109 protein-coding genes (1 of these 109 running past the window's edge) are annotated in these 112,964 nt (G+C 69.1%); 53 read left to right on the top strand and 56 right to left on the bottom strand.

All coding sequences use genetic code 11. The annotated features are described in order from the left end of the window. A protein-coding gene (locus ACFPJ1_RS20515; RefSeq protein WP_380106046.1) for a GNAT family N-acetyltransferase crosses the window boundary here: on the bottom strand, positions 1–403 show its start. It extends 713 nt beyond the left edge of the window; only the first 403 of its 1,116 coding nucleotides appear in the window; its start codon is at positions 401–403; its stop codon lies off the left edge, out of view. A 111-nt stretch (positions 404–514) separates the two neighbouring features. Between ACFPJ1_RS20515 and ACFPJ1_RS20510 the strand changes: the two genes are divergently transcribed. Further along, a complete protein-coding gene (locus ACFPJ1_RS20510) occupies positions 515–1,333 on the top strand; it encodes a DeoR/GlpR family DNA-binding transcription regulator (protein ID WP_380106044.1) in 819 nt (272 codons plus the stop codon). Between the two features lie 15 nt (positions 1,334–1,348). Here the strand turns inward: ACFPJ1_RS20510 and galK are convergent, their stop codons facing one another. Then, positions 1,349–2,479: a galactokinase gene (gene galK, locus ACFPJ1_RS20505; protein WP_380106042.1), complete on the bottom strand. Its 1,131-nt coding sequence runs from the start codon at positions 2,477–2,479 to the stop codon at positions 1,349–1,351. Next, a complete protein-coding gene (galT, locus tag ACFPJ1_RS20500) occupies positions 2,476–3,522 on the bottom strand; it encodes a galactose-1-phosphate uridylyltransferase (RefSeq protein WP_380106040.1) in 1,047 nt (348 codons plus the stop codon). Before galT ends, galK begins: the two co-directional genes overlap by 4 nt. A 212-nt stretch (positions 3,523–3,734) precedes the next feature. Between galT and ACFPJ1_RS20495 the strand changes: the two genes are divergently transcribed. After that, positions 3,735–5,063 (top strand): hemolysin family protein, encoded by a 1,329-nt coding sequence (locus ACFPJ1_RS20495; RefSeq protein ID WP_380106038.1) that lies wholly within the window; start codon positions 3,735–3,737, stop codon positions 5,061–5,063. Here ACFPJ1_RS20495 and ACFPJ1_RS20490 read toward each other — a convergent pair. The 5 genes from ACFPJ1_RS20490 to ACFPJ1_RS20470 all read right to left on the bottom strand — a co-directional run bounded on the left by ACFPJ1_RS20490 (position 5,053) and on the right by ACFPJ1_RS20470 (position 10,808). Then, complete coding sequence (locus ACFPJ1_RS20490; protein ID WP_380106037.1) at positions 5,053–6,327, bottom strand: MFS transporter; 1,275 nt, start codon at positions 6,325–6,327, stop codon at positions 5,053–5,055. The two genes, ACFPJ1_RS20495 and ACFPJ1_RS20490, sit on opposite strands and share 11 nt — an antisense overlap. After that, the gene (locus ACFPJ1_RS20485) at positions 6,324–6,956 is read right to left on the bottom strand and encodes an ArsR/SmtB family transcription factor (RefSeq protein ID WP_380106035.1); all 633 of its coding nucleotides are present in this window, start codon (positions 6,954–6,956) and stop codon (positions 6,324–6,326) included. The genes ACFPJ1_RS20490 and ACFPJ1_RS20485 overlap by 4 nt, the downstream gene beginning before the upstream one ends. Before the next feature lie 110 nt (positions 6,957–7,066). Beyond that, complete coding sequence (locus tag ACFPJ1_RS20480) at positions 7,067–8,320, bottom strand: serine/threonine-protein kinase (RefSeq protein ID WP_380106033.1); 1,254 nt, start codon at positions 8,318–8,320, stop codon at positions 7,067–7,069. Between the two features lie 88 nt (positions 8,321–8,408). After that, a complete protein-coding gene (locus tag ACFPJ1_RS20475; RefSeq protein ID WP_380106031.1) occupies positions 8,409–9,896 on the bottom strand; it encodes a serine/threonine-protein kinase in 1,488 nt (495 codons plus the stop codon). A 72-nt stretch (positions 9,897–9,968) separates the two neighbouring features. Continuing rightward, the gene (locus ACFPJ1_RS20470; RefSeq protein ID WP_380106029.1) at positions 9,969–10,808 is read right to left on the bottom strand and encodes an alpha/beta fold hydrolase; all 840 of its coding nucleotides are present in this window, start codon (positions 10,806–10,808) and stop codon (positions 9,969–9,971) included. A 161-nt stretch (positions 10,809–10,969) separates the two neighbouring features. On the opposite strand from ACFPJ1_RS20470, the gene ACFPJ1_RS20465 reads away from it, so the two are divergent. After that, positions 10,970–11,356, top strand: coding sequence for a YciI family protein (locus ACFPJ1_RS20465; protein WP_380106027.1), 387 nt, complete (start codon positions 10,970–10,972; stop codon positions 11,354–11,356). Between the two features lie 43 nt (positions 11,357–11,399). Here the strand turns inward: ACFPJ1_RS20465 and ACFPJ1_RS20460 are convergent, their stop codons facing one another. Then, on the bottom strand, positions 11,400–12,389 hold the full coding sequence (locus ACFPJ1_RS20460) for an N-acetylglucosamine kinase (protein ID WP_380106025.1): 990 nt from the start codon (positions 12,387–12,389) through the stop codon (positions 11,400–11,402). Positions 12,390–12,646: 257 nt separating this feature from the next. Here ACFPJ1_RS20460 and ACFPJ1_RS20455 point away from each other — a divergent pair, with 257 nt between their 5' ends. The 5 genes from ACFPJ1_RS20455 (at position 12,647) to ngcE (ACFPJ1_RS20435) (ending at position 18,260) form a co-directional block, all read left to right on the top strand. Beyond that, positions 12,647–13,447: a sugar isomerase domain-containing protein gene (locus ACFPJ1_RS20455; RefSeq protein ID WP_380106023.1), complete on the top strand. Its 801-nt coding sequence runs from the start codon at positions 12,647–12,649 to the stop codon at positions 13,445–13,447. Positions 13,448–13,470: 23 nt separating this feature from the next. Next, on the top strand, positions 13,471–14,889 hold the full coding sequence (ngcE, locus tag ACFPJ1_RS20450) for an N-acetylglucosamine/diacetylchitobiose ABC transporter substrate-binding protein (RefSeq protein ID WP_132186876.1): 1,419 nt from the start codon (positions 13,471–13,473) through the stop codon (positions 14,887–14,889). Then, positions 14,886–15,881 carry a carbohydrate ABC transporter permease gene (locus ACFPJ1_RS20445; RefSeq protein ID WP_241997752.1) on the top strand — a complete coding sequence of 332 codons (996 nt, stop codon included), beginning with the start codon at positions 14,886–14,888 and terminating at the stop codon, positions 15,879–15,881. Before ngcE (ACFPJ1_RS20450) ends, ACFPJ1_RS20445 begins: the two co-directional genes overlap by 4 nt. Continuing rightward, on the top strand, positions 15,878–16,768 hold the full coding sequence (locus ACFPJ1_RS20440; RefSeq protein ID WP_132186877.1) for a carbohydrate ABC transporter permease: 891 nt from the start codon (positions 15,878–15,880) through the stop codon (positions 16,766–16,768). The genes ACFPJ1_RS20445 and ACFPJ1_RS20440 overlap by 4 nt, the downstream gene beginning before the upstream one ends. Before the next feature lie 187 nt (positions 16,769–16,955). After that, positions 16,956–18,260, top strand: a complete 1,305-nt coding sequence (gene ngcE, locus ACFPJ1_RS20435; RefSeq protein ID WP_380106020.1) for an N-acetylglucosamine/diacetylchitobiose ABC transporter substrate-binding protein — start codon at positions 16,956–16,958, stop codon at positions 18,258–18,260. Between the two features lie 19 nt (positions 18,261–18,279). Here the strand turns inward: ngcE (ACFPJ1_RS20435) and ACFPJ1_RS20430 are convergent, their stop codons facing one another. Further along, a complete protein-coding gene (locus ACFPJ1_RS20430; RefSeq protein WP_380106018.1) occupies positions 18,280–18,837 on the bottom strand; it encodes an alpha/beta hydrolase in 558 nt (185 codons plus the stop codon). 116 nt (positions 18,838–18,953) lie between these two features. Here ACFPJ1_RS20430 and ACFPJ1_RS20425 point away from each other — a divergent pair, with 116 nt between their 5' ends. The 4 genes from ACFPJ1_RS20425 to ACFPJ1_RS20410 are packed head-to-tail and all read left to right on the top strand — an operon-like array spanning position 18,954 to position 22,137. Further along, positions 18,954–19,355 (top strand): hypothetical protein, encoded by a 402-nt coding sequence (locus ACFPJ1_RS20425; RefSeq protein WP_380106017.1) that lies wholly within the window; start codon positions 18,954–18,956, stop codon positions 19,353–19,355. A 59-nt stretch (positions 19,356–19,414) separates the two neighbouring features. Continuing rightward, complete coding sequence (gene trpS, locus ACFPJ1_RS20420) at positions 19,415–20,470, top strand: tryptophan--tRNA ligase (RefSeq protein ID WP_380106015.1); 1,056 nt, start codon at positions 19,415–19,417, stop codon at positions 20,468–20,470. Between the two features lie 7 nt (positions 20,471–20,477). Further along, complete coding sequence (locus ACFPJ1_RS20415; RefSeq protein ID WP_380106013.1) at positions 20,478–20,990, top strand: 2'-5' RNA ligase family protein; 513 nt, start codon at positions 20,478–20,480, stop codon at positions 20,988–20,990. Positions 20,991–21,018: 28 nt separating this feature from the next. Continuing rightward, positions 21,019–22,137, top strand: coding sequence for a YihY/virulence factor BrkB family protein (locus ACFPJ1_RS20410; RefSeq protein WP_380106011.1), 1,119 nt, complete (start codon positions 21,019–21,021; stop codon positions 22,135–22,137). A gap of 5 nt (positions 22,138–22,142) precedes the next feature. Here ACFPJ1_RS20410 and ACFPJ1_RS20405 read toward each other — a convergent pair whose 3' ends face one another. The 4 genes from ACFPJ1_RS20405 to ACFPJ1_RS20390 form a co-directional block, all read right to left on the bottom strand. Next, complete coding sequence (locus ACFPJ1_RS20405; RefSeq protein WP_380106010.1) at positions 22,143–23,315, bottom strand: D-alanyl-D-alanine carboxypeptidase family protein; 1,173 nt, start codon at positions 23,313–23,315, stop codon at positions 22,143–22,145. A gap of 197 nt (positions 23,316–23,512) precedes the next feature. Next, positions 23,513–24,454, bottom strand: a complete 942-nt coding sequence (locus ACFPJ1_RS20400) for a zinc metalloprotease (protein WP_380106008.1) — start codon at positions 24,452–24,454, stop codon at positions 23,513–23,515. A gap of 117 nt (positions 24,455–24,571) precedes the next feature. Further along, positions 24,572–25,522 (bottom strand): hypothetical protein, encoded by a 951-nt coding sequence (locus ACFPJ1_RS20395; protein ID WP_380106007.1) that lies wholly within the window; start codon positions 25,520–25,522, stop codon positions 24,572–24,574. A gap of 52 nt (positions 25,523–25,574) precedes the next feature. Beyond that, the gene (locus ACFPJ1_RS20390; RefSeq protein ID WP_380106005.1) at positions 25,575–27,236 is read right to left on the bottom strand and encodes a peptidase M16 family protein; all 1,662 of its coding nucleotides are present in this window, start codon (positions 27,234–27,236) and stop codon (positions 25,575–25,577) included. A 230-nt stretch (positions 27,237–27,466) separates the two neighbouring features. Between ACFPJ1_RS20390 and ACFPJ1_RS20385 the strand changes: the two genes are divergently transcribed. The 4 genes from ACFPJ1_RS20385 to ACFPJ1_RS20370 all read left to right on the top strand — a co-directional run bounded on the left by ACFPJ1_RS20385 (position 27,467) and on the right by ACFPJ1_RS20370 (position 32,187). Then, positions 27,467–28,189: a gamma-glutamyl-gamma-aminobutyrate hydrolase family protein gene (locus tag ACFPJ1_RS20385; protein WP_380106003.1), complete on the top strand. Its 723-nt coding sequence runs from the start codon at positions 27,467–27,469 to the stop codon at positions 28,187–28,189. A gap of 4 nt (positions 28,190–28,193) precedes the next feature. Then, positions 28,194–28,928: a FadR/GntR family transcriptional regulator gene (locus tag ACFPJ1_RS20380; protein ID WP_380106001.1), complete on the top strand. Its 735-nt coding sequence runs from the start codon at positions 28,194–28,196 to the stop codon at positions 28,926–28,928. A 189-nt stretch (positions 28,929–29,117) separates the two neighbouring features. Then, a complete protein-coding gene (locus ACFPJ1_RS20375; protein WP_380105999.1) occupies positions 29,118–31,874 on the top strand; it encodes a helix-turn-helix transcriptional regulator in 2,757 nt (918 codons plus the stop codon). A 58-nt stretch (positions 31,875–31,932) separates the two neighbouring features. Then, positions 31,933–32,187, top strand: coding sequence for an SCO4848 family membrane protein (locus ACFPJ1_RS20370; protein ID WP_380105997.1), 255 nt, complete (start codon positions 31,933–31,935; stop codon positions 32,185–32,187). Here ACFPJ1_RS20370 and ACFPJ1_RS20365 read toward each other — a convergent pair. Further along, positions 32,177–32,968: an AraC family transcriptional regulator gene (locus ACFPJ1_RS20365; RefSeq protein ID WP_380105996.1), complete on the bottom strand. Its 792-nt coding sequence runs from the start codon at positions 32,966–32,968 to the stop codon at positions 32,177–32,179. The two genes, ACFPJ1_RS20370 and ACFPJ1_RS20365, sit on opposite strands and share 11 nt — an antisense overlap. Before the next feature lie 63 nt (positions 32,969–33,031). Between ACFPJ1_RS20365 and ACFPJ1_RS20360 the strand changes: the two genes are divergently transcribed. Then, positions 33,032–33,865, top strand: a complete 834-nt coding sequence (locus tag ACFPJ1_RS20360) for a M55 family metallopeptidase (protein WP_380105995.1) — start codon at positions 33,032–33,034, stop codon at positions 33,863–33,865. A 54-nt stretch (positions 33,866–33,919) separates the two neighbouring features. On the opposite strand, the gene ACFPJ1_RS20355 is transcribed toward ACFPJ1_RS20360, so the two are convergent. Beyond that, a complete protein-coding gene (locus ACFPJ1_RS20355; protein WP_380105994.1) occupies positions 33,920–34,216 on the bottom strand; it encodes a hypothetical protein in 297 nt (98 codons plus the stop codon). A gap of 77 nt (positions 34,217–34,293) precedes the next feature. Between ACFPJ1_RS20355 and ACFPJ1_RS20350 the strand changes: the two genes are divergently transcribed. Beyond that, positions 34,294–34,728 carry a DUF2000 family protein gene (locus ACFPJ1_RS20350; RefSeq protein ID WP_380105992.1) on the top strand — a complete coding sequence of 145 codons (435 nt, stop codon included), beginning with the start codon at positions 34,294–34,296 and terminating at the stop codon, positions 34,726–34,728. A gap of 74 nt (positions 34,729–34,802) precedes the next feature. Here ACFPJ1_RS20350 and ACFPJ1_RS20345 read toward each other — a convergent pair whose 3' ends face one another. Genes ACFPJ1_RS20345 through sdhC form a run of 4 tightly spaced genes read right to left on the bottom strand, consistent with a single transcriptional unit; the run spans position 34,803 to position 38,114 of the window. After that, positions 34,803–35,507 (bottom strand): succinate dehydrogenase iron-sulfur subunit, encoded by a 705-nt coding sequence (locus ACFPJ1_RS20345; RefSeq protein WP_380105991.1) that lies wholly within the window; start codon positions 35,505–35,507, stop codon positions 34,803–34,805. Beyond that, positions 35,507–37,249, bottom strand: coding sequence for a succinate dehydrogenase flavoprotein subunit (gene sdhA / locus ACFPJ1_RS20340; RefSeq protein WP_380105990.1), 1,743 nt, complete (start codon positions 37,247–37,249; stop codon positions 35,507–35,509). The genes ACFPJ1_RS20345 and sdhA overlap by 1 nt, the downstream gene beginning before the upstream one ends. A 12-nt stretch (positions 37,250–37,261) precedes the next feature. Beyond that, positions 37,262–37,723: a succinate dehydrogenase hydrophobic membrane anchor subunit gene (locus tag ACFPJ1_RS20335; protein WP_380105988.1), complete on the bottom strand. Its 462-nt coding sequence runs from the start codon at positions 37,721–37,723 to the stop codon at positions 37,262–37,264. A gap of 1 nt (position 37,724) precedes the next feature. After that, complete coding sequence (gene sdhC, locus ACFPJ1_RS20330; RefSeq protein WP_465261079.1) at positions 37,725–38,114, bottom strand: succinate dehydrogenase, cytochrome b556 subunit; 390 nt, start codon at positions 38,112–38,114, stop codon at positions 37,725–37,727. Positions 38,115–38,398: 284 nt separating this feature from the next. Between sdhC and ACFPJ1_RS20325 the strand changes: the two genes are divergently transcribed. After that, entirely contained in the window at positions 38,399–39,214 is an 816-nt protein-coding gene (locus ACFPJ1_RS20325; RefSeq protein ID WP_380105986.1) for an MBL fold metallo-hydrolase, read from the top strand. A 46-nt stretch (positions 39,215–39,260) separates the two neighbouring features. Here ACFPJ1_RS20325 and ACFPJ1_RS20320 read toward each other — a convergent pair whose 3' ends face one another. The 6 genes from ACFPJ1_RS20320 to ACFPJ1_RS20295 all read right to left on the bottom strand — a co-directional run bounded on the left by ACFPJ1_RS20320 (position 39,261) and on the right by ACFPJ1_RS20295 (position 47,136). Then, entirely contained in the window at positions 39,261–42,302 is a 3,042-nt protein-coding gene (locus ACFPJ1_RS20320) for a choice-of-anchor D domain-containing protein (protein ID WP_380105984.1), read from the bottom strand. 120 nt (positions 42,303–42,422) lie between these two features. Further along, positions 42,423–43,526, bottom strand: coding sequence for a glycosyltransferase (locus ACFPJ1_RS20315; protein WP_380106185.1), 1,104 nt, complete (start codon positions 43,524–43,526; stop codon positions 42,423–42,425). Next, positions 43,523–44,647, bottom strand: coding sequence for a glycosyltransferase family 4 protein (locus tag ACFPJ1_RS20310; protein WP_380105982.1), 1,125 nt, complete (start codon positions 44,645–44,647; stop codon positions 43,523–43,525). The genes ACFPJ1_RS20315 and ACFPJ1_RS20310 overlap by 4 nt, the downstream gene beginning before the upstream one ends. A 232-nt stretch (positions 44,648–44,879) precedes the next feature. Next, positions 44,880–46,253, bottom strand: a complete 1,374-nt coding sequence (locus ACFPJ1_RS20305; protein ID WP_380105980.1) for a hypothetical protein — start codon at positions 46,251–46,253, stop codon at positions 44,880–44,882. Between the two features lie 149 nt (positions 46,254–46,402). Beyond that, on the bottom strand, positions 46,403–46,981 hold the full coding sequence (locus ACFPJ1_RS20300) for a hypothetical protein (protein ID WP_380105978.1): 579 nt from the start codon (positions 46,979–46,981) through the stop codon (positions 46,403–46,405). After that, positions 46,960–47,136, bottom strand: coding sequence for a hypothetical protein (locus tag ACFPJ1_RS20295; protein ID WP_380105977.1), 177 nt, complete (start codon positions 47,134–47,136; stop codon positions 46,960–46,962). The genes ACFPJ1_RS20300 and ACFPJ1_RS20295 overlap by 22 nt, the downstream gene beginning before the upstream one ends. A 139-nt stretch (positions 47,137–47,275) precedes the next feature. On the opposite strand from ACFPJ1_RS20295, the gene ACFPJ1_RS20290 reads away from it, so the two are divergent. Continuing rightward, positions 47,276–48,856: an acyl-CoA mutase large subunit family protein gene (locus ACFPJ1_RS20290; RefSeq protein WP_380105976.1), complete on the top strand. Its 1,581-nt coding sequence runs from the start codon at positions 47,276–47,278 to the stop codon at positions 48,854–48,856. Between the two features lie 25 nt (positions 48,857–48,881). Here the strand turns inward: ACFPJ1_RS20290 and ACFPJ1_RS20285 are convergent, their stop codons facing one another. Continuing rightward, positions 48,882–50,069 (bottom strand): amidohydrolase, encoded by a 1,188-nt coding sequence (locus tag ACFPJ1_RS20285; protein ID WP_380105974.1) that lies wholly within the window; start codon positions 50,067–50,069, stop codon positions 48,882–48,884. 257 nt (positions 50,070–50,326) lie between these two features. On the opposite strand from ACFPJ1_RS20285, the gene ACFPJ1_RS20280 reads away from it, so the two are divergent. The 6 genes from ACFPJ1_RS20280 (at position 50,327) to ACFPJ1_RS20255 (ending at position 57,240) form a co-directional block, all read left to right on the top strand. Next, positions 50,327–51,409, top strand: a complete 1,083-nt coding sequence (locus ACFPJ1_RS20280; RefSeq protein WP_380105973.1) for a BMP family lipoprotein — start codon at positions 50,327–50,329, stop codon at positions 51,407–51,409. A gap of 117 nt (positions 51,410–51,526) precedes the next feature. After that, positions 51,527–53,077: an ABC transporter ATP-binding protein gene (locus tag ACFPJ1_RS20275; protein ID WP_380105971.1), complete on the top strand. Its 1,551-nt coding sequence runs from the start codon at positions 51,527–51,529 to the stop codon at positions 53,075–53,077. Then, complete coding sequence (locus ACFPJ1_RS20270) at positions 53,078–54,286, top strand: ABC transporter permease (protein WP_380105969.1); 1,209 nt, start codon at positions 53,078–53,080, stop codon at positions 54,284–54,286. It abuts the gene before it with no gap. Beyond that, entirely contained in the window at positions 54,283–55,572 is a 1,290-nt protein-coding gene (locus ACFPJ1_RS20265) for an ABC transporter permease (protein ID WP_380105967.1), read from the top strand. The genes ACFPJ1_RS20270 and ACFPJ1_RS20265 overlap by 4 nt, the downstream gene beginning before the upstream one ends. Positions 55,573–55,582: 10 nt before the next feature. Beyond that, positions 55,583–55,966 carry a cytidine deaminase gene (locus ACFPJ1_RS20260; protein ID WP_380105966.1) on the top strand — a complete coding sequence of 128 codons (384 nt, stop codon included), beginning with the start codon at positions 55,583–55,585 and terminating at the stop codon, positions 55,964–55,966. Next, positions 55,966–57,240, top strand: a complete 1,275-nt coding sequence (locus ACFPJ1_RS20255) for a thymidine phosphorylase (protein ID WP_380105964.1) — start codon at positions 55,966–55,968, stop codon at positions 57,238–57,240. The genes ACFPJ1_RS20260 and ACFPJ1_RS20255 overlap by 1 nt, the downstream gene beginning before the upstream one ends. An 8-nt stretch (positions 57,241–57,248) precedes the next feature. Here ACFPJ1_RS20255 and ACFPJ1_RS20250 read toward each other — a convergent pair whose 3' ends face one another. The 4 genes from ACFPJ1_RS20250 to ACFPJ1_RS20235 form a co-directional block, all read right to left on the bottom strand. Beyond that, on the bottom strand, positions 57,249–57,926 hold the full coding sequence (locus tag ACFPJ1_RS20250) for a hypothetical protein (RefSeq protein WP_380105962.1): 678 nt from the start codon (positions 57,924–57,926) through the stop codon (positions 57,249–57,251). 112 nt (positions 57,927–58,038) lie between these two features. Then, the gene (locus tag ACFPJ1_RS20245; RefSeq protein ID WP_380105961.1) at positions 58,039–58,638 is read right to left on the bottom strand and encodes a uridine kinase family protein; all 600 of its coding nucleotides are present in this window, start codon (positions 58,636–58,638) and stop codon (positions 58,039–58,041) included. A gap of 51 nt (positions 58,639–58,689) precedes the next feature. Next, positions 58,690–59,493 carry a phosphotransferase gene (locus ACFPJ1_RS20240; protein WP_380105960.1) on the bottom strand — a complete coding sequence of 268 codons (804 nt, stop codon included), beginning with the start codon at positions 59,491–59,493 and terminating at the stop codon, positions 58,690–58,692. A gap of 6 nt (positions 59,494–59,499) precedes the next feature. Continuing rightward, a complete protein-coding gene (locus ACFPJ1_RS20235; RefSeq protein ID WP_380105959.1) occupies positions 59,500–60,459 on the bottom strand; it encodes a sugar-binding transcriptional regulator in 960 nt (319 codons plus the stop codon). A gap of 150 nt (positions 60,460–60,609) precedes the next feature. Between ACFPJ1_RS20235 and ACFPJ1_RS20230 the strand changes: the two genes are divergently transcribed. The 5 genes from ACFPJ1_RS20230 to xylB all read left to right on the top strand — a co-directional run bounded on the left by ACFPJ1_RS20230 (position 60,610) and on the right by xylB (position 66,896). Beyond that, the gene (locus ACFPJ1_RS20230; RefSeq protein ID WP_380105957.1) at positions 60,610–61,980 is read left to right on the top strand and encodes an ABC transporter substrate-binding protein; all 1,371 of its coding nucleotides are present in this window, start codon (positions 60,610–60,612) and stop codon (positions 61,978–61,980) included. Positions 61,981–62,061: 81 nt separating this feature from the next. Then, positions 62,062–63,036, top strand: a complete 975-nt coding sequence (locus ACFPJ1_RS20225) for a carbohydrate ABC transporter permease (RefSeq protein ID WP_380105956.1) — start codon at positions 62,062–62,064, stop codon at positions 63,034–63,036. Next, positions 63,033–63,926, top strand: a complete 894-nt coding sequence (locus tag ACFPJ1_RS20220; RefSeq protein WP_380105954.1) for a carbohydrate ABC transporter permease — start codon at positions 63,033–63,035, stop codon at positions 63,924–63,926. Before ACFPJ1_RS20225 ends, ACFPJ1_RS20220 begins: the two co-directional genes overlap by 4 nt. 5 nt (positions 63,927–63,931) lie before the next feature. Continuing rightward, positions 63,932–65,398: a mannitol dehydrogenase family protein gene (locus ACFPJ1_RS20215; protein WP_380105953.1), complete on the top strand. Its 1,467-nt coding sequence runs from the start codon at positions 63,932–63,934 to the stop codon at positions 65,396–65,398. A gap of 61 nt (positions 65,399–65,459) precedes the next feature. After that, entirely contained in the window at positions 65,460–66,896 is a 1,437-nt protein-coding gene (gene xylB / locus ACFPJ1_RS20210) for a xylulokinase (RefSeq protein ID WP_380105951.1), read from the top strand. 89 nt (positions 66,897–66,985) lie between these two features. Here xylB and ACFPJ1_RS20205 read toward each other — a convergent pair whose 3' ends face one another. The 3 genes from ACFPJ1_RS20205 to ACFPJ1_RS20195 form a co-directional block, all read right to left on the bottom strand. Continuing rightward, positions 66,986–68,878: an HNH endonuclease signature motif containing protein gene (locus ACFPJ1_RS20205; RefSeq protein ID WP_380105949.1), complete on the bottom strand. Its 1,893-nt coding sequence runs from the start codon at positions 68,876–68,878 to the stop codon at positions 66,986–66,988. A 111-nt stretch (positions 68,879–68,989) separates the two neighbouring features. Next, positions 68,990–70,243, bottom strand: coding sequence for a sensor histidine kinase (locus ACFPJ1_RS20200; RefSeq protein ID WP_380105947.1), 1,254 nt, complete (start codon positions 70,241–70,243; stop codon positions 68,990–68,992). Next, on the bottom strand, positions 70,240–70,932 hold the full coding sequence (locus ACFPJ1_RS20195) for a response regulator transcription factor (RefSeq protein WP_380105946.1): 693 nt from the start codon (positions 70,930–70,932) through the stop codon (positions 70,240–70,242). Before ACFPJ1_RS20195 ends, ACFPJ1_RS20200 begins: the two co-directional genes overlap by 4 nt. A 130-nt stretch (positions 70,933–71,062) precedes the next feature. Between ACFPJ1_RS20195 and ACFPJ1_RS20190 the strand changes: the two genes are divergently transcribed. From ACFPJ1_RS20190 to ACFPJ1_RS20170, 5 genes are read left to right on the top strand one after another with little or no spacing between them, the layout of a single operon-like run. Further along, entirely contained in the window at positions 71,063–71,383 is a 321-nt protein-coding gene (locus tag ACFPJ1_RS20190) for a hypothetical protein (RefSeq protein ID WP_380105944.1), read from the top strand. Beyond that, on the top strand, positions 71,380–72,423 hold the full coding sequence (locus ACFPJ1_RS20185) for an AAA family ATPase (protein WP_380105942.1): 1,044 nt from the start codon (positions 71,380–71,382) through the stop codon (positions 72,421–72,423). The genes ACFPJ1_RS20190 and ACFPJ1_RS20185 overlap by 4 nt, the downstream gene beginning before the upstream one ends. Then, positions 72,420–73,358 (top strand): DUF58 domain-containing protein, encoded by a 939-nt coding sequence (locus ACFPJ1_RS20180; RefSeq protein WP_380105940.1) that lies wholly within the window; start codon positions 72,420–72,422, stop codon positions 73,356–73,358. The genes ACFPJ1_RS20185 and ACFPJ1_RS20180 overlap by 4 nt, the downstream gene beginning before the upstream one ends. Then, positions 73,355–74,302, top strand: a complete 948-nt coding sequence (locus ACFPJ1_RS20175) for a VWA domain-containing protein (RefSeq protein ID WP_380105939.1) — start codon at positions 73,355–73,357, stop codon at positions 74,300–74,302. The genes ACFPJ1_RS20180 and ACFPJ1_RS20175 overlap by 4 nt, the downstream gene beginning before the upstream one ends. A 22-nt stretch (positions 74,303–74,324) precedes the next feature. After that, positions 74,325–75,257: a S1C family serine protease gene (locus tag ACFPJ1_RS20170; RefSeq protein WP_380105937.1), complete on the top strand. Its 933-nt coding sequence runs from the start codon at positions 74,325–74,327 to the stop codon at positions 75,255–75,257. A 74-nt stretch (positions 75,258–75,331) separates the two neighbouring features. Here ACFPJ1_RS20170 and ACFPJ1_RS20165 read toward each other — a convergent pair whose 3' ends face one another. Both ACFPJ1_RS20165 and ACFPJ1_RS20160 read right to left on the bottom strand, forming a co-directional pair. Then, the gene (locus ACFPJ1_RS20165) at positions 75,332–77,281 is read right to left on the bottom strand and encodes a hypothetical protein (RefSeq protein ID WP_380105935.1); all 1,950 of its coding nucleotides are present in this window, start codon (positions 77,279–77,281) and stop codon (positions 75,332–75,334) included. A gap of 90 nt (positions 77,282–77,371) precedes the next feature. Then, positions 77,372–77,677 (bottom strand): hypothetical protein, encoded by a 306-nt coding sequence (locus tag ACFPJ1_RS20160; protein ID WP_380105934.1) that lies wholly within the window; start codon positions 77,675–77,677, stop codon positions 77,372–77,374. Between the two features lie 83 nt (positions 77,678–77,760). Between ACFPJ1_RS20160 and ACFPJ1_RS20155 the strand changes: the two genes are divergently transcribed. The 4 genes from ACFPJ1_RS20155 (at position 77,761) to ACFPJ1_RS20140 (ending at position 83,118) form a co-directional block, all read left to right on the top strand. Continuing rightward, positions 77,761–78,642: a LysR family transcriptional regulator gene (locus tag ACFPJ1_RS20155; RefSeq protein ID WP_380105933.1), complete on the top strand. Its 882-nt coding sequence runs from the start codon at positions 77,761–77,763 to the stop codon at positions 78,640–78,642. A 55-nt stretch (positions 78,643–78,697) separates the two neighbouring features. Then, positions 78,698–79,165, top strand: coding sequence for a YkvA family protein (locus ACFPJ1_RS20150; protein ID WP_380105932.1), 468 nt, complete (start codon positions 78,698–78,700; stop codon positions 79,163–79,165). A gap of 23 nt (positions 79,166–79,188) precedes the next feature. Then, positions 79,189–81,639: an aminopeptidase N gene (pepN, locus tag ACFPJ1_RS20145; protein ID WP_380105931.1), complete on the top strand. Its 2,451-nt coding sequence runs from the start codon at positions 79,189–79,191 to the stop codon at positions 81,637–81,639. Positions 81,640–81,708: 69 nt separating this feature from the next. Beyond that, entirely contained in the window at positions 81,709–83,118 is a 1,410-nt protein-coding gene (locus ACFPJ1_RS20140) for a S28 family serine protease (protein WP_380105930.1), read from the top strand. Positions 83,119–83,121: 3 nt separating this feature from the next. On the opposite strand, the gene ACFPJ1_RS20135 is transcribed toward ACFPJ1_RS20140, so the two are convergent. Beyond that, a complete protein-coding gene (locus ACFPJ1_RS20135; protein WP_380105928.1) occupies positions 83,122–83,661 on the bottom strand; it encodes an RNA polymerase sigma factor in 540 nt (179 codons plus the stop codon). A gap of 69 nt (positions 83,662–83,730) precedes the next feature. Here ACFPJ1_RS20135 and ACFPJ1_RS20130 point away from each other — a divergent pair, with 69 nt between their 5' ends. Next, positions 83,731–84,744: a serine/threonine-protein kinase gene (locus tag ACFPJ1_RS20130; protein ID WP_380105926.1), complete on the top strand. Its 1,014-nt coding sequence runs from the start codon at positions 83,731–83,733 to the stop codon at positions 84,742–84,744. A 20-nt stretch (positions 84,745–84,764) separates the two neighbouring features. Here ACFPJ1_RS20130 and ACFPJ1_RS20125 read toward each other — a convergent pair whose 3' ends face one another. The 4 genes from ACFPJ1_RS20125 to deoC are packed head-to-tail and all read right to left on the bottom strand — an operon-like array spanning position 84,765 to position 89,065. After that, a complete protein-coding gene (locus ACFPJ1_RS20125; protein ID WP_380105925.1) occupies positions 84,765–85,793 on the bottom strand; it encodes a S66 family peptidase in 1,029 nt (342 codons plus the stop codon). Positions 85,794–85,803: 10 nt separating this feature from the next. Beyond that, positions 85,804–86,679, bottom strand: a complete 876-nt coding sequence (locus ACFPJ1_RS20120; protein WP_380105923.1) for an aldehyde dehydrogenase family protein — start codon at positions 86,677–86,679, stop codon at positions 85,804–85,806. Beyond that, a complete protein-coding gene (locus ACFPJ1_RS20115) occupies positions 86,669–88,105 on the bottom strand; it encodes an aldehyde dehydrogenase family protein (protein ID WP_380105922.1) in 1,437 nt (478 codons plus the stop codon). The genes ACFPJ1_RS20120 and ACFPJ1_RS20115 overlap by 11 nt, the downstream gene beginning before the upstream one ends. 3 nt (positions 88,106–88,108) lie before the next feature. Continuing rightward, the gene (gene deoC, locus ACFPJ1_RS20110; RefSeq protein ID WP_380105920.1) at positions 88,109–89,065 is read right to left on the bottom strand and encodes a deoxyribose-phosphate aldolase; all 957 of its coding nucleotides are present in this window, start codon (positions 89,063–89,065) and stop codon (positions 88,109–88,111) included. A gap of 105 nt (positions 89,066–89,170) precedes the next feature. Here deoC and ACFPJ1_RS20105 point away from each other — a divergent pair, with 105 nt between their 5' ends. The 4 genes from ACFPJ1_RS20105 (at position 89,171) to ACFPJ1_RS20090 (ending at position 92,313) form a co-directional block, all read left to right on the top strand. Further along, complete coding sequence (locus tag ACFPJ1_RS20105) at positions 89,171–89,731, top strand: PH domain-containing protein (RefSeq protein WP_380105918.1); 561 nt, start codon at positions 89,171–89,173, stop codon at positions 89,729–89,731. A gap of 137 nt (positions 89,732–89,868) precedes the next feature. Beyond that, positions 89,869–90,600 carry an alpha/beta hydrolase gene (locus ACFPJ1_RS20100; RefSeq protein ID WP_380105916.1) on the top strand — a complete coding sequence of 244 codons (732 nt, stop codon included), beginning with the start codon at positions 89,869–89,871 and terminating at the stop codon, positions 90,598–90,600. A gap of 128 nt (positions 90,601–90,728) precedes the next feature. Further along, the gene (locus ACFPJ1_RS20095) at positions 90,729–91,673 is read left to right on the top strand and encodes a neutral zinc metallopeptidase (protein ID WP_380105915.1); all 945 of its coding nucleotides are present in this window, start codon (positions 90,729–90,731) and stop codon (positions 91,671–91,673) included. A gap of 193 nt (positions 91,674–91,866) precedes the next feature. Next, positions 91,867–92,313 (top strand): hypothetical protein, encoded by a 447-nt coding sequence (locus ACFPJ1_RS20090; RefSeq protein ID WP_380105913.1) that lies wholly within the window; start codon positions 91,867–91,869, stop codon positions 92,311–92,313. Positions 92,314–92,412: 99 nt separating this feature from the next. On the opposite strand, the gene ACFPJ1_RS20085 is transcribed toward ACFPJ1_RS20090, so the two are convergent. Both ACFPJ1_RS20085 and ACFPJ1_RS20080 read right to left on the bottom strand, forming a co-directional pair. Further along, positions 92,413–94,068: a phospho-sugar mutase gene (locus tag ACFPJ1_RS20085; RefSeq protein WP_380105912.1), complete on the bottom strand. Its 1,656-nt coding sequence runs from the start codon at positions 94,066–94,068 to the stop codon at positions 92,413–92,415. A 37-nt stretch (positions 94,069–94,105) separates the two neighbouring features. After that, on the bottom strand, positions 94,106–94,567 hold the full coding sequence (locus tag ACFPJ1_RS20080) for a gamma-glutamylcyclotransferase (RefSeq protein ID WP_380105910.1): 462 nt from the start codon (positions 94,565–94,567) through the stop codon (positions 94,106–94,108). A 31-nt stretch (positions 94,568–94,598) separates the two neighbouring features. On the opposite strand from ACFPJ1_RS20080, the gene ACFPJ1_RS20075 reads away from it, so the two are divergent. The 3 genes from ACFPJ1_RS20075 to ACFPJ1_RS20065 all read left to right on the top strand — a co-directional run bounded on the left by ACFPJ1_RS20075 (position 94,599) and on the right by ACFPJ1_RS20065 (position 96,687). After that, positions 94,599–95,990 carry an NAD(P)H-quinone dehydrogenase gene (locus tag ACFPJ1_RS20075; protein WP_380105908.1) on the top strand — a complete coding sequence of 464 codons (1,392 nt, stop codon included), beginning with the start codon at positions 94,599–94,601 and terminating at the stop codon, positions 95,988–95,990. Further along, the gene (locus tag ACFPJ1_RS20070; protein ID WP_380105907.1) at positions 95,987–96,247 is read left to right on the top strand and encodes a muconolactone Delta-isomerase family protein; all 261 of its coding nucleotides are present in this window, start codon (positions 95,987–95,989) and stop codon (positions 96,245–96,247) included. Before ACFPJ1_RS20075 ends, ACFPJ1_RS20070 begins: the two co-directional genes overlap by 4 nt. Before the next feature lie 68 nt (positions 96,248–96,315). Next, positions 96,316–96,687 carry a helix-turn-helix domain-containing protein gene (locus ACFPJ1_RS20065; RefSeq protein ID WP_380105906.1) on the top strand — a complete coding sequence of 124 codons (372 nt, stop codon included), beginning with the start codon at positions 96,316–96,318 and terminating at the stop codon, positions 96,685–96,687. Positions 96,688–96,697: 10 nt separating this feature from the next. On the opposite strand, the gene ACFPJ1_RS20060 is transcribed toward ACFPJ1_RS20065, so the two are convergent. Genes ACFPJ1_RS20060 through ACFPJ1_RS20010 form a run of 11 tightly spaced genes read right to left on the bottom strand, consistent with a single transcriptional unit; the run spans position 96,698 to position 105,311 of the window. Next, positions 96,698–97,471, bottom strand: coding sequence for an SDR family oxidoreductase (locus ACFPJ1_RS20060; RefSeq protein WP_380105905.1), 774 nt, complete (start codon positions 97,469–97,471; stop codon positions 96,698–96,700). A 40-nt stretch (positions 97,472–97,511) separates the two neighbouring features. Further along, positions 97,512–98,198, bottom strand: a complete 687-nt coding sequence (locus ACFPJ1_RS20055) for a DUF6390 family protein (RefSeq protein ID WP_380105904.1) — start codon at positions 98,196–98,198, stop codon at positions 97,512–97,514. After that, entirely contained in the window at positions 98,198–98,413 is a 216-nt protein-coding gene (locus ACFPJ1_RS20050) for a HypC/HybG/HupF family hydrogenase formation chaperone (RefSeq protein WP_132290834.1), read from the bottom strand. Before ACFPJ1_RS20050 ends, ACFPJ1_RS20055 begins: the two co-directional genes overlap by 1 nt. A 5-nt stretch (positions 98,414–98,418) precedes the next feature. Then, positions 98,419–98,520 (bottom strand): DUF6893 family small protein, encoded by a 102-nt coding sequence (locus ACFPJ1_RS20045; RefSeq protein WP_380105903.1) that lies wholly within the window; start codon positions 98,518–98,520, stop codon positions 98,419–98,421. Further along, a complete protein-coding gene (locus ACFPJ1_RS20040; RefSeq protein WP_380105902.1) occupies positions 98,520–99,005 on the bottom strand; it encodes a hydrogenase maturation protease in 486 nt (161 codons plus the stop codon). Before ACFPJ1_RS20040 ends, ACFPJ1_RS20045 begins: the two co-directional genes overlap by 1 nt. Further along, positions 99,002–100,297: a hypothetical protein gene (locus ACFPJ1_RS20035; protein ID WP_380105900.1), complete on the bottom strand. Its 1,296-nt coding sequence runs from the start codon at positions 100,295–100,297 to the stop codon at positions 99,002–99,004. The genes ACFPJ1_RS20040 and ACFPJ1_RS20035 overlap by 4 nt, the downstream gene beginning before the upstream one ends. Next, a complete protein-coding gene (locus ACFPJ1_RS20030; RefSeq protein ID WP_380105899.1) occupies positions 100,294–100,926 on the bottom strand; it encodes a DUF6084 family protein in 633 nt (210 codons plus the stop codon). Before ACFPJ1_RS20030 ends, ACFPJ1_RS20035 begins: the two co-directional genes overlap by 4 nt. After that, entirely contained in the window at positions 100,919–101,587 is a 669-nt protein-coding gene (locus tag ACFPJ1_RS20025; protein ID WP_380105897.1) for a DUF5947 family protein, read from the bottom strand. Before ACFPJ1_RS20025 ends, ACFPJ1_RS20030 begins: the two co-directional genes overlap by 8 nt. Continuing rightward, the gene (locus ACFPJ1_RS20020) at positions 101,584–102,432 is read right to left on the bottom strand and encodes a NifU family protein (RefSeq protein WP_380105896.1); all 849 of its coding nucleotides are present in this window, start codon (positions 102,430–102,432) and stop codon (positions 101,584–101,586) included. Before ACFPJ1_RS20020 ends, ACFPJ1_RS20025 begins: the two co-directional genes overlap by 4 nt. 1 nt (position 102,433) lies before the next feature. After that, complete coding sequence (locus ACFPJ1_RS20015) at positions 102,434–104,239, bottom strand: nickel-dependent hydrogenase large subunit (protein WP_380105894.1); 1,806 nt, start codon at positions 104,237–104,239, stop codon at positions 102,434–102,436. A 7-nt stretch (positions 104,240–104,246) separates the two neighbouring features. Continuing rightward, positions 104,247–105,311, bottom strand: a complete 1,065-nt coding sequence (locus ACFPJ1_RS20010; protein WP_380105893.1) for an NADH-quinone oxidoreductase subunit B family protein — start codon at positions 105,309–105,311, stop codon at positions 104,247–104,249. A 255-nt stretch (positions 105,312–105,566) separates the two neighbouring features. Here ACFPJ1_RS20010 and ACFPJ1_RS20005 point away from each other — a divergent pair, with 255 nt between their 5' ends. From ACFPJ1_RS20005 to hypE, 5 genes are all read left to right on the top strand, one after another. Next, a complete protein-coding gene (locus ACFPJ1_RS20005; RefSeq protein WP_380105891.1) occupies positions 105,567–106,067 on the top strand; it encodes a helix-turn-helix domain-containing protein in 501 nt (166 codons plus the stop codon). Positions 106,068–106,148: 81 nt separating this feature from the next. Beyond that, entirely contained in the window at positions 106,149–108,539 is a 2,391-nt protein-coding gene (hypF, locus tag ACFPJ1_RS20000) for a carbamoyltransferase HypF (protein WP_380105890.1), read from the top strand. Beyond that, positions 108,530–108,841, top strand: coding sequence for a HypC/HybG/HupF family hydrogenase formation chaperone (locus tag ACFPJ1_RS19995; RefSeq protein ID WP_380105888.1), 312 nt, complete (start codon positions 108,530–108,532; stop codon positions 108,839–108,841). Before hypF ends, ACFPJ1_RS19995 begins: the two co-directional genes overlap by 10 nt. Beyond that, positions 108,838–109,971, top strand: coding sequence for a hydrogenase formation protein HypD (hypD, locus tag ACFPJ1_RS19990; RefSeq protein ID WP_380105887.1), 1,134 nt, complete (start codon positions 108,838–108,840; stop codon positions 109,969–109,971). The genes ACFPJ1_RS19995 and hypD overlap by 4 nt, the downstream gene beginning before the upstream one ends. Further along, positions 109,964–111,070, top strand: a complete 1,107-nt coding sequence (gene hypE / locus ACFPJ1_RS19985; RefSeq protein WP_380105885.1) for a hydrogenase expression/formation protein HypE — start codon at positions 109,964–109,966, stop codon at positions 111,068–111,070. Before hypD ends, hypE begins: the two co-directional genes overlap by 8 nt. 63 nt (positions 111,071–111,133) lie before the next feature. Here the strand turns inward: hypE and hypB are convergent, their stop codons facing one another. Together hypB and ACFPJ1_RS19975 are read right to left on the bottom strand one after the other, a co-directional pair. Next, positions 111,134–111,991 carry a hydrogenase nickel incorporation protein HypB gene (gene hypB / locus ACFPJ1_RS19980; RefSeq protein WP_380105884.1) on the bottom strand — a complete coding sequence of 286 codons (858 nt, stop codon included), beginning with the start codon at positions 111,989–111,991 and terminating at the stop codon, positions 111,134–111,136. A 1-nt stretch (position 111,992) separates the two neighbouring features. Beyond that, positions 111,993–112,322 carry a hydrogenase maturation nickel metallochaperone HypA/HybF gene (locus ACFPJ1_RS19975; RefSeq protein ID WP_380105882.1) on the bottom strand — a complete coding sequence of 110 codons (330 nt, stop codon included), beginning with the start codon at positions 112,320–112,322 and terminating at the stop codon, positions 111,993–111,995. Positions 112,323–112,964: the final 642 nt, after the last annotated feature.

The following is a 112,964-nucleotide window of genomic DNA, read 5'->3' as shown; positions in this document are numbered from 1 at the left end:
CGTAGGCGCGCCAGATGACGCGCTCCCAGCCCTGGTCGAAGGCGTGCGCGACGGCCAGCTTCACCGCCCGGGTCATCGCGCCGTTGCCCCGGGCCCAGGGCGCGAGCCCGAACCCGATCTCGCCGACGCCCCCAGCGCCCGGACGCAGGTCGATGGTGCCGGCGTAGCGTCCGTCGTACTCGATCGCCCACCCCCAGGAACTGCAGTCCCGCCAGCCCGACGGGATGAACTCGGTCAGGTACTGCTCGGCGTGCTGCCACTCGTACGGCACCGGGATGGTGGTCCACTCCTGCATCACCGGGTCCTGGCAGACGTCGAAGGCCGGCTTGATGTCCGCGCTGGTGTGCGCACGCAGTGTCACGGTGCCGTCGGTCAGTACCGGGACGTCCTCGGGGAATCGCATGCCTCAGCCTGACAAGGCGGGCCGCCCGCGGCAACGAGATTTCGCGGTACAGGCACAGGAATCAACACAATCGGACTGCGAAAGGGCACTTGAGACCTTAGGCTGTCCAGTGTGAACGCAGCCGGACCGAATGCTGAGCCCTCCCGCGGCCGGGGCGGTCAGCTGGCTGCCCAGCGACAGGCCACCATCGTTGCCGAGGTCAACAGCCGCGGCGCGATCACGGTCGCCGAGCTGGTCGAGCGGTTCGGCGTCTCCGACATGACGATCCGCCGCGACCTGGACGCCCTGGACTCCAGCGGTCTGCTGCACAAGGTGCACGGCGGCGCTACCTCGGTCGGCCTGCGCAGCGCGCACGAGCCAGGCTTCGACGCCAAGCTCACCCAGGAATCCTCGGCGAAGCACGCGATCGCCGCCGAGGCCGCCCGCCGGGTCCAGCCCGACAGCGCGATCGGCATCGGCGCCGGGACCACCACCTACGCACTCGCCCGGCAACTGCTCCGGGTGGAGAACCTCACCGTGGTGACGAACTCGGCCCGCATCGCCGACGTCTTCCACGGCAACGGCCGCTCCGACCGCACGGTGGTCCTGATCGGAGGCATCCGCACCCCGTCGGACGCCCTGGTCGGGCCGATCGCGACCGCGGCCTTGCAGTCCCTGCACCTCGACATGCTCTTCCTCGGCGCCCACGGCGTCGACGCCGAGCACGGCCTCAGCACCCCGAACCTGATGGAAGCCGAGACCAACCGAGCCTTCATCGCCGCCAGCCGCGAGGTGGTCCTGGTCGCCGACCACACCAAGTGGGGCACCGTCGGCCTCAGCACCTTCGCCACCTGGTCCGACCTGGACGTAGTAGTAACTGACGCCGGCCTCCCCGCCGCAGCCCGCAAATCCATGCGAGAAACCGGCTGCGACCTGATCATCGCCTCCTGACCGACTCTCCCCGTGTCAGGAGACGCGGGAGGCGCCTGGGGAGGGGGTGGCTGAGAGTGAGGCTGGTGGGGTGAAGGAGTGGGCGGCGAAGGCCTTGGTGATGGCGGCGAGGGTGGAGGCGGTCGCGGAGGTTTCGACCAGGGCGATGATGCAGCCGCCGAATCCGCCGCCGGTCATGCGGGCGCCCAGGGCGCCGGCCGCGAGGGCGGCGTCCACGGCTACGTCGAGTTCGGGGACGGTGATCTCGAAGTCGTCGCGGAGGGAGGCGTGGGAGGCGGTGAAGAGGGGGCCGACCTCGCGCAACCGGCCGGAGCGCATCAGGGCGACGGCTTCCTCGACCCGGCGGATCTCGGTGACGACGTGGCGGACGCGGCGGCGTACGACGTCGTCGGAGAGGCGGGCCAGCGCGTCGTCCAGGTCCTCGTAGGCGACCGACCGAAGAGCCGGTACGCCGAGTTCGGCCGCGGCTTGTTCGCAACTCTTGCGCCGGGCGGCGTACTCGCCGTCCACGTGGCGGTGCGGCGCCTTCACGTCGACGACGAGAAGGCTGAGCCCCTCGGCCTCGGGGTCGAAGGGGATCTGGTCGGTCGACATAGCGCGGATGTCGAAGTACAGGGCGTGGCCGGCGGTGCAGCACATCGAGGCCATCTGGTCCATCAGGCCGACGGGCGCTCCGACGTACTGGTTCTCCGCGCGCTGGGCGAGGCGCGCGACCTCGGCCGGGTCGACCTTGATGTCGTGCAGGCCCAGCAGGGCGACGGCCGTCGCGCACAGCAGGGCGGCCGATGACGAAAGCCCCGCGCCGGAAGGAAGATCGGAGTCCACCAACAGGTTCGCCCCGCCGATGTCGTAGCCCGCCTCACGCAGTACCCAGGCGGCGCCGGCCGGATAGGCGGCCCAGTCCTTCACGGACCCCGGCGACAGGTCGGCCAGCGGGAACTCAATGACACCGGACTGTCCGGACGAGGCGACCGCGATCACGCCGTCGGTGCGCGCCGACGCGGTCACCTGGATCTGGTTGGGCAGCGCGATCGGCAACACCAGGCCGTCGTTGTAGTCGGTGTGCTCACCGATCAGGTTGACCCGGCCGGGTGCGCGCCAGACCCCGTCGGGCTCGGTGCCGAAGACCTCCGCGAACGTGCTCACGAACCGACCTTCCGCAGGGTCTCGGCCACGTCCTCGGGCCTCGTGTCGGAAATGAAGGCGCCCATCCCGGACTCCGAACCGGCAAGATACTTGATCTTGTCCGCGGCCCGCCGGATCGACAAGAGCTCCAGGTGCAGGTAGCCCAGCTCGCGATCCACCCGGACCGGCGCCTCGTGCCAGGCCGCGATGTACGGCAGCCGGTCGCCGTACAGCCCGTCGAAGCGGCGCAGTACGTCGAGGTAGAGCTGGGCGAAGTCGTCGCGCTCGGTGGTGCTCAGGTCCGCGATCCCGGCCAAGTGGCGGTGCGGATAGAGATGTACCTCGACCGGCCAGCGGGCCGCCTCGGGCACGAACGCGGTCCAGTTCTCGTTCTCCGCGATGATCCGGGTGCCCTCCTTGCGCTCCGCGGCCAGCACGTCGGCGAAGAGGTTGCTCCCAGCAACTTCCTGGTGCTCGCGGGCCCGCGCCAGCAGGGTGTTGATCCGCGGCGGCAGGAACGGGTACGCGTAGATCTGCCCGTGCGGGTGACTCAGCGTCACGCCGATCTCGCTTCCCCGGTTCTCGAACGGGAACACGTACTCCACGTCCGGGCGGGCGCGCAGTTCGGCGGAGCGGTCGGCCCAGGCCTCCACCACCAGCCGGGCTTCGCCCTGGGACAGGTCGGTGAACGACTTGTTGTGGTCGCTGGTGAAGCAGACCACCTCGGCCCGGCCGGGTCCGGCGAACGAGGGGAACCGGTTCTCGAACACGGCCACGTTGTAGTCGTGGTCCGGGATCTCGGTCGGGTTGCCCGGCTTGGTCGCGTCCAGCGGGCACTGGTCGGCCGGCGGCAGGTAGGTCCGGGTGTTGCGGTGCGTCGCGTAGGTGATCACGTCACCGGTCAGCGGGTCGGTCCGCAGCTCCACCTGAGGCTTGGGCGCGAGCAGCCCGCGGGTGTCCTCGAGGGGCACCCGGACCGGGGCGTCGGCGGGGTCGTAGTAGATCAGTTGCCGGCCGTCGGACAAGGTGGTGTCCGTCCGGCGGGCGCCTCGAGGTGTGTTCATCGTCCGGCTTCCTGGTCCGACTTGCTGCGGGTGAGGGCCGCGAACGACCGCCCCGACCATGACTTGCGGCCACCTGGCCACGAATCATCGTAAACCAACAAGTTCGAACATGCACCGTGGGACCCGCCGCCGCTACGCTGGACCGATGGACGTCGCCCTACCATCGCGCTCTCTCCCGCCGACCAGGAGAGGGCGCTAGGAATCCCCCAGCCATGAACGAGACCCTGCTCAACATCGTCCTGATCTTCATCTTCGTCCTGATCGGTGGCGTCTTCGCCGCGGCCGAGATGGCCCTGGTCTCCCTGCGGGAGAGTCAGCTCAAGTCGATCTCCCAGCGCGGCAGGCGCGGCGAGACCGTCGCCAGGGTGGCCGCGAACCCGAACCGGTTCCTGTCCGCCGTGCAGATCGGCGTCACCCTGATGGGCTTCCTGTCCGCCGCCTTCGGTGGCGCGACGCTGGCCGACGGGTTGTCCCCGCACCTGCAGGACCTCGGCCTGCCGGAGTCCGTGGCGAACACCGTCGCCCTGGTGCTGATCACCATCGCGATCTCGTACGTGTCGATCGTGATCGGCGAGCTCGCGGCCAAGCGGCTCGCGCTGCAGCGGGCCGAGACGTTCGCGCTCGGCCTGGCCCCGCTGGTGGACCGGATCGCCTCGATCGCCCGGCCGGTGATCTGGCTGCTGTCCAGGTCGACCGACCTGGTGGTCCGCGCGGTCGGCGGTGACCCGAACGCGAACCGCGAGGTGATGTCGGACGAGGAGCTCCGCGAGATCGTCTCGGCGCACGAGTCGCTCGGCGAGGAGGAGCGCCGGATCGTGGACGACGTGTTCGAGGCCGGTGGACGCCAGCTCCGCGAGCTGATGCTGCCCCGGACCGAGGTGGATTTCGTCGACGCCGAGATGCCGGCGTACAAGGCGGTGAAGTTCGCGGCCGAGCGGCCGCACTCGCGGTACCCGGTGATGAACGGGTCGGCCGACGACATCGTCGGGTTCGTGCACGTCCGCGACCTGTTCGACCCGGCGGTCGCCACCCGGTCGGTCCGGGTCGGCGACCTGGCCCGGGACGTGCTGATGCTGCCCGACACCGCGAAGCTGCTGCCGACGCTGACCGAGATGCGCCGCCGCAGTACGCATCTCGCGATCGTGCTGGACGAGTACGGCGGTACCGCGGGCATCGTGACGCTCGAGGATCTGGTCGAGGAACTGATCGGCGACATCAAGGACGAGTACGACGAGGAGTCGGCCGAGACCACCCGGTTGCGCAGTGGCGACGTCGAGGTGGACGGTCTGCTGAACCTGGACGACTTCGCCGAGGAGACCGGGGTGGAACTCCCGGACGGCCCGTACGAGACGGTGGCCGGGTGGCTCGCCGCCCAGCTCGGCCGGGTCCCCGCGGTCGGCGACGAGGCGCAGTTCGACGGCTACAAGATGACCGTCAACGAGATGGACGGGCGCAGGGTGGCGCGCGTGCGGGTGCACCTGGTGGCCGCCGACGAGCCCCTCCCGGGAACTGTCGCGGGGACGGTAGTCGTCACGGAGTAGCTGCGGCCGGTGTGGGGGCTTCGACCGGTGCCGGCTCGAGGATCCGCAGCCGGCCGAGGACGACGATGCCGCCGGTGACGAAGCCGAGTCCCTGCACGACCAGCACCGGGATGATGCCGACGGCGTCGCCGAGCACACCCGCGGCGGCGATACCGACCAGCAGCGCGACTCCCTCGGTGGCGAAGAGCGCACCGAACACCCGGCCGCGCGAGGTGTCGTCGGTCAGCCGCTGGATCACCGTCATCGACCCCGCGATCAGGAACGCGCCAGGCAGCCCGACCAGCACCATGCAGACGAACGCGGGCACAAGGCTCTTCCAGAACAGGGGATAGCAGAACATCGCCAGGTCGATCAGCCCGAACGCGACCGCGCCGTACCCCCACATCTTCGCCGCCGAGAATCTTGAGCCGACAGCGGCCGCGACCAGCCCGCCCACGATCCCGCCGATCGCCTGCGACGACGTGATCAACCCGTACGCCGTACCGTCGCCGCCCAGCTCGGCGGACACGAACGGCGCGAACAAGGTGCTCATGGCCCCTTCTCCGACCCCGGTGACGAGTCCGAACACGAACACCAGCCGCATCGCCGGACCGCCTACGCAGATCCGGAGGCCCTCCACCCATTCGGCTTTCACCTTCAGTACTGCGGGTCGCAGGCCGCCGGCGCGTTCGAGTTGGAGCCGCTCCGGGCGATGCCGTACGCCGATCAGCAACGCCATGGCGATCAGGTACGTCGCCGCATCGACCAGCGCGAGCAGGGAGAGTCCGCCGATCGCTGCGAGGACACCGCCGAGCGCGGCACCGACGAGTCGGGCGATATCGCTGGTCTGGCTGTTGAGCGCATTCGCTGTTACCAGTTGGCGCGGCTCGACCAGCAACGGCACCAGCGACTGCTCGGCCGGCCGGAAGAATTGCTGCAGGCAACTTTGTGCGAGCACCACCAGGTAGATCACCCAGATGGTCGAGTCGTCGCGGACCACCAGCAGCGGCAGCAGGACGAACGCATGCACCAGGTTGGTGAGGATCATCGTGCGCCGCCGGTCCCACCGGTCGACGAACACGCCCGCCAGCGAGCCGAGCACCACCAGCGGCAGGAACGACGCGAGCAGCAGACCACCCGAGGCCAGCGTCGAGCCCGTCAGCGCGTAAACGTGGTACGCGAGCCCGATCCGCAGGATCCAGTCCCCGGTCAGCGAGATCAGCCCGGCGCTCAGTACCAGCCGATAGTCACGCTGACGCGCCAGCACCTCCCAGAGGTTCTTCACTTCTTCTCCTCCTCTGGCTCTACGGCGAGGGACTCCTCCGCCGGTGACACCGTGACGATCCGGGTGATGTCGACCAGGCGGCTGCCCGGCGGCCGGGTGGACTTGTCGTCGATCGGCCGCTCGTCGACGTACCGCTTGAGCAGACCGCTGATCTGTTCCTCGAGCTCGGCCAACTCGTCGCCGGTCAGGTAGATCCCGGTGTGCCCGATGCCGGCGTTCTCCCGCCAGACTTCTGGCTCGTCCGGCCGCCGCTGCTGCCAGTCCGCCAAGGCGCCGAGGGCCCGCTCGGCCAGCAGTTGTTCCAGTACGTCGGCCGCCGCGGCTGCCTCGGGGTTCAGCTTCGCGTCGCGCCACGACTGCGAGGTGGAGACCAGCCGCCAGGGCCGCTCCCGGTTGTCCTTGCCCGGCGCCGGCTCCACAAAGTCGTACTTCGCGAGCTGCCGCAGGTGGTGAGAGGCCAGCGCCTGGCTGATCCCGAGCCGCCGAGCCGCATCAGCCGCGGTCAACGGCCCCTCCTTCCCCAACAAGGCCTGCAGATCCAGCCGCACCGGATGCGCCATCGCCCGAATAGCCAACGGATCATCCAACAACCGCCGCCGCCGAGGGTCATCCACCGATTCCAAGGACATGCTTGGAATATGAACCCGACGATAGCTAGATGTCAAGCTGTTACTTGGAATGTGTCGGAGGGATGCTGCGGGCAACTGGCTAGCCCCAGCCAGGTACCAACCACAACTCGTCAAGGCTTACCGGAGTGCGGCGGCTTCGAGGGCTTCGGCTTTTTCGGGCCCTTGGGTGGCGGGGTCTTGGTGGGCTTGCTGGGATTGGTGGAAGAGGCAGAACGGGCGGTCGGCTGTGGGGCTGCTGAGGTTCCGGCCACCGTTTGGGACGGCGTTGGAGTCGCCTTGGGGCTGGTGGTTGTGGGCGTGCTCGGCTGTGGCGCTGGGGTGGTGGCGCCGGAGCCGGGGGAGAGGTCGTTCGTGGCGGGGGCTTTGAGGCTGTTGGCGTCGAGCAGGAATCCGACGGTCGCGCCGATCGCCAATGCGACAGTCGCTCCGGCAGCCACCAGCAGCTTCCGGGATGGCCGACGGGACCCCTCGGCAGGCGGCGCATCCGCTTCGACAAGCTGAACGTCGGCCTCCGTGGGCAGAGCCATGGACTCCGTGGTGACGGCCTCGGTCGGCTGGACGATGACTGGAGGCGTTGCGCCGCTGGCGATCTGGGTCGCGGTGGGTCGTTGCGCCGGGTCCTTGGCGAGTAGCCAGAAGAGGAAGGACTCGAACTCGCCGGACAGTTCAGGGCGGAGGTCGCTGGGTGGAACGGCGGCAGTTTCGACGTGTTGGTACATGATCGAGGCCGGGTCGTCGGCCAGGAACGGTGGCTGGCCGGTGACGAGTTGGTACAGCACGCAGCCGAGGGCGTAAACGTCCGACGGTGCCTCAGCAGGCTTGCCGAGTGCGCGTTCCGGCGACAGGTAGTGGCTGGTGCCGACGATCTGGCCGGTGGCCGTCAACGTGGTCGTGGTGTCGTTGAGGAAGCGCATGATGCCGAAGTCGGCGACCTTCACCGTGCCGTCCTCGGCAAGCAGGAGGTTGCCGGGCTTGATGTCGCGGTGCACGATGCCGAGCCGGTGAGCTGCCGCCAACCCGGCAGCCGCCTGCCGGATGATGTCGACGGCAAGATCCGCCGGCAGCGGTCCGCGCCGCTTGAGTTCCTGGCTGACAGTGCGGCCCTCGACCAGTTCCATCGCGAGGTAGAAGCCCTCCCCGTGGCTGCCGAAGTCGAAGGCGGCGACGACGTGCGGGTCATTCAGCGCCGCGGCTGCCCGCGCCTCGCGCTGGAACCGTTCCGTCGCTGCGAGCGTGTTCCGGACCGGGAGCATGAGCTTGACCGCCACTCGGCGGTCGAGCACCTGGTCGACAGCGCGGTAGACCTCACCCATGCCGCCACGCCCGAGCGGGTCACCGAGCCGATACCTGTCAGCCACCAGCACGAATGACACCTCCGGATTGCCTCATCCGGACTTCGGTACCCACAGACCACACCAGCAACCGGGCCTGGCCGCAGGCTGCTCGACCGAATCAGTCGGAGCCCGCGCCCTTCGGAGCCTGCGAAGCTGGGTCAGCCGGTGGGGTGTCACTGTTCGACGGCGATGGCTCCGGGGGCGGCGTGGTGCTGGGCGGGGGAGTCTGGCTACTTGGAGCGCTGGGTGTATCGCTGCTCTGTGTTGGCGCGCTGGGCGACTTGGTGCCCGGCGATGAGGTACCAGTCGATGGGGTGCTGCTTGGAGAGGTACCCGGTGTAGGCGTGCCTTGCTGGGACGGGCTTCGGCCCGGGCTGCTGTTGACCGTGCCCGGCTCCGTCCGGTTGGTCGAGGGTTGAGTCGCCGTCGGGCTGGGTGTCCGCCCGGGCGTACTCGGCGCGGCACCCGGCTTGGGCTCGAGGTTGGTCGTCGCCGGAGGCTGCGTCTCGCCCCCGTTGATCACGACCAACGCGGCCACCGCGGCAGCAGTTGCCACCAAAGCCGCAGCAGCCCCCACCACGACGCGCTTCCGCCGGCCAGCACCACTCAGCAGCGCAGGCGCGCCGGTCGGCGTACTCGCGTCCGGAGCCCGTTCGTCTGCGTCGGCAGCTGCGATGCCGGTGGCCTCGCCAGCTTTCGGCTGGCCCGCAGGTGTGGGGACAGCTAGGTCTGTAAGTGTGGAGGAGCCTTCAGGGGCCGCTGCCAATCCAGCGGCTGCGACTGTCGCGGTGGCTGCCGTGCCGTCAACTGGGGTGCGGAGAGCGCCGGCGGCGATCTCGGTGGCGGTGGGACGGGCGGCAGGATCCTTGGCGAGCATGCGCAGGAGCAGGGCCTCGAACGGGCCGCCGAGTTCAGGATGCACGTGGCTCGGGCGGGGCGGCTCGGCGTCGACGTGCTGGTAGAGGATCGCCGTCGGGTGTTCGGCCGTGAACGGCGGGTGGCCGACCACGAGCTGGTAGAGCACGCAGCCGAGCGCATAGACGTCCGACGGCCTGCCTGCCGGCCGGCCCTGCGCTCGCTCGGGGGCGAGGTAGTGGGTGCTGCCAACGATCTGCCCCGTGACCGTCAGCGCGGCGGCGCCGTCGTCGGCCAGATGGGCGATCCCGAAGTCCGCGATCTTCACGGTCCCGTCGGTGGTGAGCAGCAGGTTGCTGGGCTTGATGTCGCGATGGACGATGTCCCGCCGGTGAGCGGCGGCCAGTCCGGCGGCGGCCTGTTCGATGATGTCGACGGCGCGCTCGCGGGGAAGCGGCCCGGTCTGCGCCAGCTCGTCGGCGACGCTGCGGCCTTCGACCAGTTCCATCACCAGGTACGAGCGGTCGCCGTGCTGACCGAAGTCGTACACGGCGACGACGTGCGTGTCGTTCAGAATCGCGGCGGCCCGTGCCTCCCGGCGGAACCGCTCGACGGCCGCCGCCGGATCGTGGTCCGAGGGCCTCAGCAGCTTGACCGCCACCGGACGTCCGAGCACCTCGTCGACAGCGCGGAAGACCTCTCCCATGCCGCCGCGGCCGAGTGGCTCGCCCAGCCGGTACCTGTCAGCCACCAGCACGTATGACACCCCTTGATCGCCTCATCTGAACCTCCGTACCCAAGACTCGGCGATGCAACCGGTGGTTCAGCCGGTCTGCTCGCGGATCCACTCCAAGCCATCCTCCCCGTACGACAGTACCGAGATGTGCCCAAGGCCCGGATCTAGGCGCAGCTCGGCGTCCGGTAGGTGGTCGGCGAGCCACTCGCCGTGGCTGCTCGGGATGACGCCGTCCTCGCCGCCGTGCACGACCAGCACCGGTGCCGCGATCGAGGCCGGGTCGCAGCCCCAGGGGAGGACGTACGACACGTCGTCGTCGATGTGCCCGTACGGTCCCGCGTCCCGTGCCGGTCCCGCGACCGAGCCGAGCCACCCCCACGGTCCCTCGAACATGGCCAGATCGGCCGCGGTGAACTCCGGGTCGTACTCGATCCCCGACGCCTCGTAGGCCGTCTTCGCCTCGCGTCCCCGGACCGCCGCCTCGAGCGCGAGAACCCCCGACGGCACCATCCCGGCGAACCAGTCCAGCCCGTCGGCGTCGTACGGCGCGATGCCGGCCAGGCTGACCACGGCCTCCACCCGGTCGCCGAGCGATGCGGCACTGCCGAGGGCGTACGAGCCGCCGCCGGAGTAGCCGACGACGGCGAACCGGTCGATCCCGAGCGAGTCGGCGACGGCTGCCACGTCACCCGCGACCGATGACATGGTCCTTCCGGGCGCGGGCGTCGACCCGCCGTACCCGGGCCGGTCGAACGACACCCAGCGGATCCCGAGCCGGTCGGAGGCCTCGAAGAGCGGTGCGGGCGGTGCGCCCAGGTTGGGCGTGCCGTGGTGCCAGACCACCGGGAGCCGGCCGTCGTCGCCCGGGTGCGTGTCGTACACGTGCAGCGTGCGGCCGTCGGCCAGCCGCAGATCGGACTCGTTCACGTCGTTCACCTCAGGTTCGGTATCAGCTGTCGGCCGGTACGTCGGACCGGGGTGCGGGTGGTCGACATTCTGCGACTCCGGCCGGAATTCCCGAAATGTCGAGAAGTCCGGACACCCTCCGACCTCTGCTGCGAAGATCCATCCGACGGAAAGGAACTGCCGTGAAATACCTGCTACTGATCCACAGCAACCCGGTGACCTGGGGCCACCCCTCGTTCCTGCACACCGAGGAGGGCCGCAAGCTTCCGAAGTCCGCGCGGGAGGCGCTGTCCGCCCAGCTGGAGAAGCTGCTCACCGAACTGAGTGAGCGCGGCGAACTGGTCACCGCCGCACCGCTGGCCGCGCCGCGCCAGACGAAGGTGATCCGCGTCCGCGAGGGCGTCCGCGCCACCACCGACGGCCCGTACTCCGAGGCCAAGGAGCAACTCGCGGGCGTGTTCATCGTGGACGTGGAGTCCCCCGAACGCGCTGAGGAGATCGCCGCCCGGATCCCCGAGGCCCAGTTCGTCGCGGTGGAGCTCCGCCCGATCTCCGCCCTCGACGAGTAGCCGGACCAGTCAGTACTACGTACGCGCGCGTACGTAGTACTGACTAACTGACCAGACGGGCGTGGTTGGAGCGGGTGGCCAGCGCGGGGTCGAGGACGCCGAGGGCCAGCCAGGTGGCTCCGCCCACCCCGTCGCGGGCGGTCAGCACCTCGCCGTCGAAGTGTTCGTGGATGTTCTGCCGGAGCAACCGGCCGACCGGCGAGGATTCGCCCGCGACACTGCCGGCCAGCACCAACGGGCCGTTGTCCGACGTTGTCCGGAGCCGGCTGACCGTCTCTGTGAGCAGTTCGGCTGCGCGTTTCACCAGAGCATGCGCCGTCTTGTCGTTCTGGTCGTACGCCGCGACGACCGTGCGGGCCAACTCGGCCAGCAGCACGGGCGGACGTGCGTTCACCGTGCGGATCAGGTCGTCACGGAGCCGGTCGTACCCCTCACGCTCCGCCATGGCGTCCTTGTCCCGGTCCGGCAGCACGGCGTTCACGACGGCCTCGCCGAGACCGCCGAGCGGCTCGCCGAGATCGAGAGCGCGCAACAGACTGCGCATTGCCTCGCGGCCGAGCCAGAACCCCGAGCCGTCGTCACCGAGCAGCCAGCCGTGCCCGTCGGCCGTCCGGGTCAGCCGGTGGTCGCGGACCAGGCCGGCCGCGCTGCCGGTGCCCGCGATCAGCACGGTGCCGTCCGGCTCCGGCGTACCGGAGGCGAAAGCGACCTCGAGGTCGCCGATGTAGTCGGCCTCGCAGACCAGGCCGGCGCCACTCCAGGCGGCGTCGAACTGGGCCCGGACGCCCGGGTTGGACAGTGCGGAGCCGCCGGCCGCGCCGATCACCGCGGTGCGCACCAGACTCGCGTCGAGGCCTTCCAGCGCCTGGTGAATGGCCTGGCCGAAGTTGGCCGCGGCACTCGCGGGGTGGCTGGTCGGATTTCCGCCCGCGGCAGCCCCGCGACCCACTACGTTGCCCTCATGGTCCGCGATCACGATCCGGGTGGAGGTGCCGCCGAGGTCGCCGCCCAGGACCAGTGTGGCCGCTGGCATCAAGACCACTGGATCGTTTGGTTGCGCGAGCGGGCGTTCGACCGACATAAGCGATGCTCCAAACTGCTCAAAAGTGCCTAGTCGTGGACAACAACAGACAAGGTCACGCAACGGTCCCGATCTGGAGGAGAGAGTGAGATGAGCCTTGACTTTAGCTGCCAGGTGAGAAAAGTTCTGTCCAGCAAACCGCAAACTTGCGCAGTTGTCGGCACCAGGTGTGTCGCGGCGAACACATTAGTCGAGGGGTGGGGCCTCTGATGGCCAGCACGGCAGACGGCAGCGACCAGGCCGCCAACGGGGACAGGAGTGCTGTCAGCGCGCAGGCGTATGTTCACGCGCTCACTCCGATCATGGCAGCCGTGACCGAGCAGATCGACGGCCCGATCCAGAAGGCCGCCGACCTCGTCACCGACTCGCTGCGCGCCAACGGCGTCATCCAGGCCTTCGGTTCCGGCCACTCCGAGGCGCTGGCGATGGAGATCGCCGGGCGCGCGGGCGGCCTGATCGCGACGAACCGGATCGCGCTGCGCGATCTGGTGCTGCTCGGCGGCGAATCGCCCGAGCTGCTCCGCGGCGGCGAGCTGGAACGCGACCCGTCGTACTCCCGCAAGCTCTACGAACTGTCCGCGGCCCGACCGGGCGACCTGTTCGTGATCGCCTCCAACTCCGGCGTGAACGGCTCGATCGTCGAGCTGGCCACGGTGGTGAAGGAGAAGGGCCACCCCCTGATCGCGATCACCTCGCTGCAGCACACCAGCGGGGTGGACTCGCGGCACCCGTCCGGCAAGAAGTTGATCGACTTCGCCGACGTGGTGATCGACAACCACGCTCCGTACGGCGACTCCGTGCTCGATCTGCCAGATGGTGGCAAGGTCTGCGCCGTGTCCTCCATCACTGCCGCCCTGATTGCGCAGATGCTGGTCGCAGAGGTTCTGCGCCGGCTGACCGAGGCCGGCGAGAAGCCACCGGTCTACCTGTCCGCGAACATCCCGGGCGGCGACGACCACAACCATGCCCTTGAAGCCCAGTACGCCGGCCGGATCCGGCGTACTGCTTGAAACACTCTCGGAAGGCGGGACCCATGACCACTCCCAACAACCTGTCGCGGCGGCTGTTCCTGCAGCGCGCGGCGGTCGGCACCTTGCTGGCCACCGGCGGCAGCACGCTCCTCGCGGCGTGCGCCACCGGCGGCGACGACGACAGCGGTTCCGGCGGTGGCGGCGCCGACAAGACCGCGGAGAACCCGTTCGGCATGGCGGACAAGTCGACCGTTGACGCGGTGATCTTCAACGGTGGGTACGGCTACGACTACGTGACGTTCGCGGCCAACATCGTGCAGCAGAAGCACGCGGGCTCGACGGTCAAGGTCGCCCCGTCCACCCAGATCGCCCAGCAGTTGCAGCCGCGCTTCGTCGGCGGCAACCCGCCGGACCTGATCGACAACTCCGGTGCGAACGCGATCGGCTTCAACACGATCCTCGACCAGCTCACCACGCTGGACGACGTCTTCGAGGCCAACAACCTCGAGGGCACGAAGATCGCCGACACCTTGTACCCCGGCGCCAAGGCCCCCGGCACCTTCGACGGCAAGTTCGTCGCCATGAACTACGTGCTCACGCTCTACGGCCTGTGGTACTCCGAGAGCCTGTTCAAGGAGAACGGCTGGGAGCCGCCGAAGACCTACGACGCGCTGCTCGACCTCGGCGCCAAGGCGAAGGCGAAGGGCAAGTACCTGTTCGTCTGGGGCAAGGAAGCGGCGACCTACTACAACACCCTGGCCGTCGACTCGGCGATCAAGGAGGGTGGCGACGAGGTCCGGCTGTCGCTGGAGAACCTCGAGGCGGACTGCTGGTCGAAGCCGCAGATCCAGGGCGTCTTCAAGGCCATGGAGACCATGGTCAAGAACGGCTACTTCGTCCCCGGCGGCGCCGGCACCCAGTTCACCGCCGCCCAGGCGAAGTGGAGCAACGACCAGCAGGCCATCCTCTACCCCTCGGGCTCGTGGATCGAGAACGAGATGAAGAAGGCCACCAAGAGCGGGTTCCAGATGAAGGGCATCCCCGAGCCCACGCTGACCGAGAGCTCGAAGCTGCCGTACGCGGCGCTGCGCAGCGCGGCCGGTGAGCCGTTCATCGTCCCGTCCAAGGGCAAGAACGTTGCCGGCGGCAAGGAAGTCCTGCGGGCGATGCTGTCCAAGGACGCGGCGACCAACTTCGCCAAGACCCGGCTGGCGCCGACGATCGTCAAGGGCCTGGTTCCCGCGGACGGCTTCGGTTCCACCGCCCTGCAGTCGCAGACCGCGATGCTGGACGCGGCCGGTACCGACATCTTCAACTACCAGGTCTTCGACCTGTACGGCATGAACACCGACCAGCTCGTCGTCTGGAACTCGTTCCTGTCGGGCAAGATCGACGCGGCCGGCCTCACCAAGGGCCTGCAGGACATCACCGACAAGGTGCGTAACGACAGCTCCGTCAAGAAGATCCCGGTTACCAAGTGACCGGAACGCAAGATGTCGTGCCGGGCGGCGGACCCAAGCGGTCCGACGCCCGGCGGCGCCGGCCGCTGACCTTCGACCGGGCCAGCTTCATGGTCGTGTTCCTCGGCCTGCCGCTGGCGGTCTTCGTGATCTTCGTGGTCTCTCCGTTCGTGCAAGCGCTGTACTACTCGCTGACCGACTGGTCAGGGTTCAGCTCGGGGATGAACTTCGTCGGCTTCGACAACTACGTCAAGCTGTTCCACGACGACATCTTCCTGAAGGCCGTGCGCAACAACATCCAGCTCGCGATCGTCGTGCCGTTCGTGACGATCGTGCTGGCCCTGACCCTTGCCACGCTGGTGACGATCGGCGGCTCGGGCACCGGGACCGTCCGGGGACTGCGCAACGCCGGCTTCTACCGGATCGTCTCGTTCTTCCCGTACGTGATCCCCGCGATCGTGATCGGCCTGATCTGGGCCCAGGTGTTCACGCCGGGCTCGGGCCTGCTGGACGCGGTACTGTCGAAGATCGGGCTCTCCCAGTTCGAGAACTACGCGTGGCTCGGTGACGCGCGGACCGCGATGCCGGTGTCGATGTTCGTGATGATCTGGGGCTTCGTCGGCTTCTACATGGTGCTGTTCATCGCCGCCATCCGGGGCATCGACCCCGAGGTGTTCGAGGCTGCCCGGATCGACGGCGCCGGCCGGTTCCGTACCGCGGTGTTCCTGACGGTGCCGCTGATCCGGGACAACGTGCAGACGGCGTACATCTATCTCGGCATCGCCGCCCTCGACGCCTTCGTCTACATGCAGGCGCTGAACCCCGGCGGCGGCCCGCAGAACTCGACGCTGGTCATGCCGCAGCAACTGTTCACCACGGCCTTCACCAAGGGGCAGTTCGGTTACTCGACGGCGATGGGCGTGGTCCTGGCCACAGTGACGCTGCTGTTCGCGTTCTTGGTCTTCCTGGTGAACGCCCTGACCGGCGGACGAGAGCGGAAGGTACGCCGATGACAACCACCGCCGACCGGGCCGAATTCGTCGCCGGGTCCCGCGCGCCCGACAAGCAGGCCCAGGAGGGCAAGCGCGTTGCCACGACCGCCCACATCGCGCTGATCCTGTGGTCGCTGTTGGTGATCCTGCCGCTGCTGTGGACGCTGCTGTCCTCGTTCAAGACGACGCAGGAGATCCTGGGCAACCCACTGTCGCTGCCGGGCAAACTGCAATTCAGCAACTACTCCAGCGCCTGGACGACGGCCGGCATCGGTCGCTACTTCGCGAACACGGTGGTCGTCGTGGGCTCCGCGCTGGTGCTGGTGATGATCCTGGGTGCGATGTGCGCGTACGTGCTGGCCAGGTTCTCGTTCCGCGGCAACCGGCTGATCTACTACTCCATGCTGGCTGGGCTGACGTTCCCGGTCTTCCTGGCGATCGTGCCGCTGTTCTTCGTGCTGAAGAACCTCGCGCTGCTCAACACCCTCCCAGGGCTGATCATCACCTACGTCGCGTTCGCGCTGCCGTTCACCGTCTTCTTCCTGCACAGCTTCTTCAAGGCGCTGCCGGGCGAGGTGTACGAGGCGGCGCAGATCGACGGGGCAGGTGAGTGGCGCTCGTTCTTCTCGGTGATGTTGCCGATGGCGCGGCCGGGGATGGCGTCGGTCGCCATCTTCAACTTCCTGGGGTTGTGGAACCAGTTCCTGCTACCCGTTGCCCTGAACACCGACTCGAACAACTACGTGCTCTCGCAGGGCATGGCCTCGTTCGCATCGCAAGCCGGTTATGCGGTGGACTTCGGCGCCCTGTTCGCGGCCGTGGTGATCACGGTGGCGCCGGTTCTGGTCGTCTACATCATCTTCCAGCGTCAGTTGCAGGTCTCCGTTGCCGCCGGAAGCGTGAAGTAGCCCGCCCCGCCTGCCTGATTCGCCGAGTCGTGGATCTCGGGCCGGGAAAGCGGTTGCCGACAACGCGAATCCACGACTCGGCGGCGGCTGCGTGGGGGTGGTGTGGGCTGGGGGAGTACTAGTCTGCGGGGGTGCTCAGACGGCGGACGGTGTTGCGGGGGGGGGGGGGGGGGCGCTTGCGGGGGTCTTGCTGACTGGGTGTTCTGGTGAGGAGCAGGTGGCCGGGCCGCCGACGTCGCCGGGGAATCCGTTCGGGGTTTCCGGGGATGCGGGGCTCGAGGTGGTGGTGTCCGAGGAGTACGGCGGGTACGCGGCGCCGCAGTACCGGAAGAAGTATCCGCATGCGAAGGTGGCGGCGACGCCGACCAAGCAGTTGAGGGATCTCCTGCAGTCGCGGTTCGCCGCGGGGAGTCCGCCGGATGTCGTGCTGAACACCGGGGACAAGGCGTTGGAGACCAATCGTCTGGTTGCCGACAATCAGCTGGCGGATCTGCAGCCGCTCCTGGATGCAGGATCGTGGGGGAGCACCGGGCGCCCGGTGAAGGACGCGCTGCTGCCGGGGATGCTCGACGCCGGACGGTACGACGGGACGCTGCGCGCGCTGAACTACATCGCCACCGCCTACGGCTTCTGGTATTCCGCCAAGCTGTTCGAGAAGCACAGCTGGGACGTGCCGCGCACCTGGTCCGAACTACTTGCCCTCGGCACCGAGATGAAGGCGGCCCGGGTCGGCCCGTTCACCTATGCGGGAGTGCATCCGTACTACGTGTTCGAGGCCGTGCTGACCCTTGCTGCCAAGTCCGGCGGCCACGACGTGGTGAAGCGGATCGACAACCTCGAGGACGGCGCCTGGCGCGACGAGAGCGTCACCCGGGCGATCGCCGCGTTCGGGGAGCTGACCAAGCGCGGCCTGATCGCGCAGGGCAGCTCGCAGCTGGACCACATCGGCTCCCAGACCAGGCTGATGACCTCGAAGGCCGGCCTGCTGCCCTGCGGCAACTGGCTGGAGAACGAGATGAAGGCGGTCATCCCGCAGAACTTCGGGTTGACCATGTTCGGAATCCCGCCGATCGACACCTCGTCGGCGCTGCCGCGCGGACTCCACGTCGCTCCCACCGCGCCGCTGCTGGTCCCGGAGAAGGCCAAGAACCGCGCGGGCGGGTTCGAATACCTGCGCGCCATGCTGTCCAAGGACGTCGCGGCCCAGGTGACCGCCGAGAGCAACCAGCTGACCGTAGTACGGGGTGCGGCTGACGGACTGGAGATCAGTACTGCGCTGCGCTCGGCGCGGGACCTTCTGACCGCCGCGGGCGATCAGACGATCACGTGGTACTTCGCCGACTGGTATCCCGAGCTCGGCAAGGCCGCGGGGGACGCGACCGGGCAGTTCCTGGCAGGCGGCCTCAGCGCCGGGGAGTGGAGCGCGCGGATCCAGGCGGCCGCCGACAAGGTGAAACAGAACAAGGCCGTCACCAAGTACCACCGCGACTGATCTGGACCACCGAGACTGATCAGCGGGCGCTGGGAGGCCAGACAACCTCATCCAGGAAGTCCTCGACCGCCGTCGCCACGTCACCCAGTACGGCGGTCGAGGCCGCGAGCCGGCCCGGCACATACATCCCGTGGTCGGCTCCTTCCACCTCCATCACGTACTGCGTGAGCTCCCGCGCGAGCCCGGAATCCCACAGTGTGTCGGCGGTCCCGCCCACCAGCAGGAAGGGCGCGGTCGCTCGCCGGAGAGCGTCGACTACCCATCCACTGGTCAGGACCGGCGTCAACCAGACGGCAGGCAGGCCGAGCTCGGCAGCCACCGTCGCGCCGTGAGTTCCCAGCGACTTCCCGATCAGCAGGGCGTTCTTTGGCGGCTCGGGGACGGCCCGCTTGACCTGGTCGAGCACCCACGGCCCTCGCTCGTCCGGTGTCAGCGTGAGCGGCCGGTCGGGTTCGTCCCACCACACCGGCAGCAGTTGCGCGCCGCGTCGTTCGGCCGCGTCGGCGGCGAACATCAGCAGCGGAGCGAACGGGCCGAACTGGCCGCCCGGGAGGATGATCGCCGATCGTGAGCTCACGATTTCGACCCTATGTCCGGAGTAGTTCACAGCGTGTGGATGGCCGCGGCCGGCCGGGCGATAAGCTCTCGCCCTCGCTGGCGTGTCGCCGTACTCTCGAAGCAGGAGTGAGGGTGATGGAGTGGCTGATTTCGCTGGTCGTGTTCTTGTTCTTGTGTGCGCTGCTGAACCTGACGCTGGCACAACCGCCGTCGGGTCTGCGCCGGCGCCTGCAGTCGTCGGTTGAGCGCCTCGCCGGGCGCTTCCGCCGGCACCCTGTTCCGCAGGCCGATCCGTTCGACACCTTGTGGCTGCAGACCAGGCTCGGCCATCTCGCCGGCGAGATCCGGCGGATCGAGTCGGCGCCGGGGATCTATGCGCGAGCACACCGGTTGAGGGCCCTCGAGGGCGCCTACGACGACCTCCTCGACGAGGCCTGCCGGCTCGCCGGCATCCCCGGCGAGGCCGACCTGAAGCGCGGCGAGGAGAAGCGCTGGCTGGAGGAACAGGAGCTGGCCTCGCGCGGCTGGTCCTGGTGAGCCCCGCTTGACCCGCCCGGGTGCGGGGTGGATTGGGAACGGCTGGCAGAATCGGGGGCATGTCTGTTGCTGCGTCTGACCCCTCCGCAGCCGGTTCCCAGCGTCGCCCTCGGGTGCTGTCCGGGATCCAGCCGACGGCGGACTCCTTCCATTTCGGCAACTACCTCGGGGCGTTGCGGCAGTGGGTGGCGCTGCAGGAGGACCACGACGCGTTCTACTGCGTGGTGGACCTGCATGCGATCACCGTCGAGTACGACCCCAAGGTGCTGCGGGACCGCACCCGCCGGTCGGTCGCCCAGCTGCTGGCGGCCGGGATCGACCCGGCGCGGTCGACGCTGTTCGTCCAGTCCCACGTGCCCGAGCACGCCCAGCTCAGCTGGGTGCTCGGCTGCATCACCGGGTTCGGCGAGGCCAGCCGGATGACGCAGTTCAAGGACAAGTCGGCCAAGGGCGGTTCCGACCGGGCCACCGTCGGCCTGTTCACGTACCCGATCCTGCAGGCCGCGGACATCCTGATCTACCAGGCGGACCGCGTCCCGGTCGGCGAGGACCAGCGCCAGCACCTGGAGCTGACCCGCGACCTGGCGCAACGGTTCAACCACCGGTTCGGCAAGACCTTCCGGCTGCCCGAGCCGTACATCGTCAAGGAGACGGCGAAGATCGCCGACCTGCAGGACCCGAGCTCGAAGATGAGCAAGTCGTCGTCCTCGCCGGCCGGCATCATCGACCTGCTGGATGACCCGAAGGTGAGCGCGAAGAAGATCCGCTCGGCGGTGACGGACTCCGGCCGGGACGTCGTCTTCGACCCGGAGAACAAGGCCGGCGTGGCAAACCTGCTGACCATCTACTCCGCGCTCAGCGGCCGCAAGATCAGCGAGCTCGAGGACGAGTACGCCGGTCGCGGCTACGGCGACTTCAAGAAGGACCTGGCCGAGCAGGTGGTCGAGTTCGTCACCCCGTTCCGGGAGCAGACGCTCGCCTACCTGGACGACCCCGCCCAGCTCGACGCGATCCTGGCCTCGGGGGCCGAACGCGCTCGCGCCGTGACCGAGCCGACGCTGCAGCGGGTCTTCGACCGCCTCGGCTTCGTGCCCGGCCCGGCGCCGGGCCGGTAGGCCCCGGATGGCGACGATCGGTGTGGCGATCCCGATCGCGGAACCCTACGGCACCGAGTTGCAGAAGTACCGGGCCGAGTTCGGCGACCCGATGGCCTCGTCGATCCCCACCCACGTGACGCTGCTTCCGCCGACCGAGGTGGCCGACAAGGACCTGGCGGCGATCGACGAGCACCTGCTCGCGGTGGCCGCGAGGTTCCCGAGCTTCCGGATCCGGCTGCGTGGTACGGCGACCTTCCGGCCGATCTCGCCGGTCGTGTTCGTCCCGCTGGCCGAGGGGATCTCGTTCTGCGAGGTGCTGCAGTCGCAGGTGCGGTCCGGGCCGCTGGAGGTCGCTCTGCGCTTCCCGTACCACCCGCACGTGACCGTGGCGCACGACCTGGAGCAGGAGGCTCTGGACCGCGCGTACGACGCCCTGTCGGAGTACGACTGTGCCTTCGACGTGGACGCGTTCAGCAGGTACGAGCACGGCGCGGACGGCGTGTGGCGCCCGCAGCAGTCGTTCCCGCTGGCAGGGTAGTTCTCTTCACCCGGGGTACAGGAGTCGCATGGGGATCATCGGTCGGGCCAAGGCCATCTGGGCTCGCCTCAGCCGGACACAGCTGTGGCGCGCGTGGAGCCGGTACGGCATCCGGCGCGGCAACCGGTTGGCCGGGGCAACGAGCTTCTTCGCGTTCCTGTCGATGTTCCCGCTGATCACGCTCGCCGCGGCGATCATCGGCAAGCTGCTGGACGACGATGCCGTCGAGAGGCTCAAGGTCGCACTGCAGAAGAACCTGCCAGGCATCGGCGAGCAGATCGACCTGGACGCGCTGATCAGGAACGCCGGCACTATCGGGTTGATCTCGGGTATCGCCCTGCTGCTCACCGGCCTCGGCTGGATCGACTCGTTGCGCGCCTCGATCCGGTCGATGCACGAGCTGAACGACCAGCCCGGCAACTTTGTCAGGCGGAAGGGGGAGGACCTCGGGGCGCTGATCGGCCTGGGGCTGATCGGAGCGATCGCCACCGGCGCATCCTCGATCCTCACCGGGATGTCGGAGCGGTTCGTCGGCTGGCTGGGCCTCGACGGCACCTGGTTCGCCAGTTGGGGTCTGGAGCTGTTCAGCGACCTGGTCGGGATCGGGGCCGGCGCGGTGCTGTTCCTGTACCTGCAGACCGCGTTGCCACGGATCCTCCTGCCGCGCAAGGTCGCGCTGATCGCGGCGCTGGCCGGCGGCGTCGTCTTCTTCCTGGCACAGAAGCTGGGCAGCAGCTACGTCGAGCACGTGATAGGCACCAACGCGGCGTACGGGGCGGTGGCCCTGCCACTGGCGCTGCTGGTGTGGATCTACCTGATGACCCGGGTGATCATGCTGATCGCCGCCTGGGCCAAGGAGGCCACCCTCGACCACCGCTGGCACACCGGCGAGGCCGAAGAAGCCGCCCGCGCCGCCATGCACTTCGCAACCGAGACCGCCTCTCCATACGCGGCCCGTTCCGCTGGTTCCGAGCCGATCAACCCTGACGGACTGCTCCCTGGCCCGCCCGGCAAGAAGTACAAGGTGATTCCGATCCCGGCTCGCAAGGCTGACACCGTCGCGGTGGCCGCCGGAGCGCTCCTGGGCGCCACCGCCACCGCTCTGCTCGTCCAACTGGGCCGTGCCACCCGCTCGTTGCGCAGGTAGCTGGATCAGTGGCGGCGGCCTCGGGCGGCTGCTCGGGCTGCCTTGGCCCGGAGCTTGAGCGCTCGCGGGCGACGCAGGAACAGGCTGAGCAGGAGCACCGGCGGCGCCGCGTAGGCCCAATCCGGCACCCGGAGGGCGATGGCCTGTACTGCGACGCCTGACGCCAGTACGGCGCGGCTGCGCCTCGGCGGAGCCACGGGCGCCTTCTTGGAGACGTTCGGCCCGCTGCCCTCGGCTGTCTTCGGCGCGGCGACCACCGGCTTCACCAACGTCCCGACCGGCGTCAGCGCGTCGTACGACTTGAACGTCCAGTCGAGCAGTTGGGTGGCGTCCTCGGTGATGCCGTGCGGAGAGTTCATCAGGGTGACCACCAGCGTGTGGCCGTCGCGGCGCGCGGCTCCGATGAAGGTGTTGCGGGCCAGCGTCGTGTACCCGGTCTTCACGCCGAGCGCGCCGTCGTAGTTGAACAGCAGCTTGTTCTGGTTGGCGACCTGGTAGGTGCCCTGCTTGGCGAGCGGGAAGTTCGTGTACTTCGTCGCGGCGTACTTCGCGAAGTCGGGCCGGCCGAGTCCCGCCTGGGCGAACAGGGCCAGGTCGTATGCGCTGGAGTACTGGCCGTCCGCGTCCAGCCCGGTCGGGTCGGTCACGTGGGTGTCGAGCGCGCCGATCTCCGCGGCCTTCTTGTTCATCCGCTGGACGGTCGCCGGTACGCCGCCCTCGTCGTGTGCGGCCAGCGCGTGCACGGCGTCGTTCCCGGACGCCAGGAACATGCCTTGGAAGAGCAGGTCCACGGTGTAGCGCAGGCCCGGGTAGACCCCGACCTTGCTGCCTTCGATGCCGGCGTCCTGGTCGGTGCCGATCACTCTGTCGGCCTTGTCGAGCCTCGGCAGCAGGACCAGGGCAGTGAGCGTCTTGAGCGTGCTGGCGGGCCGGAGCTTGGCGTGCGGGGCCTTGGCGGCCAGGATCGAGCCGGTTGATATATCAGCCACCACGTACGCCGACGCCTGCACCGCCGGCGGCGTCGCTCCGTCAGCGACAACCGTCGGCTCCGTGGTCAGCTGTGCGCCGCCGACCGGGCCTTGGGGGCCCGAGCCGGCGGCGGTCGCCGCAAGCGGACCAGCCGCCACGAGTGCCATGCAGGCACCCGCAGTAGCGCAGGCCGTCAGGAGGACACGCATCGGCGTGACTTTAGCCCCTGCAGGGCCGATCCGCACGCCGTCTCCGGCGCCCAGGCGGGCACCTCGCGGCGTTGGAGCAAAGGGCACGATGGAAAAACATCGAGCCCTTCACTCCGCCTTGCGATGCACCCACCTGGACACCGGAGCCGCCGCACGGCCCGGCCCTGCAGAGGCTTAGACGCCCTCTGGTGCACAAGTCACGCGCGGTATGCGGTCCAGGCGTTGCTGATGCGAGTGCTCTGACCGGGGGTGAACTGGTTGTAGCAGGAGTCGTAGGAGTAGTCCATGTAGTTGTGGATCGGGTCCACGCCGGGAAGGGAGCAGGAGTTCCGGCCGGTCGGGCAGCCGCTGCTGGCGCTGCTCTGGGCCGGGGTGTCGGCGACCGAGTCGTTCGTGCTCGTGCAGCCGCCCTGGAACGTGTGGTAGAGCCCGAACCAGTGACCGGCCTCGTGCGAGGCGGTCTTGCCGAGGTTGAAGTTGGTGGCCGAACCGCCCGGCAGCGAGCTGTACTGCACCCGGATGCCGTCGATCGACGGGTTGCTCGCGTAGTCCCACGGGAAGGTCGCGATCCCCAGGTAGGAGAAGTCGACCAGCCAGATGTTCAGGGCGTTCTTGCCGCCCTTGCGGGTCTGCGAGCGGTACGTGGTGCTCTGGCCGTCGTTGTGCCAGGTGTTGTTGTTGTACCGGTAGGTGCCGGCCAGGTAGAAGCTGAAGCCGGTGTTCGCCGCGGCCGAGGACTCGCCGCCGGCGAAGTCCTGGTTCAGCTCCGCGATCTGCTGGCTGATCTGCGTGCTGGTCACGTCACCGGCGCCGGAACTGCTGCGCATCACGTGGATGTAGACCGGCACACTCGCGGCGGCCAGCTTGCCGGCCTTCGGCGCCAGACCGCGGGCCTGCTTGGCGGCGACCAGTTGCGCGGTCCGCGCGTCGATCGCCTTCTGCTCCGCGACCGACATCTCGCGGGTGTCGGCGCCGTGTCCACCACGGGCGGAGGGACCTTCCGCCGGGGTGAGGCACGGGGTGCTCAGCTGGTCGACCGGGAGCTTCGCGGTAGCCTGGCCGCCGAGCGGACTGAACGCGAGCGCCGAGCCGGCCAGCAGCACGGCGACCACGCGGGGACGGGTGATGAGAGATCGCATAACGCGCTCCTCGAATCATTGGCCGCTGGGCGGGCGGCCGGATCAGCCGATTTTGAGCGCGATTCCGGCAAGTGAGAAGGCGATTACTGTCCGAAAGGTGTCAAGGCAGTACTGCGCCTAGCGGGTGGCGGCGAGGGCCTGAGCGCGGGCGGCCGAGAATAACTTCGCGTTGTTGCCCGGCAGGTAGTCCCAGGGATGGTCGGTGATGTTGTCGCCGAGCCGCTGGAACACGGGCGTGGCGGCGGACAGGTCGCCGCTCTGGCTGAAGGCCACCGCGAAGGTGTTGAAATACACCGGCCAGCCCGGCCGGAACTCCGCCGCGGGATGCCAGATGGACAGACCGGCGGCGGTCCGCAGATCTGCCCGGACGTCCGCGCGAGCCATGTAGTGCTCGGCCGCCGCTCCTTCGAGATCGATCATCTGTTCCAGGTGGGCCAGCACGACCAGCGAGTGCAGCATGCTGCCGTCCGACCCGCGGGCGGCAGCGTCGCGGGCGAAGTGGTGCATCCACTCGTGGCTGCCGGACCACTTCTTGCACAGCGTCTGCATCCACTCGCCGTGGGCCTTCAGGTTGGTCGGGTGCCGCTCGATCGCCTGGCGAAAGCGGAACTCGCCGTCCTCCAGCGGAAGCTGCAGTCCACGAGCCGTCCGCACCAGGAAGGCCCAGGCCGTGACCTCGTCCGGGGTACGCGCGATCACGTCGTCAAGACAGGTCTCAGCGATCCGGAGCCGTTCGAAGAAGAGCCTGAACTGCTCGTCGCGCGTGTACTGCGCCCCGTAGCCGCCGCGGGCCCGCCACGCCCAGGCCACGGCGTGACAACCGCGGACCAGTTGAGCCAGTGGATCGTCGGCCGCCAGGTGCCCGATCCAGTTCTGTACCCCGGGAGCGGATCCGCAGACCTCGAGGAAGAACGCCCTGTCGTCCGGGTGCTCGGCACGGACCAGGATGTCCCGGGCCATCGGCCAGTCCCGCTCCGTCAGCGCTTCGCACAGCATGCGGGCTGTCGGATCGCCCATGAAGGGGTCGATCTCCGGCATAGGCGCGGTCATGCGGCGTCGCAGCCTCATCGGGGCGTACCTCCGTGGTCGAGGCGAGCTGTGCATGCGACGGTCTGGGCGGTCATTGGTTGCTCCTGCGGTGGCGGGCATACGCGATGGCGCCGAGGATGGCGCCGCCGACGAGGCTCCTGCCCAGCAGTTCGGTGAGACCCATCCCTTCCGTCAGGGCCAGAGCGACGGCACAGACGCCCGCGACGGCCATCAGCGCCACGGGGTCGTTCAGCCAGAACCTCAGCCGCTGCTTGAGCGTCACCGAGATGTGCGGGATCAGATCGGGCGTCCGCTCGGGGAGCGGCACGTGGAGTGGGCGAGGCACTGCCGAGTCGACCAGCGCCACCGCCTCGTGACCTTGCCGCCACAGCGTCGGCTCGATGGTCACCTGGTAGCCATCCCGGCGGATCAGCTGCCGGCCTCCGTCCGGATAGGCGATCATGGCTGCCACCTCGTCGTACGCCGCCGCCGCCTCGCCGCCCGTGGTCTGGAGGTGAGCCGCTGTCCGGCCGATGACCAGCGCGCCCTTGGTCACTGGGCTGCCGACGGACCGGAAGTGGCGTCCGCTCGCCACCTGCTTCGATGCCGGCGGGCCGTTCAGCCAGGTCAGCTGGGGATCACCGGAGCCGACGGGATCGACGGACACCAGCAGGTCGTTCCAGAGGCTCCGCGCGGCCTGCTGGACATCTGCGACGGTGACGGCATCCGTTTCGGCGGCCAGCTCGTCGGTGCCCGTCGTGGCCCGGCGGCCGAGCAGCACGTCGCGTGCGGCCATGAACGGCAGCCAGTTCGCGGCCGGCTCGGTTGTGAAGCGCCGAATCTGCCGCTCGAGATCGTCGCGCAGCTCCGCCGGGTCCGGCCCCCAGTCGCGCAGCCGGCGCACCACAGCAGTGGTCTCAGCCACCACGGTCGGCAGAGCCTCGGGGATGACGTCCATGCCGGTGGTGAGCATCGCGTGGTCGGCGTCGACCAGCTCGTACGAGGACCAGGCGCTGTAACCGACACCCGAGTCGTGCCGCAGACCGCGCTGCAAGGCACGCTCCAGCGCTCGCAGCAGGGCAGCCGCGGCGGACGACCGGGGCACCGTCCCGGACAGCGCCACCGCGTTCGGGCGGCCAGCGAAGCCCGCAGGGATCGGCTGGTCACACGGCCGCGCAGGCAGGGGGAGGTCGTACGAGCCGGGACGCAACGGCAGCTCGAGCCCAGCCGGTGGCGGCCCGGACAGTGCAAGCACGGCGTTGCCTTGGGCGTAGGCCCACGCGGCGAGCGCTCGCAGCCGGTCGGCATCGGCCGTGTACAGCCCTAGTTCGTCGTACCCCGCGAGACCGGGTCCTCGGGCGCCGTACCGCCAGAGCAGGTGGGACCCGACCGCGCCACCACCTCGCGTCGCGCTCTCGGCGCGAAGTACCCGGCGTTCGTGCTCGAGCTCCGAGAGGTCCGGCGTGGTGAGCCAGCGGCAGACCTCGCGCAGGAAGGCCACCACTTCGTCCGGCTCGCCCTCGATGTCGAAGCTCGAGTGGAGCAGGCTGACGTGACCGTTGACAGGGGCCCGGATCGAGTCCCGCCCATGCAGTGCCAGGTGTTCGAGCAGATGCAGCCAGCCGCGCGTCGGCAGCGACTCGTCCACCATGCCCGCCCGGAACCACAGACTGGCCCGAAGCCTTCCCTGCCCCGGCACCCAGAAGACCGGGACGCCGTCCACCTCGGTCGTTTGCAGCTTGTCGCTGCCCATACCCGGATCCCCCAGCTCTCGACGAATGCCGGATCATCTTGCCGCATGTCGAGGGTCTGGGCCGTTCTTTTTCCACAGTTGCAGCTTTTGACAGCGCAGCCAGGGTTTCATCCCAGTTCCGACTCGGCCTGTTGGATGGTTCCGCCCACTCGCGGCCTCACATTGACATCGGGGCAGGCGCTTGCGTCAATGGACTGACCGCAGACCAATAGAACTCCGGGAGCGCAGCCGTGGTTTCGAACGCCTCTGACCGACGGCCGCGGATCGGCATCACCACGTACCTCGAGCCGACGATCTGGGGAGTCTGGGAACGGGACGCCTCGCTGCTCCCACGCGTCTACCTCGACTCCGTGGTCGCGGCCGGCGGCGTGCCGTTGCTGCTGCCTCCGGTCGGCACCGACCCGTCGGTGCTGGAGATCCTCGACGCCCTGGTCATCGCCGGTGGCTGTGACATCGACCCCGCCTCGTACGACGCCGCGCCGCATCCGGAGACCGTCGACACCCGGCCCGGGCGGGACGAGCACGAGGCGATCCTGATTCGTGCGGCGCTAGACCAGGACCTGCCGCTGCTGGCGATCTGCCGCGGACTCCAGATGCTCAACGTCACGCTCGGCGGCACCCTGCAGCAGCACCTGCCGGACGCGGTGGCGCACGACGAGCATCGGCCGTCGCCCGCGGTGTTCGGCCAGACGGACGTGAAGGTCGAGCCGGATTCCCTGACCAGCAAGCTCTTCGGCGAGCGAACCACCGTGCACTGCTACCACCACCAGGCCGTCGACGTCGTCGCCCCTGACCTGCGGGTGACGGCCCGAGCAGGTGATGGAACTGTCGAAGCCGCTGAAGTGGCCGGCCACGACTTCGCCCTCGGCGTGCAGTGGCATCCCGAGGAGAACCCCGACGACCTCAGGCTCTTCACCGCCCTGGTGGCTGCCGCGAGAAGGACATCAAGGTGAGCTGGTGAGCCAGCAGGACGGCGGCATCCGCGCGGGTGAGGCGTTGTTCCGCCCGGTCCGGGCCGGCAACCCGTTCGAGGAGACCGTCGAACGCTTGCTCCAGGCAATCAAGCTCGGGGTCGTCGGGCCGGGCGACCGGCTGCCGTCCGAGCGCGACCTGGCCGCCCGGCTGAGCGTCTCCCGGGTCACCCTCCGGGAGGCGATCCGCGCGCTGACCGAGGCCGGGTACGTCGAGTCCCGCCGCGGTCGGTACGGCGGGACCTTCGTCAACGAGCGGCTGCCCAAGCCGCGGCGGGTCGGCCCCAAGCGGCTGGCGCGAGAACTCGGTGGCGGCCTCGAGGACGCGCTGGTGCTCCGCTCCGCGGTCGAGGTGGGCGCCTCCGAGGCCGCTGCCTCCCGCGAGCTGAGCGCCGACGACCGCGAGCACCTGTGCCGCTGCCTGGCCGAGACGGACGCCGCCAAGCTCGCCGACTACCGCCGGATGGACTCCCGGCTGCATCTCGCCATCGCCGAGGTGAGCGGCTCGCCGTCGCTCACCTCCGCCGTCGCCGACGTCCGGATGCGCCTGAACGCGCTGCTCGACGCGATCCCGCTGCTCGAGCGCAACATCGTGCACTCCGACGAGCAGCACCGGGCAGTGGTCGAGGCGATCCTGGCCGGCGACCCGGTCGCGGCGCGCCGGGCGATGGGCGAGCATCTGGCCGGCACCGCCGCCCTCCTCCGAGCCTTCCTCACCTGAACCGATGGGGAAGCAGCGTGCTTGCGGGCGCGACACGCCGGGCGACCTGGTACCGGCGGACGATGACCGGGGTGAACAGATGGGTAACGGGAGGATGGCGGACAGCTGTCGATATGTGACACTCGCCGTGTCCGGTGGCGTTCGGCTGTGATATCAGCGAGGGTAAACCTTCGGGGAGAATGTGGATCGATGACTGACGACGAGCTGGTCGGGCGCGCCGGACTGGTCGAGCGTGCCAAGAAGCAGCTCGAGACCAGTGGCAGCGTGCTGCTCTACGGCCCGACCGGGATCGGGAAGTCCGCCGCCGGCCGGGCGCTGGTCGCTGAACGCACCCGGGCCGGTTGCCGGGTCCTCAGCGCCGCGCCGTCGCAGAGCGAGGCCGGTCTGCCGTATGTCACGCTCCTCGATCTCCTGTCCAACCAGCTCGAGCTCGCCTGGCAGGTGCTGCCGGACCACCTCCGGCAGCCTCTCGAGGTCGCGCTGCTCAAGGCCAGCGCCCCCGACACCGTGCGGGACGAGCTGGCCGTCCGCCTCGCGGTGCTCCACGTACTGCGGCGCCTGGCGGCGTCCGGGCCGGTGCTGCTCGTCGTGGACGACATCCAGTGGGTCGACCCGTCCAGTCTGGAAGTCCTGACGTTCTGCGCGCGCCGGCTGACCGAAGGCGTCCACATGCTCGCCACGGAACAGGTGGCGGACGGGGACCTGCCGGTGATGGCCGAGGCGTGCCCTGAGCCCGTGCTGCAGCTGGAAGTCCCGCCGCTGGCCGAGCCCGACGTACTGGCTCTGCTGCGCAACCGGTTGTCCAGCCCGCTCCCGGTGCGCACTGCGCGGCGGATCTTCACCGCCAGCGCCGGGAACCCGTTCATGGCACTGGAGCTGGGCCGGGCCGTGCTGCGCCACCCGCAGGGAGTCTCGCCGAACGACCCGCTGCCGGTGTCGAGCCGGCTGAAGACGCTGCTCGGCGACCGGATGGCAGACCTCAGCCCAGCCGCGTACGAGTTGCTCCTGCACGCTGCGACGTCGCCGCGGCCGACCACCACCCAGCTCGCCCAATCCCTCGACCGTCCAGTCGACGCCGAACTCGCTGAGGCCGAGGGGCTCGGGCTGATCGACGTCTCCTCCGAGCGGCTGCGGTTCTCCCACCCGCTGCTCCGGGAGTTCGTGTACGCCGAGGCGACGTCCGCGGCTCGTCGGCAGGCTCACGCCCAGCTGGCCGCGGTGGTCGACGAGCCGGTCGAGAACGCGACGCACAGGGCTCTGGCGACCCAGGAGGCGGACGCAGACCTCGCCACCGCCATCGAGGAGGCGGCGGTGGTCGCGGGCGGCCGTGGCGCGCTCGGCGCCGCGGCGACGCTCTGGCGGCTCGCGGCTGAGCGCACCCCGACCGAGGACCGGGACGACCAGGCCCGCAGGTTGAGCAGCGCCGCAGACGCAGCCGCCGCGGCCGGGCACCTCGTCGAGTCCGCCGAGATGGCGCGCCTCGCAGTACAGGCCGCTACTCGTCCGGACACCAAGGTGTCCGCGTTGCTGCTCCTGGTGGACGCAGCCTGGCCCGAGCGGGAGCACCGGATCGAATTGCTCGCCGAAGCCTTCGAAGCGGCGGTCGGCGACGACCGGCTGGAGGCGCGGGTCCGGATCATGCGCAGCCACAGCGCGTACTTCGACCGCAGCCTCGACGCAGCTCAGGAGGACGCCCGGGTGGCCGAGGGGCTGGCCCGCAAGTGCGGAGACACCGAGGCCATCGTGGACGCGTTGAGCGCGGCCAGTTCGGTCCAGATCGCCCGTGGCGGCGAGCAGACCTCGGACGCCCTGTTGGAGCAGGCGGCCGAGCTCGCGGGCGGGCTGCCGCTCACCAAGACGGTTGTCAACGCGCGGCAGATGGCGGCGATGCGCGAGCTGTTCCGCGGCCGGACCGACGAGGCGATCGCCGCGATCAGCTCGCTGGTCGAGGAGGTCCGGGCCGGTGGCGCGATCCGCTGGCTGGCGTCCGTGCTGATCTCCGCGACCGCGATCTACGAGCGCAGCGGCCACGGAGCGGAGGCCCTGGCCGCGGGCCACGAGTGCTACCAGCTGATGCAGGACCTGGGCGACGAGCCCGAGGTCGGCATGGTGATCGCCAGCCGTGCGGAGTGGGCCGGCGGGTCGGCGACGTTGGCGCGCGAGCTGGCCGAGGCAGCGCTGGAAGGCGTCAAGCTGATCGGCAACGACGAGTGGACCGGCCCGGCGCTGGCCGCGGTCGGCCTGGTCGGAGTGCTGACAGGTGACCCGCAGCGAGCCGTCGAGGCGTTCGACGCGATCGCCGAGTCGGTCGAGGCCGCGATGCCGTACGACCCGGCCGTGATCCCCTGGCACGCCGACTACGCGGAGGCGCTGGTCGCCGCTGGGCGGCTGGACGACGCCGCGGCGCTGATCGCGGAGATCCGCGAGCGTGCGGAGACCCTCGATCGCGGTGTGATCCGGGTCGGCCTGGCTCGCTCCGAGGCGCTGCTGATCGCCAAGCAGGGCGATCCGGCCGCCGCGCTGGAGCTCCTGGAGAAGACCATCAGCAGCGCGGGCGTCCGGGTCTACCCACTCGACCTCGCGCGCTGCGAGCTGACCCGGGGCCGGGTGGCGCGGCAGGCCCGTCGCAGGTCGGTGGCGCGGACCGCGTTCCTGGACGCGATCGAGCAGTTCGAGGCGTTCGGAGCACCCGCCTGGCGCGAGGTGGCCGAGACCGAGCTCGCGCGACTCGACGTACCGAGCCGGAGCCGGCAGCCGTCCGAGCTGACCGACAACGAGCTGCAGATCGTCGCGATGGTCCGCGACGGCTCGACCAACCGCGAGATCGCCGCCGCGCTGTACCTGAGCGTCAAGGCGGTCGAGTCGCAGCTCACCCGGCTGTACCGCCGCTTCGGCGTGGCCAACCGGACCCAGCTGCTCCGCACCGTCGACCGCGGCGGGTCTTGACACTGACCAGTCCTGGGGCGCGGCCGCCCCGCTACGCCGTCCGGGGGACAATGGCGTGGTGAAGCTCGAGCGAAAGCATGCCCTGGTCCTGATCGGGATCGCCGTCTGGAACGTCGTCACCTACGTGACCTTCATCAAGAACCTGGCCGGTACGTCGGGCCGCCCCACCGGGTACTACGTCGCGCACACGGTGCTGATCGTGGTGAACCTGCTGATCGCCGCCCTGCTCGGCACTTGGGGAGTCCGCGCCTACAAGGCGGCGCAGGCCGAGCGGTCCGGCCAAGGTGATCGATCTGTTGAGGTCAAGGCCTGACGAAGCGGCTCGGGCTGACCCCGAGCATCTTGCGGAAGTGCCGGTTCAGGTGCGACTGGTCGTAGAAACCGGCCAGGCCCGCGACCTCCGCCGGTGGCCGCCCGGCCAGCAGGTACCGCCTGGCCAGGTCGACCCGCCGGCCGGTCAGGTAGCGGTGCGGCGGCATCCCGTACTCCCGGCTGAACGCGCGGACCAGATGCGCCGGGTGCGCGTGCACGAGCTTCGACGCCTCGTCGAGGGTGATCCCGGTCGGCAGATGCCCGTCGAGCACCTCGCGCAGTTTGGCGGCCACGCCCGCGTCCCGGCGTACAGGCGGATCGGTGACCTGGCGGCGCAGGTGCTGGCTGAGGCGCTCCTCGATCAGCGTCAGGCGACTCTGCGCCTCGAAGTCCTCCCGCCCGTCGACGAGTACGCCGTGCAACTGGTGAATGCGGTGGCGGAGCACCGGATCCACGTACTCGGGCTGATCCACCGCGGCGCCGATCAGGCCGTCGCCGAGCCGGTCGGGCTCCAGGTAGAGGACTCGCTTGCGGAATCCCTCGGGACGGACCGAACGGCCGTCGTGCGGCACGTTCGGCGGTAGCAGGGACACCTGCGCCTGGGACAGGCCGTGCTCGCGGTGATCCAGGTCGTACTGCACGGCGCCCTCGTCCACGATCAGCACGGTCCACGCGTCGTGGGTGTGGCTCGGGTAGGCGTGGGACGGGAAGTACGCGTGCAGGACCTCGACGACTCCGCTGAGTGCGGGCCGCCAGGCGCTGAGCTGCGCGGTGCCGTCCACCTGATCGACGGTACCCGGCCTCCGACAGAATGAGGGTCCGGGTCACGGACGGAAGGTGGAGTGTTGAAGGTCTACATCAGCGCGGACATGGAAGGCATCACCGGACTGGTCGACGCGGAGGACGTCCAACCAGGGGGCCGCGACTACGAGCGCGGCCGGGTGATGATGACCGAGGACGTGAACGCGGCGATCCGGGGCGCCTACGCGGCCGGTGCGGAGTCGGTGCTGGTGAACGACGCGCACGGCCCGATGCGGAACATCCTGCCCGACCTGCTCGACCACCGGGCCCTGCTGATCAAGGGCCGTCCGAAGCCCATGGGCATGATCGAGGGCCTCACCCGCGAGTACGACGCCGCCCTCTGCGTCGGATTCCACGCGCGCGCCGGCGTGCTCGGGGTGCTCAGCCACAGCTTCATGGGCCACGAGATCGAGGACATCTGGCTGGACGACCGCCTGACCGGCGAGATCGGCCTCTTCCAGTCGACCGCCACCGCGCTGGGTGTCCCGGTCGCCCTGCTCACCGGCGACGACGCCGCCTGCGACGAGGCGGTCGCCTGGGACCCCTTCATCGCCACGGTTCCGGTCAAGCACGCGAAGGACCGCTTCGCTGCCCAACTGGTCCCCGGCTTCGAGGCCCGCGCCGCCATCGAATCCACCACCGAAGACGCCCTGGCCGCCATCGCGCCACTCGCTGCCGCCGACGCGGGCGAGGACCACCACCTCGCCGTCCGCTGGCAGTCCGCCTCGGTCCCCGCCCACCTGATCGCCATCCCCGGCGTCACCAAACGCGACGACCGCACGGTGGAGCTCACCGGCCCGATGCCGACGCTCTACCGCCTCTTCAACCTCTACCTCCGCGTAGCGACCGCCGTCACCACCAACCCGCCGTACTGCTGAACTTGCGTCAACGCCTCAAGCCGACGGCAGTGTCTGTCTGGCCATGCCGGGCTTTCAGCGGGTGCGGATCAGGTGCAGGGCGGCGGGGAGTTCGAGGCCCAGGTTCAGGCGATTCCAGGCGCGGGGAAAAGCGTCGCGGGGGTTGGTGGTCGGCGTGCGGAGGGCGAAGGCGAGGGCGGTGATGATCGCCTGGCCGATGGCGAACAGGACGATGCCGATGGTCAGCTGGGTGCCTTCGGCTCCGGTGGCCTGGCTGTAGATGATCACCAGCACCCCGACGAGCCAGCTCAGGAAAGCCAGTACGTAGGCCGCGGCCAGGAGGCGGGGCTTCGGCAGTTTCGTCCAGTCCATGGGCGACAGTATGGGGCCTGGCGGGTGGTTTAGAACGTACAAGACCCGGGGCTGGGTTCGGGGGCAGATTTGGGGTTGTGGATAACGAGATTGACGGGCCTGTTCGCTTCGACACGAAGATCGCGGTGTTGCTCAGGGACGACCTGGCGAGTTGGCAGCGGCTGAATGTGACGGCGTTCCTGGTGAGTGGGATCGCGGGGACGCGGCCGGAGGTGGTCGGGGAGCCGTACGAGGATGCCGACGGGACGCGGTACCTGCCGATGTTCCGGCAGCCGGTGCTGGTGTTCGAGGGGTCGAAGGAGTTCATGGCGGTCGCCCACCAGCGGGCGCTGGGCCGGGGACTCGAACACTCCGTCTTCACCCACGATCTGTTTGCCACCGGCAACGACCGCGACAACCGCGCCGCCGTGCGAGCCGTCGCCCGCGACGAGCTCGACGTCGTCGGCATCGCCCTCTACGGCCCGAAAAACGCCGTAGACAAAACCCTCAAGGGCGCCCGCATGCACCCCTGACCGCATCCCAAATCGCAACGTCCGAAGAACGGAGGGTCAGAGCCCTCGGTTCTTCGGACGCAAAGCGGGTTGGATCAGACGCGGCGGAAGATCAGGGCGCGCTTGACCTCCTGGATGGCCTTGGTGACCTCGATGCCGCGGGGGCAGGCCTCGGTGCAGTTGAAGGTGGTCCGGCAGCGCCAGACACCCTCCTTGTCGTTCAGGATCTCCAGCCGCTGCTCGGTGCCCTCGTCGCGGCTGTCGAAGATGAACCGGTGCGCGCCGACGATCGCCTGCGGGCCGAAGTACTGGCCGTCGGACCAGAAGACCGGGCAGGACGTCGTACAGGCGGCGCACAGGATGCACTTGGTGGTGTCGTCGAAGCGCTCGCGGTCGGCCTGGGACTGGATCCGCTCCCGGCTCGGCTCGTGGCCGTCGGTGACCAGGAACGGCATGATCGCGCGGTAGGCGTCGAAGAACGGTTCCATGTCGACGACCAGGTCCTTGAGCACCGGCAGGCCCTTGATCGGCTCGACGGTGATCTCTTTCTCCGGGCTCAGGTCCTTGATCAGCGTCTTGCAGGCCAGCCGGTTGCGGCCGTTGATCCGCATCGCGTCCGAGCCGCAGACCCCGTGCGCGCAGGAGCGCCGGAAGGTCAGGGTGCCGTCCTGCTCCCACTTGATCTTGTGCAGCGCGTCGAGGACCCGGTCGGTCGGCTGCAGGGTGACCGAGTAGGTCTTCCACTCGGCCTCGTCGGCGACCTCGGGGTTGTACCGAAGGATCTTGACCTTGACGTCCATCAGTACTTCCGCTCCATCGGCTTGTAGCGAGTCTGCACGACCGGCTTGTAGTCGAGCCGGATATTCACGTTGCCCTCAGCATCGATCGACCGGTAGGCCATCGTGTGCCGCATGAAGTTCACGTCGTCGCGCTTGTCGTAGTCCTCGCGGAAGTGACCGCCGCGGGACTCCTTGCGGGCCAGCGCGGAGACGACCAGTACTTCGGCCAGGTCGATCAGGAAGCCCAGCTCGACCGCCTCGAGCAGGTCGGTGTTGAACCGCTTGCCCTTGTCCTGCACGGCCACGTTCTCGAAGCGCAGCTTGAGCGCCTCGATGTCGGTCAGCGCCTGCTTCAGCGAGCCCTCGGTCCGGTACACCTGCGCGTTCAGGTCCATCGTGGCCTGCAGGTCGGCGCGGATCGCGGCCACCCGCTCGTCGCCGGTCGCGTTGCGCATCCCCTCGATCAGGTCGACCACGAAGGTCTCCGGCTGCTCGGGCAGCTCCTCGAAGGAGGCGGTCCCGGCGTACTCCGCGGCGGCGATCCCGGCGCGGCGGCCGAACACGTTGATGTCGAGCAGCGAGTTCGTGCCCAGCCGGTTCGCGCCGTGCACGGAGACGCAGGCGACCTCGCCCGCGGCGTACAGGCCGGGGATGACGTCCTCGTTGTTCGCCAGCGCCTCGCCCTTGATGTTGGTCGGGATGCCGCCCATCGCGTAGTGCGCGGTCGGGAACACCGGGATCTGCTCGGTGTACGGCTCCACGCCCAGGTAGGTGCGGGCGAACTCGGTGATGTCCGGGAGCTTCGCGTCGATGTGCGCCGGCTCCAGGTGGGTCAGGTCGAGCATCACGTACGCGCCGTCCGGGCCGCAGCCACGGCCTTCGCGTACTTCGTTCGCCATCGCCCGGGCCACCATGTCGCGCGGTGCGAGGTCCTTCACGGTCGGCGCGTACCGCTCCATGAAGCGCTCGTTGTCCTTGTTGCGCAGGATTCCGCCCTCACCGCGGGCGGCCTCCGAGAGCAGTACGCCGAGCCCGGCCAGGCCGGTCGGGTGGAACTGGAAGAACTCCATGTCCTCCAGCGGCAGGCCCTTGCGCCAGACGATGCCCATCCCGTCACCGGTCAGGGTGTGCGCGTTCGAGGTGGTCCGGAAGACCTTGCCGAAGCCGCCGGACGCGAACACGATCGACTTCGCCGAGAAGATGTGCAGCTCGCCAGTGGCCAGTTCGTAGGCGACCACGCCGGTCGCGCGACCGCCGACCATCAGCAGGTCAAGCACGTAGAACTCGTTGAAGAACTCGACGTTCTGCTTGATGCACTGCTGGTAGAGCGTCTGCAGGATCATGTGGCCGGTGCGGTCCGCCGCGAAGCAGGAGCGCCGTACGACGGCCTCACCGTGGTTGCGGGTGTGACCGCCGAAGAACCGCTGGTCGATCTTGCCCTCGGCCGTCCGGTTGAACGGCAGGCCCATCTTCTCCAGGTCGAGCACCGCGTCGACGGCCTCGCGGCACATCACCTCGGCCGCGTCCTGGTCGACCAGGAAGTCGCCACCCTTGACCGTGTCGAAGGTGTGCCACTCCCAGTTGTCCTCCTCGACGTTGGCCAGCGCGGCGCACATGCCGCCCTGGGCCGCGCCGGTGTGGGACCGGGTCGGGTAGAGCTTGGTGAGCACCGCGGTCCGGGTCCGCTTGCTGGACTCCAGGGCGGCGCGCATCCCCGCGCCACCCGCGCCGACGATCACGACGTCGTACTGATGCCGCTGCATCTGAAACTGTCCTTACTTGCAGACCGACAGCGTGGAGCTGGGGTCGAGGCAGGGGTCGAAGGTGAAGATGACCAGAGTGCCGAGTACGACGATCACGAGCGAGGCGGTGATCAACAGGCTCTTCAGCCAGAACCTGGTCTGGTCCTTCTCGGCGTAGTCGTTGATGATCGTGCGCAGGCCGTTGGTGCCGTGCAGCATGGCCAGCCACAGCATCAGCAGGTCCCAGACCTGCCAGAGCGGGTTGGCCCACTTGCCGGCCACGAAGCCGAAGTCGAGCGCGGTGATGCCGCCGCCGAGCATCAGGTTCACGAACAGGTGGCCGAGCACCAGCACCACCAGGGCGAGCCCGGACAGCCGCATGAACAGCCAGCTGTAGAGCTCGAAGTTGGTCTGGCCGGATCGGTTCCGGCCACCGCCCTTGAGCGAGCGGGACCGGCTGGACGAGCGCGGCTGGGCGATCTCGGGGGTCGTCATCTCAGCCTCCGAACACGTGGGTCAGGTGCCGGATCACGAACGGCACGAACAGGACCACCCAGATGACGCCGACGCCGATCATCAGCTTGCGCTGGTTGCGCGGGCCCTTGGCCCAGAAGTCCACCAGGATCAGCCGGATGCCGTTGAAGGCGTGGAACAGGATCGCCCCGACCAGCCCGACCTCCATCAGTCCGACGATCGGGTTCTTGTACGTGCCGATGACCTCGTTGTAGGCCTCCGGCGAGACCCGCACCAGCGCGGTGTCCAGCACGTGCACCAGGAGGAAGAAGAAGATCCCGACGCCGGTGATCCGGTGCGCCACCCATGACCACATGCCCTCGTGGCCGCGGTAGAGGGTCCCTGGGGAAAGTTTCAGCGGCTTGCTGGGCAAACCGATCCTCCGATCGGACGACGAACCTCAGCCGGTGCGCGCGGCGACTCCGGGGCGTCAGGTCAGCAAAGGGGCCGCGATCGGCTCGGCCCGGAAGGGGAACCAGGCCGTTCTTGATGCTATCGCCGCTCCGCGCCCGTTCTGGACCGCTCACGTGTGACATCGCTCTCGACGAGGGTCGCGGGCCTCGAAGTGGCCTGCCGGCGCGGTGCTCGATTGGACCATGGCGAACGCCCCTCTCGCGGCCTAGCGTGAGGCAGGACACGATTGGGGAGGCGATGACAGTGAGTTTCTGGATCTGCGAGACCTGCGCGGTCGAGCACTCGGAACAGGTCGAGGTTTGTGCCATCTGCGCCGACGAGCGGCAGTGGGTGCCCGCCGACGGCCAGCACTGGACCACGCTGGAGGAGCTGTCCGCCGCGGGGTACAAGGTGAAGCTCAAGGAGGTCGAGGCCAGTCTGCACGGGCTGACCTCCGAGCCGGGCGCGGGGATCGGGCAGCAGTCGATGCTCGTCAGCACGGCCGAGGGAAACCTGCTCTGGGACCCGATCGGCTACCTGGACGACGACGCGGTCGCCCGGGTCCGCGAGCTGGGCGAGGTGGCCGCGATCATCGCGAGCCACCCGCACATGTACGGCGTCCAGGTCGAGTGGAGCCACCGGCTGGGTGACGTCCCGGTCTACATCTCCGAGGCGGACAAGGAGTGGGTGGCTCGGCAGGACCCGGTGATCCGGACCTGGTCGGGAACGCTCGACCTGCTGCCCGGCATCACCCTGATCCAGCCCGGCGGGCACTTCCCGGGCAGCGCGGTGGTGCACTGGGCGGAGGGGGCCGAGGGCAAGGGAGTGATCCTGGCCGGCGACACCATCTTCGCGAACCCGGACCGCACCTCGGTGAGCTTCATGCGCAGCTACCCGAACCGGATCCCGCTGTCCGGCGCGGTCGTCGACCGGGTGGCCAAGTCACTGGACGTGTTCTCCTACGACCGCCTCTACGGCAACTTCGGCGCCTCGATCCCGACCGACGCGCGCGCCGTCGTACGCCGCTCGGCCGACCGCCACGCGGCGTGGGCCCGCGGCGACTACGACCATCTGACCTGAGCGCTGTCCGGACGCCCCGCTGTCCGACGGGGCGTCCGGCCGCAGGTCAGGTGCGGCCTACCGCGAGGCCGTCGATCTGAACGAGCTTGCCCGTGGACCGGGTGCTGAAGGTCAGGGTGCCGCTGAACAGCGTGCTCTGCACCGGTAGCCCGATCAGCACCTGCCGCTGGGTGGTGCTTGCAGCGAGATTGACCGTCGTCAGGTACTTGCTGCCGGCATAGACCGCGACCGAACCACAGGTCGAACAGCGGGTCGCAACCAGGAAGAACCGCTTCCCTTGCACCGTCCGGGTCAGCGCCTTCCCGTACGCCGTCGTCTGCGTGGCAGTCCCGTAGTAGAACACCGACCACGACGCCCGCGTCCACCCGGTCGTGGCCGTGGTCATCGACCGGTCGTCCAACGGCCGCGAGAAGCACCGGTCCGTACTCCACTGGCCGATGTTGCCGAACTTGTCCTTCGCGCGAACGGAGGCGCAGTACTCGTAGCCGGCCGCGATCGAGAGGTTCATCGACGTCGCGGTGGTGTTCGTCCACGGCTGCACGTAGGCGCTGTAAGGACCGGCGAACGACGCCCTGCGGTACCGGACGTCGTACGCCGCGACTCCGTTGGCGTCCGTGGCGCTCACCTTCAGCGTCGCCGTCGCGGCCGTCGACCCCTGGTACGTCGGCGCCACCATCCGAGCCACCGGCGCGGTGTCGTCCGCGGTGAGCAGCCGGAACGCCTTGGTCACCCGGCCGTCGGGCTCCGTGGCGGTGATGGTCACCGTGTTCTCTCCCGAACGCAGGCCCGTTGCGGTGTACGGCGAAGTGCACGCGGTCTGCGTAGTTCCTCCGGCGGAGCAGGTGAACGTCGTACCCGGCAGCAGAGCCGAGGCGTCGAAGGCGATGGAGGCCCGAGGGCCCACGACGGCCGGTGTCGGCGCGATCGTCGGCCCGAGCCGCTGCCAGGCCATGTCCAGCCGCTGGCCTGGAACGTCGCTGTTCGCCAGCTTGATCGGATTCCAGTCCACCCTGTCGGTGTAGATGGTGAACATCTGATCGTTGCCACTCAGTGCCAGCAGACTGCCGCCCTCCGGATTCCAGCTGATCGAGCGGACCGTCGACTCCAGTGGCGGACTGGACGACACCTTGTCCGATGTGAAGTCGACGAGCTTGACGTTGCGCTCGGAGCCGAACGCGACCAGTCGGCCGTCAGGTGAGACGCGGACCGGCATGCCGTCCGCGGCTGCCGTCGCGGCCGGCAAGGTCGCCACCGTGGCGCCGCCCGGTTTCGCCTGGATGCGGGTGAAGCGGTCGTCGCCCTGGAGCCGGCGGTCGACGACGACCAGGGTCTGCGCGTCCGGCATCCAGCTCGGGCTGGTCAGGTCGCAGGCGACCTTCTCCGCCGTACCACCGGCAGCGGCGATGACGTAGACACAGGGCGTGCCGTTCTCAGGTGACTGGAAGGCGATCCGCGTGCCGTCCGGGGACCAGGACAGGTGGGTGATCGGCGATCCGGTCGGCGACGTCCACAGCTTCACCGGTACGCCGACCTCGCTCGGTTGCACGCGCTGAGTCCACAGGATCTTGTCGAAGTTGCTCGTCACGTACGCGAGCGAACGGCCGTCCGGCGCGCTGGTGACAGCTTCCTTCGGCTGGATGGAGCCGCGGGGGTCTACGAAAGGCACGACGTAGCCGGCCAACACGGCCGCCAGCAGTTCAGCCGGCTTGCCGTCGGTCAGAGCGATCTGGGCTGCCGGGCGAGTCGCCTTCACCCGGGGCCCGGTCGGGCCTTCCCCGATCTCGTTGACGACCGAGAGCGCGTACTCCGTCCCCGGCTTCGGCGAGGGATCGGCAACCGAGACCCATTCCTGTCCGTCCGGGGCCGGGTCGACCCACTGCGTCTTCTCCTGACCGTCCAGGTAGCGGTGCACGAAGTAGCCGCGCACCGGCGTACCGCCCGCGGACTTCCAGGTCTGCCACACCAAGGTGAGACCCCGGTAGGTGGACATGACGTTGAAGACCTGCGGGGCCTTGGGCAGCGAGGTGCCCGTGCCGACCATCTCGACTGTGTGCTGGTGGAGGGCCGTGGAGTCGCCGATCACCAGTCTGGCCCAGTAGTCGTCCCGTCCCTCCCGTGGCTCGAACGTCACCGTCGCGGTGCAGGAGTCGCCGGCGGGCAATCGCAGGTCGCAAGCGCGGGACAACGTCCAGTCCGGCGATGCTGAACCGCTGAACGCCATGTTGCCGAACTGCACGGGCTCGGTGCCGGTGTTCTTCAAGGTCACCGCGAAGGCCTTGGAGCTTCCGACCATGACCCGGCCGGCGTCCAGCTTGGTCGGTGTCACGGAGAGGGCTTGATAACCGATCGCGCTCTGGTAGCGGATCTCGACCATCGCGGTGATGGCGGAGCCCGCGCACGACCAGGCGCCCAGGGACGCCGCGAGCGTCTCGAGTTGCAGGTCCGGCGTGTAGCTGACCGCTGTGACCCGGAGTACGCCGTCCGTGGTGCACGTCCGGTCGCCTTGGGTCAGCGCGACCGCAGTCTGGGGCAGGTTGTAGATGCCCGGGCCGGCGACGAAGGCCGGCAGCTTGACCTTGAGCGAGCCGGCGGAAAGGGTCCGGGACCCGTCAGCCGGTGCCGAAGCCGTGACTGGGCCCGCGGTTTCGTCCTGGAGCCAGGTGAACCCGGCGCCGCGATTCGCGTCGAGTGCCAGTACGTCGATGTCGCCGATGGCCGGAGCTTCGGCGACGCGAGTGGCGGTGACCGCCTGACTGGTGGCGGGGTCGGCGTCGGAGGTTGCGACGACGCGGTACTCGGCGGTGGCTCCAGCGGCGATGGACTCGTCGATCCAGGTGGTTGTCGAGGCGGTGAGAGTACCGCTCACATCCTGCCAGTCGGCGGTCTCCTTGCGCTCGACGCGATAGCCGGTGGCATCGATCTCGTCCCAGACGATGCCGATGCCCTGGCGGGTCGGGAACACCTGGGCAACCGGTGTGGCCACGGCCTCGTCGCCGAAGGCCGCGTGGGCGATGAACGGCACGGTGATGGCTGCGAGAGCCGCGGCCAGGGCATAGCGGAGCACGAAAGACCTACGGGCGCGGCGCATTGAATCTCCAGGGCAGGGGAGTCCGGCGCACACCCCGACGCACCGGCGAGAGAAGGGAAGAGATATCGCGGAACACGAGCTCACCGCAAGTCCGTTGCAGCTTTGTGCAACGAAGGGGGTCTACGCAGCGAGGCGAGCCTGGGCCAGACGGGTGTGCAGTTTGAGCATGTGCTGCACGCAGGAGTCCCAGTCGTAGAGCTCAGCTCTTTGTCGGGCTGCGGCTCTACGACCCGGCACGGTCGCCAGTTCCAGTACTGCGTCCGCCAGCGCCGCGGGGGTCGGGCGTCCCCAGCGCCCGCAGGTCGCGTCCACGAGTTCGCGAGCACCACCCGTGTCGGCCGTGACCACCGGCGTCCCTGCCGCCAGCGCCTCCAGCACCGCGAGGCCGAACGTCTCGCCCGGGCAGACCGACAAGGCGATGTCCGCCTCGGCCAGGTGACGAGCCAGGGTGACTCGACCATCGACGTACCCGTGGAAGACGACGGGGGCCCGGCCGGCGATCGCGATGAGTTCGTCGAGGTGCGGTCCCGAGCCGTAGACGTCCATCCGGAGTGGGACGCCGCGGCGGTGGAGCTCGGCGGCAGTCGCGACGGCCAGGTGCGGGCTCTTCTCGCGGGACAGCCTGCCCGCGTGGACGAGCTTGAGGATGCCGTCGTCGGCCGGTGTCGCCCGGGACGGGTGGAACGTGTCCAGGTCGACGCCCAGCGGGATCCGGACCAGCGGTGTCGTGACCTCGTCGAACTCGGCCGCCGCATAGCGGGAGGTGACCACCACAGCGTCGTACGTGCGGCTCAGCAGGCGGTAGAGGACTCCGACCCCGGCCGCGACCCCCAGCTGACGGCCGGTGCGGAGGGACAGCATGGCGTCGAGTCGCTCGTGGCTGAAGAGGACCGAGCCGATCTCGTTCTTCCGCGCCCACCTTGCCACTGGCAACAAAGTGGACTTGTCCGAGATCTCCACCGTGGTGGGGCGGAAACGTTCCAGCGCATCGATCACCCGCCACGGATCCGTGATCAGGCGGTAACCGCCGCCGACCTTGGGGGCCTTCATCCGGACCACCGTGCCGGCCTCGGTCTCGGTGACGCTGTCGCGTTCGCCGGGAGTGATGAGGATCCGCTCCGCACCGGCCTCGCAGTACCCCTGGCCGAGGTGTTCGATCGCGGTCCGCATCCCGCCGGAGGTCGGGCCGACGAAGTTCGCCAACTGCGCGATCCGGAGCATCAGGCGGCCTGTCGGAGGGCCGCGACCTCGAGCAGGACCTCGGCGTAGTGCCGGTCGACCAGGTCATCGACCACCGCCGGCCAGGTCCTCGTCTGCACCCTGCGCTGCCCTGCCTTCGCGATCGTCTGGCGTTCGGCCGGGTTGTCCAGCAGCCGTTCGACCGCCTGACGTAGCGAGCCCGGTTGGCCCGGTTCGAAGAGCAGGCCGGTGTCGCCGGGGCGGATCAGGTCGAGCGGTCCACCGGCCGCCGGTCCCACCGTGGCGACGCCGGAGGCCTGGGCCTCCTGGATGGTCTGGCAGAACGTCTCATGCTCGCCAGTGTGCACGAACACGTCCAGCCCGGCGAAGATCGACGCCAGGTCCGCTCCCCGGCGCATCCCCAGGAAGGTGGCCTTCGGCAACGAGTTCTCCAGGGACGCGCGGTCCGGGCCGTCGCCGACTACCACCACGTGGCAGTCGAGCTCGCTCAGCTCGGCGAGCCGCCGTACCTTCTTCTCCGCCGCGAGCCGGCCGGCGTACCCGACGATCGGCTTGCCGTCGGGGGAGATCTCGCGGCGCCACTGCTCGTCGCGGTTGGCCGGATCGAAGAGGTCGAGGTTCACGCCCCGGCCCCAGTGGTGCACGCGTGGGACGCCCGCCTGGATCAACTGGGCCATCGACGCCGACGAGGGTGCGAGCGTCCGATCCGCCCGCGAGTGGACCCGGCGTACCCAACGCTGTACGCCACGGTCCGCCTTGGCGAACCAGGGGTACTGCCGGGCGAAGCCGGCCAGGTCCGTCTGGAACACGGCGACCGTGGGCAGCCCGAGCCGTCGCGCGCTGCGCAGGCCGTAGGCGCCGAGGATGAAGGGAGACGCCAGGTGAACGAGGTCCGGCTTGAAGTCGGCCATCGCCCGTTCGATCGCGGGGTCGGGTAGGCCGACCGGGAACTCTTTGTAGCCGGGGATCCCGAAGCTGCGGGCCCGGAGCACCCGGACGCCGTGGTAGCTGTCGGGACCGGGGCCGGCGGCAATGATCAGCAGCTGGTGCCCGCGGGCCAGCAGCCGGTCGGCGACGTGGCGAACCGTGTTCGCGACGCCATTGATCTGCGGCAGGAAGGACTCGGCGACCATCACTATGCGCACACTCCGGAGGTTCCCCACCCCGCATGAACCCTCGGCGACTGTCTCGTGACACGTCGTCGATGCCCGGTAGACGCGTCTGCGGCCGTTTGATGACCAGGGAGTGACCAGTAACCACCCACCGGCAAACCACCCCTGAACGCCAGGCTTCGTGCCGACTCTAGATCGGGCTGATGAGTTGGACGGCGGGGAAGTAGCCGCGGTAGCCGGAGGCCGACCTGCAGGTGAGTTCGCGTCATCGGGTGAGGCTGGTGGTGGGAGAGGCGGAGGGGTACCAGTTTTCGAAGTCTGTGTAGCGAGCGGTCAAGGTGGTGGTTCCTCGGGGGAGGGCGTAGGTGGTGGTGTAGGTGCCGGTCGCGGTGAGTTCGGGGTTGCCGATGAGGCGTTCGGTGGCGCCGTCGGTGCTCGCGTAGACGCGGAGGAACTGCTGGTTGGTGGAGCCGCCCGGGCGGGACATCGGTGAGGTCCAGGTGACCGTGACGTATGCGGTGCTCTTGTTCTTGCCGGAGCCGGTACGGGCGGTGATGTCGATGTCTGTGGTGGGGGCCTTCGGCGGGTGGGACGGGCCGAAGGAGTGGAGCAGCTGGGTGTTCTGGTAGACGTCGTCGTAGGTGACGGCCCAGGCGCGGGTGCCGGCGGAGTTCACCAGCAGGGTGCCCTGCCAGAGCACGTCGCCGCGGCGAAAGTCGACGGCGTACGTCGGGGTGGTGCTGCCCTTGGCGTAGAAGAGCACGTCAGCGTCGTTGGAGCCGGTGTTGGAGCGGGCGACGGCGACGGTGGAGCTGTCGCCGGACCATGCCGCATCACCCGGATAGACGCCGCTGGGGTAGACGGTGGCGTCGGACAGGTCGGGCAGCCGGTACGAGTGGTGCTCGTATGGGCTGCCAACCGTCTCGACGACCTCGGTGCCGTCGGGGCTGAGCGCGTAGTCGATCAGGTTGCTGCCGGTGTTGTCGCGCTTGCTGACGATCGTCGGGGTGGCACCGGAGACGTCGATGACGTACGTACTGACGGGTGAATAGCCGGTGTCACCGGCGACGATGAGGCCGCGGCCGCCGGGGCTGGCGTCGATCACCGGGTGGTAGTTCGGTCCACCTGTGTAGACGACGGGTGCCGTGTTCGGTGTTGACCAGACCAGCAGGCCGCCCGACCCGATGCCGCAGTCGACGTACGCCCCGACGATCTTGTCGCCGGCCGGTTCGGCGCTGTAGACGCAGGCACCGGCCGGAGCGTCGTACCTTGCCGACGGCACCAAAGTGTCGGCGTCCACCGCAGTGACATGGTCGAAGTCCTGCGTCACCAGCAGGGTGCCGAGGTCGTCGCTCAGCACGACGTCGGAGGCGCCGGTCACTGCCGGGACCTTGGTCTTCAGTACGCCGTCGAGGTCCGTGACCACCAGCGGCAGGTCGCTTCCCGCACCCTGCGCCAGGTAGAGCCGTCCACGATCCTCGTCGAGCTCGATCGCCCGGAAGTCCTGCACCGGCAGCTGGGTTCCGACGCTCTTCAGCAGCTCCGGCTCGTCCGCGGAGCTGGACCCGGCCAGCACCACCCCGGTCGAGACCATGGTGAGCAGGGCCAAGCCCCCAAGGGCGATTCCACGCAGGCGCATCAATACTCCGCTTTCAGGTGTCCCAGCCGAGTCCGGCCGTGAAGCTGCACAAGGTACGAAGGTCATTTCCCCGAAACACGGTCACATTAGAAGGAATCTCACTGGCGAGCAAAGCCGGAAGGCTCGCGGGCCGAGCACGTCGTTTGACCTCACTCAGGTACTTGCCAGACCTCTTCGTTCCTCACGGTCAGTACCGGCTTGCCGCGAAGCACTCGCAGCTCGACTCGCCAGCCGGCCACGTAGGCGAGATGCGACCGCCCGTCGAGGTGTTCGGCCAGCCAGCGGCGCAGGGGCTCGACCGCGTCGCCACGCAGGTGCCCGAGGACCTTGGCGTGCAGGTCAGCGAAGGCCTGCTGGGTCGGCCCGCCGACGACGAAGTACGTGATTCCGGTGTCCGGGCCCATCATCTGCACCGTCAGGCCCGGCTTGCCCTGGCAGCTCTGGTTGTCGGGAGCGCAGCTGAACCCATCGGCACGTAGGCCGTCGGCCAGACCAACCTCGGGAACGTCGAACCGGAGTACCGGCACCTTGATCGGCGTGCTGCCGGCCTTGGACGCGCTGAGGCTGCCGCGCGGACCGATCCCGACGATCTCGAAGTCGCCCCAGGACAGGGACAACGCTCCTCCCACCGAGGTTCGGAAAGTTGTGGTCAGCTCGGCCTGGTCCGCGGGGAAGACGACCGGAGCGACGGCGCTGGCGAGATCCTTCAGAGCCGGGCCGGTTTCCACGCCCTTGGGCCCTCCACCATGACGTTCAAGTTGAGGACGGTGCCGTCTGGCTGATGCTGGAAGACGACCTCGAAAACGAGCTGGTCCGCTGCCCGGAAGGTGAAGCAGCCGGCCTGCCCGCCGTCCGCGCCGGTGAAGCGCGCGCTGCATTCCATACCCCGTCCGCGCAACGCATCGGCGAGAGCGCGCCCGTGAATCTATCGCCGGGACTGTGCTGGAACGCACAGGGGTGGCGTGCGCGATCTCACCCGCCGGTGCATACCAGTGCGGGCGTGGTCCCACTACCGTGGGGGGATGAGCCATCAAACCGAGTCCGGGTGGGACTTCGAGCCCGTGTATGGGCCCGACCGGCTCGAAGGGTTCGATCCCGCGGCGAAGTTGGGTGCGCCCGGGGAGTTTCCGTTCACCCGGGGTGTCTACCCGACGATGTACACGCAGCGGCCCTGGACGATGCGGCAGTACGCCGGGTTCGGGACCGCGGCCGAGTCGAACCAGCGGTACCACCAGCTGATCGACGCGGGCACGATGGGGCTGTCCGTCGCGTTCGACCTGCCGACCCAGATGGGGTACGACTCCGACGCCGCGATCGCGCACGGCGAGGTCGGCAAGGTCGGGGTGGCGATCGACTCGATCGACGACATGCGGGTGCTGTTCGACCGGATCCCGCTGGACCAGGTGTCCACCTCGATGACCATCAACGCGCCCGGCTCGGTGCTGTTGCTGCTCTACCAACTGGTGGCCGAGGAGCAGGGCGTCTCCGGCGACAAGCTGACCGGCACGATCCAGAACGACGTGCTGAAGGAGTACATCGCCCGCGGCACCTACATCTACCCGCCGAAGGAGTCGCTGCGGCTGATCAGCGACATCTTCGCCTACTGCCAGACCGAGCTGCCGCGCTGGAACACGATCTCGATCTCCGGCTACCACATGGCCGAGGCGGGTGCGACGCCCGCGCAGGAGATCGCCTTCACTCTTGCCGACGGCATCGAATACGTCCGTACCGCGGTGGCGGCCGGCCTCGACGTGGACACCTTCGCACCGCGCCTGTCCTTCTTCTTCGTCTCCCGTACTACGTTGCTCGAAGAGGTCGCCAAGTTCCGTGCGGCGCGGCGGATCTGGGCGCAGGTGATGCGCGACGAGTTCGGCGCGAAGAACCCGAAGTCCCTGATGCTGCGATTCCACACGCAGACGGCCGGAGTACAGCTGACCGCGCAGCAGCCCGAGGTGAACCTCGTCCGGGTCGCGATCCAGGGTCTCGCGGCGGTGCTCGGCGGCACCCAGTCCCTGCACACCAACTCCTACGACGAGGCGATCGCGCTCCCCACCGAGAAGGCCGCCCGCCTCGCGCTGCGGACCCAGCAGGTGCTCGCCTACGAGACCGACGTGACCGCCACGGTGGATCCCTTCGCCGGCTCGTACGTCGTGGAGTCGCTCACCGACGAGGTGGAGGCCGCCGCCCGGGAGTTGATGGACCGGGTGGAGGAGTTCGGTGGTGCCGTCGCGGCCATCGAGAAGGGATTCCAGAAGCAGGAGATCGAGCGCTCGGCGTACCGGATCGCGCAGCAGATCGACTCGGCCGAGCGGGTCGTCGTCGGGCTGAACAAGTTCAGGGTCGCCGAGGAGGAGCCGTACGAGCCGCTCCGGGTCGATCCGGCGATCGAGGCGCAGCAGGTGGACCGGCTCGCCCGGCTCCGCGCCGAGCGCGATCAGGCAGCCGTCGACAAGGCGCTGCTCGAGTTGCAGGCGGCCGCCCGCGGCTCGGACAACTGCCTCTACCCGATGAAGGAAGCCCTCCGGGCGCGCGCCACCGTCGGCGAGGTCTCCAACGCCCTTCGCGAGGTATGGGGCGTCTACGTCCCCGCCGACACCTTCTAGCTAGCCAGGCAGCGCGCCGTGGCACTCAGTCCAGCAGCGCGGAGCTCGCGAGCAGTGTGGTGCCGAGGGCGATCGCATCCTCGGATGGGTTGAAACCCGGCGTGTGTAGGTCGGCCGCCGTCTCGACCCCGGCGGGCCGTACGCCGAGCCGGGCCATCGCGCCCGGCACGTGCTCCAGGTACCAGGCGAAGTCCTCGCCACCCAGGCTCTGGTCGGTCGCGGCGACCGCTCCGCTGCCCATCGTCCGCTCGACGGCCGTCTTGAACACCTCGATCGCGGCAGCGTCGTTCATCACCGGCGGTACGCCGTGGGTGACCTCGGTGTCGACCTCCACTCCGTACGGCGAGACGAGTTGTTCCGCGAGCGTCGGGATCAACTCGGCCGCGAGCCGCCAGGCGTTCGCGTCGAGACACCGCAGCGTGCCCTCGACCTCGCCGCGAGCGGGGATCGCGTTCGCCGCCGAACCCGAGGTGATCCGCCCCCACACCAGCGACATCCCCGCCCGCGGGTCGACCCGGCGGGAGAGCGCGGCCGGGAGTTCGGTGACCAGAGTCGCCAGCGCGTACACCAGGTCCGCGGTGAGGTGCGGCCTCGACGTGTGACCGCCGGGACCGTCCAGGCGGACGAGAATCCGGTCCGCCGCGGCGGTCAGTGCGCCGACCCGGAGGCCGATCTGCCCGACCTGCAACCGCGGGTCGCAGTGCAGCCCGTAGATCCGGTGCACCCCGTCGAGCCCGCCGGCGGCGATCACGCCGAGAGCGCCGCCGGGCATCACTTCCTCCGCCGGCTGGAAGATCAGCCGCACCCGCCGGTCGAGCAGCCCGTCCGCCGCCATCCCGGCCAGCACGAGACCGGCGCCCAGCAGAGCGGCCGTGTGTACGTCGTGCCCGCAGGCGTGGGCGACTCCCTCGATACCCGAGCGCCAGGGGGCGTCGACCGCATCCGGGACGGGCAGAGCATCGATGTCAGCGCGCAGGGCGACGCAGGTGTCACCCGAGCCGATGTCGCAGATCAGGCCAGTGCCGGTGGGGAGCACCTGTGGTGACAGCCCCGCGGCGGTCAGCCGCTGCCGCAGTACCTCCGTGGTGCGCACCTCGTGCCAGCCGAGTTCGGGGTGGGCGTGCAGGTCACGCCGCACCGCGACCACCTCTTCCCGCAGCTGGTCAGCGCGCGATTTCACGTCGGCAAGCGCCGGGTGATGCGAAGTCGTCATGCCGGGGATCATCTCATCCGGCCCGGACGGTGCTTACGCCCGGTGAACGACGCCTCCCGCCATTCGGTCACTGTCCGTGATCATGGCTTCGACATAATGAAGGAATTGCTGCGGTCTGACCTACGCGCCGGTCACTTTCCGGTATCGAGGGCCTCTTGACGTTCAAAGAAAGCGGTGACGGCCCCTATAGTCTGCGGATGCGGCACCCTGGGAAGGTGTGCCGGGAAAAGGTTTTCGGTCGACAAAGGAGACGTCCGGTGAAGAAGTACGTGCGGGGATTGGCGATCGTGGGCGCGGTGACGCTCGCCGTCGCCGCTTGTGGCAGCAAGCCGGCCGAGGACACGGCGGGCGGCGGTGGTGACGCCAACAAGGACTTCAAGGCCTGCATGGTCTCCGACTCGGGTGGTTTCGACGACAAGTCGTTCAACCAGACCTCGTACGCCGGTCTCCAGTCGGCGGTCAAGGAGAAGGGCCTGACCGAGGTCAAGGCAGAGTCGAAGTCGGACAACGACTACCCGACGAACATGACCGCGATGGTCCAGGCGAAGTGCAACGTGATCGTCGCGGTCGGCTTCAAGCTCGAGGACGCCACCGACAAGGCGGCCCAGGCGAACCCGGACATCAAGTTCGCGATCGTCGACTCGGCTCCGGCCAAGCCGATCGCCAACCTGAAGCCGCTCGCCTTCAACACCGCGCAGAGCAGCTTCCAGGCCGGTTACCTGGCCGCGGCGATGTCGAAGACCGGCAAGGTCGGCACCTACGGCGGCATCAAGATCCCGACGGTGACCATCTTCATGGACGGTTTCGCCGAGGGTGTGCGGTACTACAACAAGCAGAAGAGCAAGAACGTCCAGGTGCTCGGCTGGGACGACGCGAAGCAGGCCGGTCTGTTCACCGGTGACTTCGAGGACAAGGCGAAGGGCCAGAACACCGCGCAGAACCTGATCACCCAGGGCGCCGACGTCATCTTCCCGGTGGCTGGCCCGTCCGGTCTGGGCGGTCTGCAGGCGGCCAAGGCGAGCAACGGCAAGGTGAACGCGATCTGGGTCGACACCGACGGCTGCGTGAGCGCCGCGGAGTACTGCTCGGTGCTGATCTCCAGCGTGGAGAAGGGCATGGACGTCGCCGTCCACGACGCGGTCGTGTCCGTGGTCGACAACAAGTTCGACAACAGCCAGTTCATCGGCACGATGCAGAACGGCGGGACGGGGCTGGCGCCGTTCCACGAGTTCGACTCCAAGGTCCCGGCGGACGTGAAGAGCGAGTTGGACCAGATCAAGACCGACATCATCAGCGGCAAGATCACCATCGCGTCCAAGGTGCAGCCGAAGGCGTCCTGATCCACGACGTCGTCACCGCCGAGTAGTACGGTGCGAGCCAGGAAGGTGGACCGCTGAGGTCCGGGCCTTCCTGGCTCGCCGTCTGAAGGCTGTAGTCAACGAAGGGGGCATGCCCGCATGCATCTCGAACTCTCGGGGCTGACCAAGAGCTTCGGCTCCCTGGTCGCCAACGACCACATCGACCTGGTGATCGAACCGGGCCAGATCCACTGCCTGCTCGGCGAGAACGGCGCCGGCAAGAGCACTCTGATGAACATGCTCTACGGGCTGCTGCAGCCCGACTCCGGTGAGATCGTGATCGACGGCGCCAAGGTCGCCATCCACTCGCCCAGCGACGCGATCGCGCAAGGCATCGGCATGGTGCACCAGCACTTCATGCTGGTCCCGGTGTTCACCGTCGCCGAGAACATCATGCTCGGCCGGGAGTACACCCGCGCCGTCGGCGTACTGGATCGCAAGAAGGCGGATGCGCTGGTCACCGAGCTGTCCGAACGGTACGGGTTCGAGGTCGACCCGGAGGCGCTGGTGGAGGACATCCCGGTCGGCGTGCAACAACGGGTGGAGATCATCAAGGCGCTCGCCAACGACGCCAGGGTGCTGATCCTGGACGAGCCGACCGCGGTGCTCACCCCGGCCGAGATCGACGAACTGATCGCGGTGATGCGGCAGCTGAAGGAGAACGGCACCTCGATCGTCTTCATCACCCACAAACTCAAAGAGGTCAAGGCGATCGCGGACACGATCACCGTGATCCGCCGCGGCAAGGTGGTCGGCAGCGCCGAGCCGACGGCCACCGAGGAGGAACTCGCCGAGCTGATGGTCGGGCGCGCGGTCGACCTGGTGGTCGACAAGGACCCCGCCACCCCCGGCGACACGGTACTGCGGGTCGAGGGCCTGACAGTGATCGACGAGCGGGGCTTCACCGCCGTCGACGGCGTCGACCTGGAGGTCCGGGCCGGCGAGATCCTCGCCGTGGCCGGTGTCCAGGGCAACGGTCAGACCGAGCTCGCCGAGGCGCTGCTGGGGCTGACCCCGATCGCCGCGGGCAGGATCTCGCTGGACGGCAACGACCTGACCGGCCGGACCACGCGCGACCGGCTCGACGCCGGCATCGGCTATATCCCCGAGGACCGCGCCCACGACGGCTTCGTCGGCTCCTTCACGGTCGCCGAGAACCTGGTGCTGGACATGGTCCGCCGGGCGCCGTTCGGCAACGGGCTCTCGCTGCGGACCGACGAGATCGAGAAGAACGCGCGGGATCGGGTCGAGGAGTTCGACATCCGCACCCAGTCCACCGACCTGGCCGTCTCGTCGCTGTCCGGCGGCAACCAGCAGAAGGTGGTGCTGGCCCGCGAGCTGTCCCGGCCGCTGAAGCTGCTGGTCGCCTCGCAGCCGACCCGCGGTGTGGACGTCGGCTCGATCGAGTTCCTGCACACCAGGATGGTGAAGGAGCGCGACAACGGCACCGCGGTGCTGATCGTCTCCACCGAGCTGGACGAGATCGCCGCGCTGGCCGACCGGGTCGCGGTGATGTACCGCGGCAAGGTGGTCGGCGTCGTACCGGCCGACACCCCCCGCGACGAGCTCGGCCTGATGATGGCCGGCGCCTCGAAGAGCGAGGCCGAGGTCGTGGCAACCGAGAACCCGACGACGTTGGGAACCATCTAGATGAGCAACGACACGGCCACAGAGCCGGAGCAGACACCGGTTCCCGCCACGCCGGCGAAGGAGTCCGGCAGCGGCCTGCCGAACTGGGCGGTCCAGGGGCTGGTCTCGCTGAGCGCCATCGTGCTGGCGCTGGTCGTCGGCGCGATCCTGATCATCATCGGCGACGAGGACGTGCAGGCCGCGGCCGGCTACTTCGGCGCGGCGCCGCTGGACACCGTCGAGGCGGCGTTGACCGCGGTCGGCGAGGCCTACAAGGCGCTGTTCCTCGGCGCGGTCGGCGGCGTCGATCAGATCGCCGAGTCGTTGACCCAGGCCACCCCGCTGATCTGCGGCGGCCTCGCGGTCTCGCTGGCGTTCCGCGCCGGCCTGTTCAACATCGGCGCCCAGGGCCAGCTGATCATCGGTGCGATTCTGGCCGGCTACGTCGGCTTCGCCTGGAACCTGCCTCCGGGGCTGCACCTGCTGGTGGCGATCATCGCCGGTCTCATCGGCGGCGCGCTCTGGGGTGGCGTGGTCGGCGTGCTGAAGGCTCGCACCGGCGCTCACGAGGTGATCGTCACGATCATGCTCAACTATGTCGCGATCTACCTGCTGCAGTGGTTGCTGACCACGACGGCGTTCAAGCGCCCCGGCCGCGACGACCCGATCAGCCCGATCGTGAAGCCGGACGCGCAGTTCCCGCAGTTCGGTGACACCCGGCTGCACGGCGGCTTCCTGCTCGCCTTGCTGGCCGCCGTCTTCGTCTGGTGGCTGCTGAACCGCTCGACCGTCGGCTTCGAGCTCCGCGCGGTCGGTGCGAACGCAGACGCCTCGCGGACCGCGGGCATGTCGGTGGGCCGGGCCTACGTGATCGCCATGGTGATCGCCGGTGCCCTCGCGGGGCTGGCCGGCAGCCAGCAGGTGCTCGGCACCGACCTGCCGCTGACCGACGGCGTCGCCGCGACGATCGGCTTCGACGCGATCACCGTCGCCCTGCTGGGCCGCGGTACTCCGCTCGGCACCGTGCTGGCGGGCCTGCTCTTCGGCGCCCTGAACGCCGGCGGCCTGCAGATGCAGTTGCAGACCCAGACGCCCTTGACCCTGACCACCGTCCTGCAGGCCGTGATCGTGCTGTTCGTCGCGGCTCCGGCGCTGGTGCGCTCGATCTTCCGGTTCCTGCCGAAGGAACGCGGTACCGGACCTGTCCTCGCGAAAGGCTGGAACGGATGAGCGAGACGACCACGACCCCGGACACTGTCCGGGTGCCCGCGCCGGCGAAGATCGAGGCGCCGGCCGACCGGACCCGCCGGTTGCGGGTCGGCGGCCTGATGGTGGTGTTCGCGCTGATCGGCCTTGGTCTGGCGATCTTCACCAACGGCGGCAAGGCGACCTTCCAGTTGGTCTCCGGCGACCTGCAGAACAACCTGCTCGGCGTACCGGCGCAGGCGACCGCGCTGATCCTCGGGATCCTCGGCGTGATCGCCGCGGGGGCGTACATCCTGCGCCGGGTCCCGCAGTCGTACTCCGGCTACCTCGCCACCCTGCTCGGCATCTGCTTCATCGGCTCCTTCCTGTGCTGGGCCGCCGCGGGCAAGACCTTCCCGCTGGCCAACCAGTTCCAGGGCACGCTGAACTTCGCCACCCCGCTGATCCTCGGCGCGCTGGCCGGTGTGCTGTGTGAGCGGGCCGGTGTCATCAACATCGCGATCGAGGGCCAGTTCCTGGTCGGCGCCTTCACCGCGGCCGTCGTCTCCAGTACCACGGGCAGTTCGGCGGCAGCGCTGATCGCGGCAGCCGCGACGGGTGTCGTGATGGCCGCGCTGCTGGCAGTCTTCTCGATCAAGTATCTGGTGAACCAGGTGGTCCTCGGCGTCGTCCTGGTGGTCTTCGCCTCCGGCATCACCGGCTATCTGTTCGACCAGTTCCTGCAGGAGGACGCGGCGAAGATGAACACGCCGGACGTGCTCTCGGCGGTGAAGATCCCGCTGCTCGGCGACATCCCGTTCTTCGGCCCGATCCTGTTCAACCAGACGATCCTGGTCTACCTGACCTACATCGCGGTCGCGGTGGTCACCTTCGTGCTCTTCGAGACCCGCTGGGGTCTTCGGGTCCGCGCGGTCGGCGAGCACCCGAAGGCGGCGGACACGGTCGGCATCAAGGTCAAGCGCGTCCGGTACTCCGCGGTCCTGTGGGCGGGGGTGCTGGCTGGGCTCGGCGGCGCCTTCTTCACCGTCGGGTACGCCGGCTCCTTCAGCAAGGACATGACGGCCGGCAACGGGTTCATCGCGCTGGCCGCGCTCATCATGGGCCGCTGGCACCCGATCGGGGCGATGGTGGCCGCGCTGTTCTTCGGCTTCGCCACCCAGCTCCAGTCGCAGCTGCAGATCATCCAGACCCCGATCCCGGGCGAGCTGTTGCTGATGGCCCCTTACCTGGCCACGATCATCGCGGTCGCCGGCCTGGTCGGCCGGGTCCGGGCCCCGAAGGCGGACGGTGAGCCCTACGTCACCGAATGAGCCGGCCGCGGTGGACTGGCCGTCGCTGCGGCAGGCGGCGGTCAGCGCCATGCGGCGCGCCTATGCGCCGTACTCCGGCTACGCGGTCGGCGCGGCGGCGCTCGTCGACGATGGGCGGATCGTTGCCGGGTGCAACGTGGAGAACGCGTCCTACGGGCTGACCCTGTGCGCGGAGTGCGGGGTCGTCTCCGCGCTGCACGCGAGCGGTGGCGGCCGGCTGGTCGCCTTTACCTGCGTGGACCACAACGAGGAGCTCCTCACTCCGTGTGGGCGGTGCCGCCAACTGCTGCACGAGCACGGGGGCCCGAACCTGCTGCTGGAATCCGCCGACGGCAGCCGGCCCCTGCGTGAACTGCTGCCCGACGCGTTCGGGCCCGAGAACCTGGAGAAGTGATGTTCGACGCCGTCGACGTGATCCGGACCAAGCGGGACAAGGGCGAGCTGAGCGACGAGCAGATCGACTGGGTGATCGACGCCTACACCCGCGGCACCGTCGCGGACGAGCAGATGTCCTCGCTCGCGATGGCGATCCTGCTGAACGGGATGAACCGGCGCGAGATCGCCCGCTGGACCGCGGCGATGATCGCCTCCGGCGAGCGGATGGACTTCGCCAAGCTGTCCCGGCCGACCGCCGACAAGCACTCGACCGGTGGCGTCGGCGACAAGATCACGTTGCCGTTGGCCCCCTTGGTGGCGGCCTGCGGGGTCGCGGTGCCGCAGCTGTCGGGGCGGGGCCTCGGTCACACCGGCGGCACGCTGGACAAGCTGGAGTCGATCCCGGGCTGGCGCGCGACGCTGTCGAACGACGAGCTGATGCACCAGCTCGAGGACGTCGGCGCGGTGATCTGCGCGGCCGGCGACGGCCTGGCCCCGGCCGACAAGAAGCTTTACGCGCTGCGTGACGTGACCGGCACCGTCGAGGCGATCCCGCTGATCGCCAGCTCGATCATGAGCAAGAAGATCGCCGAGGGCACCGGTGCGCTGGTGCTGGATGTGAAGGTCGGCACCGGCGCGTTCATGAAGGACCTGGCCGACGCCCGCGAACTGGCCGAGACGATGGTTGCCCTGGGCACCGATGCCGGCGTGAAGACCGTTGCCCTGCTCACCGACATGTCGACGCCGCTCGGCCTGACCGCCGGGAACGCCTTGGAGGTCAGGGAATCCGTCGAGGTGCTGGCCGGTGGTGGACCCGCCGACGTCGTCGAGCTGACAGTGGCTCTCACCGCCGAGATGCTCGCCGCGGCCGGCGTCACCGACGTGGATCCGGCCGAGAAGCTCCGCGACGGTACTGCGATGGACGCCTGGCGCAGGATGATCGCGGCCCAGGGCGGCGACCCCGACGCCGACCTGCCGGTGGCGCCGGAGCGGCACGTGGTGAAGGCAACGTCAACGGGTGTCCTGAGTGGTTTGGACGCCCTCGCTGTCGGTGTTGCCGCCTGGCGCCTTGGCGCCGGCCGTGCGCGCAAGGAAGACCCGGTCTCCGCGGTCGCTGGCGTCGAAATGCATGCGAAGCCGGGTGACGAGGTGTCCGAGGGCCAGCCTCTGCTCACCCTGCACGCGGACGACACCAGCCGCTTCGACCGTGCGCTGGAGTCCCTGGCCGACGCGATCCAGATCTCCGCCGCCTACACCCCGACGCCCTTGGTGATCGACCGCATCACCGCCTGAGCGAGACGTCAGCCCGACTTGCGGGCGAGCCGGTCCTTCTGTTGCTTGGTGAGGATGGCGATCAGCGCGGCGTCGGGGGCGGGGGTGTTCTGCAGGGTGCCGCTTTCGCGGACGGTGAGCTCGGCGACGAGAGTGCCGACGACGAAGCTGGTCTGAGCGACCGCCTCCATCTGGTCCGACGAGCCGACCACTTCCACCCGGGCATCGGCCAACACTCCCGGGACACCCCGGACGGCGAACTTCCGGCTGTGCACGTCCTGCTTCCAGAAACCCTGCTGGAGGTCGGCCGCCTTCGCCTTGGAGCCGGTCTTGAAGAGTTCCAGGGTGAAGCGCTTCCGCCGGTCCGGGCTGACCCGGAACACCTGGTACCCCTCGGTGAAGGACGCGTTCAGCAGCAGCGCCCGGTCCACCGCGGGCAGGGGCGACAGGGTGTCGAGGTACAACTCGGCGGTGAACGGCCCGCTCAGCTGCTCAGGATCGGCTTCGGAGCCTTTCAGATAGCCGCCCGGTACGACGACCAGCGGCGCCAGGCCGCTGCTCGGTACTGCCTTGGGAGCAGCCGTCGGCGCGGAGGGCGCGACCTGCACCTGGGTCGTGGTGGCGGCCCCCGCGTTGCTCCCGCACCCGGTCAGACCCAGCACTCCGACGCACAGCACCGCGGCAACACCAGGCGCGTAACGCCTCACGATTCCTCCGCCAGTTCAGGGGATGACTGCGAGAGCCCACCAGACCAAGGTGAACACCAGGCAAATCCTGACCAGTCCGCGGACACACAGAGCGAGATCAGGCCCGCGGCGATTACTCAGCGTTGGCAGCCGACAGCAGCGCGGTAATCCGGCGCCGGGCCGGCTTCGGATGCAGGGGCTCGCACCCGGCGTCGATGCAGCGCTTGACCACCCGTGGGTCGTCCTTCAGCAGCAGCAATCCGCGCCGCAGCAGGGTGAACGGCGGCTTGCGGTGCTCCCGCAGATCTCGCTGGAACCGCCGGACGAAGGTGACGAGGCGGTGGTGGTAGACGCAGATCGCCGCAGCCAGCAGGCCACGCTCGCGCAGTGCTCCGACGATCTGGTCGGCAAAGATGCCCTCGGCAATCACCAGAGGTGATCCGTCCGTCACCACCGGGCGATGCCCGACAGTCGCGTCCACCGCGATGTCGTACACCGGCATGTCAGCGGACCCCGTCGTACAGAGTGTCTCCAGCGCGGCCACCGCCCGGTCGGCGTCCCACGAGCCCGGGTCGTCCCAGTCCACGATTCCCAGCGGGGACCGGGGCATCGCGGCGTCGTCGCCGTCCCGGTAGAAGTCGTCCAGCCGGACCACCGGCAGCCCCACCAGTTCGGCCAGCCGGGACTTCCCGGCCCCCGAAGGTCCCGCCAGCAACACCACCTGTGCGCTCACCGGCGCCATTCTTCCTCACCTGAGGACCTGCGACGGCCCTAGTGCCCCGCGTCAGGTGAAGAGCGCCTGCTGGAGGGAGGTGTGGTGGGTTTCGAACCACTGGTCCGTGCGAGTGGTGAGGTCCGCTTCGCCGGTGGTCCAGCGTTGGCGGAACCAGGGGTGGCCGGCTTCGGCGCCGCGGCGGACGTAGTCCATGCACCAGGTGTGGTTCGTGCCGGCGGCGTCGATCAGCCGGGTCCGGTCCGGCTCGTCCAGGCCGTAGGCGTCGGCGAACCGGCGCAGGCGGGTCAGGGCGCGGCCGTGGCGGGCATCGGTGATGTCCGGATCGGGCCGCAGGGGTGCCCACAGGCGGATCGCGGCGGCGACGTCCCACAGGGCCGAGCCGGGGCCGGCCAGGTCGAAGTCGATCAGCGCGACGGCCACGCCATCCCGGAAGACGATGTTGTCCAGGTTCGGATCGTTGTGGCTGACCAGGCCGGTGACGTACTCCGGCGGCACGGGCTCCGCCCAGGGGTGGTCGTCGGGGTCGAATTCCGCGACGGCCTGGTGGTACCGCTTCAGCAGGTGCGCCACGCTGTCGAGTGCCTCGTCGGTCATCGACCAGGCCGGGTACGGCGCCGTGACCGTCTCGCCCGGCAGGTACGACAGCACCTCACGGCCCTGCTCGTCGACGCCGAGGAAGATCGGCGCGCCGCCCTCGGGACCGGAGCTGAACCCGACCTGGCGGAGGTGCTCCAGCAGCGCCTGCACGGCGGGACCACTCGGCCGCAGCGGGCGGCGTACGGTGTCGCCGACGCGCACCACCAGTCCCCGGTTGGCGGTGCCACCGACCAGCACGGTCTCGACAGCGGGCATCGCGGTTCAGTCGGTCTCGCCGAGCAGCGCCTTCGCCAGCGGGCCGTGGGTGACGATGCCGTTGACCAGCCCGCTGCGCACCGCGGCCCGGACCGCCTCCACCTTCGCCACCCCGTACGGGATCGCGATCACCTCGTCGATCGCGTCCATCTGCGCCGCGTTGATCGCGATCACCCGGTCGGTGACCCGGCTCTGCACCGGCTCGCCGTCGGCGTTGACGAACACCCCGGAGATGTCGGCCACGACCCCGCGGCGCTGCAGTTGGTCGCAGGCCTTCTCGTCCATCGCGTCGAACAGCGTCGACTGCCCGGCCGCCCACGACCCCAGCCCGACCACCGCCTTGGTGACGGAGTCGAAGTGCCCGATCGCGTCGGCCACCTCGGGTTGCTGCCGCAGCGCCCGGGCGGTGGCCGCATCCGGCACCACCAGCGGGGCGTAGAAGAGGTACGCCGGTCCGCCGGACAGCTTGGCCACGTTCCGGACCAGCTCGACCGAGTTCGCCTCGACGTCCGGGCGGGTCAGCGCGCCGGTCAGCTGGACGACGGGCGCGGGAGCCAATGAGGTCAACTGCTCGGTCATCGCGGTGACGGCCCGGGCCCACGCCAGCCCGAGCACGTCCTCGGCGGTGACGATCTCGGTGAGCAGGTCGGCGGCCGCCTTGCCGAGCTGGAGCCGCAGCGCGGCGGGATCCTCCTCGGGGGTGTCCACCACGATCGCCCGCCGGAGCCCGAGGGTCTCCTGCAGCCGGGCCGACAGGTCGAGGTCGATGGAGCCGGGGTGGCTGATCTCGATCCGCACCATCCCGCTACTGCGCGCCTGGTCGAGCAGCCGGGCCACTTTGAACCGGCTGAGCCGGAACTCGTCCGCGATCTCGACCTTGGATCGTCCGTCGACGTAGTACCGGCGCGCGATCGACGCCGTGAGGACGAGCTGCGCCGGCCCGTAGGTGTTGGTGCTGGGCTCCATTTGACCTCCCCGCTCATATGAGCATGCCTGCGCCCTAGTGTTGCACAGACTCTTGACAACGCGCTCGCGCGCCAGTTGACTCATACATGAGCAGGGTCATGCTCATCTGAGCGGACGGAGCACCATGCCCGAGAAGACGTGGAGGTAGCTATGCGCAGCAAGTTCACGAGGGGGAGGACCATCGCGTTGGCTCTGCCGGCGGTTGTTGGGCTGGCCCTGGCTGGCTGCTCGGGCGCCGGCGGTGGCGGTGGGGGCGGTGGCGGCGACGAGGCGAAGTCGATCAACGTCCTGATGGTCGGCAACCCGCAGATGGTCGACATCCAGAAGCTCACCGCGGACAGCTTCACCAAGGACACCGGCATCAAGGTGAATTACACCGTCCTGCCCGAGAACGAGCTGCGTGACAAGGTGACGCAGGACGTCGCGACCGGGGCCGGCCAGTACGACGTCGCCACCGTCGGCGCCTACGAGGTGCCGATCTGGGCCAAGAACGACTGGCTGCACGAGCTCGGCTCCTACGCGGACGCCGACACCAGCTTCGACAAGGCCGACCTGCTCAAGCCGATGGTGCAATCCCTGTCCGGTCAGGACGGCAAGCTCTACGGCCTGCCCTTCTACGGAGAGTCGTCGTTCCTCATGTACCGCAAGGACATCTTCGCGAGCAAGGGCATCACGATGCCCGAGCGTCCCACCTGGCAGCAGGTCGCCGACATGGCCGCGAAGGTGGACGGCGCGGCGCCCGGCATGAAGGGCATCTGTCTGCGCGGTCTGCCTGGGTGGGGCGAGTTGGGCGCCGCGCTGACCACGGTGGTCAACACGTTCGGTGGCACCTGGTTCACCAAGGACTGGCAGGCGCAGGTCAACTCCCCGGAGTTCAAGGAAGCGACCAACTTCTACGTCAACCTGGTCAAGGCCCACGGCGAGCCGGGCGCCTCGCAGGCGGGCTTCACCGAGTGCCTCAACGCGATGAGCCAGAGCAAGGTCGCGATGTGGTACGACGCCACCTCGGCCGCCGGCTCGCTCGAGGACCCCAGTGTCAGCAAGGTCGCCGGCAAGGTCGGCTACGTCTTCGCCCCGGTGGTGAAGACCAAGACCTCCGGATGGTTGTGGACCTGGGCGTGGGTGATGCCGAAGACCACGAAGAAGGCTGACGACGCGTCGAAGTTCATGCTCTGGGCATCGAGCAAGGGCTACGAGCAGCTGGCGGGCCAGAAGCTCGGTTGGTCCCGGGTCCCGGCCGGAAAGCGGGCCAGCACCTATGAGATCCCGGAGTACAAGAAGGCCGCCGCCGCATTCGGTGCGATGACGCTGAACTCGATCCAGGAGGTCGACCCGACCAACCCCGGCGTGCAACCCCGGCCGACGGTCGGAATCCAGTTCGTCGACATCCCGGAGTTCCAGGACCTCGGCACCAAGGTGACCCAGGACGTCGCCGCGGCCATCGCCGGCCGAGGAACGGTCGACGACGCGCTCGCCAAGGGTCAGAAGCTGGCCGAGGACGTGGCAGGCAAGCAGAAGTAGACCCGCTCGGGGCGGACCGGTGCATCCGGTTCGCCCCGATCCGCCGACCTTGTGATCCGTGAGGTCTCACCTGGAGGAACCATGGCTGCTCTGGCCACTTCGGCCCCCGCCGGCATGACCCAGCCTCGTACCAGCCGCGAGAAATGGCGTCGAAGGGGTCCGCTGCTCCCCGCGCTGATCTTCATCATCATCATCACCCAGATCCCGTTCCTGCTGACGATCGCTATCTCCACGCTGCACTGGAACATCCTGCAACCCGGCGAGAAGAGCTTCCTGGGACTGGGGGACTACCAGTCGTTCGCCGGCCTGAAGAACTACGCGACGGTGTTCAGTGATGCCCGGCTGAGGAACGCGGTGGTCAACACCGTCGTCCTGACCACATCGGTGGTGGTGATCAGTGTGCTGATCGGGCTCCTGCTGGCGATCCTCCTGGACAAGCGATTCCCGGGCCGCGGGCTCGCCCGGACCCTCCTGATCGCCCCGTTCCTGGTGATGCCGGTCGCCGCGGCGCTGCTCTGGAAGCACGCGTTGTACAACCCGGACTACGGCCTGTTCAACGGTGTCCTCAACTGGATCTGGCAACTCTTCGGCGCCGACCAGGGGCCGACGATCGATTACGTGTCACGCTGGCCGATGCCTTCGGTGATCGCCGCTCTGGTTTGGCAGTGGACGCCGTTCATGATGCTGATCCTGCTGGCCGGGCTGCAGTCGCAGCCTGGCGACGTGCTCGAGGCTGCCAAGATCGACCGTGCCGGGAGCCTCCAGACCTTCCGGTTCATCACCTTGCCCCACCTGCGGCAGTACATCGAGCTGGCTGCCCTGCTCGGCTCGATCTACGTCCTGCAGACGTTCGACGCCATCTTCACGATCACGCAGGGTGGACCTGGCTCGGCCACGACCAACCTGCCGTACGAGATCTACCTGACCACGTTCCGCAAGTACGAGTACGGCGAGGCTGCTGCCGCCGGCGTGGTGACCGTCATCGCCACCATCATCGTCGCCACCTTCGCGCTCCGCACCATCTCGTCCCTGTTCCAGGAGGAGGTCTCCCGATGACCACCGTGGTGGACAAACCGCAGACCGAGCGGCCCGTGCCCAACCAGCGCGGCCGCCGGCGCAGGCGCCGGGACGACCCCCGCAATTCCGTGTCCCCGTGGTGGGCGGTGGGCACCTGGATCGTCACCCTGCTGTTCTTCCTGCCCGTTGCGTGGATGGTGCTCACCTCGTTCCACGACGAGGCCGACGCGGCAACCAACCCGCCGTCGCCCTTCGCACCCATCACCTTCTCCAACTACAGCGCGCTGTTCGACCGTGACATCGCCCCGTACCTGATCAATTCGGCGACAGCCAGCATCGTCTCGACGCTGCTGGTGCTGGTGCTGGCCGTGCCGGCGGCGTACGCGCTGTCCATCAAGCCGGTCGAGAAGTGGACGGACGTGATGTTCTTCTTCCTGTCCACCAAGTTCCTGCCGCTGATCGCCGCCTTGCTGCCGATCTACCTGATCGTCAAGTATCTCGGGATGCTCGACAACGTGTTCACGCTGGTCATCCTCTACACGTCGATGAACCTGCCGATCGCGGTGTGGATGATGCGCTCCTTCCTGGCCGAGGTGCCCGTCGAGGTCCTCGAGGCCGCACAGGTGGACGGTGCGGGCTTCATCCGCACCCTGGTCTCCATCATCACGCCCATCACCATGCCGGGGCTGGCGGCCACCAGCCTGATCTGCTTCATCTTCAGCTGGAACGAGTTCATGTTCGCGGTGAACCTCACCGCGGTGCGTGCCGCGACGGCCCCGATCTTCCTGGTGGGATTCATCTCCAGCCAGGGCCTCTTCCTCGCCAAGCTCTGCGCGGCCGCGACCCTCGTGTCGCTCCCGGTGCTCATCGCCGGCTTCGCGGCTCAGGACAAGCTCGTCCGCGGACTCTCGTTGGGGGCAGTCAAGTGACCCAGATGCTCAGCCAGGCCAAGATGGATGCCCTTAGCGACAAGGTGGCCATGCCGGAGTACGACCGTACTGCGGTCCGCCCGGGCATCGTGCACTTCGGCGTCGGCGGGTTCCACCGCGCCCACCAGGCCATGTACCTGGACCGGCTGATGAACGACAGCAAAGCGCTCGAATGGGGCATCCGCGGGGTCGGCACGATGCCGGCGGACCAGCGGATGCGGGACGTGCTGCAGGCGCAGGACGGGCTGTACACCCTGGTGATCAAGCACCCGGACGGGACGCTCGAGCCGCGGGTGATCGGCTCGATCATCGAGTACCTGTACGCGCCGGACGACCCCGAGGCGGTGCTGGCGCGGATGACGGCCCCGGCCACCCGGATCGTGTCGCTGACCATCACCGAGGGCGGATATCACGTCAACCAGGTGACCGGTGAGTTCGACCCGGACGATCCCGGCCTCCAGCACGACCTGGAACCGGGGGTGGTGCCGACGAGTGCGTTCGGGCTGGTGGTCGAGGGGCTTGCCCGGCGGCGGGCGGCCGGCGTACCGGCGTACACCGTGATGTCCTGCGACAACATCCCGGGCAACGGGCACGTGGCGAAGAAGATGCTGACCTCGTTCGCCCGGCTGAAGGACCCCGAGCTGGCGGACTGGATCGAGCGCGAGGTGCGGTTCCCGAACTCGATGGTGGACCGGATCACCCCGGTCACCGCGGATGCCGACAAGGAGGCGCTGGCGGACGAGTTCGGCATCGAGGACGGCTGGCCGGTGGTCTGCGAGCCGTTCACCCAGTGGGTGCTGGAGGACGACTTCGGCGATGACCGGCCGCCGTTCGAGGACGTCGGCGTGCAACTGGTGACCGACGTCGAGCCGTACGAGTTGATGAAGCTGCGGCTGTTGAACGCAAGCCACCAGGCGCTCTGTTATCTGGGGTATCTGGCCGGGTACCGCTACGCGCACGAAGTGTGCCAGGACAAGCTGTTCGTCGACTTCCTGCTCCGCTACATGGACGAGGAGGCGACGCCGACGCTGCCGCCGGTGCCGGGCGTCGATCTGGACCGGTACAAGCACCAGCTGATCGAGCGGTTCGCCAACCCGGAGGTGCGCGACACGCTCGCCCGCCTCTGCGCGGAGAGCTCGGACCGGATCCCGAAGTGGCTGCTGCCCGTCGTTCGCGAGCAACTCGCCGCGGGTCGCGGGATCGAGCGGGTCGCGCTGGTCGTCGCCGCCTGGGCCCGGTACGCCGAAGGCACCGACGAGCAGGGCGAGCCGATCGAGGTGGTGGATCGGCTGCGCGACAGGCTGGTCGAGCGGGCGCAGCGGAACCGCGAGGATCCGCTGGTCTTCATCTCCGACCGGGACCTGTTCGGCGACCTGGCCGACGACGAGCGCTTCGTGCGGGCATACACGTCGGCGTTGGCCTCGCTGCACGAGCGCGGCGCCCGGGCGACCCTCGAAGACCTGGCCCGCTGACGGCTGGGTGGGTGCGGTTACCGTTGGCTCGAGCCTGCCGCTCTGAGAAGAAGGGCCCAACATGAGTCAGCAGAGACTGGTCGCCGGAGTGGACTGCTCCACCCAGGCGACCAAGGTCGTCGTGGTCGACGCCGCCACCGGCGAGGTACTGCGGGAGGGCCGCGCGCCGCATCCCGACGCCACCCAGGTCGATCCGGCCGAGTGGTGGAACGCCTGGGAGATCGCGTCCGACGGCCTGCTCGACGGGGTCGAGGCGATCTCGGTCGCGGGCCAGCAGCACGGCATGGTCCTGCTTGACGGCTCTGGCGAGGTCGTCCACCCGGCAGTCCTCTGGAACGACACCAGCTCGGCCGACGCGACCCAGGAGCTCGTCTCGGAGCTCGGCGGACCCGAGGCCTGGGCTGCTGCCACCGGGTCCGTGCCGGTGCCGAGCTTCACGGTCACCAAGCTGCGCTGGGTCCGCGGTGCCGCTCCCGACGCGGCCGCCCGGGCCGAGGCGGTGGCGCTGCCGCACGACTGGATGACCCACAAGCTGGCCGCCGACCGCTCCGGCATCGAGGACCTCACCACCGACCGCGGTGACGCGTCCGGCACCGGCTGGTGGTCGCCGACCTCCAACTCCTACCGACCGGATCTGGTCGAGCTCGCCTTCGGCCGGCCGCTGACCCTGCCGCGGGTTGCCGACCCAGCCGAGATCGTAGGCCGTACTTCTACCGGCATCGCCTTGGCCGCCGGTACCGGCGACAACATGGCCGCCGCCCTCGGCCTGGACCTCCAGCCGGGCGACGTCGCGGTCTCACTCGGAACCAGCGGTACCGCGTTCGCCAGGTGCGCCGAGCCGACGACGGACCCGAGTGGTTTCGTAGCCGGCTTCGCCGACGCCACCGGCGGCTACCTGCCCTTGGTGTGCACGCTCAACGCGGCCCGCGTGCTGTCGGCGACCGCCCAGCTCCTCGGGATGGACCTTGCCGAACTCGACGATGCCGCCCTCAACTCATCCGGCAGCGCCGGCCTGGTGATGCTCCCGTACCTCGACGGCGAGCGCACCCCGGACCTGCCGCACTCGACCGGCCTGATCTACGGCCTCACCCGCGCGACCGCACAGCCCGCCACGATGGCCCGCGCCGCTGTGGAAGGCATGCTCTGTGGACTCGCCGACGCGGTCGACGCCCTCCGTGCTCAGGGTCTCCCGGTCCGACGCGTCCTTTTGCTCGGCGGCGCGGCCCGCTCCCGTGCAGTACAGGCTCTCGCTCCGGCGCTCCTCGGTGCGTCGGTCGTGCTCCCGGAGCCAGGTGAGTACGTCGCGCTCGGCGCCGCCCGCCAGGCCGCCTGGGCCATCTCGGGCACTCTCCCGACCTGGGAAGTTGCCGTAGGCAAGCCCGAGTCTCCGGTGATGACCGACGAAGAGGCAACCCGAGTCCGCGAGCTGTACGCGTCGGTGCTGGCCGGCTCTCGCCCATTGCTTGCCGCTGGCAAGGACTGGCCCGCCCACCGCTGACTGCGGGCCGACTTGGCCCCGCGCGTTGCCATGCTGGGCCGCGCTGGGCCGGGCCGCGCTGATGTGCGCTGCGCCGGGCGGCGCTGGTGTCATGGATCGGTGGCCTTGTGTGGCTCGTCCGGTCCGCGGTAGCGGCGACCCGTCGGGCTGGTCCAGCTGTAAGTGCCGTCCGGGTTGTGGTGGATCTGCCAGTTGCCCTCATGCTTGAGGCGGTGGTGGTGGCGACACAAGCAGTGCAGGTTGGCGGCAGTCGTCCTTCCACCAGCGGCGAAGGCAACGCGGTGATCGAGGTCGGTGTATTCGGCCGGTCGGTTGCAGCCGGGGAACTGGCAGACCTGGTCGCGCCAGCGGACATACCTGTCCGTCGCAGCTGAGGGCGTGTACCGGTTTGGGTCGCCTGGGGGCTCCTGGTCGGTGACGCGGAGCTCAATCCTTGAACCGGGCGTGCCGGCGTACGGCGCGTCGGCGTGCGGCAGATCGGGGAGCATGGTCCGGCTGATGGCTTTCACGAGGTGCTTGCGGAGCGAGCCTTGTGGGATGGGACCGTGGGCTTCGACCTGGCCGCCGGTGCCGACCTGTCCGGTGAGGAGCGCGGCCAACTCGGCGCCGCTCGCGTGAATGACGATCACCGCATCCGCACCTGTCTCGGTCTCAGTCCATTCACACCCATCCTCGTCGCCCGCGTCGAAAGCCGGGGCAGGGGGAGGAGCCAGGGCAGGGGCTGGGGCAGGAGCAGGCGCTGGGGCCGGAGCGGGTGCCGGAGCTGGGGCAGGAGCAGGAGCAGAGGTGGGAGCGGAAGCAGGGGCAGGACCCGTGGGGGCTGGAGAAGGGGTGGGAGCGGAAGCAGGGGCAGGACCCGTGGGGGCTGGAGAAGGGGTGGGAGCGGAGGGGCGGGTGCGAGCAGGGGCAGTGGTCGGGCTGGCGGGGGCCGTTGGGGTGCGGGTGCTGGGGGTGGCGGTGCTAGAGCTTGAGGGGGTTGGGGTGTGGCGGGAGCGGGGGAGGAGGCGGGCCAGGGCGATGTCGGCGCGGAGTTGGTCCAGGCTGCGGGGGTCGCCGTTGCGGCGGGATCGGATTGCTGCCCGCGACAGGCTCGTCATCACGGCGGCCGCGTCGACCGCGTCCTGGGTGTGGATGAGTTCGGCGGTGCCGAAATCGGTGCTCACCATCCGCACCGACCGCTCGTTGTGAGCCCGATCATGGGCCTTGTCGGTCGCGGCCGGGTCGCGCCGCGCGGCCTCGGCCCGGGCGAACTGCTTGATGCCCTGTAGTGGATGCCGCCGGGCCCAGTCGAGCACCGCCGCCTCAGCCGCGCGGAGGTCGTCCAGGTTGCTCAGCACCGACAGTTCGGCCACCAGAGTGAACGCCGCCCGCTCGGTCAGGACGCCCTCGATGAGCGCGTGCTGGGTGGCAGGGAAGTTGTGGACCAGTTCCCACGACGAATGGATCCGCCGGGTCGCGGCGGAGCGGTGCAGGTTCAACGCCAGACCGATCTCGTCCGACACCGACCGCAGCTCACCACCGTGCCAGCGCCGTTCACCAGGCGCCGCCTGACGGTCGCCCGGCTCCGGGTGCCGGTGACCCAGATCGGCCGACACCCCGTGCATCTCGTCGTCGAAGCCCGTGACCGCCTCGGCCTTCAACCCGGCCAGCCGGGCCTCCAGCCTGGCGATCATCTCGACCCGCTCCAGCCAGCCCAGCTCGGTCAACTGCGAGGTGTCTTGGAACACCACCGCCTCATACAGCCCCGCGCCACGGTCCGGGTCGTCGTCCTTGTCGAGCCGCGACAAGCCGCCACAACCGTCGAAGCTGCGCGTCTGGCTCCGCATCAAGGGGGCAGCGGGAGCCAGTCCCTGGGACCCCTCTCCCGCCCGTCCGGGCGGCCCGCCCAGACTGGAAACCGCGGTCAGCCGTGCCCGCCCTGCTGAACCCGACGTCGGATCCAGCGTCTCACCCGCAGGCGGGGCAGCCGGGCATTCGCTCATAAAATCGAGTATATGTTCGAATACTCTCCGCAATCAAATCGGTTCCGGAGACCCCTTGTTGCACGCCGCGATCGCTACTTCAGAAGTCTGCCGGCATGGACCGAGGGGCCTTCAGAGGCGTGGACCCAGCGGGTCTTCGGTGGGTGGGGTAGGCGTTCGGCGGGTGGTGTTGGTGAGGGAGCGTTCGGGGAGCCAGAGGGTGAAGGTGCTGCCTACGCCTAGTTCGGAGTGGAGGGCTACGGAGCCGCCGTGGGATTCGACGATCTGGCGGACGATGGCGAGGCCCAGGCCGGCTCGGCGTTGGCCGGTCGAGGCGACGGCCGCGGCGGGCTGGCGTTGGCCTGAGCGGAAGAAGCGGTCGAAGACGCGGTCGGCGTCCTCGTCGGCGATTCCCGGGCCTTCGTCTCGGACGGCGATCCAGGCCCAGCCGCTGCGGCTGCCCACCGCGAGGACGAGTTCGCTGCCGCCGCGAGCCAGCCGGACCGCGTTGGAGAGCAGGTTGTCTACCGCCCGGCGGAGCGCCTGAGGATCTCCGGCGGCGATCGGCCCGGGCGCGAGCCGGCGTACCAGGTGGAGTTCGCGATCGGCCGCCAGTAGGGCGTATTCCTCGGCTGCCTCACCAGCGATCGCGGCCAGATCCACGTCGGCGTCGACGAAGGCTGGGGACGAGCGGCGAGCCGACGCGAGCAGGTCCTCCACCAGCCGGGTCATCCGCTGGATCGCGCGGCTGACGATCGCGGTCGCCTGCGCGCGATCGTCCGGTGGAGTGTCGTCATGCGCTAGTACTGCGTCGACGTTGGCCTGGATCACTGCCAGCGGGTTGCGGAGTTCGTGCGAGGCGTCGTCGACGAGTTGTCGCTGGGCGACGAAGGCGGACTCCAGCCGGCCGAGCATGTCGTCCACGGTGTCGGCCAGGTTGCGCAGTTCGTCGCGCGGTCCCTGCAGCGCGATCCGCCGGGACAGGTCGGTGGCCGAGATGTCCTGCGCCGTCGCGGTGATCTGCCGGACGGGCCGGAGTGCGCGACCGGACAACCACCAGCCGGTGCCGAGGCTGACGAGGAACAGCGCCCCCATCCCGGCGGCGGAGTAGTTCCTCAACGTCTGCAGGGTTTTGTAGTTCACCGCGGACTCGATGCTCGACAACTCCGCGGCCTGGAAGGTCTGGCCCGCCTTGGCCTTCAGGTTGCCCTCGTGGTCGCGGTAGACCTTGTTGACCGTGATCGGGTCCAGCGGTGTCGGATCGAGATAGGCCGACAGCGCGAAGTACAGGCCGCCCAGGACGAGCGCCGACAGGCCGATCAGGACGGCGGAGTACGCGACGGTGAGCCGGAAGCGGATCGTCTGGGTCCACGGCGGGAGCTTCATGTGTCACCTCTGAGCCGGTAGCCGCGCCCGATCACCGTTTCCAGCAAGGGATCCTCGCCGTCCAGGGTGAGCTTGCGCCGCAGCGTCCCGACGGTCACCCGCACGCTCTGGGTGAACGGGTCCGCGTTCTCGTCCCACACGTGCTCGAGCAGTTCCTCGGCCGACACGACATGCCCGGGCCGCGACATCAAGTACCGCAGTACGCCGAACTCCTTCAACGTCAGCGGCAGTTCCCGGCCCGCGCGGGTGGCGAGGTGGCGCGAGCTGTCCAGCACCAGGTCGCCGACGTGCAACTGGGTGGTCCCGTTCGTCACGTCCCGCCGGAGCAGCGCGCGGATCCGCGCCAGCAACTCCACCAGGGCGAACGGCTTGGTCAGGTAGTCGTCAGCACCCTCGTCGAGCCCCCGGACCCGGTCCGCCAGCGAAGCCCGCGCGGTCAGCATCAGCACCCGCAACTCCCGCCCGGACGCCACCTCGATCTCGCCCCGCCGTACCGCGCGGCACAGGTCGAGGCCGCTCAGGTCGGGCAGGGTGATGTCCAGGATCGCTAGGTCGTACGCCGTGGTCGCGAGCTTCTCCATCGCCACGGCGCCGTTCTCGGCCGTGTCCACGGCATAGCCGGCCCGGCCCAGTCCCGAGCGCAGCGCGCTGACCAGACCTTCCTCGTCCTCCACCACCAGTAATCGCACGAGACCAAGGTAGCCGCGCCGACCGCAAGTCCAGGTGAGCTCTTTCGGCGGACTTTCGCTCTGCTTTCCGGTCGTTTTCGGGCCGTCCTGATGATCTGGAGCCCAACATCCCGAACCAAGGAGCGAATTCATGAACCTCCCCGGCAAACGTCTCCTGCTCGGTACTGCGGTCGCCACCGCCGCGCTGGGCGTCGGCGGCATCGCGTATGCGGCCGGCAATGACCCCACGCCCGAGCAGGGCTACGTCACCATCGAGGACGGCGCGACCACCCCGAGTCCCGGCGCCGACCCGAGCACCGGGCCCGGCCAGGGCCAGAACGGCAGCGGCGCCCAGCGTGACGGTCGCGACTGCCCTGAGAAGAACGGCTCCGGCACCGAGAGCCCCGGCACCCAGGGCTCCCAGCCCACCCAACCTGAGCAGAGCGAGACCGACCCGCAGGGCAACGCATGACCGCAGTGCTCGAGCGCGCCCTCTTCGAGGTGAAGCGCGTGGTCGTCGGTCAGGACCAGTTGGTGGAGCGGATGCTCGTCGGCCTGCTGGCCCGCGGTCACTGCCTGCTGGAAGGTGTTCCCGGCGTCGCGAAGACGCTCGCCGTCCGGACCCTCGCGGAGGTGATCGGCGGCCGGTTCGCCCGCCTGCAGTTCACCCCCGACCTGGTCCCCGGCGACATCGTCGGCACGCGGATCTGGCGACCGTCCGCCGAGGGCTTCGACACCGAGCTCGGCCCGATCTTCGCGAACCTCGTGCTCGCCGACGAGATCAACCGGGCGCCGGCGAAGGTGCAGTCGGCGTTGCTCGAGGCAATGGCCGAGAACCAGGTCAGCATCGGCGGGGTCAGTTACCCGCTGCCCGAGCCGTTCCTGGTGCTCGCGACCCAGAACCCGATCGAGTCCGAGGGCGTCTACGCGTTGCCCGAGGCGCAGCGGGACCGGTTCCTGCTGAAGATCACGGTCGACTACCCGACGCCGATGGAGGAGCTCACCATCCTGCAGCGGATGAGCTCGCACCGGCCGCACGCCAACGCGGTACTCACTCCCGCCATGGTCAGTGAGTTGCAGGAGGCAACGGAAGACGTCTTCGTGCACAACGCCGTCGCGGAGTACGTCGTCCGGCTGGTCCACGCGACCAGGGCTCCGCAGCAGTACGGGATCGACGATCTCGGCGGAGTGCTGGACTTCGGCGTGAGTCCGCGGGCCACGCTCGGCCTGGTGGCGGCCGGTCGCGCGCTCGCACTCTTGCGGGGCCGGGACTACGTGCTGCCGGCCGACGTGTACGACGTGGCGCACGACGTGATGGCGCATCGTCTCGTGCTGACGTTCGACGCGCTCGCCGACGGGGTCGACCCGCGCGCGGTGGTGTCGAGGGTGCTGCACGCCGTTGAGCAGCCGCACGTCGTACCGGCGGACGACACGCCACCCGGTCCGGGCGTCAACAGCACCGGCGGGTTCGACCCGAGCGGCGGGGTCGGGGTACAGGGGTCGGCGGCATGACAGGTCCGGACCTGCTGGCGGGGCGGGAGCGGGCACTGCGCTCGCTGGAGCTGTCGGTGAAGCGGAAGCTCGAGGGCTTCCTGCACGGCGACATCACCGGCCTGCGCAGCGGTCCGGGCAGCGAGCCGAACGAGGCCAGGCCGTACCAGGCCGGCCAGGACGACGTCCGCCGGATGGACTGGAACGTCACCGCCCGCTCGCTCGAACCGCACGTCCGGGCGCCGCTGGCGGAGCGGGAGTTGGAAACCTGGGCCCTGGTGGACGCGTCCGCCAGCATGGACTTCGGCACCGCGCTCAGCGAGAAACGGGATCTGGCCGTCGCTGTCGTCGGAGCCGTCGGGCTGCTCGCGGACCGCCCCGGCAACCGGCTCGGCGTGCGCGTTGCCCTGGGCAACGAAGTCAGACGGATCCCGGACGTCGGCGGGGTGGCGGCGCTGCGGCGTACCTTGCGAACGCTGCTGTCCCTGCCGCGGCCGGAGCCGGGGGAGCACCCGGTCACCGATCTCGGCCACGCGATCACCCGGCTGAACCGGGAGCATCCGAGGCCCGGGTTGCGCGTGGTCGCCTCTGACTTCCATGGCGAAGGCTGGGCGGATCCGCTGCGCAGGCTGGGCGCGCGGCACGAGGTGATCGCCGTCGAGATCCTCGACCCCCGCGAGCTCGAACTCCCCGAGGTCGGCCTGCTGACGCTGGTCGATCCCGAGACCGGCCGGCGACGCGAGGTCCAGACCGGCAGGAAGCGGCTGCGCGAGCGGTACGCCGCGGCGATGGCCGAGCAACGCGCGCAGACCGCCCAGGCGATCCGTGCCGCCGGCGCGGCCCACCTGGTACTGCGAACCGACACCGACTGGGTCCGCGACGTGGCCGCCTTCGCCACCGCACGCCGCCGGGCCCACACCCGCCGAACCCCACGAGGGAGGACCGGTATCCGATGAAATTCGAGCAACCGCTGTGGCTCTGGCTGCTGCTGGTGGTCGCGGCGCTCGTCGTGGCCTACCTGGTCGCACAACGCCGCCGCAGCAAGTACGCCGTACGGTTCGCGACGCTGCCGATGCTGGAGAAGGTCGCGCCGCGGCGGCCCGGCTGGCGACGGCATGCGCCCGCGCTGGCCTTCCTGGCCGCGATGACCGTCCTCACCATCGCGATCGCCCGGCCCGTCACCGACGTCCGGGTGCCGCGGGAACGCGCGACCGTCGTGGTGGCGATGGACATCTCGAACTCGATGGCCGCCACCGACGTCGAGCCGAACCGGTTCGAGGTGGCGAAACAGGCCGCGACCGAGTTCGTGAACGACCTGCCCGAGCAGTTCAACGTCGGCCTGGTCTCGTTCGCCCGTACTGCGAACGTGGTGGCGCCGCCGAGCACGAACCACCAGGCCACCGTCGACGCGATCAACGGGCTGACCCTGACCGACAGCACCGCGATCGGCGAGGCCGTGATGACGAGCCTGCAGGCAGTCCGGTCGCTGGACGCGGATGCGGCGCAGGACCCGCCGCCGACCCGGATCGTGCTGCTGTCCGACGGTGGCAACACCTCCGGGCGGCCCGTCGAGGAGGCGGCCCAGGCGGCGACGGAGGCCGGCGTACCGGTCTCGACCATCGCCTACGGGACACCCGAGGGCACGGTCGACATCGAAGGCCGGTCCATCCCGGTCCCCGCCGACACCGAGTCCCTGCGCGGGCTGGCCGAGGCGACCAGCGGTTCCTTCTACGCCGCGGAGAGCGACGAGGAACTGCGCGACGTGTACTCCGATCTCCAGTCGTCGATCGGCTGGACCACCGAGGAACGCGAGATCACCAACCTGGTGGCGGGAATCGCCCTGGCCGTAGCCCTGCTGGCCGGCCTGGCATCGCTGCTCTGGTTCTCGCGCCTGCCCTAGTGCTGTACGTCAGGAGCCTGCTGTGAGCCCACATCTCGGTCAACCCTTCCGCGGGCCGCACTATCAGCCCGGACCGCCGCCGGCCGCCCCGCCCCAGCCACTGCCCGCCGGCATCCCGTTCCCCGTCACCCCGGCCTCCGCCACGCCGGCACCCCCCTCTCCGGCCGCGGCACCTCAGGTCGGGGTGACGGCCCCGACCCCGGTACGGCGTACCGGGCGGGTGCTCGCGACCGGGATCGCGTTGTCCGTCCTGGCGGGTGGCCTGGCCGGCGCCGTGACGGGTGGCGCCTTCGACTCGCCGGCCGCGGTCGCACCGGTGGAACTCCCCCAGGCCTCGGCTCCGTCGGGATCGGGTTCGTCGATCTCCTCAGCCGCGGCGGCGGTGCTGCCCGGCGTGGTGTCCGTCCGGGCCGGCCGGGCCACCGGCTCGGGTTTCGCGATCGACCGGCAGGGACACGTAGTCACGAACGCCCACGTGGTGGAAGGAGCGAGCAATGTGTCATTGGTCCTGTCGAACGGGCGCTCGCTCGACGCCGACATCATCGGGGTCGACTCGAACAACGACCTGGCCGTCCTCCAGGTCAACGGTGACACCTCCGGCCTGCGGGCGCTCACGCTCGGCCGGTCCTCGCAGCTCCAGGTGGGCGACCCGGTGCTCGCCGTCGGCTCACCCCTCGGGCTGGAGGGAACGGTGACGGCAGGCATCGTCAGCGCGGTGAACCGCCAGGCCCGCTTCGGCGACAGCGGCAACCGCCAGACCGCGATCCAGACCGACGCGGCCATCAACCCCGGCAACTCCGGCGGCCCACTGGTCAACGCGGCCGGCCAGGTCGTCGGCGTCAACACCGCCATCGCCACCCTCGGCACCTCCAGCCGCACCGGCGGCAACATCGGCATCGGCTTCGCCATCCCCGTCGACCGGATGACCACCATCGTCACAGGCCTGATCGACTGATCCGTCAACGCAGCAGGGCCCGCGGACTCCATGGTCCGCGGGCCCTACTGTGCCGATCTCGGGCCGGTTCGGGGCTACTTGACGCTAACGCCCAGGGCCACTGAAACGCCGGCCGCGTGCTGCTTGGTCGCCGGGCGGTAGACCCGGACCGACCAGGCGCCCGCGCTCGGGAACGCGTAGGCGAGGCGAGCGATCCGGCTGGTCGGAACCGCGACGCTCTTCACGGCGACCCACTTGGTCGTGCCGGATTTGCGAACCTGCAGTTGCGCGAGTGCGCCCGCGTCGTACGGGTTGGCGAGCACCTCGAAGACGACAGCCTTCCCGCGGGTCGCGGCGCGCGGAGCGAGACGCCAGCCGACGGTGGCGCTGGAGACTGCGCTGGTCACCGGGGAGACCGTCGTTTCAACTGGCACGGACGACAGCAGCACGGCCCGGAACGCACCGTTCGTGGTGCTGGTGAAGGGGATCGAGGCGATACCGCCGGCCACGGTCTTCGCGGAACCGACCGTCACCCAGCGAGTGGTCCCGACAGCCAGCCGCTGCAGGGAGACCGTGATGCCGGCCGGAGCCGCTGCCCAGGTGTTGAGCCTGGCCGAGTCCTGGACGACCACCGTCGACGTACCGCGAGCGCCGTACGGGACGGCGGGAGCGCGGACGGCGGCGCGCCGGGCGGAGTAGACGGTGGCCGCGACCGGGATGTTCCGGGTGTGGCCGTCGCTGGTGTTCAGATAGACGGTGAACGTGTTCGCCCCGGCTCGCCGGGGCGTGACCGCGGCGGTGGTGCGCAGGCTCGGGAGCGGCTTGACTATCGAGCACCACGAGCCGACCATGAACGCGTCGGCGCCCGCCGGACCGCTCAGGCCCAGCGCGCAGCTGTCGAACTGCCGGCCGGCCGGCGGATCGGCGGTCAGCGTGACCGTCGACTTGCGGCCGACCACCAGCTTCGGCGCGACCACGGTGGCCTGGGAGTCCGCGATCACCACGATGGTCCGGGTGGTCGGCGTCCCGATCACGCGTCCGGCCGGGTCCAGCAGGCGTAGCGCCACCTGGTGGCTGCCGACGCCGAGCGCGGGACCTTCCACGTAGAAGCCCGACTGCGCCTTGGTGCCGGGCTTCTGCCACTGCCCCGGGCCCCAGCCCGGGAGGAGGAGTACCGAGCGCTCGACGCCGTCGACGGTCGCCGTGGCGATGTCCGGCTTGCTGCCGCTCAGCAGCGGCCCCTGGACGGTCAGGTTGCCGCTGACCATCGCGGACCCGATCTGGGGGGCGTCCGTCCCCGTGTCGAAGATCGCCGGGTTCGTGTGGTTCACGCGGACGTCGAGTCTTCGGCCTTCGCCGTACAGCCCGTCTGTGCCGCGGGTCCGGCTGTGCAGCTCGTAGAACCCGTTCGGGACGGCGGTGAGGTCGAGGCTGAACACGGCGTCGTGCCAGACGCCCCGGGTGACGGTGAACGCCGCCGACTCCGTGACGAGTGCTGTGCCCGCGAGGTCGCGCAGCCGGACCTCGGCGACGGCGTCACCGGGCTCATTCGAGGCGCTGACCCGGAAGTTGCCGATGGCATCGACCACGGCGTCCTCGTACAGCTGGCCGTCGCGGACGTGCCGCATCTCGGAGATCGCCACCGGGCCGGAGAAGTACACCGTGCCGCCGCCGTACGTCGTGGCGTCGGCGGTGGTCAGCTTCGCGCTCAGCAGGACCGACCCCAGCCGCGGGTGGTCCCAGTCACCCATGTGCAAGGTGACGGTGACCTCGCAACCGGCCTCGCAGCTGCCCTCGGGGATGTCGGCGGCCCCGCTGATGTAGTACCCGAGGGAGACGTCGACGCGACCAGAGGTCGCCCCGGCCAGGTCGACGGTCATCTTCACCGGGACGTCGCCCAGCGCGTTGGTGCTCTCGGCAACCGGGCTGATCACCGTCACGGACGGCTCGCCCGCGGTCTGGGCCTCTGCTTCGGCCGGTGCGAGATGCACCACGGCCGCGGTCAGGCCGATGGCCGCCAGGACGGCCGGCGCGATGAGGCGCAAGGACGGACGCAACAGAACCCCCAGGAGGTAAAGGTGGGGAGAACCGGTGGGTTCTCGCTCCGCCCGCCTATCGGGTGGGAATCGCGGGCGTTACCGGATCCGCGGGAATGTGCCGGCTTTGTGATCGAGCTCGCCCTCGTGGTGGCGCAGAAGCCAGTCGGCGATGTCGTCGGCTGCTTCCTCCGGGTGGGTCGCGGCGAAGCGCTCGGGTGGGTTCGTGCCGTGGGCGTAGGCGTGGGCCGCTTCGAGGAGGTGGTGGGCGGTTGCGAGGAGTTGGTGTGCCTGGGCGAGGGCTGTGGCCGGGTCGCGGGTGGTGATCGCGAGGCGGGCGAGGTCGGCGATCTGGCAGGCCTCGTAGGCCGTCGCGATCCGGGCGCGGTCCTCGTCGGTGAGCACGGTTCGAGCATCGATGGTGTGGACCGAGCCGCACAATGCGCTATTTCCGAGGTCAGCCTATGGCTCAGCCTTAGGCTGGTGAGATGCGCTACGACTTGGATGATCTGCGACTGTTCGTGAATGTTGTTGCGGAGGGTTCGATCACGGCGGGAGCGGCGAGGATGCATCTAAGTCTGCCTTCGGCCAGCGCGCGGATCAGGGCGCTTGAATCCCAGGCCGGGGTTGCGTTGCTGATCCGGGAGCGGCGCGGAGTGCGGCCGACGCCGGCTGGTACGACGCTGGCCCGCCACGCCCGCGAAGTACTGGCTCAGACGGCCCGGCTCGACAGTGCTGTCGCGAGCTACACCGCCGCGAGGTCGCGGCCGCTTGTGCTGGTCGCTGGGACGTCTGCCATGGATCGGCTGGTGCCGGCCGCGCTCGCGTCGTTCCTGCGGGAGTATCCCGAGCATGACGTGACGGTGTCCGAGCAGCGGACTCCGCGGTCGCTGCGCCTGCTCAGCGAGGGCAAGGCCGACCTGGGCATCGTGTCGGACGACGAGGCCGGCTCGACCTCACTACGGACCGAACCCCTGGCCGACGACTCGCTCGTCGTGATCGGGCAGTCCGGTGGTGTGCTCGCCGGGCGGCAGTCGCTCTCGTATGCCGACGTGGCCGAGCACCCGATGGTCGGCCTGCCCGCCGATGCCGCCCTCCGCGGCTGGATCGACAAACACCTCGGCCCGCACGCGCCGGTCCCGCGGTACCGGACCCTCGTCCCCACCCTCCACGCGCTCATCACCCTCGCGACCGCGGGAGTGGGCCTGGCCATCGTCCCGCTCCGCTCTGTACCGCCGGGACCCCTGCTGGACATCCGCCCGCTCACCGACCCGTGGTCCACCCGCGCCCACCTGCTCTGCCACTCCGCCCACCGCCCGACCGCCGCCACCAAGTCCCTCGCCCACCACATCCACCTCGCCGCCGGGTAGATCCCCGCCACTCGTCCTCCCTGCCTATTGGGCTGGGGCGCACTAGGGTTGATGGATGCTGTACTTCGGTGGGTTGCTGGGCTTGATGGGGCTGGCGACATTGGTGTTCCGGGATGCCGATGTTGCCGGTTTGCCCGCGGCTGCGGCCGGGGTGGGCCTGCTCGTCGTGGGGGCTGCCGTGGCCGGCTTCGGCCTGCTTCGGCGGGCGCGTCGTCGGCGGCGGGTGGCCAGGGGAGAGCCGGTGCCCATCGGAGACTTCTTCGAACGGACCCGTGCGCTGCCGCGACTGCTGCGGGCGGCGCGTCAGGAGGGTTATGCCGGGTTGCCCAAGAGCCGGATGGCTTTGTGGGTGCTCGCGCTGGTGTACCTGGTCTCGCCGATCGACATCCTCCCCGAACTGCTGCCGATCATCGGGGTGGCCGACGATGCCGGGGTGGCGGTCTGGCTGCTCACCAGCGTGTCGACCGCGACGGGACTGTACCTCCGCCATGAGCGCGATCGGTCCAAGCTCCCGCCCGTTTAGGCCGGGTTGCTAGCGTCCGGAGTATGCCTGCTCTCACCGTGGAGGACGCCCGGATCCGGGCCGCCGCCGTCACCGTTCGCGGATACCACCTCGAGTTCGACCTGACCACCGGGGACACCACTTTCGGCTCGGTCAGCCGGATCCGGTTCGCAGCGTCGGCCGACAGCACCTTTGTCGACGTGAAGCCCGACGAGTTGACCTCGGTGACGCTGAACGGGGTTCCCGTTGACGTCGCCGGTCTGGTCGACGGGCGGTTGCCGCTCGAGGGGTTGCGTGCCGAGAACGAACTGGTCGTCACCAGCCGGATGGCGTACTCGGCCGACGGGGAAGGGCTGCAGCGGACGGTCGACGCCGCCGATGGCCGGGTCTACACCTACGGGATGTCCTCGCTGGAGTCCGCCCCGCGGTACTTCGCCTGCTTCGACCAGCCGGACCTGAAAGCGCCGTACACGATGTCGGTGCGGTGCCCCGAGGACTGGATCGTGCTCGGGAACGGAGCGGCGACGCAGACCGCGCCCGGCCAGTGGAAGCTCGCCGAGACCAAACCGCTCTCCACGTACTTCGTGACGCTGGTGGCGGGTCCCTACCACCTGATCCGGTCCGAGCACGACGGCATCCCGCTCGGCCTGGCCTGCCGGCAGAGCCTGAAGGAGCACCTGGACAAGGACCAGGACGACCTCTTCCGCACCACGGCACAGGCGTTCGACGAGTACCACCGGTTGTTCGGGTACCGGTATCCGTTCGGCGAGTACCACCAGGTGTTCGTGCCCGACTTCAACCTCGGCGCGATGGAGAACCCGGGGTGCGTGACGTTCGCGGACAGCCTGGTGTTCCGGTCCAAGGTGACGGACGCGGAACGCAGTACCAGGGCGCGGATCGTGGTGCACGAGATGGCGCACATGTGGTTCGGCGACACCGTCACGATGAAGTGGTGGAACGACCTGTGGCTGAACGAGTCCTTCGCGGAGTACATGGCGCACCGGGTCTCGCACGACGCGACGGATCACCGCGGGCACTGGACGGACTTCGCGTTCGTGCGCAAGTGGTGGGGTCTGCTGGCGGACCAGCGGACCTCGACGCATCCGGTCGCGGCTGACCCGGTCAAGGACGCGCGGGCGTCGCTCGACGACTTCGACGGGATCTCCTACGCCAAGGGCGCCGCGGTACTGAAGCAGCTCGCCACCTACCTCGGCGACGAGGTGTTCCTGAACGGCGTCAACGCGCACATCGACGCGCACGAGTTCGGCAACGCGGACCTGGCGGAGTTCATCGGCAAGCTCACCGAGGCCGGTGCCGAGGACCTGCCGAACTGGTCCGCGCAGTGGTTGCGCACGGCCGGCCTGGACACGATCAGCGCCGAACGCACGGAGACCGGGATCCGCCTGCACCGCAAGGCGCCCGCGGACCACCCGGCCGACCGTCCGCACCAGTTCACGGTCGCCGAGTACGACGAGCAGGGCCGCAGCACGTCCGTCCCGGTACTGCTGGACGGCGACCAGGTGGACGTGGAACTCGACCCCGCGCTGAAGGTGATCGTGCCCGATGCGGCCGACGACACCTGGGCCAAGATCAGGCTCGATGCGGAGAGCCTCGCGAACCTGCCCGCGGTACTGCCGAGGATCGAGAACGACACCACCCGCGCGGTGATCTGGAACAGCATCCGCGACTCGACCGCCGATGCCGAACTGGATCCGCGCCAGGCCTTCGAGATCCTGCTGGCTGCGCTGGCGCAGGAGGACAGCGACATCGCGGTGGGTTCGTTGCTGCGCTGGCTGGAAGACCGCCTGCTCGGGGTCTACCTCTTCCCATACGAGCCGTACCGCGCGCAGGCTGCCGACGTACTGACCGCCCGGCTCGCCCAGACGCCACCTGGCAGCAGCCTGCAGCTCGCCATCACGCGCGGAGTCGTCGCCACAACGGCGGACGAGCAGTTGCTGAAGGGCTGGCTCGACGGCGGCCAGATCCCCGAGGGCCTAGCTGTCGACGCCGATCTGCGCTGGTCACTGGTACTGCGACTCGTCCGGCTGGGCGCGTTCGGCAAGGCGGAGATCGACGCGGAGCTGGCCAGGGACCAGTCGACCGAGGGCGTCTCGCAGGCCGCGCGGTGCTACGCGGCGACCGCCGACGGCAAGGAGGCCGCCTGGACGCGGATCATGACGGATCCCGCGATCGGGGTGAACGAGTTGTTCGCCACCTGCGAGGGCTTCTGGCATCCCGCCCAGGCCGAGCTCACCGCGCCGTACGTGGACCGCTTCTTCGCGGAGATCGCCGGGACAGCCGATCACCGGGCCGGAATGGCGATCTCGCTGACGACGACCCGCATCTTTCCGCGGTTCGCGGTGGATCAGCGGGTGATCGACCAGGCCGAGGCACTGGTCGCCGACGACACCGTTGCCCCGAGCATCCGTCGGACCGTCTCCGACCTGACGGACGACCTGCGCCGGGCGGTCGTGGTCCGGAGCCGCTTCAGCTGAGGGGTCGCGGTTGTCCGTGCGGCCGCTTACTCTCTTCAGGAGTGTCGCCCCACACTGAGGAGCCTGCCGATGCGCCGGTTTGCCCGTCTTCCTGTTGTTGCACTGGTTCTTGCGCTGGTCGCGGGATCCGCGGTGACCACCGCGGCGGCCGCGCCCGCAGTACAGGCTGCTGATCCGGTGGCCGAGGTGGCGGCGAAGCTGGCCGCCATCCCCGGCTTGCGGATCGAGAGCAGCAGCCTGGTCGCGGGGAAGCCGTTCTTCGTGCTGCGGTACACCCAGCCGACGGATCACAAGAAGCCGAACGGCGAGAAGTTCGAGCAGCGGGTGACGTTGTGGCACCGCGGGTTCGACCGGCCGACCGTGCTGCACACCACCGGGTACGGCGGGGTCGGCGGCGCGTTCACCTCGGAGCCGACCCGGCTCGTCGACGGCAACCAGCTCAACGTCGAGCAGCGGTTCTTCAACACCTCCACCCCAGCCAGCAAGAATTGGTCGAAGCTGAACATCTGGCAGGCGGCGACCGACCACCACCGGATCGTCCAGGCCTTCAAGCAGAACCTCTACCTCGGCAAGTGGGTGTCGACGGGTGCCAGCAAGGGCGGCATGACGTCGGTGTACCACCGCCGGTTCTACCCGAACGACGTGGACGCGACCGTCGCCTACGTGGCGCCGCAGGACGTGATCAACAAGCGCGACTCGTATGTCGACTTCATCCAGCAGGCGGGGACCGACCCGGCCTGCAACGAGGCCCTGCGGAACATGCAGCGCAACACCCTGCTCCGGCGGCCCGCGATGGTCGCGAAGCTGACCGAGTACGCCGCGGCGAATGGGCTGACCTACGAGGACACATTCGGCTCGGTCGATCGTGCGCTGGAGGCGGCCGTGCTGGACACGCCGTTCGCGTTCTGGCAGTACAGCACGCAGGCGAGTTGCCCTTCCGTGCCCGGTACCGCGGCAGCGACGGACCAGGAGTTGTTCGACTTCATCGACGCGATCTCCGGCTGGTCGTTCTACTCCGACGAAGGCACCGCGGGCTTCCTGCCGTACTACTTCCAGGCGACCCAGCAGCTGAACTGGCCGGACGTGGCGAGCAAGACCACCTGGCTCAAGGGCTTGCTGCACTACCGCGAGGCGGGCGACGCGCCGGCCGCCGTACCGGACGCGATCGAGCCGAAGCACGAACCGGCCGCGATGCTGGACGTCGACCTGTGGCTGCGGCTGTCCGGTCGCCGGATGCTGTTCGTGTACGGCGAGAACGACCCGTGGAGCGCGGAGAAGTTCGCGCCGGGACCGGGCACCCGGGACTCCCACTGGTACACCGTGCCGAACGGCAACCACGGCTCGAGCATCGGGGCGCTGCCGACGCCGCTGCGCACCGAGGCGACCCAGACCCTGCAGAAGTGGATGGGCGTCGCGGTCAACACCGCGGTCCAGTCGAAGACGATCGACCCCGGCGCCCAGCGGTCTGCGCTGCGCTGAGGATCAGCGGACAGTGAGGTGCTCGGCGACTTCCTTGCGGGCCTGGTGGATCCGGGCCTTGACGGTCCCGAGCGGCACGGCCAGTTCGTCGGCGATCTCGGCATACGACATCGCGCCGAGATCGCGCAGTACCAGCGGCTGGACGAGTTGCGGGTGGTTCGACTCGAGCGCTTCGAGCGCCTCCAGCAGGTCGAGGCGTGAACCGGCGATGACGGAGGTGGTGCGCGGATCCACCGACTCCGGCAGCACCTCGGCGGACTGCTCGACGGACCGGCGCTTCAGCGAGCGGTAGGTCTGCCGGGCGCAGTTCGTCGCGACCACGGTCAGCCAGCCGGCGAAGCTGCCGGTGCCCTTGAAGGTGTGGATCTTGGTCGCCACCTGGAGCAGCGTGTCCTGCGCGGCCTCCTCGGCGTCCTCGCGGAACGGCAGGAACTTGGACACCCGGCGCAGCACCTGCGGACGGATCGCCTGCAGCAGTTCGGGGACGACCCCCTCCTCGCCGGCCGCCGCCCTCGCCGCGAGGTGTTCCAAGTCCTCGTTCATACTCCCCCAAACTGCTTTGTACTGCGTCGGTGTTCGCCTGGATCCGCCCAGTCACCGACAATAGCCGGGATGGATGTCATCGGAAGGTATCGGCTGCAGTCGAAGATCGGCGCAGGCGCCTTCGCGACGGTCTGGCGCGGGTACGACGACGACCTCGACGTCGACGTGGCCGTCAAGGTGCTGGCGGACAACTGGGCCTCCCGCGCGGACGTCCGCGAGCGGTTCCTGTCCGAGGCCCGGCTGATGCGCCGGATCGCCAGCGACCGGGTGGTCCGCGTCTTCGACCTCGGCCAACTGCCCGACGGCCGCCCATACTTCGTGATGGACTTCGTCAGCGGCGGATCGCTGGCCGAGGTGCTTGTCCACGGGCCGACCGACCCGGCCGACGCGCTCTGGTGGGGCGCGGACCTGGCACGAGCGGTCGCCGCCCTGCACGAAGAGGGTGTCGTGCACCGCGACATCACCCCGGCGAACCTCCTGCTCCGGCCCAACCAGGGCAGCGAGTCGGGCGGCGGAACGCATCGGATCGTGCTGGCCGATCTGGGGCTGGCGAAACGCGCCGCGGAGGCGTCGGGACTGACCCAGGCCGTCGGCACCCCGTCGTACATGGCTCCCGAGCAGGCGCGCGGGAGCGACGGTTTCGACGAGCGGGCGGACGTGTACGCGGTCGGCGCGGTGACCTACGCGCTGATGACCGGGCGGGCGCCGTTCGTCGCCTCCTCCATCAACGACGTGCTCGCACGCGACCCGGAGCTCAACCCACCCAGCCTGCGGCCGCTGCTGCACGACTCGCTCGGCCAGGTCGACGACATCCTGGCCCGCACGCTCGCCTACCGCGTCGGCGATCGCTGGGAGCGCGCGGACACCCTCGCCGAACACCTGGAGGCCGAGGCCTACCGGTTGGAGCAGGAGGCACCCCTGCTGGCAGGACAGCGAACCACCGTCAGCAACGACGACGAGATCAGTACGACGGTCGCGCAGGCGGCGCAGGCGCGCCGGAACAGGCGCGGGCTGTTGCTCCTGCTGGTCCCGGTGGTCTTCGGGCTCGCACTGGCCGGCGCCTGGTTCTTCGGCGGGCAGTGATCAGAAGGGGCCGGTAGCCGTCAGTAAGTGACGGTGATTCGCTCCGCGGCAGGGTCGATGGACACGTCGCCGCCGTATGGCAGGACGACCTGCGGATCGGTGTGGCCGATGTCCAGCCCGGTGACCAGCAGCGCGGAGGGGTTGTACTCCGCGAGCGCCCGCGCCACAGCGGCGTACTGCGAAGTGCGGTAGGCGGCGCCTTCGTCCGGAGTGGTCTGGCGGTCCAGGGCCCAGGTCTTGGGGCGACCCCACAGGACGGCGTCGAAGCGGGCGAGCAGACCGCGTTCGCCGAAGTTGCGGAGCGTCCGGTAGACCTGGGTATCGCTCGGGAGTTCCTCGCTGGTCTCGCAGAAGAGAACGCCGGCGTACTCCTCGACCGGGAGCATCCAGCGGCCGACGGCCAGCTGCCAGTCGAGGATCTCCAGGCAACCACCCCAGAGTCGCCCGCTGACCGGAGTCGACGGGCCGTGCCAGCTCCAGCCCTCACCCGGGAAGAGTTCGGGCTCGGTCTCCAGGTGGACGGGGTCGGCCCAGTCACGGTCCCGGTCGGTCCAGCCGGCTGCGGGAGTCAGCTCGAAGTCGCCGGAGGTGAAGAGCGCGGCTCGCAGCGACCGCTCACTGTCGGGATGCATGGCGCCGCCGCGGCCGAACTGCACCATCACACTGCCGCCGTGGAACGCCGGAAGCCCTTGTGAGTAAAGGAAGTTGAGCAGGTTCGTGTTGTCGCTGTAGCCGAAGAACGGCTTCGGGTCGGCCCGGAAGACCGTCGGATCGAGGTGCTTCAGCAGGGCGATCTGGTCGTCGCCGCCGATGCTCGCGATCACCGCGCGGACGTGCGGGTCCGACCACGCGGCGTGCAGGTCGGCCGCCCGCTCCTCCGGAGTGGACCGCAGTTTCCGGGTCGACGGATACTCCACCGGCTCCAGCCCGAAGGCACGGAGCCGCTGGAGTCCCAGCTCGTACGGCGCGGGGAACACCTCGGGCAGTCCGCCCGACGGCGACACGACCGCCACCTTGTCGTCCGGGATCGGCTTCGCGGCGAACAGCATCAGCGCGGGATCAGACGCCGATGGGATGCCAGACGGTCTTCAGTTCGAGGTACTGCGTGAGGCGGGACAGACCGGGCGACTCCGTCCAGTCCTCGTCGGCCGGACGGCGCACCCGCTTGAGGTTCTCCGCCGCCGCGACCTCCAGCGCCGTCGCCTCCTCGGGATCCGCCACACCGGCCAGATCGATCGCATTCACGTCGAGGTGACCGGCCAGCCACGGGCCGATCTCCGACGCCGAGCCGGTCAGGATGTTCACCACGCCACCCGGCAGGTCGGAGGTCGCCATCACCTCGCCCAGCGTGACCGCCGGCAGCGGGCGCTCGTACGACGTGACCGCGACGACCGTGTTGCCGGACACGATGGCCGGGGCGATCACGCTGGTCAGGCCGAGCAGGCTGGAGTCCTGCGGGGCCAGCACGGCCACCACACCAGTTGCCTCAGGCAAGGAGAAGTCGAAGTACGGGCCGGCCACCGGGTTGCTGGAGCCGACCACCTGGGCCAGCTTGTCCGCCCAGCCGGCGTACCAGACCCAGCGGTCGATGGCGGCGTCCACCACGGCCCGGGCCTTGCTGATCGAGAGCCCTTCGGCGGCGGCGACCTCGGCGCTGAACTGCTCGTGCCGGCCCTCCATCACCTCAGCGATCCGATACAGCACCTGGCCGCGGTTGTACGCGGTCTTGCCGGACCACCCACCGAATGCCTTGCGGGCCGCGACGACCGCGTCCCGCGCGTCCTTGCGGGAGGCCTGCGAGGCGTTCGCGAGGAACTTGCCCCTGGCGTTGTTCACCACGTACGACCGGCCCGACTCGCTGCGGGGGAAGGCGCCGCCGACGTACAGCTTGTAGGTCTTGCGCACGTCCAGGCGGGCACTGTCCTTAGTGGGCAAGGTAGGCCTCCAGACCATGGCGGCCGCCCTCGCGGCCGTAACCCGACTCCTTGTAGCCGCCGAACGGCGAAGTCGGGTCGAAACGGTTGAACGTGTTGGCCCAGACCACGCCGGCGCGCAGCTGGTCGGCCATCCACAGGATCCGGGAGCCCTTGTCGGTCCAGACCCCGGCGGACAGGCCGAAGGGGGTGTTGTTCGCCTTCTCCACGGCCTCGGCCGGAGTGCGGAAGGTGAGCACCGAGAGCACCGGCCCGAAGATCTCCTCGCGGGCGATCCGGTGCGCCTGGGAGACGCCGGTGAACACGGTCGGCGCGAACCAGTAGCCCTGGGTCGGCAGTTCGCACTCGGGCGACCAGCGCTCGGCGCCCTCGTCCTCGCCGACCTGCGACAGCTCGCGGATCCGGGCCAGCTGCTCGGCGGAGTTGATCGCGCCGATGTCGGTGTTCTTGTCCAGCGGGTCACCCACCCGCAGGGTGCTCATCCGGCGCTTCAGCCGGGCCAGCACCTCGTCGTACACGCTCTCCTGGACCAGCAGTCGCGAACCGGCGCAGCAGACGTGGCCCTGGTTGAAGAAGATGCCGTTGACGATGCCCTCGATGGTCTGGTCGATCGGCGCGTCCTCGAAGACGATGTTCGCCGCCTTGCCGCCCAGCTCGAGGGTGATCTTCTTGTCCGTGCCGGCCACCGACTTGGCGATCGCGCGGCCGACGGCGGTGGAGCCGGTGAACGCGACCTTGTCGACGCCCTCGTGCTCGACCAGCGCCTGACCGGTCCGGCCCGCGCCGGTGATGATGTTCACCACGCCCGGCGGCAGATCGGCCTGCTGGCAGATCTCGGCGAAGGCGAGCGCGGTCAGCGGCGTCGTCTCGGCCGGCTTCAGTACCACCGTGTTGCCCGCCGCCAGAGCCGGCGCGATCTTCCACGCGAGCATCATCAGCGGGAAGTTCCACGGGATCACCTGCGCGGCGACGCCCAGGGGCTGCGGGTTCTCCCCGGCGCCGGCGTACTCGAGCTTGTCGGCCCAGCCCGCGTAGTAGAAGAAGTGCGCGGCGACCAGCGGCAGGTCGACATCGCGGGACTCGCGGATCGGCTTGCCGTTGTCCAGGGACTCCAGCACGGCCAGTTCGCGGGAGCGCTCCTGGATCAGCCGGGCGATCCGGTACAGGTACTTCGCCCGGTCGCGGCCCGGCATCGGGCCCCAGACCTTGTCGTAGGCCTTGCGGGCGGCCTTGACCGCCTTGTCGACGTCAGCCGGACCAGCCTCGCTGATCTCGGCCAGCACCTCCTCCGAGGCAGGGCTGACGGTCTTGAACGGTTTGCCGTCGGTGGCCTCGGTGAAGACGCCGTTGATGAACAACCCGTACGACGACTTGATGTCCACTATCGCCCGCGACTCGGGCGCGGGTGCGTACTCGAATCTGCTCATGCCTCAGTCCAGCGTGAAGTAGTCGGGGCCGGGGTAGTTCCCGGTGGCCAGCTTGGTGCGTTGCATCAGCAGGTCGTTCAGCAGACTGGAGGCGCCGAAGCGGAACAGCTCCGGGTCCAGCCAATCCGGTCCGGCCGTCTCGTTGACGGTGACCAGGTACTTGATCGCGTCCTTCGCGGTCCGGATGCCACCGGCGGGTTTGACGCCGATGTGCAGGCCGGTCGCCTCGTGGTAGTCCCGGACGGCCTCCAGCATCACCAGGGTGACCGGCAGCGTCGCCGCGGGGGAGACCTTGCCGGTGGAGGTCTTGATGAAGTCCGCGCCGGCCAGCATCGCCAGCCAGGAGGCCCGCCGGACGTTGTCGTAGGTGACCAGCTCGCCGGTCTCCAGGATCACCTTGAGATGCGCGTCACCCGCCGCCTCGCGGATCGCGGTGATCTCGTCGAAGACCAGCCCGTACCGCCCGGACAGGAAGGCGCCCCGGTCGATCACCATGTCGACCTCGTCGGCCCCCGCCGCCACCGCGTCCTGAGTGTCCTGCACCTTGATCGCGAGGCTGGAACGGCCGCTCGGGAACGCGGTTGCCACGCTCGCCACGTTGATCCCCGACCCGCGCAGCTCGTACTTCGCGGTCGCCACCAGGTCGGGATATACACAGACCGCGGCCACCTGCGGCGCGGTCGGGTCCGCCGGGTCCGGGCGCTTCGCCTTCGAGCACAGCGCCCGCACCTTGCCCGGGGTGTCCTGGCCCTCCAGCGTGGTCAGGTCGATCATCTGGATGGCCAGATCGAGAGCGTAGGCCTTGGCGGTGGTCTTGATCGACCGGGTGCTCAAGGTGGCGGCCCGCGCCTCGGCGCCGACCTGGTCGACGCCCGGCAGGCCCAGCAGGAACCGGCGCAGCCGGTCCTCGGACGAGGTCACGTCGGCGAGACTGTCGACGCCAGTGTCGGTAGTGGTCACGCCTGGCAGTCTAGTGCGTTCCCGGGAGTGCGTTTCCGGTCACAAGACGGACCAGAGTGGCGGCCGGTTCTAGGCCGGTGACCAGGCGGCGGCTACTTTGTCGGGGTGAAACCGAAGGCCAGCGAGAGTGAGCGGTACCTGTCCACGTCGAACCGGATCACCGGCGTCGTGGTGATGGCGATCGGCGTGGTCGGCCTGATCGACATCGTGCTGGAGTGGCGCACCGTGGGCGGCCTGGAGGTCGCGGCCCTGATCGGGATCCTGATGGTGCTCGCCTACGTCGGTCTGGTCCGTCCGTCCGTCACGCTCCGCCCCGAGAACCTGCTGATCCGTAACCACATCCGTGATCACACCGTGCCGTGGGGCAAGATCACCGACGTCGACGTGACCGACATCCTGCGGGTGCACACCGAGAACGCGCGATTGCGCGCGCCGGGCGTGCAACTGGTGATGCGGGACCTGCGCAAGCAGCGGGTCGGCGGGCGCAAGCTGAGCCCGGAGAGCTCGATCTCGCGCGCGGAGTTCGTGGTCGACCGGATCGACAACCACGTCAACCTGTACGGCCAGTCCTCCGAGGGCGAGGTCGTCACCAGTTGGGCGCGGCCCGAGCTCACGATCGTCGGGGTGCTCGCGGTCATCGCCCTGCTGGCGGAGTTCCTCCGCTGACCCGGGTCTCCCGCCGCGGTCTGCTCATCGCGGCAGGCCTCACCGTCGCCGGAGGTGCCGGGCTGGTCGAAGCCGGGGTATTGCCCGGGCGGACGCGGGTTCACGACGTACTCGGGCTGACCGGCGAGGACGGTGTCGTGCCGGAGGTGGCGGCTGGGCCGGTGGAGTCCGGCAGCTTCGCATCAGCCGCACGGCGTACGGCGGTCGGGTGGACGGTGATGTACCCGCACGGACAACGGGCCGACGCGCGGCTTCACGTAGTACTGGTGCTGCACGGGCGCGGTGGCGACCACACCTCCGCGATCAACGACCTCGGCGCCGACCGCTACCTGACCGCCGCGGTGCAGGCCGGTACTGCGCCGTTCGCGCTCGCCGCGGTGGACGGCGGCACCGACAGCTACTGGCACCTGCGCGCAACCGGAGAAGACCCGCAGGCGATGCTGACGACGGAACTCCTTCCCCTGTTGGCCAAACGCGGACTTCGCACCGACCGGTACGGCGTACTCGGGTGGTCGATGGGCGGGTACGGCGCTCTTCTGCACGCGGCTGATGTTGGATCAGCCCGGGTGGCTGCGGCCGGCGCGCTGAGCCCTGCGCTCTGGCACGAGGCGTCACAGGCAACGGCGGGGGCGTACGACAGCCCCGAGGACTTCCAGGCGCATCCGGTCTTCGGGCGCGCGGAGGATCTCAAAGATGTTGCCTTGCGCATCGATTGTGGCCGGGACGACCCGTTCGCGGGCGCGGTCCGGGATCTGCGGGACGAGGTGACCGCGGCGGGCGGAGTACAGGCAGGGGCGCACACGGCCGGTTACTGGCGGCGGATGCTGCCGGACCAGCTCGCGTTCCTGGGCGCTGCTCTCGCTCGCTGAAGTTGTCGCGAATCGCGGGGAACTTCGTGGTGATCGGTGGCGTCCGACCCCGTGTCCGCTGCCGGGATGAACCTCCGGTTCGCCCAGGATGACACCTGTACGTCCCCGAACACTCGAGAGTGGAGCGCATGAAGAACCTCCCCAGCACGAAGCTGCGCGGTCTGGCCGCCGTCGTCGCGGTGGCCGGTTTCGCGGCCCTGGCGATGCCCGCCCAGGCAGCGCAGACCGCCGGTACCGCGGGTGAGCCGCTGCCGGCGGGCAAGACCGCCGAGTCCCAGGCGGTCCGGACCGAGGGCGTCCAGCGATCGACGGCGCTCGCCGCGGCCTGGAACAGCACCACGGCCAAGAACACCGTGCGGTACAACAAGCTCTACAAGGCGCCCGTGATCCCGCCCTCGAAGTGCAAAGAGGTCAAGGCCACGCTGACCACGGCCGCCGCCGTCAAGGCGTACGACCAGCAGATGCTCACCTGCATGTGGGCGGCCTGGGCACCGGTGCTGAAGGCCGCCGGGGCGAACTACAAGCTCAAGCCGACCCTGATCGTGCACAACTACAGCCGGGTCAACACGTACTGCGGCATCGTCCGCGGCCCGCAGTCGTACTACTGCGGCTACAAGAACGGGCAGATCTACATCCCGTGGGGCCTGATCCAGACCTACTGGAAGCAGAACCCGACCTTCGCCCGCGCGTACGCGACCAACACCATCGCGCACGAGTACGCCCACCACGTGCAGTTCGTCACCGGCATCCTGGACGCGTCCTGGTGGCGCCAGCGCGCCTTCACCACCCAGTCGACCAAGCTCGAGGAGAGCCGCCGTCGTGAGCTGCAGGCGTCCTGCCTCGGCTCGGCCTACATCGGCGCGAACAAGCGGTACTACCCGATGAGCGGCACGCTCTACACCCAGTGGAAGTACGTCGTCGCGCACTCCGGCGACCAGGCGGGCGCCGTCCGCGACCACGGGTCGCTGTCGAACCACAACTGGTGGTCGACCGCGGGCTTCAACGCGACCAGTTCCACCACGACGGCGAGCCGGTGCAATACCTTCGCCGCGATCTCCAGCCGCGTATCCTGACGCGCAATGCGTAGATTCGCGGGTGACAAAGCGTAGATTCGCGAGTAACCAAGCCGCCTGGCACGCGTTTGCGTTTCAGGCGGCTTTCGCGTTTTGCCGACACGTTCACGATCTGCGATCGTGTGGTTACCGTGTTTCGGGTCCGCACGCCTTACAGTCTTGGTCGACCGACGAACGGCAGGAGTCAAGGATCGTGAACTACGACGAGTTCAACACCGAGTACACCAAGGTGCTGGACAAGATCAGAGGCGGCAAGTGCAGTTGGTCGGAGCTGTCCGGGCACGTCACCCGGCTGCGCCAGGGCACCGCCAACATCATCACGCCGGTGGAGCGTGCGCAGATCGACAGCGATCTGGCCGCGCTCGGCCAGATGGTCGACCTGTCCCGCCGCACGAACGACCGCGAGGACGTCTGGACCATCACCTCCGAGGCGGTCCGCCGGGCCAGCAGCGGTGAAGGCACCGTGGCGGACCGGATCGCCCGGATCGCGGCGAGCATCGACGAGATCACCACCCTCGCGAACCGCAACCCCGACGAGCGGGAGGCGCTGATGCAGTCCACCAGCACCCTCCGCCTCCTCCACTCGTCCCTCAAGTCCTCCCTCCAAGCCGAACAAGCCGAAGCCGCCGCAGCCCACTGACCGGCTTCCCCGCCCAGGCCCCCGACCCGCTCGGGGGCCTTCGCACGCCCAGATCCCAGCAGCCACCCACCGCCAGCCCTCGGTGGGTGGCTGGTGGCGTTAGATGCCGGCGGCGGTGGAGAGGGATTGTTTGATGGCTGCCAGTTCCAGCGCGGCTTGGGTGCGGGCGGCGGGGACGTCGTCGGCTTGGACCGGGATTACGACTTCCAGGTAGCACTTGAGTTTGGGTTCGGTGCCGGAGGGGCGGACTACGACCCGGGCACCGTCCGACAGGGTGTAGCGGAGGCCTTCGGTGGGTGGGAGAGTCTCCGTGCCGTGGCTCAGGTCGTCTATGCGCTCGACCAAGTGGCCGCCGAGTTCCGTGGGCGGGGTGGCGCGGAGGCGGTCCATGGCGGCCGCGATCAGGCTCAGGTCGTCCACCCGCACGGACAGCTGGTCCGTCGCGTGCAGCCCGTATTTCTTCGCCAGGTCGTCCAGCAGGTCCAGCAGCGTCCGCCCCTCGGCCTTCGCCTGGGCACCGAGCTGGAGCACCCGAACCAGCGTCGACACGCCGTCCTTGTCCTTCACCGCCGCGGGGTCGACGCAATACCCGAGCGCCTCCTCGTACCCGAAGACCAGCTCCGGCACCCGCCCGATCCACTTGAACCCGGTGAGCGTCTCGACGTACCGGACGCCGTACGCCGCCGCGATCTTCCCCAGCAGCGACGACGACACGATCGAGCAGGCCGCGACCCCCTGCGCCCCGGACGACAGCAGGAACTCACCCAGCAACGACCCGAGCTCGTCGCCGCGCAGCATCCGCCAGCCACCCTCAGCAGCAGGATCCGGTACTGCGACCGCGCACCGGTCGGCGTCGGGATCGTTGGCGACGGCAAGATCCGCACCTTCCGCCCGAGCCAGGTCCAGGGCGGCGTCGATCGCCCCCGGCTCCTCCGGGTTCGGGAACGACACGGTCGGGAAGTCCGGATCCGGATCCGCCTGCGACGCCACCACAGCCGGAAGCGCGAACCCGGCGCGCTGCACCGCCTGCTCCACAAGGGCGCGCCCGACTCCGTGCAGCGGCGTGTACGCCACATTCAACGATCGGGGAGCATCCGCCGGCACCAGAGTCGCGATCCGGTCGAGGTAGGCGTCCAGCAGGTCGTCGCCGGTCGTGTGCCAGTCCTCCCCGCGCGGCACGGACGCCAGCGGGCCGACGGCCTCGATGGCGGCGGCGATCTCCACGTCGGCCGGCGGCACGATCTGCGAGCCGTCGCCCAGGTAGACCTTGTAACCGTTGTCCTGCGGGGGATTGTGCGAAGCCGTCACGACCACCCCGGCAACCGCTTTCAGGTGCCGGATCCCGAACGCCACCACCGGGGTCGGCGTCGGTCGGTCCAGCAGTACCGCGTCCAGCCCGGCGCCCCGGACCACCGCGGCCGTGTCCTGGGCGAAGATGTCGGACTTGTGGCGCGCGTCGTACCCGATCAGGACCGGGCCGTCGGTAAGGCCGTTCGCCTTCAGGTACGCGCAGAGGCCGGCGGCGGCGCGGATCACCACGACCCGGTTCATCCGGTTCGGCCCGGCGCCCACCGCGCCGCGCAGACCCGCGGTACCGAACTCGAGGGTGCCGGCGAAGCGGTCGGCCAGCTCGGCGTCAGCCTCGGCGCCGGCGTCGAGCAACTTCTGGAGCTCGGCGCGGGTGTCGGGATCCGGGTCCTCGGCGAGCCAGGCCTGGGCAGCGGTACGGGTCAGAGCGGCATCGTTGACGGTCACGAGCGCACGATACCGCCCGGTTAACTACTGATCTGTCCTAATGGCCCGAGCTCTGGCAGGGACGGGCGCGGAGATCGGCGACGTAGTCGTCCGGGGCGCCCGCGGCCTCGGCGGCCTCGGCGAGGATGCCCAGGTACCGCGCGGAGGGCAGGCCGCCCTCGTAGGCGTTCAGCACGTACATCCAGGCCAGCTGCTCGCCGTCCAGGGTCGCCACCCGCACCTGGATCTTGCGGTAGACGCCCTGGTCGATCCACTCCCACTCGTCCAGGCGCTCCGCGTCCTTGGGGTGGACGTCGTACAGGGCGACGAAGACCTGGTTGCTCGGGTCGGCCGGGTCCTCGACGACGGTCGCCATCGAGCCCTCCCAGCCGAGCTCCTCGCCTCCGAAGGTGAGGCGCCAGCCGACGATCCACCCGGTCCCGCGCAGGGGCGAGTACGGGCACCGCTCGGCCATCAGGTTCGGGTCCAGATTCGACGCAAACGCGGCGTACAGGGTCACGACGACACAGGATACGGAACAATGGCCTCTCGTGGCGCGAGTTGTGATCATCGGTGGCGGTCCTGGCGGGTACGAAGCGGCGAGTGCGGCCGCCCAGCTGGGAGCGGAGGTGACGGTTGTCGATTCCGACGGGATCGGCGGTTCCTGCGTGCTCACGGACTGCGTGCCGAGCAAGACCCTGATCGCCACGGCCGAGGTGATGACCGAGGTCGAGGAGGCCGGTGAGCTGGGTGTCAGAGTCACAAGCGACGGCGCCTCTGACCATTCTGATCCGGCGAATTCCGTACGTGTCGATCTCTCCGTCGTCAACAAACGGGTCAAGGCGCTGGCGACGGCCCAGTCGGAGGGGATCAGCCGGCGGCTCGCCGACGACAAGGTCCGGGTGATTCACGGCCGCGGCCGGCTGGACGGTCCCGAGGCCGTCGTGGTCGACGACGAGCGGCTGGACGCCGACGTGGTGCTGATCGCCACCGGTGCAAGGCCCCGCATCCTCCCGGGCTCCGAGCCGGACGGCGAGCGGATCCTGACCTGGGAGCAGGTCTATGAGCTCGAGGAACTGCCCGAGCGGCTGATCGTGGTCGGGTCCGGTGTCACCGGCGCCGAGTTCGCCAGCGCATACGACGCGCTCGGCAGCGACGTGGTGCTGGTCTCCTCCCGGGACCGGGTGCTGCCAGGTGAGGACCAGGACGCGGCCGCAGTACTGGAGGACGTCTTCAAGCGGCGCGGGATGACCGTGCTGGGCAAGTCCCGCGCGGAGTCGGTCAAGCGGCAGGGCGACGGGGTCGTGGTGACCCTGACGGACGGTCGCAAGGTGGAGGGGTCGCACGCGCTGCTGGCCGTCGGTTCGCTGCCGAACACCGAGAACCTGGGACTCGTTGACTCGGGCGTGTCGCTCGGCGACGGCGGCTTCATCACGGTCGACAAGGTGTCCCGGACGACGGCCCGGGGCGTGTACGCCGCCGGCGACTGCACCGGCGTCCTGATGCTCGCCTCGGTGGCGGCCATGCAGGGCCGGATCGCGATGTCGCACGCGCTCGGCGACGCGGTGGCCCCGCTGAACCTGTCGACCGTCTCCTCCAACGTCTTCACCGCGCCCGAGATCGCCACCGTCGGCCTCACGCAGGCCGTCGTCGACGCGGGCGGCAGTACCGCGATGGCGGTCAAGGTGCCGCTCGCGGACAACGCCCGGGCCAAGATGCAGGGTGTCCGGGACGGTTTCATCAAGCTCTTCTGCCTGCCGAACACCGGCATCATCGTCGGCGGCGTGGTGGTGGCGCCCCGGGCCAGCGAGTTGATCCACCCGATCTCCCTGGCTGTCGGCGCGCGTCTCACCGTCGACCAGATGGCCCAGTCGTTCACGGTCTACCCCTCGGTCTCCGGCTCGATCGCCGAGGCCGCCCGACGACTCCACCTGCGGTCATGAAGTTCCTCGTGCTCTGGCAGATGGAGCTGAGCCTGCTCTCGCCGGAGATGGCGCGCGCTGTCGGCGCCATGCCGGAGTACGGCGAACGGCTGCAGCGCGAGGGCAAGGTACTGGCCCGGTACCACGTGGTCGGCTCGCACGGCGGCGCGTGGATCTACGAGGTCGAGTCGCACGAGGAGTTCGAGCGGTTGCTCGGACGTGCGCCGGTCTTCAACTTCGCGCGCTATACCGTGCACGCGCTGGCCGACATGACCTGATTTCGCGCGTATTCCGTGATTGACGGACTTCCAGACCGGGAGGATGGTGGCAGGACGGGAGGTTGGGCATGTTCAACGACAACGACGACCTGGCCGTCGACCGCCACCTGATCGTCACGCACCGGCTGCGCGCGCGTCGGGTCCAGCTCGGCCTGACTCAGAAGCAGGTGGTGACCCGGCTGGCCCGCCGCGGCATCCGCACCACGAACAAGACGCTGAGCAGCTTCGAGCACGGCGCCGGCGTCGACGTCGTCCGCCTCCCGGAACTCGCCGCGGCACTCGACTGCACGGTCACCTATCTCCTCGGCCTCACCGAGGACCCGACCCACTGGGAACCCGACCGCCCGCGCCCGTTGCCGGCCCAGGGCTCGCACGAAGCAGCCCAGGGCAATTGGATCCTTGGCCCCGACGTACCGACGCGTGCCACCCACCAGACCTGAGCCCAGGAGCTCAGAGCGTGGGAGTGAGGCCGCCGTCGATCACGATGTCCTCGCCGGTGAGATTGCCGGCCCGGTCGCTGGCCAGGAAGACGACCAGCGCGGCCACCTCCTCCGGACTCGTGAAACGCCCGGTCACCGAGCCCGCCGCGGCCTGAGCGGCGACGGCACCCGGTTCCCCGCCGACGGCACCGGCGACCGTCTCGGCCACTCCTCCCTTGCCGAGCCAGAGATCCGTCGAGACCGGCCCTGGGCTGACCGTGTTCACCCGGACGCCTTGTGGCCCGACCTCCTTCGACAACGCCTTGAAGAAGTTGGCGGCAGCGGCTTTGGCGGCGCTGTAGTCGATCACCAGCGGATCGGGCAAGGTCGCGTTGACCGAGCAGACGGTGACGATCGTCCCGGTCCGCTCCAGCAACTGCGGCAGCGCGGCTCGCGTGGTCCGGACGGCCGACAGGAAGTCGAGCGTCCAGGTCGCCAGCCAGTCCTCGTCGGTCACCGAGACGAATCCGCCCGGTCGCGGATGCACCGCACCGACGTTGTTGACCAGGATGTCGAACCCGCCCGTCCGGGCCAGTGCCTCGGCGACGAAGTCCGCGGGACCCTCCGGGGTGCTGAGGTCGACGGCGACGGTCTCGACCGGCAGCGCGCCGAGCTGACCGTCGACGGTGCGCGCCCCGGCGACGACCTTCACTCCCTCGGCGAGCAACCCCTGGGTGATCGCAAGCCCGATGCCCTTGCTGGCGCCGGTGACGAGTGCGGTCTTGCCGGCCAGGTGCAGATCCATCGCGGACTCCAGTCGTGAGGGTCCGGCGAACCCGGACGATTCAGACTAATGCGAGGCGATTGTTGGTCAGCGTCAGGTGGTACGCCGAGTAGGTCCGCAGCGCGGTGACCCGGCGGAGGTCGATGCGGTCGCAGATCCACTGCCAGTGCAGGGTGACCCAGTCGCCGGGGGACAGCGGGCCGAGCAGGTCGATGCCGTCCGTGCCGCGGATGACCGTCTCCTTGCGGGGTGAGCCAAGAGCCAGGGCGCGGCCGTCCCAGGTGAGGGGCCGGGACTCGACCAGGACGTGGGTGCCCACATCGGCGATCACTCGGCCCCAGCGGATCCGGCACTGGTCGAGGACGTGCAGCGCCTGCTCGGTGGTCCGTTCGTCGCCGAGCAGGTCGGCCCACGGGTAGCAGCAGAACACCTGGTAGCTGTGGTGTGGCATCCCACCGGCCTTCAGCCGCGCACCCACATCGCCCAGCAGGGCGTTGCCGAGCCAGTAGGCCTCCACGATCCGGTAGTCCAGCGGATCTTTGATCCCCGCCGTGTCGGCGATCATCTCCAGGTACGGCCAGGCGCCCTCGAACTGCCGGACGCGCTCGCGCAGCCCGTCGTCCACCGCGGTACCGGCTCCGTAGGCCAGCATCGCGCTGCCGTCGGCGGGGCCGCAGTACCCGAGCAGGTTGGGCGCCAGCGCGTACCGGACGAACAGGATCGGTCCGGAGGTGGTCGCGACTGCCATCACTCGCCGCCGAAGAACGCCAAGGCGTCGGCGGCTCGCTCGGGCGTCATCCGCTCGAGTGCGAAGCCGCTGTGGATCAAGATGTACTCACCCGGGACGAACGGACCGTCCAGCAGCGCCAGGTTGATCTCGCGCACCACCCCGGCGACCTCGACCTGTCCGAGGTCGAGGCCGGGAGTGGTGCTGACGATCCGGCCCGGGATGCCGAGGCACATCGCCGCTACATGTCCCTCAGCCGGAAGTACCGCCGGGCGTCGGGCAGCACGAAGTAGAAAAGCCCGAATCCGAACAGCAGCACGATTGCGAGGATGACCCAGCGCATCACGATGTCCCTTCTCTAACTCTCACGCCGATGACCAGGTCGGTCACCAGTTGTGCCGCGGTCTGCACCGCGTCCTGGACGGACGGGGTGAGCCCGATCCCGGTGCCCAGGTCGGCCGGCTCGCAGCCGACCACCACCACTCGTCCCAAGGTCCCACCAAGTCGCGGTACAAGCGAGAGCACGGCGTCGGGGCCCAGGTCGTGCGCGTCCATGCTCACTTCTGGCCCGGGCTCCGGGTCCGGCTCGGCCTCCACCACGTAGACCGTCCCCGGCGGGCCCTCGCGGTGCACCGCATCGATCAGTACGACGAGGTCGTACGGCTCGAGCAGTTGGTAGGCCAGGTGGATGCCGCGGATGCCGAAGTCCTGCACCTCGACCCCGTCCGGCCAGCTTTGCTCGGCGAGCCTGGCGACCACCGACACTCCGAAGGCGTCGTCGGTGCAGAACATGTTGCCCAGGCCGGCGACCAGGATCCGCGGACTCATCCGGCACTCACCAGGGGCTCGATCTCGTCCGGGCTGAAGTAGAGATAGCGACCGTGCGAGCGTTGCACCTCACCCTCCTCACCATCCAGCGCGACGGCGAGGTGCGTCACGCCGTCCACGTCGGACAACACCGCGACGACCGTGCCCACCCGGTCCGCGAGGAACATGTCCTGCGCGTCGGCCCGCCGTACGCCGGGACGCAGCCGGACGCGGACTCCGTTGCCGACGGCGACGCCGCCGACCATCACGGTGTCGGTCTCGGGGGACACCGAGGTGTCGTTGCCGGGGTCCCACCAGGGCGCGTCGGCGGGAGCGGGCTCCGGCTCGGTGACCTTGCGCAGGTAGCGGACCGTGCCGTGCAGGCGGTCCAGGATCTCCTGCGGCATCGAGTCCACCCGGTCGAGCATCGCCGCCGCCCGCGGGTCGGTACCGCGGACCTCGCGCTTCTCCTCCTCGGTCAGCGTCATCGTGCGCAGGCTGAGGATCTCGTCGATCTCGGTGGCGTCGAACAGGTCGCCCTGGCTCTCCGGCGCGATCTGCGGCTGATCGTAGAGGATGATCGGGGACGACAGCAACAGGTCGCCGGCCAGCACCGGGAAGATGCCGAGGTTCTCGCATCCGGCCACGTAGCCGGTCGCCCATTCAGGGGGCTCGAGCAACGAAATGAAGCGGCAACCATCGGCGGCGACCAGCAGGTGATGCGCGATCAGTGCTTGCCGCAGCGCCCCGACTCGCTCGGAATCCTTGCCTGTACTGCGATTCTCCAACCGCAGCCGAAGCCGGTTCACTCCGTGGGGCCCGGGCAAATCTTCCTTGCTAAGGGCAAGCACACCTTCGAGTGGCAGTCGGGTCCGTTGCAGGAAGCCCGCATCGCCGACCGTTTCCAGCTCGGTGCCTCCGGCAACGGAGAATGCCTTCTCACCTGGCAGTTCGCGCAGATCCACGGTGACGTCCACGTGCTGCTCGACGGCCTCGTCCCATGGCACGTACGACGCGTCCTCGGTCTGGAGGGACTCCACCTCGACCCGTTCGGCGTTCAGCACGGTACGGCGCTGCGCCTGCAGGAAGCGGATCCGCACGGTCAGGACGGCCTCGTCCCCGTCGAGCAGGCAGTCGGTCTGCGACCAGGTCCGTTCGGACGGGTCGACCGCCCCGTAGGCGGGCGGCATCAGGACGCCGAATTGCCAGCGCACCCGGTTCTTCCCGTCGGACGCGCGGTACGGGTACAGCACGTACCCCTCGAACAGCAACGCGTCGGCGATCTGCTGGACACTCTCGAAGGACTGGGTCATTCCTGGCTCTCCTTCAGCAGCCGTTCGATCGCGTCGTCCCAGCCGGGCAGTGCCTCCCGGGCCCGGTAGCTGTAGAGCTTGTCGAAGGTGTCCCGCCGCAACCTCAGCCAGGCGGCCCCGGGGAAGTGCTGGTCCATCGCCTCGCGCCAGACCGGTACCGGCAGGGCGTAAGACGCCTCCTTCTGCCAGGCGACAGGGGTCACCGACAGGGTTCCGGCCCGGCCGGTGAAGATCGTGCCGTTGAACAGCAGGAGCAACGGCACCCCGCCCTCGCGGACTGCGTAGAGGTACTTGTGCGCCGCGACGTCGAAGTCGTAGCTGCACGGCAGATTCAGATCCACCTCGGTCGAGCCAGTGAACCCCGGCACCATCTGCGTGACGAAGGCGAGTTGGAGCGGTTTCAGCGTCTCGCCCCAGCGGGCGCGATCGCCGAACAGGTCCGCCAGCCCGTCGGCCTCTTCGTCGTCGTAGCGCCGCTTGATCGGCTCGATCCTGATCTGGCAGCGCAACGCGAGCGCGTGCACCGGCGTACCGGTCGTCTCGGTGATCTTCAGGTGCAGCAGCACGTTCGGCGTCGCGGCGTACCGGTCGGCGTCGGCGCCGATGCAGGCGAAGTCGAGGTCAACCACGGCAGCGCTCCTTCACCCGGGCGAAGAACTCGTCGATCCGTCCCCAGACCTCCTCGCCTCCCGCGAACCCCTCCCAGTACTGCCGGACGATGCCGACCAGTTCGTAGCAGGAGTCGATCGGGACCAGGTAGCACTCGAACCCGTCGTCGAGCCGGCGCAGCAGCACTGCCTCCACGTCTGGGATCAGCTCGCCCAGCAGGGGATCGGCCGCGACTACCTCGTCCCAGCTGGCCAGGTCGAGCAACGACTCGGTGGCGCCGCCCGGACTCGGGTAGAACGCGACATTCTTGTCCTGGTCGGTCTGGTGGAACAGGAAGGCCAGGTTCACCGGAATGCCGAGCGCCTCCCACTGCGCCGACGACATCGAGAAATCCTGGTTGAGCCGGTAGTTCTCCGGTACGGCGCGGTAATGCCCGCGCGAGGCCGCCTCGGCGTTGAAGAGCAGGTAACACGGCCGGCAGGTGCACAGCAGCCGGTGATCCGGCACATCCGCGATGTGCGAGTGCTCCGGACCGATCGGCACCGCGCACATCTCGCACTGCTCACCCGGCGCGAGTTGCTCCCGCACCCCGCCCGTGAAGCCGCGAAGCACCGCCACCGGATCAACAGGCGGCGGCGGTTTGGCCCGGGCGAGGGATCTCAGCGTCGACGAAGGTCTCACGCCGGCTGCCTTCCCGGTACTGCGACCTTCCAGCCGGTGGCGTCGGGCAGCAGCGGCAGCGCCTCGAGTGCCTCGGACCCGACGGGTGCGAGCGCACGACCGGCCAGACGTACGTCGTACACGGCGGTGCAGCGAGGGCAGGTGAGCTCGTCGCCGGTGAGTTCGCCGTGGTGCAGGACGGACGAGCAGGCGGGGCAGCTGTTCCGGTACGCGTAGTAGGTGCCACCGAGGTTCGCGACCAGGACCTCGAGATCCGCGACCACGAGCTTCTGGACTTGGCCGGGCGCCGTGACCAGGTCGAGCCGGTACCAGCCCTCGGTCTCCTGACTGGGCCGGAACGGCTCGATCGTCAGCAGGGTCTGCTTCTTGGCCGCGACCATTCCCTCCACGTCGACAGCGACGGCCTCGGGGGCGGCGTCCAGTACGGCGTTCTCCACCGTGAGCCGGACCGTTGCCGTCGAGCCAGGACAGCCTTCGCAGCTGCCCTGCAGCCGCAGGTGCACGACCCCGTCGTCATCGATGCCCAGGTAGTCGATCCCGCCGGCATGGGAGCCGAGGTACGGCCGGACGCTGTCGAGGGCGCCCTGGATCCGGGTCGCCACATCGTCAGGGTGGAGGTCGTGCAGCAACAGCATCCCGGTGACGAGATCGTCCTCCAGCAGAACCCGGACCTGGGGCTCGTCCAGCCGGGCGAGCAGTTGTTCAAGGCCCGCGCCGTGCAGGGACAACACGGCGCGAACCAGCTCCTCGACCTTCTCGGTCACCTCCGGCTCGGCGCGCCGCTGGACCTCGTCCAGCAGCACGTCGATCCGCTCGCTCAGCGCTTGCGCGTCGCGACGGTCCATGTCAGTACGGCTTGACCGCGAGCGTGGGCGAGTGCAGATGGGTCTTCTCTGTCCCGTTCCCGACGAACATGTGCACACCACACGGCAGGCAGGGATCGAAGCTGCGCACCGCGCGCATGATGTCGATGCCCTTGAACCGGTCGGGTGGATTCTCCTCGAAGATCGGCGTGTTCTGTACGGCGTCCTCGTACGGCCCGGGCGTCCCGTAGGAGTCGCGCACACTGCCGTTCCACGGGGTCGGCGGGTACGGGTGGTAGTTCGCGATCTTGCCTTCGCGGATCACCATGTGGTGCGACAGCACGCCCCGCACGGCCTCGGTGAAACCGCAGGAGATCGCGTTGTCCGGGACCTTGAACGGGGTCCAGGTCTCGGTCCGGCCGGCCCTGACCTCGGCCATCGCCTTCTCGCAGAAGTGCAGCGCCAGGCCGGCCGCGTACGCCTGGAAGTAGGTCCGGGCCCGGTTCCGCTCGATCGCGTTGCTCCACTGCGGGATCTTCCACTCGTACTCCGTGGCCGGCTTCAACGCGGTCCGGGGCAGCTGGATCTTCACGCTGTGGCCGGTGGCCTGGACGTAGGTGGTGTTGACCAGTCCGGACAGCGCGGTCGACCAGAGGCGCGCGATCGGGCCGCCGCCGGTGTCGAGTGCCAGGTGGTCGGTGCCGTCGAACCAGCGCGGCGACATCGTCCAGCTGTAGGCGTTCGAGAAGTCGCGCTTCTGCGGCTTCGGCAGGGTGTGCTGGTTCCACGGGTGTCGCACGTCGACGGGGTTGCCCAGCGGGTCCCGGTCGACGAACTTCTCGTGGCTGCCGTCGGCCCAGTCGTCGTAGAACGAACTGCCGAGCAGGATCCGCAGGCCGAGGTTGATGTCGACCAGGCTGTTGGTGACCAGCCGGCCGTCCACCACCACACCGGGGGTGACGAACATCCGCTTGCCCCAGGCCTCCATGTTCTCGTACTTGAAGTCGCAGATCGCCGGGTCGTTCAGACTGCCCCAGCAGCCGAGCAGGATGCGCCGCTCGCCGACGTGCTCATAACCGGGCAGCGCCTCGTAGAAGAAGTCGAACAGGTCGTCGTGCAACGGCACGACCTTCTTCATGAACTCGACGTAGCGCATCAGCCGGGTCAGGTAGTCGGTGAACAGCTGGATCGTCGCGACCGTGCCGACCCCGCCGGGGTACAGCGTGGACGGGTGGACGTGCCGGCCCTCCATCAGGCAGAACATCTCGCGGGTGTAGCGGCTGACGTGCAGCGCCTCGCGGTAGAAGTCGCCCTCCAGCGGGTTCAGCGACCGCATGATGTCGCCGATCGTGCGGTACCCGTGGTCGCCGGCGTGCGGCGCCTCGGTCCGGTTCGCCAGGTCGAGCACACCCGGGTTGGTCTCCCTGACCATCCGCTCGCAGTAGTCCACCCCGACCAGGTTCTCCTGGAAGATGTTGTGGTCGAACATGTACTCCGCGGCCTCGCCCAGGTTGACGATCCACTCGCCCAGGTGCGGCGGCGCGACGCCGTACGCCATGTTCTGCGCGTAGACCGAGCAGGTGGCGTGGTTGTCGCCGCAGATGCCGCAGATCCGGCTGGTGATGAAGTGCGCGTCGCGCGGGTCCTTGCCCTTCATGAAGATGCTGTAGCCGCGGAAGATCGACGAGGTGCTGTGGCACTCCTCGACCGTCTTGGACTTGAAGTTCACCTTGGCGTAGATGCCCAGGCTGCCGACGATCCGGGTGATCGGGTCCCAGGCCATCTCCACGACGTCGGAGCTCTTGTCGGCGTCCAGCGCGGAGCCGACCTTGGGTTCGGTGGTGGTCATGGCTGGATCACCTTTCGTAGCCGGTCGTCAGGGTCGATCCCTTGTGCCGCCACTGGGGCTCTTTGTTCGCGGTGTTCTGGGTGATCTTGCGCAGCCGCCGGATCACCGTGCCGTAGGCCGTGCTGGCGGCGACCGACACCTTGCTGCCCGGCGGTTCGTCCATGAACGGCATGAACTTGTCCGGGAACCCGGGCATCGTGCAGGCGATGCAGATACCACCCACGTTCGGGCAGCCGCCGACGCCGTTGATCCAGCCCCGCTTGGGCACGTTGCAGTTCACCACCGGACCCCAGCAGCCCAGTTTCACCAGGCACTTCGGCGATCCGTACTCCTTGGCGAAGTCGCCCTGCTCGTAGTACCCGGCGCGGTCGCAGCCCTCGTGCACGGTCCGGCCGAACAGCCATTGCGGTCGCAGTTCGGCGTCCAGTGGGATCATCGGCGCCTGGCCGGCCACCTGGTACAGCAGGTAGACGAGCGTCTCGGACAGGTTGTCGGGGTGGATAGGACAACCTGGCACGCACACGATCGGCAGTCCGGCCTTCGACTTCCAGCCCCAGCCGAGATAGTCCGGTACCCCCATCGCACCGGTCGGATTCCCTGCCATCGCGTGGATCCCGCCGTACGCCGCACAGGTGCCGACGGCAATCACCGCGGTCGCCTTCGGGGCCAGCCGGTCGAGCCACTCCGAGGTCTTCATCGGCTGTCCGGTGGCCGGGTTGTTGCCGAAGCCGGCCCAGTATCCGTCGGACTTGATCGCCTCGTTCGGAATGGATCCCTCCACCACCAGGACGAAGGGCTCAAGCTCACCGCGGTCGGCCTTGTGCCACCACTCGATGAAGTTGTCCGCACCCGTCTCCGGGCCGCACTCGAAGTCGATCAGCGGCCAGTGCACAGCGACCCTCGGCAGTCCCGGCAACGCCCCCAGCACGATCTCCTCGATGCTGGGCTGAGTCGCAGCGGTGAGTGCCACGGAGTCCCCGTCGCAGCTCAGCCCGCCGTTCATCCAGAGAATGTGGACGACACCTTCGTCGGCCGTCTCCTGCGCCTGATCTGGTTCGAGGGTCATCGACATCCGAGCCTCCTCCGGAGTTCTCCTTCGGACAGTACGTCCGGAATGCGCACTCGGACAGACACTTGTGTCGGGTATTAATGGCCCTTTCGCGTAATCCCGGATTCCGCGATTTCGCGACCTCTCCTTAGACCTTTGGCAAGGCTACGTCGATGATATTTCAACCTCATTCGTCAAGGTCACCGGCGAGTCGTCGACTACTACCTTCCGTGACAGCTACCTTTGAGCACCGAAGCATTCTCTGAGAGCCGTGCCGACATGTCCGATGATCCCCCGCCGGACGGCCTCGACGGCGGCGTGTTCATCTCGCCGGTGGTCGTCGTCGCCCACACCTTCCCGGCCCGGCCGGGTTCGCTGCCTGATGCCGAGCTGTTCGTCCGCGAGGCGATCGAGCCGCTGGAGCTGGAGCCGGCGGAGAACAAGGCGCTGTACGACGCGATCACGTCGGCCATGCTCGAGGCCGCCGGCCCCGACGACGGCGTCTTCGACGTGACCGTGCGGATCTTTCCCGACGGGGTCGAGGTAGAGGTCCTGCACGGTGCTGGACGGCGGGCCGGCGCGTCCCCACGGGTCGGCGAGGAGCCGTTCGCCGACTGGCTGACCGCCGTACTGCGCCGCCAGGGGCTGTCCCAGCAGGCGGCCGCGAGCCGGATCGGCGTCTCGGTCCGGACGGTCAGCCGGTGGCTCAGCGGGACGACGGAGCCCCGGATGCGCGACCTCCGCCGGGTGCACGCGATCTTCGGGCCGCCGCCCGAGTAAACACTCCGGAAATGGCGGTCCGGTATTTCCGGACTCTGGTGGACCTCAGCGCGCGGGGCTACGCTGCGAATTAGTCCGCATATGGCCGAATTCGTCACCGCACTCGGTCTTCTCACCCCGGAACATCGACAAATCCATCAGCAGGCGGTGGGTGCCACGACCGGTCCGGCTTCTCGCATCCGCGCCGCTGTCGCCGTGTCCGGCGTCGTCCAGGGCGTCGGTTTCCGGCCGTTCGTCTATGCCCTGGCGCGGGAGTTGGGGCTGTCCGGCGAGGTCGCGAACACCGCGGCCGGGGTGATCGCCGAGGTGGAGGGTCCGGCGGATGCGGTCGAGGCTTTCGGTCGCAGGATCGCGGCCGACGCGCCGCCGCTGGCCGTGGTGGAGACGGTGGAGTGCGAGGTGGTGCCCGCACGGGGTGGCACGGACTTCGTCATCCTCGACTCCACGGCCGGGGCGGGGCGCACCCTGGTCTCCCCGGATGTTGCCACCTGCAACGACTGCCTGGCCGAGTTCGACGATCCGGCCGGCCGCCGTTACCGGCATCCGTTCATCACCTGTACGAACTGCGGACCGCGCTTCACCATCATCACCGGCCTGCCCTACGACCGCCCCGCGACCACGATGGCGGCCTTCCCGTTGTGTTCCGACTGCGCCCGCGAGTACGGCGACCCCGGTGACCGCCGGTTCCACGCCCAGCCGATCGCGTGTCCCAACTGCGGCCCGAGCCTCTGCCTGACCACGCCCGCCACCGACCCGCAGTACGGCGAGGAGGCGTTGGCGGGAGCTCTGGGGATGTTGCGAGCCGGCGGGATCCTGGCGGTGAAGGGTCTCGGTGGGTTCCATCTGGTGTGCGACGCGACCGATGAGGCCGCCGTAACGACGCTGCGCAAGCGGAAGGATCGGGGGGACAAGCCGTTCGCGGTGATGGCCGCGGATCTCGAGACCGCCCGGCGGATGACGGAGGTGGACCAGGTCGAGGCCGCGCTGCTGACCGGGCATCGGCGGCCGATCGTGTTGCTCAGAAGGCTTCCCGCTGCGACCGTGGCTGCCGCAGTCGCACCAGGCAACCCGGATCTCGGCGTGATGTTGCCTTACACCCCATTGCACCGGTTGCTCTTCGAGGGCTTGTCGGTGCTGGTGATGACGAGTGGCAACGTGTCGGGCGAGCCGATCGTCACCTCCGACGAGGACGCGGCGGTCCGGTTGGCGCCGCTGGCCGACGGGTGGCTGGGGCACGACCGGGCGATTCACGTTCCCTGTGACGATTCCGTGGTCCGGATCGTCGCGGGCACGGAACTGCCGATCCGGCGCTCGCGCGGGTACGCGCCGTTCCCGGTCGCGCTGCCTGTTCCCGTCCGACCGGCCCTTGCTGTCGGTGGAGACCTGAAGAACACCTTCTGTCTCGGCGACGGCCGCTATGCCTGGCTTTCCGCGCACGTCGGCGACATGGACGACCTCGCCACCCTGGCCGCCTTCGAGAAGGCCGAGCGTCATCTCGAGGAACTCACCGGCGTCCGGCCCGAGGTACTCGTGACGGACAAGCACCCGGCGTACCGGTCCCGGCAATGGGCGGAACTGCATGCGGACGGGCGGCCGGTGATCGGCGTACAGCATCATCACGCGCACCTCGCGTCCGTGCTGGCGGAGCACGGGTACGACGGCGCGGAGCCGGTGATCGGGTTCGCCTTCGACGGGACCGGGTACGGCGACGACGGCGCGGTCTGGGGTGGTGAGGTACTGCTCGCCGGGTACGACGGCTTCGAGCGGTACGCGCATCTGCAGTACGTGCCCTTGCCTGGCGGGGATGCGGGGGTCCGGAATCCCTGTCGGATGGCGCTTTCGCACCTCGTCGCGGCCGGACTGCCGTGGGATCCGCGACTGCCGTCGGTACAGGTCTGCGCGGACGAGGAGTTGAAGCTGCTCCGGATCCAGTTGGAGCGGAACCTCGCTTGCGCGCCGACCTCGAGCATGGGCCGGTTGTTCGACGCGGTGTCCTCGCTGGCCGGTGTCTGCCACCGCGTCGGGTACGAAGCGCAGGCCGCGATCGAACTGGAAGGGCTGGCCGTCGGGCAGCCCGTCGACCGCGCCTACGAGTTCGGGCTGAGCTCGCCCGTCGCGGGCTTCCCCGGCCTGATCGATCCCGCGCCCGTCCTGGCGGAGGTGGTGCGGGACGTCCTCGCCGGCGTCGGCGCCGGGGTGGTCGGACTGCGGTTCCACCAGGCCGTTGCGCGGGCGATGGTCCGGATCGCCGAGCAGGTCAGAGCAGACCGCGGGCTGTCCATGGTCGCCCTGTCGGGTGGGGTATTCGTGAACCGATTGTTGCTCGCAGCAAGCAGTCGGGCGTTGTCCAAGGCCGGTTTCACCGTTCTGCGGCACGCGAAGGTGCCGCCGACCGATGCCGGCGTCGCACTCGGGCAGCTGGCCGTCGCGGCCCGAGTGCCAGCACGAAAGGAGCAATCAGCATGTGTCTAGCGGTACCGGGACGAGTGGTGGAGATCCGGGAAGAGGACGACACCCGGATGGGCAAGGTGGACTTCGGCGGCGTGATCAAGGACGTCTGCCTGGCCTATCTGCCCGACCTGCAGGTGGGGGAGTACACGATCGTGCACGTCGGGTTCGCGTTGCAGCGGCTGGACGAGGAGTCGGCGATGCAGTCGCTGGAGCTCTACCGGCAGTTGGGCGCACTGGAGGAGGAGTTCGGCGACCACTGGGGGATCGCCGCGCGGCAGGCCGGGGAACGGCGGCCGCCGGGGACAGAGGAGACACCGCAATGAAATATCTGGCCGAGTTCAGCGATCCCGATCTGGCCAAGAAGCTGGTCGACCAGATCCACGCCACGGTGACGAAGCCGTGGGCGATGATGGAGGTCTGCGGCGGGCAGACCCACACGATCGTGCGGCACGGCATCGACCAGTTGCTGCCGGACGGCGTCGAGATGATCCACGGACCGGGCTGCCCGGTCTGCGTCACCCCGCTGGAGATCATCGACAAGGCGCTGGAGATCGCGTCGCAGCCCGGGGTGATCTTCTGCTCGTTCGGCGACATGCTGCGGGTGCCTGGGAGTGGGCGTGACCTGTTCCGGATCAAGAGCGAGGGCGGCGACGTCCGGGTGGTCTACTCGCCGCTCGACGCGCTCAAGATCGCCAAGGACAACCCGGACAAACAGGTGGTCTTCTTCGGCATCGGCTTCGAGACCACCGCGCCGCCGAACGCGATGACGGTCTACCAGGCCAAGCGGCTGGGCATCGCGAACTTCAGCCTGCTGGTCTCGCACGTCCGGGTACCGCCCGCGATCGCGGCGATCATGCAGTCGCCCGACTGCCGGGTGCAGGCGTTCCTTGCCGCCGGCCACGTCTGCAGCGTGATGGGCATCTCGGAGTACCCGGAGCTGGCCGCGAAGTACAAGGTGCCGATCGTGGTGACCGGCTTCGAACCGCTGGACATCCTGGCCGGCATCCTGCGCACGGTGACCCAGCTGGAGCGCGGCGAGTACTTCGTCGAGAACGCGTACCGGCGGGCCGTGCAGGACGAGGGCAACCCCGCGGCGAAGGAGATGCTCGCCGACGTCTTCGAGACCACCGATCGCGCCTGGCGGGGGATCGGGATGATCCCGCAGAGCGGCTGGCGGTTGTCCCCGCGCTACCGGGAGTACGACGCGGAGTACCGCTTCCAGGTCAGGGACATCGCCACCGAGGAGTCGTCGATCTGCCGCAGCGGCGAGGTGCTGCAGGGGCACATCAAGCCGCACGAGTGCGAGGCGTTCGGCACGCTCTGCACGCCACGCAACCCGCTCGGCGCCACCATGGTCTCGAGCGAGGGCGCCTGCGCCGCCTACTACCTCTACCGCCGGCTCCAGACGCCGGCCCCGAAGACTGGCTCGAAGGCGGTGAGTTCTGTTGGCTGAGCGGGTGATGCTTCCTGATCCGGCTCTTCCTCCTTCTTCCGAGGCACAGCCGCCGAACTTCGACGGGTGGACGTGTCCGCTGCCGTTGCGCGATTACCCGACCATCGTGATGGGGCACGGGGGTGGTGGTCAGCTCTCGGGGGAGCTGATCGAGCACCTCTTCGTCCCGGCGTTCTCGAATCCGCTGCTGGAGGGGTTGACGGATTCGGCCGTGGTCACGCTGGGCGGCGCGCGGTTGGCGTTCTCGACCGACTCGTTCGTCGTGCAACCGCTGTTCTTCCCGGGCGGCAGCATCGGCGACCTGGCGGTGAACGGCACCGTGAACGACCTGGCCATGTCGGGTGCGCAGCCGGCGTACCTGTCCTGCGGCTTCATCCTCGAGGAAGGAGTCGAACTGTCCGTCGTCGGCCGGATCGCCAAGGACCTCGGTACGGCGGCCGAGCGCGCGGGAGTCACCATCGCGACCGGCGACACGAAGGTGGTCGACTCCGGTCACGGTGACGGCGTCTACATCAACACGGCCGGCATCGGGCTCGTCCGCGAAGGAGTGGACATCCGGCCGCAACGTGCGGTCCCGGGTGACGTGGTGATCGTCAGCGGCATGATCGGCGTGCATGGGATCGCGATCATGAGTGTGCGCGAAGGCATCTCGTTCGGCACCGAGGTGACCAGCGACTGCGCCCCGCTGAACGGCCTGGTCGACGCGATGCTCGACGCCACGCTCGACCTGCATGTACTCCGGGATCCCACCCGCGGCGGCGTCGCCACCTCGCTGAACGAGATCGCCAAGACGGCTGGCGTCGGGGTGGAGTTGGTCGAACGCGACCTGCCGATCCCCGAGACGGTTGCCAACGCCTGCGCCTTCCTCGGCCTCGACCCGCTCTACGTCGCGAACGAAGGCAAGCTCCTCGCGATCGTCGCCCGCGAGGACACAGACCAGGTCCTGGCCGCGATGCGAGCCCATCCCCTGGGCGCCGACGCCGCGATCATCGGCGAATGCGTAGAAGCCCACCCCGGCATGGTCGTCACCAGAACCACCTTCGGCGCCACCCGAGTCGTCGACACCCCGATCGGAGAACAACTACCCCGGATCTGCTGATTACCTCGGACCACCGGCCGGGCACCTGCTGTCCGGCCGGTCCCGCCCTACCTAGACGGCCTTTCAGAGGGTGTCGAGCCAGGCTTGCCAGTCGGCGAGGCCGTCGCCCTTGGTGGCGGAGAGCTGCAGGATCTGCGCGTCGGGCTTGAGTTGGTGGATAAGGCTGAGGCAGAGGTCGATGTCGAAGTCGACGTACGGGAGCAGGTCGATCTTGTTGAGCAGGACGAGATCGGCGGTGCGGAACATGTACGGGTACTTGGCGGGTTTGTCGGCGCCTTCGGTGACCGAGATGATCACCACTCGCGCGGTCTCGCCGAGGTCGAACAGCGCGGGACAGACCAGGTTGCCGACGTTCTCCACGAACACGAGCGAGTTGTCCGGCGGAGCCAGCTCGGCCAGGCCGCCGGCGAGCATCTGGGCGTCGAGGTGACAGCCCGCACCGGTGTTGATCTGCACCACCTTGCTCCCGGTCGCGCGGATCCGCTGGGCATCGAGCCAGGTCTCCTGATCCCCTTCGATCACAAGGGTTTCGCGGGTGCCGGCGTACGCGCGGACCGTGCTCTCCAGCAGCGTGGTCTTGCCGGAGCCGGGGGAGCTCATCAGGTTGATCGCGGTGATCCCGCGCTCCTGCAGGCGATGCCGGTTCGCCGCCGCCAGCCCGTCGTTCTTCGCCAGAATCTCCTGCTCCAGCAGAATCGTCCGGGTCTCCTCGACCGTTGGCGCGTGCCCGTGTCCCTGGCTGTGTTCGTGTCCTTGGCCCGCTGCGTGCTCGTGCGGGTGCTCGTGCGGGTGCTGGTGGTCGTGCGGGTGTTCGTGGTCCTGGGGGTGCTGGTGGTCGGCGTCGTACGGGTGGTCGTGCTCGGGGACGAGGCTGATCCTGGTGCCGCTGCCTTCGCCGGAACATCCACAGGTGCTGCACATGTCAGTGCACCTCCACCGAGATGATCCTCAGCTGCTGGCCGCTGAGGATGTCGAGATCCGCGCTGCCACACGCGCACAGCATGATCGGGTCGTCCAGGACGAACTCGTCACCACAATCCCGACAGTACGCTCGCCCGGACGGCTCGTCGATGTCCAGCCGGGCGTCCTGCAGACCCGTGCCGTTCGCAACGATCTCGAAGCAGAACCGGATCGAGTCCACCACCACCCCGGACAACTTCCCGATCTCCAGGCGCACCGCCGCGATCGGTCCGTCGCCGACCTTCTCGACGATCGCATCGACCACGCTCTCCGTAATGGCGAGCTCATGCACACCCCGACGCTAAGCCGCCCCCCACCCACCCACAACCCCACCACCGCCCGGGTGTTGCAGCCGCGTGCCGGGCATTGCCGAGTTCGGGGTCGGTGGCGTACGGACCGACAGGATGTACTGCGTTGTCCGTGCGCCTGAACACCCTCGTTACGCGTGGGGGTTGCCCCGCGAGCGAGGTCATCCTGTCGCTCGGTACAGCCGTGCCGGGGCAGCGGCTCGGTGTGGACCTTATGAGGCGACCCGGCCAGCCTGATCACCTGACGGCGGCCTGGTGATGGCTGGTGACAACTCGCCCCACTGCGATCACCCGGCATTCGCTGGGTCGCGACGGAGGTGCCGCGACCCGAGGTGGGTGAGACCTGGGCGACGTAGGAGCCGCACGGGGTCGCAGTACTCAGAAACAAACAGCCGGTGGTACCGCGAGGTCCGCACCGCTGCTGTGTGTGTGGGTTCAGAAGTCGCCGCCGCCCAACCCCAGACCACCCGCAACCACCCACGCCCCAGCACCGCGTGCGTTTGCGTGTACTCCGGCCGCGTGCCGGAATTGCCGAGTTCGGGTGAGTGGCGTACGGACCGACAGACACCCCAGGTGTTAAGGGTGTCAAGCGGCGGTGGTTTGGGTGCGGTGTGCCCAGGCGGTGT

Origin of the sequence: Kribbella qitaiheensis (assembly GCF_042657745.1) — a bacterium.
GTDB classification, from domain to species: Bacteria; Actinomycetota; Actinomycetes; order Propionibacteriales; family Kribbellaceae; genus Kribbella; species Kribbella qitaiheensis.
This window is presented reverse-complemented; position numbering and strand designations above follow the sequence as displayed.

Bases quoted from the DNA above. Each gene is read 5' to 3' on its own strand.
- galT (WP_380106040.1), bottom strand. From the start codon at position 3,522: ATGAACACACCTCGAGGCGCCCGCCGGACGGACACCACCTTGTCCGAC.
- ACFPJ1_RS20495 (WP_380106038.1), top strand. From the start codon at position 3,735: ATGAACGAGACCCTGCTCAACATCGTCCTGATCTTCATCTTCGTCCTG.
- ACFPJ1_RS20485 (WP_380106035.1), bottom strand. From the start codon at position 6,956: ATGTCCTTGGAATCGGTGGATGACCCTCGGCGGCGGCGGTTGTTGGAT.
- ACFPJ1_RS20460 (WP_380106025.1), bottom strand. From the start codon at position 12,389: ATGCCAGCGGCCACACTGGTCCTGGGCGGCGACCTCGGCGGCACCTCC.
- ACFPJ1_RS20455 (WP_380106023.1), top strand. From the start codon at position 12,647: ATGGCCAGCACGGCAGACGGCAGCGACCAGGCCGCCAACGGGGACAGG.
- ngcE (WP_132186876.1), top strand. From the start codon at position 13,471: ATGACCACTCCCAACAACCTGTCGCGGCGGCTGTTCCTGCAGCGCGCG.
- ACFPJ1_RS20440 (WP_132186877.1), top strand. From the start codon at position 15,878: ATGACAACCACCGCCGACCGGGCCGAATTCGTCGCCGGGTCCCGCGCG.
- ACFPJ1_RS20425 (WP_380106017.1), top strand. From the start codon at position 18,954: ATGGAGTGGCTGATTTCGCTGGTCGTGTTCTTGTTCTTGTGTGCGCTG.
- trpS (WP_380106015.1), top strand. From the start codon at position 19,415: ATGTCTGTTGCTGCGTCTGACCCCTCCGCAGCCGGTTCCCAGCGTCGC.
- ACFPJ1_RS20415 (WP_380106013.1), top strand. From the start codon at position 20,478: ATGGCGACGATCGGTGTGGCGATCCCGATCGCGGAACCCTACGGCACC.
- ACFPJ1_RS20410 (WP_380106011.1), top strand. From the start codon at position 21,019: ATGGGGATCATCGGTCGGGCCAAGGCCATCTGGGCTCGCCTCAGCCGG.
- ACFPJ1_RS20405 (WP_380106010.1), bottom strand. From the start codon at position 23,315: ATGCGTGTCCTCCTGACGGCCTGCGCTACTGCGGGTGCCTGCATGGCA.
- ACFPJ1_RS20400 (WP_380106008.1), bottom strand. From the start codon at position 24,454: ATGCGATCTCTCATCACCCGTCCCCGCGTGGTCGCCGTGCTGCTGGCC.
- ACFPJ1_RS20395 (WP_380106007.1), bottom strand. From the start codon at position 25,522: ATGAGGCTGCGACGCCGCATGACCGCGCCTATGCCGGAGATCGACCCC.
- ACFPJ1_RS20390 (WP_380106005.1), bottom strand. From the start codon at position 27,236: ATGGGCAGCGACAAGCTGCAAACGACCGAGGTGGACGGCGTCCCGGTC.
- ACFPJ1_RS20375 (WP_380105999.1), top strand. From the start codon at position 29,118: ATGACTGACGACGAGCTGGTCGGGCGCGCCGGACTGGTCGAGCGTGCC.
- ACFPJ1_RS20355 (WP_380105994.1), bottom strand. From the start codon at position 34,216: ATGGACTGGACGAAACTGCCGAAGCCCCGCCTCCTGGCCGCGGCCTAC.
- ACFPJ1_RS20345 (WP_380105991.1), bottom strand. From the start codon at position 35,507: ATGGACGTCAAGGTCAAGATCCTTCGGTACAACCCCGAGGTCGCCGAC.
- sdhA (WP_380105990.1), bottom strand. From the start codon at position 37,249: ATGCAGCGGCATCAGTACGACGTCGTGATCGTCGGCGCGGGTGGCGCG.
- ACFPJ1_RS20335 (WP_380105988.1), bottom strand. From the start codon at position 37,723: ATGACGACCCCCGAGATCGCCCAGCCGCGCTCGTCCAGCCGGTCCCGC.
- ACFPJ1_RS20320 (WP_380105984.1), bottom strand. From the start codon at position 42,302: ATGCGCCGCGCCCGTAGGTCTTTCGTGCTCCGCTATGCCCTGGCCGCG.
- ACFPJ1_RS20305 (WP_380105980.1), bottom strand. From the start codon at position 46,253: ATGCGCCTGCGTGGAATCGCCCTTGGGGGCTTGGCCCTGCTCACCATG.
- ACFPJ1_RS20295 (WP_380105977.1), bottom strand. From the start codon at position 47,136: ATGGAATGCAGCGCGCGCTTCACCGGCGCGGACGGCGGGCAGGCCGGC.
- ACFPJ1_RS20290 (WP_380105976.1), top strand. From the start codon at position 47,276: ATGAGCCATCAAACCGAGTCCGGGTGGGACTTCGAGCCCGTGTATGGG.
- ACFPJ1_RS20285 (WP_380105974.1), bottom strand. From the start codon at position 50,069: ATGACGACTTCGCATCACCCGGCGCTTGCCGACGTGAAATCGCGCGCT.
- ACFPJ1_RS20275 (WP_380105971.1), top strand. From the start codon at position 51,527: ATGCATCTCGAACTCTCGGGGCTGACCAAGAGCTTCGGCTCCCTGGTC.
- ACFPJ1_RS20270 (WP_380105969.1), top strand. From the start codon at position 53,078: ATGAGCAACGACACGGCCACAGAGCCGGAGCAGACACCGGTTCCCGCC.
- ACFPJ1_RS20265 (WP_380105967.1), top strand. From the start codon at position 54,283: ATGAGCGAGACGACCACGACCCCGGACACTGTCCGGGTGCCCGCGCCG.
- ACFPJ1_RS20255 (WP_380105964.1), top strand. From the start codon at position 55,966: ATGTTCGACGCCGTCGACGTGATCCGGACCAAGCGGGACAAGGGCGAG.
- ACFPJ1_RS20240 (WP_380105960.1), bottom strand. From the start codon at position 59,493: ATGCCCGCTGTCGAGACCGTGCTGGTCGGTGGCACCGCCAACCGGGGA.
- ACFPJ1_RS20235 (WP_380105959.1), bottom strand. From the start codon at position 60,459: ATGGAGCCCAGCACCAACACCTACGGGCCGGCGCAGCTCGTCCTCACG.
- ACFPJ1_RS20230 (WP_380105957.1), top strand. From the start codon at position 60,610: ATGCGCAGCAAGTTCACGAGGGGGAGGACCATCGCGTTGGCTCTGCCG.
- ACFPJ1_RS20225 (WP_380105956.1), top strand. From the start codon at position 62,062: ATGGCTGCTCTGGCCACTTCGGCCCCCGCCGGCATGACCCAGCCTCGT.
- ACFPJ1_RS20220 (WP_380105954.1), top strand. From the start codon at position 63,033: ATGACCACCGTGGTGGACAAACCGCAGACCGAGCGGCCCGTGCCCAAC.
- ACFPJ1_RS20215 (WP_380105953.1), top strand. From the start codon at position 63,932: ATGCTCAGCCAGGCCAAGATGGATGCCCTTAGCGACAAGGTGGCCATG.
- xylB (WP_380105951.1), top strand. From the start codon at position 65,460: ATGAGTCAGCAGAGACTGGTCGCCGGAGTGGACTGCTCCACCCAGGCG.
- ACFPJ1_RS20205 (WP_380105949.1), bottom strand. From the start codon at position 68,878: ATGAGCGAATGCCCGGCTGCCCCGCCTGCGGGTGAGACGCTGGATCCG.
- ACFPJ1_RS20200 (WP_380105947.1), bottom strand. From the start codon at position 70,243: ATGAAGCTCCCGCCGTGGACCCAGACGATCCGCTTCCGGCTCACCGTC.
- ACFPJ1_RS20190 (WP_380105944.1), top strand. From the start codon at position 71,063: ATGAACCTCCCCGGCAAACGTCTCCTGCTCGGTACTGCGGTCGCCACC.
- ACFPJ1_RS20185 (WP_380105942.1), top strand. From the start codon at position 71,380: ATGACCGCAGTGCTCGAGCGCGCCCTCTTCGAGGTGAAGCGCGTGGTC.
- ACFPJ1_RS20180 (WP_380105940.1), top strand. From the start codon at position 72,420: ATGACAGGTCCGGACCTGCTGGCGGGGCGGGAGCGGGCACTGCGCTCG.
- ACFPJ1_RS20175 (WP_380105939.1), top strand. From the start codon at position 73,355: ATGAAATTCGAGCAACCGCTGTGGCTCTGGCTGCTGCTGGTGGTCGCG.
- ACFPJ1_RS20155 (WP_380105933.1), top strand. From the start codon at position 77,761: ATGCGCTACGACTTGGATGATCTGCGACTGTTCGTGAATGTTGTTGCG.
- ACFPJ1_RS20150 (WP_380105932.1), top strand. From the start codon at position 78,698: ATGCTGTACTTCGGTGGGTTGCTGGGCTTGATGGGGCTGGCGACATTG.
- pepN (WP_380105931.1), top strand. From the start codon at position 79,189: ATGCCTGCTCTCACCGTGGAGGACGCCCGGATCCGGGCCGCCGCCGTC.
- ACFPJ1_RS20140 (WP_380105930.1), top strand. From the start codon at position 81,709: ATGCGCCGGTTTGCCCGTCTTCCTGTTGTTGCACTGGTTCTTGCGCTG.
- ACFPJ1_RS20135 (WP_380105928.1), bottom strand. From the start codon at position 83,661: ATGAACGAGGACTTGGAACACCTCGCGGCGAGGGCGGCGGCCGGCGAG.
- ACFPJ1_RS20130 (WP_380105926.1), top strand. From the start codon at position 83,731: ATGGATGTCATCGGAAGGTATCGGCTGCAGTCGAAGATCGGCGCAGGC.
- ACFPJ1_RS20125 (WP_380105925.1), bottom strand. From the start codon at position 85,793: ATGCTGTTCGCCGCGAAGCCGATCCCGGACGACAAGGTGGCGGTCGTG.
- ACFPJ1_RS20115 (WP_380105922.1), bottom strand. From the start codon at position 88,105: ATGAGCAGATTCGAGTACGCACCCGCGCCCGAGTCGCGGGCGATAGTG.
- ACFPJ1_RS20095 (WP_380105915.1), top strand. From the start codon at position 90,729: ATGAAGAACCTCCCCAGCACGAAGCTGCGCGGTCTGGCCGCCGTCGTC.
- ACFPJ1_RS20070 (WP_380105907.1), top strand. From the start codon at position 95,987: ATGAAGTTCCTCGTGCTCTGGCAGATGGAGCTGAGCCTGCTCTCGCCG.
- ACFPJ1_RS20065 (WP_380105906.1), top strand. From the start codon at position 96,316: ATGTTCAACGACAACGACGACCTGGCCGTCGACCGCCACCTGATCGTC.
- ACFPJ1_RS20060 (WP_380105905.1), bottom strand. From the start codon at position 97,471: ATGGATCTGCACCTGGCCGGCAAGACCGCACTCGTCACCGGCGCCAGC.
- ACFPJ1_RS20055 (WP_380105904.1), bottom strand. From the start codon at position 98,198: ATGGCAGTCGCGACCACCTCCGGACCGATCCTGTTCGTCCGGTACGCG.
- ACFPJ1_RS20050 (WP_132290834.1), bottom strand. From the start codon at position 98,413: ATGTGCCTCGGCATCCCGGGCCGGATCGTCAGCACCACTCCCGGCCTC.
- ACFPJ1_RS20045 (WP_380105903.1), bottom strand. From the start codon at position 98,520: ATGCGCTGGGTCATCCTCGCAATCGTGCTGCTGTTCGGATTCGGGCTT.
- ACFPJ1_RS20040 (WP_380105902.1), bottom strand. From the start codon at position 99,005: ATGAGTCCGCGGATCCTGGTCGCCGGCCTGGGCAACATGTTCTGCACC.
- ACFPJ1_RS20035 (WP_380105900.1), bottom strand. From the start codon at position 100,297: ATGACCCAGTCCTTCGAGAGTGTCCAGCAGATCGCCGACGCGTTGCTG.
- ACFPJ1_RS20020 (WP_380105896.1), bottom strand. From the start codon at position 102,432: ATGGACCGTCGCGACGCGCAAGCGCTGAGCGAGCGGATCGACGTGCTG.
- ACFPJ1_RS20015 (WP_380105894.1), bottom strand. From the start codon at position 104,239: ATGACCACCACCGAACCCAAGGTCGGCTCCGCGCTGGACGCCGACAAG.
- ACFPJ1_RS20010 (WP_380105893.1), bottom strand. From the start codon at position 105,311: ATGTCGATGACCCTCGAACCAGATCAGGCGCAGGAGACGGCCGACGAA.
- ACFPJ1_RS20005 (WP_380105891.1), top strand. From the start codon at position 105,567: ATGTCCGATGATCCCCCGCCGGACGGCCTCGACGGCGGCGTGTTCATC.
- hypF (WP_380105890.1), top strand. From the start codon at position 106,149: ATGGCCGAATTCGTCACCGCACTCGGTCTTCTCACCCCGGAACATCGA.
- ACFPJ1_RS19995 (WP_380105888.1), top strand. From the start codon at position 108,530: ATGTGTCTAGCGGTACCGGGACGAGTGGTGGAGATCCGGGAAGAGGAC.
- hypD (WP_380105887.1), top strand. From the start codon at position 108,838: ATGAAATATCTGGCCGAGTTCAGCGATCCCGATCTGGCCAAGAAGCTG.
- hypB (WP_380105884.1), bottom strand. From the start codon at position 111,991: ATGTGCAGCACCTGTGGATGTTCCGGCGAAGGCAGCGGCACCAGGATC.